Origin of the sequence: Streptomyces sp. CY-1 (assembly GCF_047218265.1) — a bacterium.
Lineage (GTDB): Bacteria > Actinomycetota > Actinomycetes > Streptomycetales > Streptomycetaceae > Streptomyces > Streptomyces niphimycinicus.
This window is the reverse complement of record NZ_CP178393.1, coordinates 6,621,406-6,736,748: the sequence shown is the minus strand read 5'-3', so window position 1 is coordinate 6,736,748 and position 115,343 is coordinate 6,621,406. Positions and strand designations below refer to the sequence as shown.

The 115,343-nt window shown below is 72.4% G+C and carries 93 protein-coding genes and 1 pseudogene (1 of these 94 running past the window's edge); 40 read left to right on the top strand and 54 right to left on the bottom strand.

The window, feature by feature from the left end; translation table 11 throughout:
• Window positions 1–117: 117 nt before the first annotated feature.
• Both ACK1X7_RS28980 and ACK1X7_RS28975 read left to right on the top strand, forming a co-directional pair.
• Window positions 118–1,146 carry a C40 family peptidase gene (locus ACK1X7_RS28980; protein ID WP_398159438.1) on the top strand — a complete coding sequence of 343 codons (1,029 nt, stop codon included), beginning with the start codon at window positions 118–120 and terminating at the stop codon, window positions 1,144–1,146.
• A 241-nt stretch (window positions 1,147–1,387) separates the two neighbouring features.
• Window positions 1,388–2,401 carry an SDR family NAD(P)-dependent oxidoreductase gene (locus ACK1X7_RS28975; RefSeq protein WP_413115824.1) on the top strand — a complete coding sequence of 338 codons (1,014 nt, stop codon included), beginning with the start codon at window positions 1,388–1,390 and terminating at the stop codon, window positions 2,399–2,401.
• A gap of 82 nt (window positions 2,402–2,483) precedes the next feature.
• Here the strand turns inward: ACK1X7_RS28975 and ACK1X7_RS28970 are convergent, their stop codons facing one another.
• From ACK1X7_RS28970 to ACK1X7_RS28945, 6 genes are all read right to left on the bottom strand, one after another.
• Window positions 2,484–3,062 (bottom strand): Uma2 family endonuclease, encoded by a 579-nt coding sequence (locus ACK1X7_RS28970; protein ID WP_413115823.1) that lies wholly within the window; start codon window positions 3,060–3,062, stop codon window positions 2,484–2,486.
• Window positions 3,063–3,126: 64 nt separating this feature from the next.
• On the bottom strand, window positions 3,127–4,008 hold the full coding sequence (locus ACK1X7_RS28965; protein WP_413115822.1) for a hypothetical protein: 882 nt from the start codon (window positions 4,006–4,008) through the stop codon (window positions 3,127–3,129).
• A gap of 353 nt (window positions 4,009–4,361) precedes the next feature.
• A complete protein-coding gene (locus ACK1X7_RS28960; RefSeq protein WP_398159531.1) occupies window positions 4,362–5,162 on the bottom strand; it encodes a LuxR C-terminal-related transcriptional regulator in 801 nt (266 codons plus the stop codon).
• A 311-nt stretch (window positions 5,163–5,473) separates the two neighbouring features.
• Entirely contained in the window at window positions 5,474–6,751 is a 1,278-nt protein-coding gene (locus ACK1X7_RS28955; protein WP_382955300.1) for a PspC domain-containing protein, read from the bottom strand.
• 305 nt (window positions 6,752–7,056) lie between these two features.
• Window positions 7,057–7,365, bottom strand: a complete 309-nt coding sequence (locus ACK1X7_RS28950) for a hypothetical protein (RefSeq protein WP_385146151.1) — start codon at window positions 7,363–7,365, stop codon at window positions 7,057–7,059.
• A complete protein-coding gene (locus ACK1X7_RS28945; RefSeq protein ID WP_390793085.1) occupies window positions 7,362–8,678 on the bottom strand; it encodes a PspC domain-containing protein in 1,317 nt (438 codons plus the stop codon). The genes ACK1X7_RS28950 and ACK1X7_RS28945 overlap by 4 nt, the downstream gene beginning before the upstream one ends.
• A gap of 124 nt (window positions 8,679–8,802) precedes the next feature.
• Between ACK1X7_RS28945 and ACK1X7_RS28940 the strand changes: the two genes are divergently transcribed.
• The gene (locus ACK1X7_RS28940) at window positions 8,803–10,731 is read left to right on the top strand and encodes a serine/threonine-protein kinase (protein ID WP_413115821.1); all 1,929 of its coding nucleotides are present in this window, start codon (window positions 8,803–8,805) and stop codon (window positions 10,729–10,731) included.
• A gap of 79 nt (window positions 10,732–10,810) precedes the next feature.
• On the opposite strand, the gene ACK1X7_RS28935 is transcribed toward ACK1X7_RS28940, so the two are convergent.
• The 5 genes from ACK1X7_RS28935 to guaA form a co-directional block, all read right to left on the bottom strand.
• Complete coding sequence (locus ACK1X7_RS28935) at window positions 10,811–11,392, bottom strand: DoxX family protein (RefSeq protein ID WP_413115820.1); 582 nt, start codon at window positions 11,390–11,392, stop codon at window positions 10,811–10,813.
• Window positions 11,393–11,470: 78 nt separating this feature from the next.
• The gene (locus tag ACK1X7_RS28930) at window positions 11,471–12,766 is read right to left on the bottom strand and encodes a hypothetical protein (RefSeq protein ID WP_413115819.1); all 1,296 of its coding nucleotides are present in this window, start codon (window positions 12,764–12,766) and stop codon (window positions 11,471–11,473) included.
• Between the two features lie 105 nt (window positions 12,767–12,871).
• Window positions 12,872–13,669 carry a class II aldolase/adducin family protein gene (locus tag ACK1X7_RS28925; RefSeq protein WP_398159442.1) on the bottom strand — a complete coding sequence of 266 codons (798 nt, stop codon included), beginning with the start codon at window positions 13,667–13,669 and terminating at the stop codon, window positions 12,872–12,874.
• Between the two features lie 74 nt (window positions 13,670–13,743).
• Window positions 13,744–14,334 carry a Uma2 family endonuclease gene (locus ACK1X7_RS28920; protein WP_385146163.1) on the bottom strand — a complete coding sequence of 197 codons (591 nt, stop codon included), beginning with the start codon at window positions 14,332–14,334 and terminating at the stop codon, window positions 13,744–13,746.
• Window positions 14,335–14,464: 130 nt separating this feature from the next.
• Window positions 14,465–16,051: a glutamine-hydrolyzing GMP synthase gene (guaA, locus tag ACK1X7_RS28915; protein ID WP_390793087.1), complete on the bottom strand. Its 1,587-nt coding sequence runs from the start codon at window positions 16,049–16,051 to the stop codon at window positions 14,465–14,467.
• A 285-nt stretch (window positions 16,052–16,336) separates the two neighbouring features.
• Between guaA and ACK1X7_RS28910 the strand changes: the two genes are divergently transcribed.
• Both ACK1X7_RS28910 and ACK1X7_RS28905 read left to right on the top strand, forming a co-directional pair.
• Entirely contained in the window at window positions 16,337–16,606 is a 270-nt protein-coding gene (locus ACK1X7_RS28910; RefSeq protein ID WP_385146167.1) for a chorismate mutase, read from the top strand.
• 765 nt (window positions 16,607–17,371) lie between these two features.
• Window positions 17,372–18,385 (top strand): LAETG motif-containing sortase-dependent surface protein, encoded by a 1,014-nt coding sequence (locus ACK1X7_RS28905; RefSeq protein ID WP_385146169.1) that lies wholly within the window; start codon window positions 17,372–17,374, stop codon window positions 18,383–18,385.
• Window positions 18,386–18,455: 70 nt separating this feature from the next.
• Here the strand turns inward: ACK1X7_RS28905 and ACK1X7_RS28900 are convergent, their stop codons facing one another.
• The 6 genes from ACK1X7_RS28900 to ACK1X7_RS28875 all read right to left on the bottom strand — a co-directional run bounded on the left by ACK1X7_RS28900 (window position 18,456) and on the right by ACK1X7_RS28875 (window position 29,014).
• Window positions 18,456–20,300, bottom strand: coding sequence for a GMC oxidoreductase (locus ACK1X7_RS28900; RefSeq protein WP_390793088.1), 1,845 nt, complete (start codon window positions 20,298–20,300; stop codon window positions 18,456–18,458).
• 25 nt (window positions 20,301–20,325) lie between these two features.
• Window positions 20,326–21,936, bottom strand: coding sequence for a succinic semialdehyde dehydrogenase (locus tag ACK1X7_RS28895; RefSeq protein ID WP_413115818.1), 1,611 nt, complete (start codon window positions 21,934–21,936; stop codon window positions 20,326–20,328).
• Between the two features lie 89 nt (window positions 21,937–22,025).
• Window positions 22,026–23,819, bottom strand: coding sequence for a serine/threonine-protein kinase (locus tag ACK1X7_RS28890; protein ID WP_385156676.1), 1,794 nt, complete (start codon window positions 23,817–23,819; stop codon window positions 22,026–22,028).
• A gap of 88 nt (window positions 23,820–23,907) precedes the next feature.
• Window positions 23,908–25,662, bottom strand: a complete 1,755-nt coding sequence (locus tag ACK1X7_RS28885; RefSeq protein ID WP_413115817.1) for a serine/threonine-protein kinase — start codon at window positions 25,660–25,662, stop codon at window positions 23,908–23,910.
• A gap of 465 nt (window positions 25,663–26,127) precedes the next feature.
• Entirely contained in the window at window positions 26,128–27,504 is a 1,377-nt protein-coding gene (locus tag ACK1X7_RS28880) for a M64 family metallopeptidase (protein ID WP_385148127.1), read from the bottom strand.
• A gap of 151 nt (window positions 27,505–27,655) precedes the next feature.
• Window positions 27,656–29,014: an alpha/beta fold hydrolase gene (locus ACK1X7_RS28875; RefSeq protein ID WP_390793092.1), complete on the bottom strand. Its 1,359-nt coding sequence runs from the start codon at window positions 29,012–29,014 to the stop codon at window positions 27,656–27,658.
• Between the two features lie 109 nt (window positions 29,015–29,123).
• Here ACK1X7_RS28875 and ACK1X7_RS28870 point away from each other — a divergent pair, with 109 nt between their 5' ends.
• Complete coding sequence (locus ACK1X7_RS28870) at window positions 29,124–30,542, top strand: helix-turn-helix domain-containing protein (protein WP_385148136.1); 1,419 nt, start codon at window positions 29,124–29,126, stop codon at window positions 30,540–30,542.
• A 487-nt stretch (window positions 30,543–31,029) separates the two neighbouring features.
• Window positions 31,030–31,698: a response regulator gene (locus tag ACK1X7_RS28865; RefSeq protein WP_216346752.1), complete on the top strand. Its 669-nt coding sequence runs from the start codon at window positions 31,030–31,032 to the stop codon at window positions 31,696–31,698.
• Here the strand turns inward: ACK1X7_RS28865 and ACK1X7_RS28860 are convergent.
• Window positions 31,664–31,891, bottom strand: a complete 228-nt coding sequence (locus ACK1X7_RS28860) for a hypothetical protein (protein ID WP_413115816.1) — start codon at window positions 31,889–31,891, stop codon at window positions 31,664–31,666. The two genes, ACK1X7_RS28865 and ACK1X7_RS28860, sit on opposite strands and share 35 nt — an antisense overlap.
• Here ACK1X7_RS28860 and ACK1X7_RS28855 point away from each other — a divergent pair.
• Window positions 31,869–33,086: a sensor histidine kinase gene (locus ACK1X7_RS28855; protein WP_385148118.1), complete on the top strand. Its 1,218-nt coding sequence runs from the start codon at window positions 31,869–31,871 to the stop codon at window positions 33,084–33,086. The two genes, ACK1X7_RS28860 and ACK1X7_RS28855, sit on opposite strands and share 23 nt — an antisense overlap.
• Before the next feature lie 86 nt (window positions 33,087–33,172).
• Here the strand turns inward: ACK1X7_RS28855 and ACK1X7_RS28850 are convergent, their stop codons facing one another.
• The gene (locus tag ACK1X7_RS28850; protein ID WP_385148133.1) at window positions 33,173–33,550 is read right to left on the bottom strand and encodes an STAS domain-containing protein; all 378 of its coding nucleotides are present in this window, start codon (window positions 33,548–33,550) and stop codon (window positions 33,173–33,175) included.
• Window positions 33,551–33,861: 311 nt separating this feature from the next.
• On the opposite strand from ACK1X7_RS28850, the gene ACK1X7_RS28845 reads away from it, so the two are divergent.
• Entirely contained in the window at window positions 33,862–34,446 is a 585-nt protein-coding gene (locus tag ACK1X7_RS28845; RefSeq protein ID WP_413115815.1) for a sigma-70 family RNA polymerase sigma factor, read from the top strand.
• The gene (locus ACK1X7_RS28840) at window positions 34,443–36,095 is read left to right on the top strand and encodes a zf-HC2 domain-containing protein (RefSeq protein ID WP_385148112.1); all 1,653 of its coding nucleotides are present in this window, start codon (window positions 34,443–34,445) and stop codon (window positions 36,093–36,095) included. The genes ACK1X7_RS28845 and ACK1X7_RS28840 overlap by 4 nt, the downstream gene beginning before the upstream one ends.
• Window positions 36,096–36,168: 73 nt before the next feature.
• Here ACK1X7_RS28840 and purU read toward each other — a convergent pair whose 3' ends face one another.
• The gene (gene purU / locus ACK1X7_RS28835; RefSeq protein WP_385148109.1) at window positions 36,169–37,038 is read right to left on the bottom strand and encodes a formyltetrahydrofolate deformylase; all 870 of its coding nucleotides are present in this window, start codon (window positions 37,036–37,038) and stop codon (window positions 36,169–36,171) included.
• Window positions 37,039–37,070: 32 nt separating this feature from the next.
• Window positions 37,071–37,517, bottom strand: coding sequence for an SCO4402 family protein (locus ACK1X7_RS28830; RefSeq protein ID WP_059143611.1), 447 nt, complete (start codon window positions 37,515–37,517; stop codon window positions 37,071–37,073).
• Between the two features lie 171 nt (window positions 37,518–37,688).
• Here ACK1X7_RS28830 and ACK1X7_RS28825 point away from each other — a divergent pair, with 171 nt between their 5' ends.
• Window positions 37,689–38,999, top strand: a complete 1,311-nt coding sequence (locus ACK1X7_RS28825) for an ABC transporter substrate-binding protein (RefSeq protein WP_385148106.1) — start codon at window positions 37,689–37,691, stop codon at window positions 38,997–38,999.
• A gap of 78 nt (window positions 39,000–39,077) precedes the next feature.
• Here ACK1X7_RS28825 and ACK1X7_RS28820 read toward each other — a convergent pair whose 3' ends face one another.
• Complete coding sequence (locus ACK1X7_RS28820; RefSeq protein ID WP_413115814.1) at window positions 39,078–40,190, bottom strand: hypothetical protein; 1,113 nt, start codon at window positions 40,188–40,190, stop codon at window positions 39,078–39,080.
• An 817-nt stretch (window positions 40,191–41,007) separates the two neighbouring features.
• The gene (locus tag ACK1X7_RS28815) at window positions 41,008–42,405 is read right to left on the bottom strand and encodes a transcriptional regulator (protein ID WP_385148100.1); all 1,398 of its coding nucleotides are present in this window, start codon (window positions 42,403–42,405) and stop codon (window positions 41,008–41,010) included.
• 374 nt (window positions 42,406–42,779) lie between these two features.
• On the opposite strand from ACK1X7_RS28815, the gene ACK1X7_RS28810 reads away from it, so the two are divergent.
• From ACK1X7_RS28810 to ACK1X7_RS28800, 3 genes are all read left to right on the top strand, one after another.
• Window positions 42,780–43,445: a bifunctional DNA primase/polymerase gene (locus tag ACK1X7_RS28810; protein ID WP_385148097.1), complete on the top strand. Its 666-nt coding sequence runs from the start codon at window positions 42,780–42,782 to the stop codon at window positions 43,443–43,445.
• A gap of 209 nt (window positions 43,446–43,654) precedes the next feature.
• On the top strand, window positions 43,655–44,464 hold the full coding sequence (locus tag ACK1X7_RS28805) for an ABC transporter ATP-binding protein (RefSeq protein ID WP_361499429.1): 810 nt from the start codon (window positions 43,655–43,657) through the stop codon (window positions 44,462–44,464).
• Window positions 44,461–46,146 carry a transporter gene (locus ACK1X7_RS28800; RefSeq protein ID WP_385148094.1) on the top strand — a complete coding sequence of 562 codons (1,686 nt, stop codon included), beginning with the start codon at window positions 44,461–44,463 and terminating at the stop codon, window positions 46,144–46,146. Before ACK1X7_RS28805 ends, ACK1X7_RS28800 begins: the two co-directional genes overlap by 4 nt.
• 109 nt (window positions 46,147–46,255) lie before the next feature.
• Here ACK1X7_RS28800 and ACK1X7_RS28795 read toward each other — a convergent pair whose 3' ends face one another.
• Entirely contained in the window at window positions 46,256–46,552 is a 297-nt protein-coding gene (locus ACK1X7_RS28795; protein ID WP_385148130.1) for an SH3 domain-containing protein, read from the bottom strand.
• A gap of 235 nt (window positions 46,553–46,787) precedes the next feature.
• Window positions 46,788–47,975: a lactate 2-monooxygenase gene (locus ACK1X7_RS28790; RefSeq protein ID WP_385148090.1), complete on the bottom strand. Its 1,188-nt coding sequence runs from the start codon at window positions 47,973–47,975 to the stop codon at window positions 46,788–46,790.
• A gap of 336 nt (window positions 47,976–48,311) precedes the next feature.
• Here ACK1X7_RS28790 and ACK1X7_RS28785 point away from each other — a divergent pair, with 336 nt between their 5' ends.
• Complete coding sequence (locus ACK1X7_RS28785) at window positions 48,312–48,749, top strand: hypothetical protein (protein ID WP_385148087.1); 438 nt, start codon at window positions 48,312–48,314, stop codon at window positions 48,747–48,749.
• 57 nt (window positions 48,750–48,806) lie between these two features.
• Here ACK1X7_RS28785 and ACK1X7_RS28780 read toward each other — a convergent pair whose 3' ends face one another.
• Together ACK1X7_RS28780 and ACK1X7_RS28775 are read right to left on the bottom strand one after the other, a co-directional pair.
• Window positions 48,807–49,676 (bottom strand): alpha/beta fold hydrolase, encoded by an 870-nt coding sequence (locus ACK1X7_RS28780; RefSeq protein ID WP_390793095.1) that lies wholly within the window; start codon window positions 49,674–49,676, stop codon window positions 48,807–48,809.
• 746 nt (window positions 49,677–50,422) lie between these two features.
• On the bottom strand, window positions 50,423–51,115 hold the full coding sequence (locus ACK1X7_RS28775; protein WP_020870546.1) for a metal-dependent transcriptional regulator: 693 nt from the start codon (window positions 51,113–51,115) through the stop codon (window positions 50,423–50,425).
• Window positions 51,116–51,267: 152 nt separating this feature from the next.
• On the opposite strand from ACK1X7_RS28775, the gene ACK1X7_RS28770 reads away from it, so the two are divergent.
• Window positions 51,268–52,023 carry an SIS domain-containing protein gene (locus ACK1X7_RS28770; protein WP_385148081.1) on the top strand — a complete coding sequence of 252 codons (756 nt, stop codon included), beginning with the start codon at window positions 51,268–51,270 and terminating at the stop codon, window positions 52,021–52,023.
• A gap of 659 nt (window positions 52,024–52,682) precedes the next feature.
• Here ACK1X7_RS28770 and ACK1X7_RS28765 read toward each other — a convergent pair.
• Together ACK1X7_RS28765 and pdxH are read right to left on the bottom strand one after the other, a co-directional pair.
• Complete coding sequence (locus ACK1X7_RS28765; protein WP_390793096.1) at window positions 52,683–54,230, bottom strand: PAS domain-containing protein; 1,548 nt, start codon at window positions 54,228–54,230, stop codon at window positions 52,683–52,685.
• Between the two features lie 446 nt (window positions 54,231–54,676).
• Entirely contained in the window at window positions 54,677–55,372 is a 696-nt protein-coding gene (gene pdxH, locus ACK1X7_RS28760; protein WP_385148432.1) for a pyridoxamine 5'-phosphate oxidase, read from the bottom strand.
• A gap of 340 nt (window positions 55,373–55,712) precedes the next feature.
• Between pdxH and ACK1X7_RS28755 the strand changes: the two genes are divergently transcribed.
• Window positions 55,713–56,813, top strand: a complete 1,101-nt coding sequence (locus ACK1X7_RS28755; RefSeq protein ID WP_361498613.1) for a citrate synthase 2 — start codon at window positions 55,713–55,715, stop codon at window positions 56,811–56,813.
• Window positions 56,814–56,834: 21 nt separating this feature from the next.
• Here the strand turns inward: ACK1X7_RS28755 and ACK1X7_RS28750 are convergent, their stop codons facing one another.
• The 8 genes and pseudogenes from ACK1X7_RS28750 to ACK1X7_RS28715 form a co-directional block, all read right to left on the bottom strand.
• Window positions 56,835–57,434 carry a TetR/AcrR family transcriptional regulator gene (locus tag ACK1X7_RS28750; RefSeq protein WP_385148435.1) on the bottom strand — a complete coding sequence of 200 codons (600 nt, stop codon included), beginning with the start codon at window positions 57,432–57,434 and terminating at the stop codon, window positions 56,835–56,837.
• 134 nt (window positions 57,435–57,568) lie between these two features.
• Window positions 57,569–58,315: pseudogene (locus ACK1X7_RS28745) on the bottom strand (enoyl-CoA hydratase family protein); the annotation flags it as partial.
• 53 nt (window positions 58,316–58,368) lie between these two features.
• Window positions 58,369–59,952 (bottom strand): 4-coumarate--CoA ligase family protein, encoded by a 1,584-nt coding sequence (locus tag ACK1X7_RS28740; RefSeq protein WP_385148438.1) that lies wholly within the window; start codon window positions 59,950–59,952, stop codon window positions 58,369–58,371.
• Between the two features lie 242 nt (window positions 59,953–60,194).
• A complete protein-coding gene (locus ACK1X7_RS28735; RefSeq protein WP_385148442.1) occupies window positions 60,195–61,355 on the bottom strand; it encodes an acyl-CoA dehydrogenase family protein in 1,161 nt (386 codons plus the stop codon).
• 106 nt (window positions 61,356–61,461) lie between these two features.
• Window positions 61,462–63,396, bottom strand: a complete 1,935-nt coding sequence (locus tag ACK1X7_RS28730) for an acetyl/propionyl/methylcrotonyl-CoA carboxylase subunit alpha (protein ID WP_413115813.1) — start codon at window positions 63,394–63,396, stop codon at window positions 61,462–61,464.
• A 105-nt stretch (window positions 63,397–63,501) separates the two neighbouring features.
• Window positions 63,502–65,100 carry an acyl-CoA carboxylase subunit beta gene (locus ACK1X7_RS28725; protein ID WP_398159454.1) on the bottom strand — a complete coding sequence of 533 codons (1,599 nt, stop codon included), beginning with the start codon at window positions 65,098–65,100 and terminating at the stop codon, window positions 63,502–63,504.
• Window positions 65,097–66,806 (bottom strand): acyclic terpene utilization AtuA family protein, encoded by a 1,710-nt coding sequence (locus tag ACK1X7_RS28720; RefSeq protein WP_385148450.1) that lies wholly within the window; start codon window positions 66,804–66,806, stop codon window positions 65,097–65,099. The genes ACK1X7_RS28725 and ACK1X7_RS28720 overlap by 4 nt, the downstream gene beginning before the upstream one ends.
• Window positions 66,803–67,648: a TIGR03084 family metal-binding protein gene (locus ACK1X7_RS28715; RefSeq protein ID WP_385148453.1), complete on the bottom strand. Its 846-nt coding sequence runs from the start codon at window positions 67,646–67,648 to the stop codon at window positions 66,803–66,805. Before ACK1X7_RS28715 ends, ACK1X7_RS28720 begins: the two co-directional genes overlap by 4 nt.
• A 239-nt stretch (window positions 67,649–67,887) precedes the next feature.
• On the opposite strand from ACK1X7_RS28715, the gene ACK1X7_RS28710 reads away from it, so the two are divergent.
• Together ACK1X7_RS28710 and ACK1X7_RS28705 are read left to right on the top strand one after the other, a co-directional pair.
• Window positions 67,888–69,078: a helix-turn-helix domain-containing protein gene (locus ACK1X7_RS28710; RefSeq protein WP_413115812.1), complete on the top strand. Its 1,191-nt coding sequence runs from the start codon at window positions 67,888–67,890 to the stop codon at window positions 69,076–69,078.
• Window positions 69,079–69,186: 108 nt separating this feature from the next.
• Complete coding sequence (locus ACK1X7_RS28705) at window positions 69,187–69,543, top strand: hypothetical protein (protein WP_385148458.1); 357 nt, start codon at window positions 69,187–69,189, stop codon at window positions 69,541–69,543.
• Between the two features lie 201 nt (window positions 69,544–69,744).
• Here ACK1X7_RS28705 and ACK1X7_RS28700 read toward each other — a convergent pair whose 3' ends face one another.
• Together ACK1X7_RS28700 and ACK1X7_RS28695 are read right to left on the bottom strand one after the other, a co-directional pair.
• The gene (locus tag ACK1X7_RS28700; protein ID WP_413115811.1) at window positions 69,745–70,401 is read right to left on the bottom strand and encodes a DUF433 domain-containing protein; all 657 of its coding nucleotides are present in this window, start codon (window positions 70,399–70,401) and stop codon (window positions 69,745–69,747) included.
• Between the two features lie 203 nt (window positions 70,402–70,604).
• A complete protein-coding gene (locus tag ACK1X7_RS28695; protein ID WP_385148461.1) occupies window positions 70,605–73,427 on the bottom strand; it encodes an FAD-binding and (Fe-S)-binding domain-containing protein in 2,823 nt (940 codons plus the stop codon).
• Window positions 73,428–73,605: 178 nt separating this feature from the next.
• On the opposite strand from ACK1X7_RS28695, the gene serC reads away from it, so the two are divergent.
• The gene (gene serC, locus ACK1X7_RS28690; protein WP_361513177.1) at window positions 73,606–74,724 is read left to right on the top strand and encodes a phosphoserine transaminase; all 1,119 of its coding nucleotides are present in this window, start codon (window positions 73,606–73,608) and stop codon (window positions 74,722–74,724) included.
• Between the two features lie 94 nt (window positions 74,725–74,818).
• On the opposite strand, the gene ACK1X7_RS28685 is transcribed toward serC, so the two are convergent.
• Window positions 74,819–75,829: a hypothetical protein gene (locus ACK1X7_RS28685; RefSeq protein ID WP_390793099.1), complete on the bottom strand. Its 1,011-nt coding sequence runs from the start codon at window positions 75,827–75,829 to the stop codon at window positions 74,819–74,821.
• Window positions 75,830–76,100: 271 nt separating this feature from the next.
• Between ACK1X7_RS28685 and ACK1X7_RS28680 the strand changes: the two genes are divergently transcribed.
• Together ACK1X7_RS28680 and ACK1X7_RS28675 are read left to right on the top strand one after the other, a co-directional pair.
• On the top strand, window positions 76,101–76,670 hold the full coding sequence (locus ACK1X7_RS28680) for a hypothetical protein (RefSeq protein WP_385148467.1): 570 nt from the start codon (window positions 76,101–76,103) through the stop codon (window positions 76,668–76,670).
• A gap of 177 nt (window positions 76,671–76,847) precedes the next feature.
• On the top strand, window positions 76,848–77,843 hold the full coding sequence (locus ACK1X7_RS28675; RefSeq protein WP_361512353.1) for an aldo/keto reductase: 996 nt from the start codon (window positions 76,848–76,850) through the stop codon (window positions 77,841–77,843).
• Window positions 77,844–78,247: 404 nt separating this feature from the next.
• Here ACK1X7_RS28675 and thpR read toward each other — a convergent pair whose 3' ends face one another.
• The 4 genes from thpR to ACK1X7_RS28655 form a co-directional block, all read right to left on the bottom strand.
• Window positions 78,248–78,826 carry an RNA 2',3'-cyclic phosphodiesterase gene (gene thpR, locus ACK1X7_RS28670; RefSeq protein WP_385155604.1) on the bottom strand — a complete coding sequence of 193 codons (579 nt, stop codon included), beginning with the start codon at window positions 78,824–78,826 and terminating at the stop codon, window positions 78,248–78,250.
• Between the two features lie 113 nt (window positions 78,827–78,939).
• Window positions 78,940–80,322, bottom strand: coding sequence for an MFS transporter (locus ACK1X7_RS28665; protein ID WP_390793100.1), 1,383 nt, complete (start codon window positions 80,320–80,322; stop codon window positions 78,940–78,942).
• Between the two features lie 32 nt (window positions 80,323–80,354).
• Window positions 80,355–80,816 (bottom strand): MarR family winged helix-turn-helix transcriptional regulator, encoded by a 462-nt coding sequence (locus ACK1X7_RS28660; RefSeq protein WP_078642072.1) that lies wholly within the window; start codon window positions 80,814–80,816, stop codon window positions 80,355–80,357.
• A 235-nt stretch (window positions 80,817–81,051) separates the two neighbouring features.
• The gene (locus ACK1X7_RS28655; protein WP_385155598.1) at window positions 81,052–82,518 is read right to left on the bottom strand and encodes an NCS2 family permease; all 1,467 of its coding nucleotides are present in this window, start codon (window positions 82,516–82,518) and stop codon (window positions 81,052–81,054) included.
• 170 nt (window positions 82,519–82,688) lie between these two features.
• Between ACK1X7_RS28655 and ACK1X7_RS28650 the strand changes: the two genes are divergently transcribed.
• Both ACK1X7_RS28650 and ACK1X7_RS28645 read left to right on the top strand, forming a co-directional pair.
• Entirely contained in the window at window positions 82,689–82,952 is a 264-nt protein-coding gene (locus ACK1X7_RS28650) for a DUF2530 domain-containing protein (RefSeq protein WP_385155595.1), read from the top strand.
• 348 nt (window positions 82,953–83,300) lie between these two features.
• Window positions 83,301–84,119, top strand: a complete 819-nt coding sequence (locus ACK1X7_RS28645) for an SAM-dependent methyltransferase (protein WP_385155592.1) — start codon at window positions 83,301–83,303, stop codon at window positions 84,117–84,119.
• Between the two features lie 218 nt (window positions 84,120–84,337).
• Here ACK1X7_RS28645 and ACK1X7_RS28640 read toward each other — a convergent pair whose 3' ends face one another.
• Window positions 84,338–87,913: a sacsin N-terminal ATP-binding-like domain-containing protein gene (locus ACK1X7_RS28640; RefSeq protein WP_413116915.1), complete on the bottom strand. Its 3,576-nt coding sequence runs from the start codon at window positions 87,911–87,913 to the stop codon at window positions 84,338–84,340.
• A 1,032-nt stretch (window positions 87,914–88,945) separates the two neighbouring features.
• Window positions 88,946–89,851, bottom strand: a complete 906-nt coding sequence (locus tag ACK1X7_RS28635) for a DUF3027 domain-containing protein (protein WP_216347895.1) — start codon at window positions 89,849–89,851, stop codon at window positions 88,946–88,948.
• Between the two features lie 167 nt (window positions 89,852–90,018).
• Here ACK1X7_RS28635 and ACK1X7_RS28630 point away from each other — a divergent pair, with 167 nt between their 5' ends.
• From ACK1X7_RS28630 to ACK1X7_RS28615, 4 genes are all read left to right on the top strand, one after another.
• A complete protein-coding gene (locus tag ACK1X7_RS28630) occupies window positions 90,019–91,740 on the top strand; it encodes an MFS transporter (protein WP_390793101.1) in 1,722 nt (573 codons plus the stop codon).
• Between the two features lie 55 nt (window positions 91,741–91,795).
• Window positions 91,796–92,302, top strand: a complete 507-nt coding sequence (locus ACK1X7_RS28625) for a hypothetical protein (protein ID WP_385148951.1) — start codon at window positions 91,796–91,798, stop codon at window positions 92,300–92,302.
• 133 nt (window positions 92,303–92,435) lie between these two features.
• Entirely contained in the window at window positions 92,436–93,239 is an 804-nt protein-coding gene (locus tag ACK1X7_RS28620) for a futalosine hydrolase (RefSeq protein ID WP_390793102.1), read from the top strand.
• Window positions 93,236–94,102 carry a 1,4-dihydroxy-6-naphthoate synthase gene (locus tag ACK1X7_RS28615; protein ID WP_385148956.1) on the top strand — a complete coding sequence of 289 codons (867 nt, stop codon included), beginning with the start codon at window positions 93,236–93,238 and terminating at the stop codon, window positions 94,100–94,102. The genes ACK1X7_RS28620 and ACK1X7_RS28615 overlap by 4 nt, the downstream gene beginning before the upstream one ends.
• Window positions 94,103–94,190: 88 nt before the next feature.
• Here the strand turns inward: ACK1X7_RS28615 and ACK1X7_RS28610 are convergent, their stop codons facing one another.
• The gene (locus ACK1X7_RS28610; RefSeq protein ID WP_014061494.1) at window positions 94,191–94,574 is read right to left on the bottom strand and encodes a cold-shock protein; all 384 of its coding nucleotides are present in this window, start codon (window positions 94,572–94,574) and stop codon (window positions 94,191–94,193) included.
• Window positions 94,575–94,742: 168 nt separating this feature from the next.
• On the opposite strand from ACK1X7_RS28610, the gene ACK1X7_RS28605 reads away from it, so the two are divergent.
• Window positions 94,743–95,048 (top strand): hypothetical protein, encoded by a 306-nt coding sequence (locus ACK1X7_RS28605; RefSeq protein WP_385148959.1) that lies wholly within the window; start codon window positions 94,743–94,745, stop codon window positions 95,046–95,048.
• A gap of 30 nt (window positions 95,049–95,078) precedes the next feature.
• On the opposite strand, the gene ACK1X7_RS28600 is transcribed toward ACK1X7_RS28605, so the two are convergent.
• Complete coding sequence (locus ACK1X7_RS28600) at window positions 95,079–95,777, bottom strand: HAD family hydrolase (protein ID WP_413115810.1); 699 nt, start codon at window positions 95,775–95,777, stop codon at window positions 95,079–95,081.
• A gap of 76 nt (window positions 95,778–95,853) precedes the next feature.
• Here ACK1X7_RS28600 and ACK1X7_RS28595 point away from each other — a divergent pair, with 76 nt between their 5' ends.
• From ACK1X7_RS28595 to ACK1X7_RS28585, 3 genes are all read left to right on the top strand, one after another.
• Entirely contained in the window at window positions 95,854–96,888 is a 1,035-nt protein-coding gene (locus tag ACK1X7_RS28595; protein ID WP_413116914.1) for a FecCD family ABC transporter permease, read from the top strand.
• A gap of 62 nt (window positions 96,889–96,950) precedes the next feature.
• Window positions 96,951–98,078, top strand: coding sequence for a FecCD family ABC transporter permease (locus ACK1X7_RS28590; protein ID WP_385148995.1), 1,128 nt, complete (start codon window positions 96,951–96,953; stop codon window positions 98,076–98,078).
• On the top strand, window positions 98,075–98,959 hold the full coding sequence (locus tag ACK1X7_RS28585; RefSeq protein ID WP_385148965.1) for an ABC transporter ATP-binding protein: 885 nt from the start codon (window positions 98,075–98,077) through the stop codon (window positions 98,957–98,959). Before ACK1X7_RS28590 ends, ACK1X7_RS28585 begins: the two co-directional genes overlap by 4 nt.
• 35 nt (window positions 98,960–98,994) lie before the next feature.
• On the opposite strand, the gene ACK1X7_RS28580 is transcribed toward ACK1X7_RS28585, so the two are convergent.
• Complete coding sequence (locus tag ACK1X7_RS28580; RefSeq protein WP_413115809.1) at window positions 98,995–100,299, bottom strand: hypothetical protein; 1,305 nt, start codon at window positions 100,297–100,299, stop codon at window positions 98,995–98,997.
• A gap of 285 nt (window positions 100,300–100,584) precedes the next feature.
• On the opposite strand from ACK1X7_RS28580, the gene ACK1X7_RS28575 reads away from it, so the two are divergent.
• Window positions 100,585–103,329, top strand: coding sequence for a helicase C-terminal domain-containing protein (locus ACK1X7_RS28575; RefSeq protein WP_390793165.1), 2,745 nt, complete (start codon window positions 100,585–100,587; stop codon window positions 103,327–103,329).
• Window positions 103,330–103,350: 21 nt separating this feature from the next.
• On the opposite strand, the gene ACK1X7_RS28570 is transcribed toward ACK1X7_RS28575, so the two are convergent.
• Complete coding sequence (locus tag ACK1X7_RS28570) at window positions 103,351–103,887, bottom strand: VanZ family protein (RefSeq protein ID WP_385148971.1); 537 nt, start codon at window positions 103,885–103,887, stop codon at window positions 103,351–103,353.
• Window positions 103,888–104,465: 578 nt separating this feature from the next.
• On the opposite strand from ACK1X7_RS28570, the gene ACK1X7_RS28565 reads away from it, so the two are divergent.
• The 3 genes from ACK1X7_RS28565 (at window position 104,466) to ACK1X7_RS28555 (ending at window position 109,124) form a co-directional block, all read left to right on the top strand.
• Window positions 104,466–106,115, top strand: coding sequence for a DNA repair helicase XPB (locus ACK1X7_RS28565; RefSeq protein ID WP_385148974.1), 1,650 nt, complete (start codon window positions 104,466–104,468; stop codon window positions 106,113–106,115).
• 167 nt (window positions 106,116–106,282) lie between these two features.
• Entirely contained in the window at window positions 106,283–106,711 is a 429-nt protein-coding gene (locus tag ACK1X7_RS28560) for a hypothetical protein (RefSeq protein ID WP_385148977.1), read from the top strand.
• 310 nt (window positions 106,712–107,021) lie between these two features.
• A complete protein-coding gene (locus tag ACK1X7_RS28555) occupies window positions 107,022–109,124 on the top strand; it encodes a HelD family protein (RefSeq protein ID WP_390793105.1) in 2,103 nt (700 codons plus the stop codon).
• An 8-nt stretch (window positions 109,125–109,132) separates the two neighbouring features.
• Here ACK1X7_RS28555 and ACK1X7_RS28550 read toward each other — a convergent pair whose 3' ends face one another.
• Together ACK1X7_RS28550 and ACK1X7_RS28545 are read right to left on the bottom strand one after the other, a co-directional pair.
• Window positions 109,133–109,552: a VOC family protein gene (locus ACK1X7_RS28550; protein ID WP_385148983.1), complete on the bottom strand. Its 420-nt coding sequence runs from the start codon at window positions 109,550–109,552 to the stop codon at window positions 109,133–109,135.
• A 189-nt stretch (window positions 109,553–109,741) separates the two neighbouring features.
• The gene (locus tag ACK1X7_RS28545) at window positions 109,742–110,470 is read right to left on the bottom strand and encodes a copper homeostasis protein CutC (RefSeq protein ID WP_390793106.1); all 729 of its coding nucleotides are present in this window, start codon (window positions 110,468–110,470) and stop codon (window positions 109,742–109,744) included.
• A gap of 56 nt (window positions 110,471–110,526) precedes the next feature.
• Here ACK1X7_RS28545 and ACK1X7_RS28540 point away from each other — a divergent pair, with 56 nt between their 5' ends.
• Window positions 110,527–111,198 (top strand): HD domain-containing protein, encoded by a 672-nt coding sequence (locus ACK1X7_RS28540; RefSeq protein ID WP_390793107.1) that lies wholly within the window; start codon window positions 110,527–110,529, stop codon window positions 111,196–111,198.
• An 89-nt stretch (window positions 111,199–111,287) separates the two neighbouring features.
• On the top strand, window positions 111,288–112,526 hold the full coding sequence (locus tag ACK1X7_RS28535; RefSeq protein ID WP_385148989.1) for a Cmx/CmrA family chloramphenicol efflux MFS transporter: 1,239 nt from the start codon (window positions 111,288–111,290) through the stop codon (window positions 112,524–112,526).
• A 429-nt stretch (window positions 112,527–112,955) separates the two neighbouring features.
• On the opposite strand, the gene ACK1X7_RS28530 is transcribed toward ACK1X7_RS28535, so the two are convergent.
• Complete coding sequence (locus ACK1X7_RS28530) at window positions 112,956–113,246, bottom strand: DUF4031 domain-containing protein (protein WP_413115808.1); 291 nt, start codon at window positions 113,244–113,246, stop codon at window positions 112,956–112,958.
• Complete coding sequence (locus ACK1X7_RS28525) at window positions 113,246–113,602, bottom strand: hypothetical protein (RefSeq protein WP_361497253.1); 357 nt, start codon at window positions 113,600–113,602, stop codon at window positions 113,246–113,248. Before ACK1X7_RS28525 ends, ACK1X7_RS28530 begins: the two co-directional genes overlap by 1 nt.
• Before the next feature lie 171 nt (window positions 113,603–113,773).
• Between ACK1X7_RS28525 and ACK1X7_RS28520 the strand changes: the two genes are divergently transcribed.
• Both ACK1X7_RS28520 and murQ read left to right on the top strand, forming a co-directional pair.
• Entirely contained in the window at window positions 113,774–114,712 is a 939-nt protein-coding gene (locus ACK1X7_RS28520; protein ID WP_385143378.1) for a MurR/RpiR family transcriptional regulator, read from the top strand.
• 111 nt (window positions 114,713–114,823) lie between these two features.
• Window positions 114,824–115,343: the 5' portion of an N-acetylmuramic acid 6-phosphate etherase gene (gene murQ, locus ACK1X7_RS28515; RefSeq protein ID WP_385143381.1), read on the top strand. 452 nt of this gene lie beyond the right edge of the window; 520 of the gene's 972 nt are visible here — the first part of the coding sequence; the start codon lies at window positions 114,824–114,826; its stop codon lies beyond the right edge, outside the window.

Genomic DNA, 115,343 nt, shown 5'->3' with positions numbered 1-115,343 from the left:
GTCAACTGAGGGTCCCCGCCTCACGGCGGACTGCCACCTGTCCGTCCGTTCCCCATGAGGGTCCAGGATCAGCGTAATGTCCTGGAATGCCCAAGAAAGACCAGGTGAACCGCCGCAGTGGCGTCGCACAGGAAGCCCAAGCAGCGCTCGCTCACCAGCAGCACCGCCCGCGCGGCCGCGCTCCTCGCCCTCACCGGCGCCGCGTCCGTCACCCTCCTCGACGGCACCGGGCACGCCGAGAACCGCCTCACCCCCGCGCAGGTGAAGGCGAGGGTCGATCAGTACCAGCGGCAGGCCGAGGAGGCCACCGAGAGGTACAACGGCGCGAAGGACAAGGCCGACAAGGCCCGTGCGGCGCTGGACGCGCTGCGCGACCAGGCCGCCCGCCGCACCACCCGGCTCAACGCCGCGCGCAACGCCCTCGGCGCCTTCGCCACCGCCCAGTACCGCTCGGGGACGATCGCCCCGGCCCTCCAGCTCGCCCTGTCCTCCTCCCCCGGCCAGTACCTTCAGCGCGCCTCGCTCGCCGAGCGCGCGGGAAACCGCCAGGCCGCCCTGATCGCCTCCGTCGGCCGTCAGGAGCGGAAATTACGCCAGGTCCGCGGCGAGGCGGCCGACCGCCTCGCCGCTCTGCGCGCCTCCCAGACGGCGGCCGCCCACCACAAGCGGACCGTGCAGGAGAGGCTCGCCGCCGCCGATCGCCTCCTCGACCGGCTGACCCTCGAACAGCGGCAGCGCCTGCTGGCGGCCCGCGGCACCGACAAGGCCGGTGCCGACGGCACCGCCTCCCCCACCGAGGGCCGCGCGGCCCGCGCCGTCTCCTACGCCTACGCGGCCCTCGGCAAGCCGTACGTCTGGGGCGCCACCGGCCCCCACGGCTACGACTGCTCGGGGCTCACACAGGCCGCCTGGCGCGCCGCCGGGGTCGCCCTGCCCCGCACCACCTACACCCAGATCAACGCCGGGCGGCGCGTCACGCGCGACCAACTGGCCCCCGGCGACCTGGTCTTCTTCTACTCCGGCGTCAGCCATGTGGGCCTCTACATCGGCGACGGCCGCATCATCCACGCCCCGCGCCCGGGCGCCCCGGTCCGGGTGGCCTCCGTCGCCGACATGCCCTTCGCGGGGGCGGCCCGCCCGGCGTAGGCGTGCCGGGCGGGCGTAGGCGTGCCGGGCCGGTGTAGCCGCTCCGGGCCGGTCCCGGGCGGTCCCGCGTGACCCGTGGGCGTGGGTTCCGGGTTCGGCTGAGCGGCGATCTGTCGGCGGGGGACGGTGGATGACGGCGCTCTGTCGGTGGGGCGTCGGTAGCGGCCGTAAGGCTGACATGTGGCCGCGTCAGCCATATTCGGTCACCGGCCCGCCGCCCTTACGAACGCCAGGAGCCCCCATGCCTTCCACCGACTCGTCCGAAGCCCCGAACGATGCCTCGACCGCTTCATGGGACGTCCATCGGCTGCCGCGTGCCGACGGTAAGACCTTTCTGGTGACCGGAGGCAATGCCGGGATCGGGTACTTCGTCGCCGAACAGCTCGCCGGGACGGGAGCCACCGTCGTCCTCGGCAGCCGGGACGCGGACAAGGCGGACGCCGCCGCGGCCTCGATCCGCTCCCAGGTCCCCGACGCCCGGGTGCGGCATATCCGGCTGGATCTCGCCGACCTCGGCTCACTCAAAGCCTCCGCGGAAGCGCTGCGATCGGACCGTCTGGACGCGGTCGTCCACAACGCCGGGGTCAAGTTCGACCAGCCGCCGCGCCGTGAGACCGCGGACGGCCATGAGGCGATGTTCGGGATCAACCACCTCGGGCACTTCGCGCTGACCCACTGGCTGGCGCCCCTGCTCACCGCCGCCCCCGAGGGCCGGGTCGTCACCACGGGCAGCTTCGCGGCCACGTCCGAGCGGCTGGACCTGGACGACCTCGAAAGCACCCGGGACTACCGGCCGGACCGCACCTATGGACGGTCGAAGCTGGCCCAGATGCTCTTCGGCTTCGAACTCGACCGCCGGCTGAGGACGGGCGGCAGCACGGTGCGGAGCGTGGTCACCCATCCCGGTGGCGCGCTCGACTCCCTCACCCCGCCCCGCCCGCCCCTTCACACCCCCACGACCGGCGAACGGCTGCGCGGGCTGCCCGCCGGAATCCTCGTCCAGGGCAAGGAGGCAGCCGCCTGGAGTGCCGTACGGGCGGTCCTCGACCCGTCCGTCAGCGGCGGCCAACTCTGGGCCCCGAAGATCTTCGGCCTCCGCGGCACCCCCCGGCTCCGGCCCGTCCGCGGTCATCTGGCGGACGCGGAGGTCGCGGCCCGCCTGTGGTCGGCGAGCCGCGATCTGACGGGGGTCGAGCCGGAGTTCGGCCCGGGACGGCCGGGTTCCTCAGGCGCGGCTGCCGCCGTCCACCCGTAGCACCGTGCCGGTCACATAGGAGGCGCGGTCGCTGAGGAGCCAGGCGGCGCGGCCGATTCGGTGAGGCCGTTGACCGCGCGCTTCATGACGCGTAGTCCTTGAGTTCCTCTGTATCCAAGGTGATCCCGACCGGGTCGGGGAGCTCGACCGCTTCGCCGTACGTCCATACCCTCCTCATGCGGTACCTCCCGCGCTGCGGCTCGCTGTGGACGACCAGCGTGCACTCGTCGCGGTCGACAAGGAGGTAGACGGGGATTCCCGCTGCCGCGTAGCCATCAGGCTCGTCCACGCGGTCGCGCTGGTCCGTGTCCGCGTCGTTCGAGGTGACCTCGACGGCCATCAGGACGCCCTCGGTGTCCGACCACTCGCCATGCCCCGCGAAGTGCTTGCGGGGTGCCAGGGCGCCGTCCGGACGGGCACGCCCCTTGCGGTAGCTCTCGGCCTTCAGCCCCCGCTCCCGGTACAGCCGCAAGTCCGGACGATGCTGCATGCACTGATCCTGGACCCACATGATGATCTCGTCGTGATCCCCGTCCGGCACGGGCTTGACCTCTAGCTTTCCGTTGATGAATTCGAGCGTCACGGTTTCCGGCGCCGTGCGGGCGAGCTGCTCGAACTCCTCGATACTCATCTGCGGCCGGTCGGTGGTGCCAGGGGTCATGGGTTCGCCTCCTCGCCCCCATGGTGCCCCGACATCGGATGGCGCGTCCTGCAAGGTCATTCGCTCATCCTTTCGAATTGCGGGCGGCTGCTCGCAGCCGCCCGGCCCAGGCGCTGACGTCGACGCCGTCGAGATCGCCGGGCGAGGCGAGAGTCGCCTCGCCCCGGCAGGGGCGGCAGAGGCCCCCGGGGAGGGCGGCCGGGGGACCTGGGCGGCCGCAGTCCGTGCACTCCACGAGGCGGCTGATGGTGATCTCCGATCGCGGCTCCGGTGACGGTTCCGGCGGCAGCTTGGTCTCCAGACGGGTACGGGCCAGCGCGGCCGGGCTGTGTACCCACTGCGGCAACCCGGCCGTCAGCGCCTGGACGAGGTACGCGGGGTCGGCGTCGCGGGCCAGCCAGCCGGCGGCGAGAGGTTCGAGGCGGGCGCAGTCGGCGGCCGAGAGGGTCATCCGGGGATCGGTACGGCCCAGGGACGCGAGGGCGTTGTACGCGGGGGTCCTGGCGGGCGCCGGGGCGGGGATGGCTGCCGGGGCGGCGGCCGACGGCTCCGGTTCGGCTTCACCGCGTACGAACGCCTCCCACCACGCGTCCTCCCGCGCCGTCCGCGAGAAGAACGTACGCGTCACCCACCGCGCCCCGTCCTCCGTGATGACGTGCTCCCGGACGCGCCGCAGGTGTCCGGCCTCGGACAGCTTCCGCAGAGCGGTGCCGCAGGCCATCTGGCCGTAGTCGGGGAGGCACTTGGCGAGCGTCTTGGCGTCAATCGCGGCACCGTCCGGTAACCGGTCGATGTACGCGGCGATCGCCGCCTCACGCTTGGGCAGGTGTGCGAAGTCGTCTGCGCGGCGCGGGGATTGGGCGGGTGCGCTGCGCTTGCCGTAGCCGGGGTTGGCCAGGGGGTGTGCGGAGGGGCGCGGGGCAGCGCTAGAGTCGGCTGAAGCCACGGATCGAGTCTCTTTCGATCTTGTAGGTCAGGCCCCGGATTGGTGTTGGCGCACCGGCCGGGGCCGATTTATTTGTTGCCGCGAACGCTAGACCGTGGCAACCGCGCGTGGTGAGTCGGTCACGAAATGTGCATAGGGAGGGTGGGTGGGTTGTCCCAACCCACCCGTTCCTTGGATAAATCGCTCGGCTCTTGGCGCCCGAAGCTCAAACGCGGCTGACGGCCACGAAAGCTATGAACTGCGATCGCCGCGCATCTGGTGGCCTGACGGCCTGCTGACCCGACGACATGAGCCGCCGCCAGGCCGTCAGACCACCGGTCGTCAGCCCCCATCGGCCGTCAGCGCCCAGGCCGTCAGACCAGGCGGCGGGCCGTCGCCCAGCGGGTCAGCTCATGGCGGTTGGAGAGCTGGAGCTTGCGGAGCACCGCCGAGACATGGCTCTCGACCGTCTTCACCGAGATGAAGAGCTGCTTGGCGATCTCCTTGTAGGCGTAGCCGCGCGCGATGAGGCGCAGCACCTCGCGCTCACGCTGGGTGAGCCGGTCCAGGTCCTCGTCCACGGGCGGGGCGTCGGTGGAGGCGAAGGCGTCGAGGACGAAACCGGCCAGGCGCGGCGAGAAGACCGCGTCGCCCTCGGAGACCCGGAAGATCGCGTCGACCAGGTCGGTGCCCGTGATGGTCTTCGTCACGTAGCCACGGGCGCCGCCGCGGATGACCCCGATGACGTCCTCGGCGGCGTCCGAGACGGAGAGCGCGAGGAAGCGCACCGGGCGCTCCTGGTCGGCCATCATCGAGGCGCTGCGGCGCAGCACCTCGACGCCGCCCCCGCCGGGGAGGTGGACGTCGAGCAGCACGACCTCGGGGCGGGTCGCGGTGATCACGGTGACGGCCTGGTCGACGTCGGCGGCCTCGCCGACCACCTCGACGCCGGTCCGGTCCGTGTCGCCGATCTCGGCCTGCACCCCGGTGCGGAACATGCGGTGATCGTCGACGAGCACGACGCGCACGCGGCGCGCCACGGCGGCATCGTCGGCCCCAGCACCTCCGGCCCCGGCCGGACCGGCCGCGGGAACGCCACCGGCCGGGCCCGGTCCCGCCGCGCCCGTGCCGCCGGAGGCAGGGGCCCCGCCGCTCGCAACCGCCCCGCCGGGCACGGAGGCGCGGCCGGAGCTGCCGGGCACCCGAGAGCCACCCGCCGCGAAGGCGCCGCCCGACACGCGAGAGCCAGCCGCAGACGCGCCACCCGTCGCGGAAGCGCCACCCCCCATGGGGACACCGGCCGCCACGGGGACGCCGCCCCGGGCCGCCGTCGCACGCGGTCCGCCGAAGGCCGGGGCACCGCCGCCGAAGGACGACGGGCCGCCCGAAGCAGGGGTGCTGCCCCCGAAGGCCGGGGTGCCACCTGGTGTGGCAGGGCGGCCGCGCCCGCCGCCTGGGTTACCGGCCGGCAGGCCATACGCGTCGGTCATGTCGTCGCCGCCCTCTCCATCTCCAGCTCCACTTCCGTGCCCCCGTCCGGCGCTGATCTCAGCCGCGCCGTGCCGCCGTTCCGCTGCATCCGGCCGATGATCGACTCGCGTACGCCCATCCGGTCCTCCGGCACCGCGTCCACGTCGAAGCCGGGGCCTCGGTCGCGCACGGAGATGAACACCGTGGCCCCCTCGACCTCGGCGAAGACCTGGACGGCCCCGCCGTCGCCACCGTACTTGGCCGCGTTGACCATCGCCTCGCGCGCTGCCTGCATCTGTGCGCTCAGTTTCTCGTCCAGCGGGCAGTCGCCGACCACCACCACCTCGATCGGGACGCCGTGGTGGTCCTCGACCTCCGCCGCCGTCTTCTTCACCGCCTCCGCGAGGGTGTCCGGCTCCTCGGCCTCGTCCTTGCCCGTGCCCTCCGGCCGGTAGAGCCAGGCGCGCAGTTCCCGCTCCTGGGCGCGGGCGAGCCGGGCCACCTCGCGGGGCTCCTCCGCGTTCCGCTGGATCAGGGTGAGGGTGTGCAGCACGGAGTCATGGACGTGGGCCGCCACCTCCGCCCGCTCCTGCGCGCGGATGCGCATCAGCCGTTCCTCCGAGAGATCCTGCGTCATCCGCACCACATACGGGCCCACCAGCAGCGCGATGCCGACGAGAACGGCCAGGGCCGCCTGAAGCACGGCCCCCAGGTGCTTGGCCGAACCCTGGAGGACGACGATCCCGGACACCCCGGCCGCCACCAGCACGACCCCCGTGGCGCCACGGGCCAGGGGCAGGACCCGCTTGCTGCGGCTGAGCTCGACCCACTGAGCGCGGCGCGCGTTGTCCGCCTGGCGCCAGAAGAGGGCGACGCCCGCGCCGATGAGGAGGAGCGGCCAGATGTAGGTGTTGGCGCGGCCGAGGTGGAAGCCCTGGATGAAGATGCCCATGCCGACGCAGAGCGCGACCAGGGCGATGATCTGGCCCCGCTCCGGCCTGCGGGCCAGGATCCGGCGGCGGCCGTCGGGGCCCACGGTGGTGAGCGGGCGGGTGGTCATCGTCTCCACGCCGCCGACGCCGAGCGGGACGATGAACCAGAAGAGCGCGTAGACGAGCGCGCCGAACCCCTCCGCCATGAACAACGCGACGAAGACGATCCGCACCCACAGGACCGGAAGCCCGAGATGCCCCGCGAGCCCTCGCGCCACACCGCCGAGGAGGCGGCCTTCGGCACTGCGGTAGAGCTTGCGCGGGGGTGGCTCGGGGGTCGTAGGGGGCACGGCGGCGGTCATGGCTCGATCGTCACACGTCCGGCCGACAGTGGGTATCAGGGTCGCCCCTGATCGTTCCCCGACCCGGCGCCCGGAGTCCCGACCCTGCGCCCGGAGTCCCGCCCCGGGGTCCAGACCCCGGCCCGCCCAGGGTCCCGATCCCGGCCCGCCCAGGGTCCCGATCCCGGCCCGCCCGGGGTCCCGCCCCGCAGCCCCCGCAAGACATCCACACCCACCCCATACATCCACACACATCCCCGCACACTCACACACGCACCCACACAAGCGCCCCGGCCACCGCCCGCAGGCGCCCTCAACCCTCCCTCTCAGCCCTCCCCCTCAGCCCCTCCCTCCTCAGGGGCCCCACGCCGCGACCGGCGGCGGACGGCATAAGTGAGGGCCGAGGTCAGGGCCGCCACGCACAGGCCGCCCAGGAGCGCCGGGAGGACGATCTCCGGGCGGACGTCCCACTCTCCGGCCGCGTCCATCCCGTACGCGGCGGCCACGCCCAGGATCACGAGACCGGCCACCAGCTTGCCCGGCTCGAACGCATGGCGGGTCCGGTCGGGGACCGGGTGACCGAGCGAGTGGTCGAACGAATGCCCGAATGACCGACCGAATGAATGACGCCTCATGATCGCTTCACCTCCACGGTGCCCAGCCCCAGCTCCAGCTTCAGCGAGACCGTCCCCTCGGCCTTACGGCCGCCCGCCGGGTCCAGGGTGAGCCTGCGCTCCCGGCCCGGCCCGATGTCGACGTTGTTCGTCTTCTCGCCCGGAAGCCAGATGTCGCCGATCCCGACCTCGATGTCCAGCTTCACCCGGGCGTCGCGCGGGACCGTCACGGCCAGCTTGCCCGCGCCCATCTCCACCCGGCTGGAGACGGTGCCGCCCGCCTTCAGGGGCAGCCGGTCCAGCTTCAACTCGGCGACGCCGCCGCCCAGCTCATAGCCGCCGCGCAGGGAGCTCACGGAGGTCGGGGCCCAAGTGCGGCGGGCCCAGTCGGGGGTGACGGAGTCGGGGAGGGCCGCCGCACCCGCCAGCAGCACGCTCGTAAGGAGCGCGAGGAACACCGTGCCGCCACCGGCGCGGCCCCAGCGGGAGCTGATCACCAGAGCCAGCCCGAAGACGCCCAGCGCGCAGGCGAACCCGATCTCGAGGCTGGTGCCCAGCGGCTGCGAGGACCAGCCCGCCCGCGCCCCCACCACGGCGGCGGCGACCGCCACCAGGAAGGCCCAGCCGCCGATCGACGCCCGGTCCCGCACCCGGCGGGCCCGCTCCGCCTTCGCCTCCGCCTTGTCGTACGGGCCGTCGTCCGGCCCCCACAGATAGCCGGTACGCGACCCGGCACCGGACCCCGAGGCGAAGCCCAGCGGCCCGGTCGTACCGTCCTTGACGATCGGGTCGCGCCACCAGGACGGGGCGGGGCCGCCGCGCGTGGGCGGGGCCTTGGTCTCGGGCGGCGCGTCGGCGACCGCCTGGGCCGTGGCCGGGTCCACCACGCCCACGCTCACCGCCTGGCGGCGGTGGTGCGACCAGTAGCCCGCACCGGCCGCCGCGAGGACGAGCATGAACGAGAAGTACATGACGCCGCCGTTGTTGAGCATCGACAGGAACAGCCCACAGCCCACCAGCGCCACCAGCACCGCCGTCAGCCCCGGGCCCTCGACCCGCCCCGAGAGCAGCCTGCGCCCCTCGTTCTCGTCCTCGCCGTGGAACGGGATCAGCAGCCAGCAGAAGCCGTAGACGATCAGGCCGAGACCGCCCGCGACGCCCAGCACCGACAGCACCACCCGGAAGATCACCGGGTCCAGATCGCAGTAGCGGCCGAGCCCTCCGCACACCCCCGAGATCACCTTATGGTCACGACTGCGCCGCAGTGGCGTCTGTGACAGGCGGGAACCGGACGCGGCCTCGGCCTCGTCCGCCACGGTGGGTGCTTCGGTCATGCCTCCATGGTGACAACAGGGCCGTACCCGCGACATCCGGCATGCCCCTAGGTCTTCCCTGAGATCTCCCCAAGGGTCGCGGCGGCTATCGTGTCGCATCGAACGTGTGCGGGAGGGGACAGCGGTGTCGGACGAAGGCCACCTGATAGCCGGACGTTACCGCCTGGTCGAGAAGATCGGCCGTGGCGGCATGGGCACGGTGTGGCGCGCGGAGGATGAACTGCTGGGCCGCCAGGTCGCGGTCAAGCAGCTCTACGTCTCTCCGCACCTCGCCGAGGACGAGCTGACGACGCTGCACGAACGCACCCGCCGCGAGGCGCGCAGCGCGGCCCGCATCACCCATCCCAATGTGGTCGTGGTCCATGACGTGGTGGACCACTACGGACTGCCGTGCATCGTCATGGAGTACGTGCCCTCCACGACCCTCGCCGACCTGCTGAAGAACGGCCAACGGGTCGCCCCCGACGAGGCCGCCCGCATCGGCCGCGGCATGATCGCCGCCCTGCGCGCCGCGCACGCGGCCGGGGTGCTGCACCGGGACGTCAAGCCCGGCAACGTACTGCTCGGCCCCGAAGGCCGGGTCGTGCTCACGGACTTCGGCATCGCGATGGCCACCGGCACCTCGACGCTGACCAAGACCGGCGAGGTCGTCGGCTCCATCGACTACATCGCGCCCGAGCGGGTCAGGGGCCGCAAGCCGGGCCCCGCGTCGGACCTCTGGGCACTGGGGGCGACGCTCTACCAGGCGGTCGAGGGGCGGCCGCCGTTCCGCAAGGCCACGGCGATCGAGACGGGTTACGCGATCGCCGTCGATCCGCTGGACCCGCCCAAACAGGCGGGGGCGCTCGGTCCGCTGATCGAGCGCCTGCTGGCGAAGGAGCCGGAACTGCGGCCCTCGGCGGAGGAGACCGAACGGTCGCTGCGGCTGCCCGCGGCGGAGGCCGAGACGACATCGCTGTCGACGCCGCCGCTCGACGCGACCATGAATCTGTCGACGCGGCGCGAGCCCGGCGCGGCCACGGGCGGGACCACGAGCACCACATCCAGCGCCTCGCCGAACCCGCCCACGACATCGACCCCGTATTCACACACGTCCCACACACCGAGCACGCCGCATACGCCGGGTGGGCCGAACGCCCCGCACACACCGAGCACTCCGCACCCCTCGGACCCGCGGCTTCCGCACCACCCCCCTGGCACGGGGAACACCCAGGGCACGGGGAACACCCAGGGCACGGGGAACACCCAGGGCACGGGGAACACCCCGGGTACGGGGAGCACCGCGGGCACCGCGAACATCCCCGGCCAGCAGCACACCCCGCCCACCTCCACGCCGTTCACCGCGTCGACGCCGTCCATGACGACACAGACGCCGGTGTCCCCGCCCACCCCCGCCCCCGCTCCGGCGCGTAAGAGCCGTAAGGCGGTGCGGACGGCCGTGGCGGCCTCCTTGGCGGTCGTGACCGTGGCGGGCGGCGTCTATCTGTTCGGCTTCGACCACGACAACGGCCAGAAGAACGGCGGCGGGCAGTCCGCCACGGACAAGCCGTCGGTCCCCGCGAACAAGCCGTACAAGCCGCCGTCCGGCTACCACATCGTCACCGAGAAGAAGTTCGGCTTCTCCCTGCCCATCCCCGACGGCTGGTCCCGCCAGGAACAGTCCGACCCCGACGGCAACACGGTCGACCGCACCCAGGAGGTCCGCTACCTCGCCCCCAACGGGCTGGTCGGTCTGCGGATCAACGTCCTGGACTTCGCCTCCGGTGACCAGGTCCAGCACTTCGAGGACCTCGAGGTCGGGTTCAAGGACAAGAAGGAATACCCGATCTACGAGCGGCTGCGGCTTCAGGAGACGAAGTACCAGGGCTTGCCCGCCGCCATCTGGGAGTTCAAGTTCCGCGGCGAGGTCCGGATGTATCGCGCGATCGACCTCGGCTTCGGCAAGGAGGGCGAGAAGGAGTACGCGATCTACCTGAGCGGCCCGGACGCGGACTGGGGCACCTACCGGCCGATCTTCGACGAGGTCCAGGACGGCTTCCGCATCCTGAGCTGACGGGCCGGGGCCCGGGGCCCCGGCCACGCCCTGCGCGAAGCGACACGCGCCCTACAGGTCCCGCGCAAAGCCTCACGCCCTACGTGAAGAGCTGCGAGCCCTGCCTGCGCCGGCGCTTGGAGATGGCGACGTCCAGGGAGAGATACGGCGCCCCCGCCAGCACCAGCGGCAGCCACGCCATCAGATAGGCCAGGTCGTTGCCGTAGTAGTAGGGGTCCGACTGCCAGCTCACCGTGAGCCACAGGCTCAGCGAGATCAGCGCGCCGCCGAAGGCGGCCAGACGGGAGAGAAGGCCCACCAGGATGCCGAGGCCGACGGCCAGTTCGCCGTAGGCCATGGCGTAGCCGAAGGCGGTGGGGTCCTTGAGGGCCTGGTCGACCATCCAGGGCAGGGCCGAGCTGTCCCGCACCTGACGCATCAGCTCGCCGATCGAGCCGGTGCCCGAGTCGGACAGGAAGGCCGCGTCGGTGAGTTTGTCGATCCCGGCGTAGACGAAGGTGACGCCGAGGAAGATCCGCAGTGGCAGCAGCGCGTAACGGGCGGCCGTGGCCCGGACTCCCACGGGCTGCTGCCCGCCTATGCCGTTCACGCCGCCCACCCCGTGCACGCTGCCGCCGCTGCCCGCCGCGCCCGAACCGGCCATACGATCCGCGTGTCTCATGCCGCCCGCCTCTCCCGTCGCGCCGCTAATTTCGTTGCGCGTTCGACAAAACCATACGGAGCGGCAGGCCGGAACGACTCAGTCCATAACATCGATGGGATAGGGGTTGGTCTCCGCGCCCGAGGCCGTCACGACCTGGACATCCACCCGGCCCGGCTCGACGTCCACCGGGACCGGCACCGTGAGCGCGGTGTCCGTCGGGCTGCTGAAGCCTCCGGCGACCGGGACCAGCGGCACATGGACATGCACCGTGCCGATGCGGACGACCAACTTGGCCAGCCGGTCCGGGTCCTGGGCGCCCGGCGGGACGAAGCCGCTGCCGCGGATCTCGATGTCGTCGCCGGTGCGGATCGGGGCGTCGCGGTCGATGGCGCCCTCCTCGGGGCGGACCCGTACGACGGACAGCACGGTCGGCCTGCCGCCCTCCGCGTACTTCCCGGTCAGGTACATCACCACCGATACGACCGCCAGCAGCGCCAGGCCCCACGGCAGATCGGGCAGCCGCCACGGCTCGCGGCCCAGGCGGACGGCGGTGAAGGCGAGGGCCGCGGTGTGGACGACGATGTACTGCACATCGGCGAAGCTGCCGCGGCCCCCGTCGTCGGTCAGCAGATCGGCGGCGCGCGGGCGCACGGCCCGCACCTTCTGAAGCCGCTGCGTCCGCACCCGGGCCGCCACCACGAGCCGTGCCAGCACCGCGGTCACACACGTCAACGCGGCGACCGTAAGGAGCCCGGCGGCATGGTCCAGGGCCAGTCCGTCGGTCAGCCGCAGCCGATCGCCGGGGGCCACGGCCAGCTCGACGCCGAGCACCAGCACCGCGAAGACCGCGATCAGCAGCCAGGCGGCGGCGACGGCCCGGGAGGTGGAGAGGCGGTTGTCCTCGCCGACGAGCGGAGCGAGCGGGCCGCCGTCCGCGCGGTGCAGCCGGGCGGTGAGGGTCAGCAGCGCGGCGGTGACCACGGCGGCGGTGAGCCCGGCCGTCCGGGCGACCGACCAGCCCGTGCCGATCGCCGTGGCCAACTGGCCGATCAGCAGCGCGCCGACCGCGCCCCACACCACGAACACGGTGCGCCGCCACACCCGGTGCCGCCAGGCCGAGGTCTCGGCGCGGCCGCTGTCGGCGACCGAGCGGGCCGCCTGGGACAGCTCGTCCGAGACCCACTGCCGGGACGCCCCCGCCGAGTGGACGAGAGCCGCTGGAAGGCCCTCTCCGGCCGCGAAACGCTCGCGCAGGGCCACGAACGCGGCCACCGCCCGCCGATGGCCGTCACGGGCCCCCTGAGGGCATTCACAGCCCGTGTGGCCGTGAGAATGCCCATGGGGGTGCTGTCCTTCTGCCGTCGTGGCGTTCTCCGCCGTTTCCACCGCCACGCGGGTCGCTCCGTCGTTCACTCGTTCCGTACGGGACCGCGAGTTCGCGCGGCACCGCCCAACTGACAGGTATTGAGAGGGGATTGTGCCGCACCGCGGAGGGGGTCAGCTCAGCAGGTCCGGCTCATCGCGGGTGATCTGTAGATACAGAGGTTGATAGTTGATCCACGCCACAAGATCGTTTCCCAGTTGCTCGCGCGTCCGCATCGCGTCGCCGTGGTCGATGGGCACCGGCCTGCCCGACGCCTTCGCGGTGAGCTGCACCTGGGCGGCCCGCTCCATCGTGATGAACCACCACGCGGCCGCGTCGACCGAGTCCCCGACCGTCAGCAGACCGCGATTGCGCAGGATGAGGGCCTTGTACCCGCCGAGCGCGGCGGCGATCGCGCGCCCCTCGTCCTCGTCCACGACGACGCCCGTGGTGCCCCCGTAGACCGCGTGGTCCTCGAAGAACGCGCAGACCTCCTGGGTGATCGGCTCCAGCGGCTCGCCGAGCGCGGCCAGCGCGCGGCCGTGCACCGAGCGGCTGTGCGCGACGGCCACGACGTCCGGCCGCGCCTGATGCACGGACGAGTGAACGACAAAGGCCGCCTGGTTGACGTGGGAGCGGCCCTCCACGACCTGGCCCGCCTGATTGACGAGGAGCAGATCGCTCACGGTGATATGACCGAAGGGCACGCCGAAAGGGTTCACCCAGTAGCAGTCGGTGAATTCCGGGTCCCGCACGGTGATATGCCCCGCGACCCCCTCCTCGTACCCGAACCGCCCGAACAGGCGCAGCGCCGCCGCCAGCCGCTCCTTGCGATAGCGGCGCTCGTCGTGGGGGGAGGCGTGCTGCGGGGGCATGGTGAACCGCAGCCGATCGGTCGGTATCGGGGTGGGCGTCTGCGGCTGGTCCGTCATCGGCGGCTCCGCTCCTCGGGGGTGCTGAAGCGGAAGCTACCTCTGGGTATCGCAGGAGGCCAGAGTCAGGGCCCTTACAGGTGGTCGATCTCGGTGAGGTCGATGTCGATGGTGAAGGGGACCGAGAGCTTGAGCTGGTTGTGGTGGAAGCCGGTGGGCCGGTAGGCGCGCTTCTCTTCGTCAAGCTCGAAGACATGGACCACGGGGCGTGCGTCCGTGTTGGTCATCTCGACGCGCCAGAAGTGCTGGATACCCGCGTTGGCGTACTTGTGCGGCTTGGTGTCGTGATCGCGGGCCTCGGACTCGGGAGAGACCACCTCGACGGCCAGGACCACATCGCCGACCTCGAAATAGGTCTGTTCACGGCTCCGCACAGCTTCGGCACGCACGACCGCGATGTCCGGTTCCGGGCCGTTACGCTTGTCGATCACAACAGTCATCTCGCGTGCGATCCGCAGGTCGGGTCGCACAGTCCGGCGCAGCCCGCTCACCAGCAGATCAATCACGACGCTGTGGAAGTAGCGCTGCGGACTCACGAAAACCAGACTCCCGTCGATCAACTCGGTATGCGGCGGGAGGTCGGGCAGCGTCAGCAGATCGTCCACGGTGTAGCCATCCAGCGGCGGCACCGGCCACGAGGTGGTGTGCAGCGGCTCAGCGGTCATGGTTCCTCCCATGGACGGGATTCTCGGCCGTAGAGCCAGCGTACCGAGCACGAACGCCGACGCCGCCGCCCAAACGAATGAGCGACGGCGTCGGCGTTTGACGATCAGATGATGATCAGAGGAAGGGCGGTCACTCCCACTCGATGGTGCCGGGCGGCTTGCTGGTGATGTCCAGCACCACCCGGTTGATCTGGTCGACCTCGTTCGTGATGCGGGTCGAGATCCGCGACAGCACGTCGTACGGCAGCCGCGACCAGTCCGCCGTCATCGCGTCCTCCGAGGAGACCGGGCGCAGCACGATCGGATGGCCGTAGGTGCGGCCGTCGCCCTGGACGCCGACCGAGCGGACGTCGGCGAGCAGGACCACCGGGCACTGCCAGATGTCGCGGTCCAGACCGGCGGCGGTCAGCTCCTCGCGGGCGATGGCGTCGGCCTCGCGCAGCAGGTCCAGGCGCTCCTTGTCGACCTCGCCGACGATGCGGATGCCCAGGCCCGGGCCCGGGAACGGCTGGCGGTGGACGATCTCGTCCGGGAGGCCGAGCTCCTGGCCGACCATCCGCACCTCGTCCTTGAACAGCCGGCGCAGCGGCTCGACGAGCTGGAACTCGATGTCGTCGGGCAGCCCGCCCACATTGTGGTGGGACTTGATGTTGGCGGTGCCGGTGCCGCCGCCGGACTCCACGACGTCGGGGTAGAGGGTGCCCTGGACCAGGAACTCCACGTCCTCCCCAGCCGCGCCCGCCTCGGCCACCAGCTCGGCCTGGGCCTGCTCGAAGACCCGGATGAACTCCCGGCCGATGATCTTCCGCTTCTCCTCGGGGTCGGACACCCCGGCGAGCGCGGACAGGAACCGCTCCTCGGCCTCGACGACCTTGAGCTGCACTCCGGTGGCCGCCACGAAGTCCTTCTCGACCTGCTCGGACTCGCCCTTGCGCATCAGGCCGTGGTCCACGTACACGCAGGTCAACTGCTCGCCGATGGCCTTCTGGACGAGGGCGGCGGCGACCGCCGAGTCCACGCCGCCGGACAGCCCGCAGATCGCGCGCTTGGTGCCGACCTGCTCGCGGATCGCGGCCACGGACTCCTCGACCACATTGCTGGTGGTCCAGGTGGGCTCCAGACCGGCGCCCCGGTAGAGGAAGTGCTCCAGCACCTGCTGGCCGTGGGTGGAGTGCATCACCTCGGGGTGGTGCTGTACGCCGTACAGCCTGCGCTCATCGCATTCGAAGGCCGCGACCGGGACCACATCGGTGGACGCGGTGACGGTGAAGCCCTCGGGGGCCTGGGAGCAGGCGTCGCCGTGCGACATCCACACCTGCTGCTCATCGGGGGTGCCCGCGAAGAGCGTCGAGCCCTGCTTGGTGACGGTGAGCGCCGTACGGCCGTACTCCCGCGCCCCGGTGTTGTCCACGGTGCCGCCGAGCGCCCTGGCCATGAGCTGGAAGCCGTAGCACATGCCGAAGACCGGGACGCCCGCTTCGAAGATCGCGGCATCGAGGGAGGGCGCGCCCTCGGCGTAGACCGACGAGGGACCGCCGGAGAGGATGATCGCCTTGGGGTTCTTGGCGAGCATCTCGGCCACCGGCATGGTGGACGGAACGATCTCGCTGTAGACCCGGGCCTCACGGACCCTGCGGGCGATGAGCTGGGCGTACTGCGCGCCGAAGTCGACGACCAGGACGGTGTCGGGGGCGGCAGCAGGGGACGCTGATGGCACTTCGGCGGCCTTCCGGCGGTGGTGGCGTGCGATGGAACCGTCTGCGGCGGGACCGCAGGTTTGGACTTTCGATTCTAACGGGCTCATAATCGACGCCATGTCCACGCACATGACCTTCGTCTTTACCTATGGCACCGGCCCGTCCGGCTGCCATGGTCGTGCTGCGTAAACACTGACAGCGACTTCCCAGGCGCCCCGGGCCGGCAAAGGCCCGGGGCGCTCTGTCTTTCCTCCGGGCCGTTGCCGGATTCCAGGGCTCCGCGACATGGACCAGGAGATACGGACATGAGTAGCAGCGCTTCGGCCACCGAGGCCGCCGAGGTGATCGGCACCGCGCGGGAGCGGATCGACGCCCTCGACGGGCGGATCCTCGATCTCGTCCGGGAGCGGATGGCCGTCTCGGCCGCCATCCAGGAGGCGCGGATCGCGTCGGGCGGGCGGCGGGTGCAGCTCTCCCGCGAGATGGAGATCCTCGACCGCTACCGGCAGCGGCTGGGCAAGCCCGGTACGACGCTCGCCATGACGCTGCTGGAGCTGTGCCGGGGCCGGATCTGACACCGCTGCGTTTCGGCCAGGCGACCGCCGAACGAAGGGGCCCCTCGAACAAGCGAAGGGCCCCGGGGGCGCCCGAACGGGGCGGGCGCCTCCGGGGCCCTAGGCGGTCAGCACCGGCGTCAGGGCAGCGCCGGTGCTGAGAGGCGGCGCCGGGGGGTTGCGCCGCTGGCTTCTGGGGCCCGTATGGGTCAGGGGGGGTGCCCGTATGTCAGGGGTGTCTGAACGGCGTACGCCCGCGTGGTCGGACCAATGTCGGGGTGTGACCGGGGGCGTTCTCCCTCTCAGCATCGTGGTGGATGCGGAGCGCCGGGCGCAACTGTTTCGACCGGATACGGTCGGCCCCAGGCGTCCCCGGGGCCGACCGTCCTTGAGGTGGTGACCGGGCTGCTGTCCCCTGCCGACCGGTCACCTCGCCGATGCGAGGTCCCACGACGCGCCGCCTGAATCACCACAGGGGCCGCGTCTCATCGCTTCGGCGGATCTGAGCCACGCGTGGATTTTCCGGGCCGCTCCTGGCTGGCGCGGCACCGGGCACAACGAGCCCCCGCGCGGGCCGGTCACCCGCCGTATGGGTGATGACGTGCGGGGGCCGAGCCCCCGTGGCGGATTCTGTGACCATTCTGTGAGCAACCGTGAAGGCAACCTTTCGGCCATTCGCCTGGTCATGTACGTGCAAACGCACGGCCACACCCGCGCCCCCACCGCGACGGCCTTCCACATGCGTATCGCCCCCCGGGTGATACGTACGGACCCAGAGAGGTCTTCATGAAGCTTCGCCGCGCCCTGGCGGCTGCCGCAGCTACGGCCGCCATAGCACCCGCCGCACTTCTCGCGGCCCCCGCCGCCTTCGCGGAGACGCCGAGCGAGAGCCCGTCGCCGTCCGCCTCCGAAACCGTGACGCAGTCCCCGGAGGACCCGTCCCCGTCGCCGACGGAGACCACTCCGACCGAGGAGCCGACGCCGACCACCCCGGCGCCGTCCACGAGCGCCACCGAGGCTCCGACTCCCGGCGGCACTCCCTCGTCCACCCCGACCGAGACCGCCACCCCGACCCCGACCCCGACGTCGACCGAGGGACCGGGCGACGGCGAGTGCGCGGACGACGGGGACTACAACGAGGACCCGGAGCTCAGCACGACCCTGGTCGGCCTGCCGTCGAAGGTCGTGGCGGGCAGCGGTTTCCACGGCTTCAAGTTCCAGGTGAAGAACGATTCGGACCGCGGCTACCAGCGGGTCGACTTCGGGCTCTTCGCGGGCACGGTGCACGAGTCCGCCCCCGACGGGACGGGCAAGTACCTGACCCTTCAGTACAAGGACCCCGAGACCGGCGCCTGGAAGGCGATCTCCACCGACGAGAACGACGCGGGCTCCGGCTACATCGGCTACACCGATGTGCGTCCGCACGAGACCCTTGAGGTCGACCTCCGGCTGAGCGTCGCCAAGAGCGCGCCCGAGGGCTTCGGCTACGCCCTCAGCGTCGGCGTGTACGCGGACGACGAGGGCAACTGCGTCTACTCGACCGGTGAGTACTACGAGTTCGACGTGCTGAAGGCGGGTTCGGAGCCGGGCAAGGTGCCGCCGGCCGACCCGAAGCCGCAGGGTGGCAAGAAGCCGCTGCCGCACAAGCCGGAAGGCAACACGGAGATCAGCCCGCAGGGCAGCCTGGCCGAAACGGGTTCCTCCTCGGCGCTGCCGATGATCGCCCTGATCGGTGGTGTGGCGATGGCCGCGGGCGGAGGCGCGGTCTTCGTGGTCCGCCGCCGTCGCGCCACCGTCTGACGGTTCTGAGCCCGGCGGTTTTCAGGGGGCGGGCGCGGGCCGGCCACCGGCCCGCGCCCGCCCCCGCCGCTCAGGCCGCCGGTCCCGGCGGGACCTTCGGCACCGGCAGCAGCGGAAGCCTCAGGGCGCCGAAGGCGTCCGCCGGTACGGCGGGGCCGGCCGGCGGGACGGGCTGGAGGCGTTCGTACGGCGCCTCCGGGGACGGACGGGGGTCGCGCTCGCCCTTGTTGGGCCACAGGGACATCGCCCGCTCGGCCTGGGCCGTGATGGTCAGGGACGGATTGACGCCCAGGTTGGCCGAGACGGCGGCGCCGTCGACCACATGGATGCCCGGATGGCCGTAGAGCCGGTGGTACGGGTCGATGACGCCCTCCTGCGGGGACGCCCCGATCGGGCAGCCGCCGAGGAAGTGGGCGGTCAGCGGAGTGCCCATGAGCTCGCCCACATTGCTGCCCGCGAAGCCGTTGATCGAGTCGGCGATATGGCGGGCGGCCTCGGCGCCTTCGGGGATGTGGTCGGGGTTGGGCTCGCCGTGGCCCTGGCGGGCGGTGAGCAGCCCCTTCCCCGGCCCCTTCGGTTTGCGGTAGGTGGTCAGCGAGTTGTCGTGCGTCTGCATGACCAGGCCGATGATGGTCCGCTCGGACCAGCGGCGGTTGGACAGCGAGCGCACGGCCAGGCCGGGATGCCGCAGGTTGGCGCCCAGGAAGCGCAGCCAGCGCGGAATCCGGCCGCCGTGCGGGATCTGGAGGATGGAGAGCATCCCCATCGCGTTGGAGCCCTTGCCGTAACGGACCGGCTCGATATGGGTGTTCTCGTCGGGGTGGATGGACGAGGTGATCGCGACACCCCGGGTGAAGTCCGCGCGCTCCTCCCCGCCCCGGGCCCGGCGGTAGCGGCGGTCGGTGGTCTGCGCGCCCACCAGGGCCTCGGAGTTGGTGCGGGTGAGGACGCCGAGCCGCTCCGAGAGGCGCGGCAGCAGCCCCTTGTCCCGCATCGTGTGCAGCAGCGTCTGGGTGCCGTAGGTACCGGCGGCGAGGACGACGTACCGGCAGCGCAGCGCCTTCGGCTTGCCCTTACGGCGGTTGTCGGTCGGGACGGTGGTGACCGTATAGCCGCCGTGCGGATCGTCGCAGAGGGCGACGACGGTCGTCATCGGGTGGACGGCGGCTCCGGCCCGTTCGGCGAGGTGCAGATAGTTCTCGTTGAGGGTGTTCTTGGCGCCGTGGCGGCAGCCGGTCATGCACTCACCGCACTCCGTGCACGCCTTACGGGCCGGTCCGGAGCCGCCGAAGTACGGGTCGGGCACGGCCTGGCCCGGCTCGGCCCTCGTGGCGCCGTCGGCGTCGTGGCCGTCCCCGAAGAAGACCCCCACGGGCGCCATATGGAAGGTGTCCCCCACGCCCATCTTCTCGGCGGCCGCCTTGAGGTGGACATCGGAGGGGGTGAGGGTGTGGTTGAGGCGCGCCCCGAGCATCCGCCGCGCCTGGTCGTAGTACGGGCGCAGTTCGTCCTGCCAGTCGGTGATGTGCCCCCACTGACGGTCCCGGAAGAACGGCTCGGGCGGTACGTAGAGCGTGTTGGCGTAGTTGAGCGAGCCGCCCCCGACCCCGGCGCCCGCCAGCACCATGACCTTGCCGAGGACATGGATGCGCTGGATGCCGAAGCAGCCGAGGGCCGGGGCCCAGAGGTAGTTGCGGAGGTCCCAGGAGCTTTTGGGCAGGGTTTCGGGGGTGAAGCGGCGGCCCGCCTCCAGCACGCCGACCCGATAGCCCTTCTCGGTCAGGCGCAGGGCTGATACCGACCCGCCGAATCCCGAGCCGATCACGATCACGTCGTAGTCGAACTCACCGTCGTCGCCGTCATCCTCGGGCCCGGTCGCTCGCTCCCGGCTTTGGGCAGACTTCTCCCCTGACACGGGTACCTCCCTTGAACTGTGCTGGTCAGCGCAGGCGCAGTGCCTTGAGCGCGCGCAGGCTGCGGGTCATGAAGTCCGCGTACTTCTCGTCCGTCATCCCGAAGGCCGGGCCGAGCGGCATCAGCCGCTGCTGGGCGACCGTCTGCGGTTCGGTGAACCGGAGGATGCCCTCGGAGCCGTGGCGGCGGCCGAGTCCGGAGTCGCCCATGCCGCCCATCGGGGAGGCGACGCTGCCGAAGGCGGCGGCATAGCTCTCGTTGAGGTTGACCGTGCCCGCGCGCAGCCGGGTGGCGATCGCGCGGCCGCGCCGGGCGTCCTTGGTCCAGACGCTGGCGTTCAGGCCGTAGGAGGTGGCGTTGGCGCGCTCGACCGCATCGTCCTCGTCGCGGAAGCGGTAGACGGAGACGACCGGCCCGAAGGTCTCCTCGGCACAGACGGCCATCGGGGACTCCACGCCGTCCAGGATCGTCGGCTCGTAGAAGTACGGGCCGATGTCGGGGCGGGCGCGGCCACCGGCGAGCACCGTGGCTCCCTTGGAGACGGCCTCGTCCACATGGCGGGTGACGGTCTCCAGTTGGCGCTCCGAGACGAGCGAGCCCATCTCCGCCCCGTACGCGAGGGCGGTGCCGAGCCGCATGGCCTTCGTACGGGCCACGAAGCGCTCCAGGAAGGCGTCCGCGATCGACTCGTGGACGTACAGCCGCTCCATGGAGATGCACAGTTGCCCGGCGGAGGCGAAGCTGCCGCGCACCGCGCCGTCGACCGCGCGGGCGAGGTCGGCGTCGCGCAGCACCAGCATGGCGTTCTTACCGCCGAGTTCGAGGGAGCAGCCCACCAGGCGGGCGGCGGCGGCCTGGGCCACCTCGCGGCCGGTGCGGGTGGAGCCGGTGAACGCGACATAGTCGGCGTGCTCGACCACGGCGGGGCCGACCACCGGGCCGTCCCCGATCACGATCTGCCACACCCCGGCGGGCAGTCCGGCCTCCACCATCAGCTCGCGCGCCCACAGGGCGGACAGCGCGGTCTCGGTGTCGGGCTTCATCACCACGGCGTTGCCCGCGACGAAGGCGGGGATCGCATCGCCCACGGAGAGCTGGAGGGGGTAGTTCCAGGGGGCTATGAGGCCGACGACACCGCGCGGGTGGCGCAGTTCGGTGACCTTGGTGAGGGTGGGCACCGCGCCCAGATGGCCCTTGGGGCGCAGATAGGCGGGCGCCTTACGGCCGTAATGGCGGGCCACGATGGTGACGCCCTGGACCTCCTCCTGGGCGTGCAGCCGGGTCTTGCCGGTCTCCAGTTGGATCAGGTCCAGGATCTCCGGCTGGCGGCGCAGCAGCAGATCGTGGAAGCGCAGGAGGACGGCGGCGCGCCGGCGGACCGGGGTGGCGGCCCAGGCCCGCTGGGCGGCACGGGCGTTCTCATACGCGGTGGCGACGTCCTCGGGGGTGGACTCGGGCAGGGCGGAGGCGAGGACGTCCCCCGTGAACGGGGTGTGGCTGACGGTGGTACCGCTGCCCCCGACGCCCCGGGTGAGCCGGGCGATCAGCTCGGGAGTGACGACGTCGGCGGCGGTGCGGGTGCCTTCGGGAGCCACCGGGTTTCCGGTGCCGCCCTGCGTTATGTGCGAGTCCGTCATGGGGGCGAGAGTAGGCCCGCCCGGCGGCTTTGGGTACCCGGCGGTAACAACTTTCGTCCGGCACCCACCGGCGGATCCGCCCAACTCCCTCAGAGCTTGTCGATCTTCAGATTCCGCACGATCCGCTCGTACAGCTTCTCGCCCTCCTCATGGGCGTCGCCGTCGGCGGGGATGGAGACCGTCAGATCCCAGGCGACCTTGGCCTTGTTTACGTAGAGGTGATCGCGCTTCTGGTAACGGATGGGGTTCTTGTTGCTGCTGGTGCCGTACGGCAGATACGAGGTGGTGACGTCCCGGGCCTCCTTCCCCTGCTGCTCGGTCTTGGCCGTCTCGCTCGTGGCGTCCTCGACCGTCGACCCGCCGCCGTCCTTGTAGAAGGCGACGATCTGGTCCGCCGCCGCGTCGAGGCTCGCGGGGTCGTTCTCGCCGTCGGGCGTGGACCGCCTCAGGGACACGGTGAAGACACCGCCGGGGTCGTAGTAGGTGACCACCGGATTGTCCGAGTCGCTGTCGTCCTGGACCCGCCGGTACTCGCCGGGCACGGCCAGGGACGCGCCCACGACATCGCGCTCCTCCCGGACCGTCCAGCCCGTGGGCAGCCCCTCACTGGAGAACGGCTTCATGACCACCAGCACCACGGCGGCCGCCACCACCAGCACCAGACCGCCCAATCCGAGCTGCGCCTTACGGTTCCCGTGCAGGATCGGCGGTACGAAGCGACTGCCGGCGGGCTGCCCGCCGCCCGGTGCGAATCCGGCCGACGCCAGCATGGTGGGCACCGACTGCGGCTCCCGCGCCGCCGCCTCCAGGGCCTGCCGCACCTCGGGCGCCGCCGGGCGCATCGCCGGGTCCTTGCGCAGCAGTTGCATGATCAGCGTGGCGAGCGGCCCGGTGGCACGCGCCGGGACCTGCGGTTCGGAGCCGAGCACGGCCTGGAGGGTCGCGGGGGCGTGGGATCGGCGGAACGGGGACATGCCCTCGACCGCCGCGTACAGCACGACGCCGAGCGACCACAGGTCGGACTCCGGCCCCGGCCGCCGGCCCAGCACCCGCTCGGGCGCGATGAACTCGGGCGAGCCGACGAAGCCCCCCGTCTCGGTGAGCCGCTGCTCGCCCTCGATCTGCGCGATGCCGAAGTCGGTGAGCACCACCCGCTCGCTCCGGCCGAGCAGCACATTGTCCGGCTTCACATCGCGGTGCAGCACACCCGCCTCATGGGCCGCCGCCAGCGCGCCGAGCACGGCGAGGCCGATCCGGGCCGCCTCGCGCGGATCCAGCGTGCCCTCCATCAGCCGGTCGCCCAGCGACTGGCCGCGCACCAGCTCCATCACGATCCAGGGGCGGCCGTCCTCGACCACCACGTCATGGACGGTGACGACGGAGGGGTGGTCGATCCGGGCCGCGGCGCGCGCCTCGCGCTCCATCCGCTGGTAGACGGTCTGCCGCTCGCGCTCGGGGAGATCGTCGGGGACCCGCGGCTCCTTGACCGCGACATCGCGGTCCACGATCTGGTCATGCGCCCGCCAGACGGTGCCCATACCGCCGTGGCCGAGACGGGAGACGAGCTGATAGCGGCCGCCGATGAGCCGCCCGCTGCTCGAGTCCTGGGCGCCGGGGGCGGGTTGCCGTCCGGCGGACGGCTCTCCGGCGGGTGGCTCTCCGGCGGGCGGGCGGGGACCGCTGCGCGGATCGGCGAACCGCGTCGGCTCGTACGCCCCGGCCCACTGCCCCGGCTGCTGGGCCCCCTCGGGCACTGCGGGCGTCTCGGGTGCCGCGGGCGTCTCGGGTGGCGGCTGGGGCGCCGGCACCGGCGCGGCCGGTGCGTGCGGCGGCCGCAGGCTGTAGCTGGTGGGCTCGTTCGCCCGTCCCCCGTCGTTCGTCATGCGCCCATCATTACCCAGGGTGCGGCACCGTCCGCCACCGCTGGGGAGCCGCCGTGGACGCTCGTGACAAAGCCGTTGCGACGTACGTTCAGTTCGCCGCGCCGGGACGCGAGAACGTGGCGGCGGCGGTGTCGAAATGCCGCTTGCCCACGGACTTCTCGCCAACCGGGGCGGACAGCCACAGGTCGTACATTTTCCCGTTTTCGTTCCAGCTCAAGTCGTACGTCTGCCGTGAGCCGCCGTCGTCGGCCGAACCGTTCCAGATGAACGCCCACAGGGCGGCGGGGCGGCCGTTGTGCTCGGTCTCGATGACCTGGCCGCTGCGGTAACCCGGATAGTCCTGCGGACCCTTGGCGTCCGCCTCACGGCTCAGCCCCAGCGGCCCCTCGGCACTCTGCTCCTGGACATGGATCCCGATCCGGAACTCCATACCGGGCGAGTTGTAGTAGACCCGGGGCGCCTTGTACTCGCGGGCGAACCCCTCGGGCACGGCGAGCGAGAAGCCGAGCGGGTCATTGACCAGCTCATACCCGTCGGGGATCCGGGCCTTGGGCCCCGCCGTGGAATCGGCGTCCTTCACGGGACGCTGCGGCGCCTTCTCAGGGACGCTCGGACTCCGCGAACCCCCCTTGTCGGCGCTCTGGCTCGTACCCCCGCCCTTCGCCGTGCCACCGTCACCGCCCCCGTCGTCCAACAGCGCCACGACGCCCGCGGCCACACCGGCGAGCGCGACCACCGCGGCAGCGGCCATAAGGACGGTGCGGCGACGCGCGCCACGACCCGAACGGGACCGGGTGGCCGGAGCGGACGCGGGCCCGGCCGCCGGGACGGAGGCGGACGCGGGCCCGGCCGCCGGGACGGAGGCGGAGGCGGGCCCGGCCGCCGGGGCGGGAGCAGGGGCGGGAACGGGCACCGGAACGGGCGCGGGTACGAACGCCGATGAGCCTCGCCCGTCGGGCCCGATCGGCACGCTGGGCTGGGTCGGGGTGTACTCCAGCGGAATCTCCGGGGTGTCGCCCACCTCCTGGGCCATCCGCAGCATCCGCTCGACCTCGTCGCCGCTCAGCCGCTCCCCGGGATCACGCCGCAACAGCCCCTCGATGACCGGCTTCAGCGGTCCGGCCGCCTCGGGCATGGGGATCTCGTCGAAGACGACCGCGTGCAGCACCGCGGCCAGGGACTCGCGATGGAACGGGGATTCACCGCCCACCAGCGTGCAGAGCAGCACCCCGAGCGACCACAGATCCGACTCCGGCCCGGTGCGACGCCCCGACATCCGCTCCGGCGCGGTGTATTCGGGGGACCCCACGAACGAGCCGGTCTCGGTGATCGTGGTGGACCCGGTGACCTGCGCGATCCCGAAGTCCGTCAGCACGACCCGCCCGGTGCCCGACTCCACCAGCACATTGGCGGGCTTGATGTCCCGGTGCAGCACCCCGCGGGCATGCGCGGCGCGCAAGGCGTCCAGCAGCGCGGCCGCGATCCGCCCCGCCTCACGCGCCCCGACGGGACCGTGCGCGCCCAGCCGGTCGGCGAGCGAGAGCCCGTCGACCAACTCCATGACGATCCAGGCGCATTCGTCCTCCTCGATCACATCGTGGAGCACGATCACGTTCGGATGCTTGATCTGTGCGACGGTCCGGGCCTCGCGCAGGGTGCGCTCGCCGCGCAACTGCGAGTCGAAGGCCGTGTGCCCCTCGTCCACATGGAGTTCCTTGACCGCGACATCACGGCCGAGAAGCTCGTCGACGGCCCGCCAGACCGTGCCCATACCGCCGCGCCCGAGCCGCGTGGCCAGCCGGTAGCGGTTGGCGATCAGACGGCCTTCTCCCCCGGTAACCATGGGCTCATCTTGCCTCAACCCGCCGAGGCCCTCGAACACCGGACCATGGAGCCGCCCTTACGGGCGATTGAGCATGGGCGCGGCATGCGGGAACGTAGATCACGCCGATGTTAAAGGGGGCGGACCGCGGCCGCCCCCCCATCGGGCAACTTCGCCCTTCCGGGCACTCGGGTATTCCGGCCGGGGCGCCTCCGAGCGGTGCTGGGGTAAGCCGATGGGCTCCGCAACGCATCCGGCCCCTTGGGTCTTCCGGCGAGTGAGCCGAAGGGGCGCGTCGCTGTCGAAAGGGAGAGCGCGCGCAGGGAGCGAGGGACGAGCGACCGAGCACGGTCGACCGTCGACGGGGGGCACCTCCCAGCGGTAGCTGGGGGAGACTGAGGCGCCCCGGAGGCGAACCGAGCCCTTAAAAAAGGGGCCGCCCCGCGGCGGGGGTCCACGGGGCGGCCAGTCAGGGGTGTGGAAGGGTCAGTTGGTGACCTTCCAGGTGCGGGAGTCGGTCAGCAGCTTGCGCAGTGCCGGGTCCTTCACCGCTTTCGTGCCGTCCGTCGCCTTCGCGGTGACGGTGTGGGTCGCTCCGTCGCTCGGGACGCCCAGCGTGGCCGGGGTGACGCTCGTCTTACCGTTCGCGGCGCCGACCTCGACCCCGTCCACGTACCACTTCAGGGACGCGCTCTTGGGGACGCTCACCTTGATGCCCGCCGACCGCTTGAGGGCCGTGGTGGTGGCCGTACGGCTGCTGAGCACGCTGGCGTGGCTGTTGAAGCCCGCGATCATCGCCTCGCGGCCGGGGGCGCTGAACTCCCGCCCCAGGGTGCGCATGATCGAGTTGTCGGTGGGCCGGTTGATGCCCTTGGGGTAGTAGCGGCCGCCCTCGTAGGCGCCGACCGTGCCGCCGTCGGGCGAGGTCTGGCCGATCCAGCGGTACCACTTCTTCTGCTGGGCGGTCATCTGGGCGGCGGTCAGCTTCGTGGCGTTGCCCTCGTCGGGCTCGGCGCCGGTGTAGGTGCCGTACTCCGGGTAGAAGTACTCGTCGGCCAGCTTGCCGAGCGAGTGGCCGGTCTCGTGGACCGCGATCTGGTCGGAGTCGGGGTGGTCGGAGGAGGCGGTGGCGATGCCGTCATAGCCGACCTGCGAGGTGAGGGTGTAGCCCGCGCCGCCGTACTTGGTGGAGTTGCCCAGGACGACCACGAGGTCGGCCTCGGGCGCCTTGGCCGCGTACGACTCGACCTTGGCGGTGTCGACGCACAGCAGCCGCTCGATGTCGTCGCACCAGAAGTACGAGCCGAGGGCGGTGTCCTTGACGACGTCCCTGGACGGGTCGCCGGAGACGCCGGACTGGTTGGAGACGGCGTCGACGGTCCAGACGTTGAAGAGGCCCTTGTACGAGGCGTACGGCTCGACGGCGGACATCTGGTCCCACTTGGAGCGCGCGTCGGCCTGGAAGTCGGCCTGCTGGCCCGAGGTGTAGCCGTCGCCGATGAAGACGACGTCCAGCTTGTCGGCCGTGGTGCCGTTGTCGACGAGCGAGGCGACCTTGCCGTCGGCGGCGGTCTCCTTGGCGGACAGCGAGCGGGCGGCGCGGTTCAGCCGCTCGGGGGTGGCCGCCGGGACCTCGGTGTGGCGGGGGTGGGCGCCCGGGCCGGTGAAGTACTCCACGTCCAGGTTGCGCTGCGACGAGGCGGCGCCGACCGGACCGGAGGAACGGGACGAGTCGGCCGCTCCCTGCGAGGCGGTGGCAGGCGCGGTCATGGCTGCGGCCGCCGCCAGGACGATGCCTCCGGCGGCGGCCGCGGTGCGCAGGGAGATGCGGCTGCGTATGCGGCTCCGTATGCGTCTGCGCACGGTGACTCCCGAAGTCTTCGCGATAAGCGCCCAGTTAAGCAGGATTAATTCGCCGCTCAACCTAAGGGGTCCGAGGGTCGTGGGCAATGGTAATTAGGGAAGTGGCTAGGAAACCGGGCACCGCACAACCAAGTGGGGCCGTCTCCCCTCGTCATCCCCTCTCGTCACGCGCCAGCCGCAGCAGCCGGTCCAGCACCCGGCGGCCTCCGGCCCGGATCCCGTCGTGCTCGAACTCGTCCGTCACCCAGGTGCGCACGCCCCGGATCGTCCGGGCGGTGGCCAGGGAGTGCGCCGTGTCCACGTACAGGTCGTCGTGGTAGATCACGGCGGCCACCGGCACGGTGTTACGGGCCAGCCGCTCGGTGTCGTACAGCGGGCCCCAGCCGGTGCGCTCGGCGAGCAGTTCGGCGGTGCGGCGCAGCGGGCGCAGCGCAGCGTGGGTGTCCAGCATCCAGGGGTGCACCGTCTCGCCCGTAAGGAGCACCGGACCGTCCTCGGTGACCGCCTTACCGGCGTCGAAGGCGGGGAATTCGGCGCGGATCCGCTCCGCGGACCAGTCCGTGGCCCGGCCGTCCTGGGCGTAGATGGACTCCAGCAGAAGGCTGAAGAGGGGGGTGGCGGCCCGGGAGAGCACCGCCGCCACCTGCTCGCGGAAGGCGTCGGCCAGTCGCGGCCCGTCGGCGGTGGGGACGAACGCGTCCTCCAGGAGGTAGTGCAGCCGGTGCGATCCGTCGCCGGTGCCGAGCAGGAAGCCGAGCTGCTGGAGGGCGGGGACGGTGAGCCGGGTCCCGTCCGTCAGGACCTCCTCGTGGTCGGTCAGATGCCGCACGAGGTCACGGACGATGGTGGCGTCGCGCGGATAGCGGGCGTAGTGGGCGAGGATCTTGCGTTCCATCCGCGGGTAGGCGGCCCGGTAGACGGCGTCCACGTCGGTGTCGGGGTCGATCGCGGGCAGTCCGCCGGCTATCAGGACCGCGTCGAGCCCCTCGGGCGCGTGGGACAGATAGCTCACGGCGCAGAAGCCGCCGAAGCTCTGGCCGAGGACGGTCCACGGGCGGTCCCCGATGAGCCGGCGCCGGATCAGCTCGCAGTCGCGGACGATCGCGTCGGCGCGGAAATGGGAGAGGTACTCGGCCTGTTCCGCGGGGCCGCCGCGCAGCGGCAGGGTCTGCCGGTTGGCCGGGGTGGAGCGGCCGGTTCCGCGCTGGTCGAGGAGGAGCACGCGGTATTCGTCGAGCGCGCGGTCCAGCCAGCCGTAACGGCCCACCGGACGGTCCGCGCCGCAGCCGGGGCCGCCCTGGAGGTAGACCAACCAGGGGAGCCGGTCGCGCTCGGCAGCAGTTTTCTCCGCGGCGACGACCTCTCGTGCGTAAAGCCGGATCAGCTCGCCCTCGGGAGCCTTATGGTCGAGCGGTACGTCGAAGTGATAGTCGGCGAGGAGCAGTTCCGGCTGACGGACGGTCGTCACGGCGCCCGGCCCGGCCGGTACCGCTGTGCTTGCCTGCTGCATCCTTCAATCCTCACGTTAAATGAACTTAGCCCGGCGCTTAAGCTACCGCCGGGGAGAAGAGGGCACGGTGGCCGACAGAAGCGCCGGTGACGGGCGGACGGCGGGAACGGTGACGGGGGCGGCCGCGGGGGCGGAGTCGACCACCGAGATAGGGCGCCGGGTGCTCAGACTCCGTACCGAACGCGGCTTCACCCAGCGGCAGCTCGCCGAACCCGCCTACACCGCCGCCTATGTCTCCACCCTCGAGGCCGGGAAGGTGCGCCCCTCCGAGGCCGCGCTGCGTCATCTCGCGGACCGCCTCGGCGTCAGCTACGAGGAGCTGACCACCGGCCGCTCACCCCGGGACGCCACCCGGCTGCGCGCCGCCGTCACCGACGCCCGGCGGGCCCTGGCCACCGGCGCCGCCGAGGACGCCGCCGAGCTCTTCGAGCAGGTGCGGGACGAGGCGGAGCGGCTCGGGTTCGCCGAGGAGCGGGGAGCGGCCCTGCTGGGGCTCGGCGACTGCGCGCTGGAGACCGGTGACCTCACCGTCGCCCGCGACCACTTCGAGGCCGTGGAGCGGCTGCTCGCCGGGGAACCGCTGCCCCGCCGGATCCCCGCGATCCGCGGCCGGGCCGTGGCCCATCTCCTCGCGGGCGAACTGCGCTACTCCTGCTATCTGCTGGAGAGCGCCATCGACGAGCTGAACGCCTCCGGGCTGCACGATCCGTACGCACTGCTGCTGCTCTATACGGCGGCCATCGCGCCCTATATGGACATGGGGGCGCACGCCCGTGCCGTACGCGCCGCCGAGTTGGCGCTCGCGCTGGCCCCCAGCGTGGACGACCCGGGGCTCATCGCCCGGATGCACCGCGGGGTGGCCCGCACCCTGATCGCCGAGGGGCGCACCGCCGAGGCCGACGCCTCCCTGGCCAAGGCGCAGGAGCTGTACGAGCAGCTCCGCATCCACACCGACCTGGCGCACTGCCACTGGATGCGCGGCTATGTGCACGCCCAGGACGGCAATCTGGAGCGCGCCGAGCGCGAACTGCGCACCGCCCGGGACATGCTGGCCTCCAAGCGGGCCGCGCTGTTCACCGTGCAGGTCGAGGTCGAGCTGGCGGACGTGCTGCGCCGACGCGGCCGTACGGCCGACGCGGAAGCCCTATTGCTGCCGCTGCTGGCCCGTACCCCCGCCGAGGGAGCCGCGGACGCCCCCGGAGAGCCGGAGGCCGCGGCGGACGAGGTCGGGCTGACCGCGGACCGCGGCGCGGTCCACGCGGGCGGCGCCCACCGGCTGCTGGGTCTGATCGCGGACGAACGGGGCGACGTCGAGGCCGCGGAGGAGCACTACTGCGCGGCGCTGTCCCTGCTCGAACGCACCGGCGCCGCCGGTGACCTGGCCGATCTGTGCCGGCTGCTGGGCGACCTGCTGCGCCGGGAGGGCCGCCTGGAGGCCGCGATGGACGCCTACCGCACCGGGCTCGGCCACCGCGCCGCGCCCGGCACCACCACCCTGGGCCCGGCCCCCGCCGAGCCCCCCATGTGAGGCGTCCATCGGCCCCTCCCCGCCCCCGCCGACCGCCCACCCGGCCCCTCCCCGTACCTTCTCGGGGGGCCGGGCGGCGCCTGGGCAACCGGTCGGACGACCGGCGCCCGGGTCACCGGTGAGGCGCCTGGTCGGGGCGCACCACACAGCGGGCGGTCGGAGAAACGAGTCAGGCCGCCGCGTGTGGGGGTCGCGGCGGCCTGACCGCGGCAACACTCCGCCTGCCGTTTCCGCCGACCGCGCATCGGGAGGCACTCCGGCGCGTCACGGGGCTGGGGTTTCGGGACGACCCCACGGGGTGATGCGGCTTGAGATCCACTCTGCCTGGTCGCGGCCGCCGGGGAAATCCACCATTGGGCGTCCGTCACCCCCGCCGATCGGCGGGGGTGTTCCCGCCCACTGACGGAGCCAACCACTCCATATTCGCTCGCCGATGAGGCAGGCTGTCCGGGCAATGGGCATGACAGACGAGGTGAGGGAGCGGCCGGTGATTCGTGTTGCTGTTGTGGACGACGAAGCGCTCGTACGATCCGGTCTGCGACTGATCCTGGGCACCGCCCCGGACATCGACGTGGTGGCCGAATGTTCCGGAGCCTCCGCGGTGGCCACGGTGCTGGGCAGCAAGGCCGATGTGGTCCTCCTCGACATCCGGATGCCGGATGCCGACGGGCTCACCGTGCTCAGACAGTTGCGGGCCGCGCCCCGCTCCCCCGCCGTCGCCATGCTGACGACCTTCGACGTCCAGGAGTACCTCGCGGCCGCGCTGCGCGCCGGAGCCGCGGGCTTCCTCCTCAAGGACACCGATCCGGAACAGCTCGTACGGGCCGTACGCACCCTTGCCGAGGGCGGCAGCGTCCTCGACCCGGCCGTCACCCGCGCCGTGATCGGCGGCTTCCTCGCCGCCGAGGCGGAGACGACGGCCGCCGAGGCCGTCGAGGCGCTCACCCCGCGCGAACGCGAGGTGCTGGCGCTGCTCGGCGAGGGGCTGGCCAACCCCCAGATCGCCGAGCGGATGGGGCTGGCGCCCAGCACCGTCAAGGACCATGTGCGGGCGGTGCTCGGCAAACTGGGCGGGCTCAACCGGGTCCAGGCCGCGATCGTCGCCGACCGCGCCGGGCTCGTCACGAGCCGGCCGCCGATAGGCGGCGCCCGATGACCGTCTCCCCGCTGCCGCCACGCAGTTCGTCCCCGGGCACACCGGGCGCCTCCCCGGCCTCGTCGGCCGCACCTGCCCCCGCCGCCCCTTCTGCCTCCCCGACCTCCTCCCTCTCGTCCGTCTCCTCGTCGCCGTCCGTCTCCGGCCGGTGGCGGCCGCCGCGCCGGGTCATGCGCTGGGGGTCGCTGATCATCCCCGTCCTCCTCGCGGTGGCCGACGCGCTGCTCGTCAACGGCGTCACCTTCGGGCTGGAGCTCAACGTCTCGCTGGCGGCGGCGGCCGCGCTGCTGGTGCGCCGGCGGCTGCCCGCGCTGGTCTTCCTGATCACGCTGCCGGGGATCCTCATCGGCTACGTCTGGTTCGCGCCGATGATCGCCCTCTACACGGTGGCCAGGCTCCGCCCCGACCGCCGGCTGCTGGGGATCTCCGCGCTGCTGCTGGCCGCCGCGCACTTCATCCCCTGGCCGGTCTCCGACTTCGAGCCGACCGCGTACCGCGAGAACACCCTCACGCTCATCGACGCGTGCGTGACCTCGGTGGGGCCCATCGCGCTGGGCCTCCTGGTGCGTACGCGCGGTGAACTCGCCGCCCGGATAGAGGATCTGACCCGCAGCCGCCGCCACGCGGACGAGCTGATCGCCGAGCAGGTGCTGTCCACCGAACGCGCCCGGCTCGCCCGCGAGATGCACGACGTGGTCGCCCATCAGGTCAGCCTCATCAGCCTCCAGGCCGGGGCGGTGCAGATCAGCGCGGAGGACGCGAAGGCGCGGGAGGGCGCGCGGACGATCCGCGAGCTGTCCGTACGGACCCTGGACGAACTCCGCCATATGGTCGGCATCCTGCGCGCGGCGGGCGGCGACCACGAGGAGCTGACCCCTCAGCCCCGGCTGGCGGATCTGCCCCGGCTGATCGAACTCAGCGCGCTGAACGTCAGCTTCGAGACGGACGGCGCGGCACGGCGCCCGGGCCATCCGGAGGCGGTGGAACGGGCCGCGTTCCGCATCGTCCAGGAGGCGCTGACCAACGTCCGCAAGCATGCGCCGGGGGCGCGGGTGACGGTACGGGTGAACGAAGCGGAGGCGGCGAGGCAGGAGGCGGCCAAAGGCCCGGCTCAAGAGGCTGAAGACGCGGCTCAAGAGGCCCAAGAGGCTCAAGAGGCGGCTGAGAAAGCCGAGGAGACAGGGGGCCTGCGGGTCGAGGTGCGCAACGGCCCGCCCGACGCCTCCGCCGTGGCCCCGGGGCTGCCGGGCGGCGGTCACGGCCTGGTCGGGCTGAGGGAGCGCGCACAACTACTGGGCGGCACGCTGGAGGCAGGGCCCACGGAGGAGGGCGGCTTCGTCGTACGGGCCGACTTCCCCAAGACCCCGCAGGTCACGGGAACGGCATGAGCGGGCCACGAACAGCCCTGGGACGGGGAGGCGGGAGAGCACCCCTGGGCGGACGAGCGCGCCTGGACGGACAGACGCGAACGCCCCTAGGCGGACAGCGGGTCGGCCGTCTCCTCGTCGTCCTCGTCCAGCTCCGTGGCCGCCCCCAGGTCGGGGTAGACGTCGAACAGCCGCCGCACCCCCAGGGCCGCCAGCACCCGATGCACATGCGAACCGTGCGCGGCGTCCTGCGGCGGCAGGATCAGCCGCAGCCGACCCGAGCACGACCGCATCAGCCGCCGCGCGGCGATCAGTACGCCGACCCCGCTGGAGTCGCAGAAGCGGACCTCCGAGAGGTCCAGAACCAGCCAGTGGCGGCCCTCGGCGACCGCGTCGTGGATGTGCTGCCGGACTGCGGGCGAGGTCACCAGGTCCATCTCTCCCGAGACCTGGAGAACGACCCACTCCCCCCGCCGGTCCTCCATCACCTTCAACGTCACGCGCCCGAAGCCCTTCGCTCGCCCCTAACCGGAATTTGCTGTTCACGGGCGGCTGCCCGCCCGTCGGCGCATGAAACTCCCCCAGGCATACGCCTTGAGGGACGACCCTATGCCGCGCCGAAGCGTTTCGTCTCCCCGATGCTGCGCAAAGCGACCGCGCCAATACCATGCGCGGCCCGTTTCTCGCGCACTTTGCCTGATGGACGCGTGTTGTGTGAGCAACCGGCATTACATTCGATATGAACGTGGGCATAGTGCCTGGAGGGCCGGCCGGACGACTCGGGAATGGGGGCCGCATGACGAATGACGCACCGCCCCGCTGGGACCGCAGGATGCAGCAGCGTCTGGCGCGCGGCGAAGCGGCCGCCCTCGCCGAGCTTTATGGCCGATTCGCGTCACTTGTCCATAATCTGGCGCATCGGGTCCTCGAGGACGAGACGGCCGCCGACCGCGTCACCCGGGAAGTCTTCGGCTACGTCTGGGAGAACCCCGACGCGTACGACCCCCAGCAGGGCTCGCTGCGCGCCTGGATCGCCATGCTCACCCAGCGCCAGGCGGTGCACCGGCTGCGCGAGTCGCAGACCACGCCGGCCGATGCCGACGGGGGCACGCTCACGGCCGAGGCCCTGGAGGAGCGGATCCGCGAGGTGTCCGTGGCCGCCCGTGCCGACTACATCGTCACCTCCATGCCCGCCCCACTGCGCGCCGCCCTGGAGCTGGCCTACTTCGACCGCCGCGACTACCGCGAGGCCGCGGCCGCCCTCGGGGTGACCGAGGACGAGGCCAGGCGCCGCCTCCGGCTCGGTCTCCAGTTGCTCTCCACGGCCCATGTCCAGCCGCCTCGCGCGGTCTCGCCTCCCGGCTACGGACGGGCGCTGTGACCGGGTGCGGCGGGCCGGACCCGTACGACGACGCCTACGGCGAGAGCTCCGGCCCCGGGGACGGGGACGGGAGAGACGGGCCCGGACGGGGCAGCGACCCGGGTCTGCCGTCCCACCCCGCCGGGCCACCCCGCATACCGCCACCGCGGTCGGCCGCCGAGGACAGCGGCCACTGGCCGGGCGCCCTGGACGGCGGAATCCCCGCCCCGCGCCCGCCCACCGCGGACGAGACACCGGCGGAACGGACACCGGGGCCCGCCCCGGAACCCGCCGCGAACCCCGAGCCGGAGCCCACGCCTGGCCGTGAACAGGAGCCCGTCCTGGGCAGTGAATCGGAGTCCGGCCTGGGCCCCGACCCGGAACCGACACCGGACCCAGACCCGGAGCCGGCCGTAAGTCGTGACCCGGAACCGGACCCAGACCCGGAGCCGCCCGCCTCCGCGCCCCTGCCCGCGCCCGCACCACCGGCACCGCGACCGCCCGCGCCCGCGCCACCGGCCACGCCACTTGCCGCGCCCACGCCCTCCGCGGCGCATCCGCTCTCGCACGATCTGCTGCGGTCACTGCTCGGCGCCTGGGCGCTGACCGCGTGCTCGCCGGAGGAGACCGCCGCCGTCGAGGCGCATCTCAACCACTGCCCCTCCTGCGCCGAGGAGGCGCTGCGGCTGCGCGATGCCGTCGAGCTGCTGCACACCGAGCACAGCCTGGACCTCGATCCGATGCTCCGCTCCCGCGTTCTCGCGGGCTGTCTGGGCCGCCGCCCGGCCCGGATACCCATGCCCGGCTGGGCCGGTGCGTACGACGCCGAGGCCGCCCGGCTGGACGCGCTGCTGCGCGACATGGGCGAGGCCGAGTGGCGTGCGCCGGTGCGGCTGAAGTGGTTCGACGGGCGGCGGCTCACCGGCCGGGACACCACCGTCGCCGGGGTGATCGGCCATCTGATGGTCGTGGACGGCATCATCGCCGCCTCCCTCGGCCTCCCCGACCCGCTCGGGGCCGACGCCCCCCGCTCGCCCCAGGCCCGTACGGAGGCGTACTGGCACCACGAGCCCGGCGCCTCGTACGGGGCCGGTCCGCCCGGGGCGGTACGGGAGTCGTGGCGCGAGCAGGGCCATGCCCTGGTCCGTACGGTGTCCTTCGCCGGGCGCGGGGTCGCCGAACTCGACGTGCCGTACGGGGACTTCGCGCTGCCGATCCGCGACGCGTTCCTCGACCGCGCCCTGGAGTGCTGGGTGCACGCCGGGGACATCGCCGAGGCCATCGACTACCCCTATGAGCCACCGGCCTCCGCCCACCTCAGAGCCATGATCGACCTGTGTGCCCGGCTGCTTCCGGGGACGCTGGCCGAGCGCCGCCGGGCCGGGCTCGCGGCCCCGCCCCGCCGGCTGGTCGAGGCGGGCACCCCGGGCCGTACGCTCCATCTCCAGGTCGAAGGCACGGGCGGCGGCGACTGGTACATCGCGCTGGACTCCCCGGCGGCGGTGGCCTCACCGGAGGAGGCGGTGGCGACGATCGCCCTGGACCAGGAGGCGTTCTACCTGCTGGCGTCGGGGCATGTGCCGCCGCAGGAGGCGGCCGCGGGGCTGTCCGGGGACACCGAGGCGATCCGGGACGTCCTCTTCGCCGCCGCGTCCCTCTCGCGCCTCTGAGCCGTACTGTCCCTGGCCTCGTACTGCTCTGAGTCGTACTGCCCTGAGTCGTACTGTCTCCGAGTCGGCCGAATCAGCCGAAGACGACCGTACGGCGGCCGTTGAGCAGCACCCGGCGCTCGCTGTGCCACTTCACGGCGCGGGCCAGCGCCTGGCACTCCACATCGCGGCCGACCGCCACCAGTTGGTCCGGGGTCAGCTCATGGCCGACGCGCTCGACCTCCTGCTCGATGATCGGCCCCTCGTCCAGATCGGCGGTCACATAGTGGGCCGTCGCCCCGATCAGCTTGACCCCGCGCGCATGCGCCTGGTGGTACGGCTTGGCGCCCTTGAAGCTCGGCAGGAAGCTGTGGTGGATGTTGATGATCCGGCCCGACAGCTCCTTGCACAGGTCGTCGGAGAGCACCTGCATATAGCGGGCCAGCACCACCAGCTCGACATGCTCCGTGCGCACCAGCTCCAGCAGCCGGGCCTCGGCCTCCTGCTTGGTGTCCTTCGTCACGGGCATGTGGTGGAACGGGATCCCGTAGGAGCCGACCAGCTCCTCGAAGTCCGTGTGGTTGGAGACCACGGCGGCGATCTCGACCGGCAGCGCGCCGATCCGGGACCGGAAGAGAAGATCGTTCAGGCAGTGCCCGAACTTGCTGACCATGAGCAGAATGCGCATCTTGCGATCGGCGGGATGGATCTCCCAGTCCATCTGGAAGGACTCGCCGACCGCCGCGAAGCTGGCCCGCAGATCCTCCACCTTCACCGGCGAGACGGCGCGGAAGGCCACCCGCATGAAGAAGAGCCCGGTGTCGCGGTCCCCGAACTGCTGGCTGTCCTCGATATTGCAGCCGGTCATGAACAGATAGCTCGACACGGCGTGCACAATGCCCTGCTTGTCAGGGCATGACAGCGTGAGGATGTACTGATCGGGGACGGAATGCGGCTCGCTCATGACTCCATAGCGTCCCACACCCACGACGTGGTTCAGACCGCTTGTGTCATGATCGCCAGCACTTCGAGGGTGCGCGGCGGCACATCCGGGTCCTCGCCGTCGTTGGTGGCCAGCCGCACATGGGCCTCGCGGGCCGCCCGCACGGCCTCCGGCCAGCCATGGTGCTCGAGGTAGGCCGAGACGAGGGCGTCCGCGCCCACCTGGTGCATGATCCTCAGCACCCGCAGCACGGCGACATCGACCAGCGCCGCCTCCTGCGAGTCACGGAAGATCGTGCCGACGTACTTCTCGGCCGACCAGTTGTCCAGCCAGGTGTCCTCGACGAGCCGGTAGACGGCGTCCGTCACATCCCCGTACCCGGCCTGGCCGGCCAGCCAGCACTCCTGCTGAAAGACGGGATCCGAGAGCATATGCAGCGCCGAGCGCACATTGGTGCGCCAGCGCCACCAGGGCATGTCGTTGACAGGCATGCCTCCCATGGTGGTCGAGCGACGGGCGCGACGGGAAGACTTCTCCGAACCTTGCACAATCACCGATCGTACGTTCTTCACACATAGCAACGGATCGGCCCCCGGAGTTCACCTCCATGACACCGTTCCTTGTCTTGTCATAGCTGCGCCGTTCCTCGCGACGGGACAGGCTCGCGTGTCATGACCGGTCGGCGACGCCCTTCCTCCCGCCTCTTCCGAGCCGCTGCCGCGGCACTGTGCACGGCGGTCGGCGCGTCGCTGCTGACCGGCTGCGGCGGGGTGCTGTCGAACAAGAACGACGGCGACCCCATCACCGTCATGACATGGGCTCCCGAGGGCACCAAAGCGACCAATATGCCGGGAATGCCCGCGATGGCGAAGGCATTTGCCCGCTGGGTCAACGACTCCGGCGGCATCCACGGCCGCAAGCTCAAGGTCGTCACCTGCAACGAGCGCAACGACGCCGTCCAGGCCGCCCGCTGCGCCCAGCAGGCCCAGGACGAGAAGGCCGTCGCCGTCGTCGGCTCGTACAGCCAGTACGGCCGGGCCTTCATCTCCCCGCTGGAGGTCGCCGGCATCCCCTACATAGGCGGCTACGGGGTGACGCAGGAGGAGTTCGACAGCCCGTACTCGTATCCGGTCAACGGCGGCCAGGCCGCCCTGCTGGTGGGCAACGGCCGCCAGTTGGCGTCCCGCTGCGAGCGCACCGCGCTCGTGCGCCCCGACACCATCGCGGGCGACGAGCTCCCCCAGCTTCTCAACACCGGCCTCCGGGCGGGCCGGCGCGACGCCGCCCATGACGTCCGTGCCTCCGAGGACGCGGGCGACTACAGCGACCAGGCCACCACCGCCCTGGAGAGCGTCGGCGCCGACACCTCGCTCGGCGGCGCCGCCCAGGGCGCGTCCCTGGACAGCTCCTGCGTCACCGCGGCGCTCGGCAACCGCACCGGCACCTTCTTCGACTCCTTCCGCCGGGTGCAGGAGAACCATCCGAAGGTGCGGATCGCCTCCATCCTCGGCGGTGTCCGGCAGTCCCTCATAGACTCCACCGGCGGCAGCTCCAGCCCCCTGGAGGGCACCTACGCCACCGGCTGGTACCCGACCGGGGACGACGCGCGCTGGAACCCCATGAAGAAGGTCATCAACAAGTACGCCTTCGACGACAACCGCATCGACCCCGACGACCCCGGTACGCAGACCACCTGGATCGGCTACACGGTGCTGCGCTCGGTCCTGATGTCCCTGCACTCCGACGACATCAGCGCCCGCACCGTGCGCAACGAGCTGGACAACGGCCACGCGGTCAACACCGGCGGGCTGACGCCGACGCTGCGCTGGGGCTACGACGACACGCTGCATGTGCCCAACTACTCGCGGATCGTCAACGCGGACGTCACCTACCAGGTGGTGCGCGACGGGCGGCTGGTGGCGGTGCGCAAGGGATTCGTCAACGTGTCCAAGATCCTGGAGCAGTACCACCCGGCCGACTGAGCCCCCGGCGCCCGCGGGCCGGGCCCTGACACTCTGCGGACCGGGCCGGGGACGGCGGCACCGGCCCCGGCCGTCCGGTCACAGTTCGGTGGCCTGATGCGAGGTGAGGCCGTACTTGGAGGCGATCGGGTTCCACAGCCCCGAGGCCGTCCTCTTGGCCTGCGTGGCCTCGCCGCTCGCCCGCTCGGCCGCCCCGACCCGGGGCGAACGGCGGGCCTTGCCCTTGGGGCAGCCCTTCTTGCCGCCGACCTGATCGGCCCAGGCCGCGTACTCGTTGTCGGCCCTGGCCGAGGACTTCCACGCCTTGGTGAGAGCCGCGGTCAGCCGCGCGTTGTCGGGCAGCTTGTCCACCGACAGCTTGCCCAGCCGGGTCACCAGACCATTGCGCTGGCCCGCGGCGGTCCGCAGATCCGATGCCGCCGTGGACAGGTCCTTGCAGGACTTGATGTTGTCCACGGCCTTGATCACCGACGCGCGGCTGTTGTTGCTGTCGGCGAGCAGCGCGTCCAGCGCCTTCGCCTGCGGCTCGGCGGGGTCGGCGGCTTTGGACGGCTCCCCTTCACCGGCGCTCGGCGAGGAGCTGCTCAGCGTCGAATTGTCCTTCTTGTCGTCGTCGCCGCCCATGCTGAGCGCGGCTCCGGCGGCGAGCCCGGCGATACCGCAGCCCGCCACCACGATGCCGATGAGCATGCCCCGTGACATCCGGCGCCGCCCACCACCGCCGGACGGTGACGGCTGCGGAACGTCCTGGGGGAACTGCGGCAACTGCTGGGTCTCATGGGCGCCCTCGTCACGGAACAGACCGTCGAACTCCGAGGGCGGCGGCCGGTCCCCGGGACGGCCGGGACGGATCGCGTACGGGGCGCTGCCGGGCCGCTCCGGGACGTTCGCCGCGGACGCGGGCACGGGCGCGTTCTGCACGGGCCCGGGCGGCGTGGGCGGGAGCACCGCGGTCTCTTCCGCGGCGGCCGGCTGGCGGTGGGCGCCCCCGCCCCGGCGGCCGGGGCGGACGGCGCGCAACTGGGTGGTGGACTCGGCGGGCGACTCGGGCCGGTTCTCGGGCGGCAGCGGCACGCTCTTGACCGTGGCGAGCGTGGTGGTGGGGGTGTCCAGAGGCGGCGGGGCCTCCCCCGGGACCGGGGGTATGAGCTGGGTCGCGTCGGCGTCCCCGGCGGGCTGCGGCGGCAGCACCTGGGTCTCGTCGGCGGCCTGGTACGGCGGCTGGGCCGGTCTCTGGGGGGCCGGCCAAGCCTGCTGCCGGCCGTAAGGCTGTCCCTCGGGCGCCCCGTAAGGCTGCCCTTCAGGCGCCCCGTAAGACCCCTCCGGCGCCCCGAAAGACCCGCCGGGGGCTCCGAAAGACCCCTCCGGTGCCCCGTAAGTCTGTCCTCCAGGCGGCCCGTAGGACTGCGCCCCGGGCGATCCCCCGTAGGTCTGGCCCTCGGGCGGCCCGTAAGGCTGCCCCTCGGGAGGCGGCGGCGCGCCGAACTCCCCCTGCGGCGGCGGTTCCGGAGCGCTCTGCGGGCCCCAAGGCTGCCCCCATGCCTGTCCCCCGGCCGGGGCCGCCTGGTGGCCGTCCGAGGGCTTGTAGTCCCCCTGGGCGGGCAGCACAACCCCCTCGCGCACAGGCTGCGCGGGCGGGACCGCGGGAAGCCGCGGCTCATTCCCCTGTCCGCTCTGTGTCACCGGGACTCCTTGGTTATACGGAACTACGGAATCGTCGGCTCACGCTACCGGTTCCCCAGAGGCCGCGATGCCCATGAGCCCAGGGGGACGGCGAGAGACTGGTCACCGCGGCAGGGGGCACACCGCCGCGATCAGGGGATATGTGAACCTCACCCGTACCCCCGGTAATCACAAGGCAACGCACATCCCAACACGCGCACCCAACGCACATGTCTCATCACACCCACCAACACCACACGCACCAGCAGCCACAACGCGACGCACGCCCCATAACTCCCACGCCCCACAACGCCCCCGCGCCCGGCGGAAATCTCAGCCGACAGCCTCAGGCGACCTGCATCTGAAGCCGCGCCCCGAACTCCCGCACCACCGGCTCGTCCCGATACGGCTCCAACCGCTGCTGGAAGTCGTCCAGATACTCCGCCCCCCGGTTGGACCGCAACGTGCCCAGCAGATCCACCGCCTGGGCGCCGATATGGCACGCCTGCTCCACATCGCGCTGCTGCACATGCGCGGTGGCCAGCAGCAGCAACCCGATCGCCCGCCGCCGCACCCGCCCCTCCGGAAGCCCCTCCAGGGCCTCCTCGGCCCGCCGCCGGGCCTGTTCGGCCTGGCCCAGGTCCCGGTGGCAGTGGGCCAGCTCATCGGCGAGATAGGCGTGGTCGAAGTGGCGGATCCAGGTGGGGTCGTCACCCGTGACAGAGCCCGAACCGCTCCCCACCGCCCGCTCCAACGCGTCCAGCGCGCGCCCGGCCGCGGCCTGGCAGGCCCGTGCGTCCCCCATCAGGGCGTGGCCGCGCGCCTCGGCCGCCAGGAACATCGATTCGGCGCGCGGCGGCACCTGGCCGCGCGCCCCCTCCTGGGCGGCCTTCGCCAACTGCGCGATCTCCCGGGGATTCCCGAGCTGGGCGGCGAGATGGCTCATGCTGGCGGCGAGCACATAGCCGCCGTAACCCCGGTCCCCGGCGGCCTGGGCGAGCCGCAGCGCCTGGATGTAATAGCGCTGGGCGAGACCGGACTGCCCGGTGTCGACCGCCATATAGCCCGCCAGCTCCGTCAACCGCGCGACGGCCGCGAAGAGTTCCCGGCCGACCGCCTCGGTGTACGAGCCGGCCAGCAGCCCGGAGACCACACTGTTCAGATAGTGGACGACGACGGGGCGCACATGGCCGCTGCCGTAGCGGTGGTCCAGATCGACGAGGGCGTCCGTCGTGGCCCGCACCGCCGCGACGTCCGAACGCCCCACCCGGGCGCCCGCGGTGCGCGCGACCTGGGCGTCCGCACCGGTGATCAGCCAGTCGCGGCTGGGCTCGACCAGCGCGGAGGCGGCGACCGTCGAACCGCTGAGGAAGTCGCGGCGCCCCACATCGCTCCGCCACAGCTCGCAGACCTGCTCTATCGCGCCGAGGACGGTGGGCGAGAACTGGAGACCGACCCCGGAGGCAAGGTTCTTGCCGTTGGCCATGCCGATCTCGTCGATCGTGACCGTACGGCCCAGCTTGCGGCCGAGCGCCTCGGCGATGATGCCCGGCGCCCGGCCCCGGGGCTGCTGGCCACGCAGCCAACGGGCCACCGACGTCTTGTCGTACCGAAGATCGAGACCGTGCTCGGCGCCGCACATATTGACCCTGCGCGCCAACCCGGCGTTGGAACAGCCGGCTTCCTGGATGAGCGCTTGCAGCCGTTCGTTCGGCTGCCGCGCCACAAGCGGCCTAGCGGCCATGGCGTTACCCCCTGTGACTGCTTGCGTTCTCGGCGTATCCGTCTCTGTTGCTGAGTGATGCCCCGCAGATATCGCAGGTATACGGCGAATGCGGAACTTGCCCGTATTGACCGCATCGTTCGCGCACGGCGCCGATACGAGTCCGGGCACGCCCTCCCCCTGGCGCCGCGGCATGGCCGCCGGACACTCGCACGCCTGTCACGCATGGTGGTTACCCGCTTACACAGCCGCAACCCCATACGCGCCCCCGACTGTGCACCCATGCGCCCCGCCATGCCGTCCTCGCGCACCCCGGGCCCCCGGCGGCCCGCCCGTGCGGGGGTCCGGCCGTAACCCCTGTTGACGGCGGAAGTTGTCCTTGCGTGGAAGAGACCATGGACGTGACAGGACCATCGCGGTTCCCCGCGGGAACCGCGCAGATTCCTCAGCAGCGCGGGGAGCGGCTGCGCGACGCGGCGGTGCGATATGCCGAGGAGCGGCATTGGGACGTGCTCTCCGGCGCCTGGCTGGAGACCGTGGACGGAGCGGAGCGCTGCTCCTGCAAAAGCGCCGACTGCCCGGCCCCCGGCGCCCATCCGACCGGCCGGGACTGGGTGAACCAGGCCACCGGCAGCGCGGTCGTGGTCCGCCGCATGTGGGCCAGGACGCCGCGCGCCTCCATCCTGCTGCCCACCGGCCGCACCTTCGACGCGCTCGACGTACCGGAGTCGGCGGGCTGTCTGGCGCTCGCGCGGATGGAGCGCCGCCAGGTCGAGCTGGGCCCGGTCACCTGCACCCCCGGGCGCAGGATGCTCTTCTTCGTCCTCCCGGGCGCCGCGGCCAAGGTCCCCGACCTGGTGCGGAATCTGGGCTGGCCGCCGAACGCGATCGACCTGACCGCGCGCGGCGAGGGCGACTATCTGGTCGCGCCGCCGACCCGGGTGGGCCTGCGCGGCCCGATCCAGTGGGCCCGGCGGCCCACCGCCGCCAACCGCTGGCTGCCCGACGCCCAGGAGCTGGTGAGCGCCCTCGCCTACGCCTGCGGCCGCGAGCGCCGCTGAACGCCCCCGGACCCCCGGCCACCCCCGGACCGCCGACACCCCCGGGCCCCTGACGCACCGCGCCCCTGGCACCCCGTACCGCTGCGACACACCGCACCGCTGACGCCCCCCGGAGTACTCCCCGGGTCGGCACCTATCGTGGAGCGACGGGCGGGGGCGCCACGACCAGCCCCCGCGTGAGTCGTCCCATAGGAAGACGGGGGAAGCCGGTGCCGCAGGAGCAAACAGCAGCCAGCACACAGTCGACCAGGGCCGCCGCCGTGCGGGTGAGCGGCCTGTGGAAGCGCTACGGAGAGCAGATCGCGGTCGCGGGGATCGATCTGGAGCTGCCCGCCGGGCAGTTCATCGGCCTCGTCGGGCCCAATGGAGCCGGTAAGACCACCACGCTTTCGATGATCACCGGCCTGCTGCGCCCCGACTCGGGGACCGTGGAGATCGGCGGGCACGACGTCTGGCGGGACCCGGTCGAGATCAAGGCGCGGATCGGGGTGCTGCCGGAGGGGCTGCGGATGTTCGAGCGGCTCTCCGGCCGGGAGCTGCTCACCTACACCGGGCGGCTGCGCGGGCTGCCCGGTGAAGAGGTCGACAAGCGCGCCACCCAGCTCCTGGACGTCCTGGATCTCGCGGGCTCCCAGAACAAGCTGGTCATCGACTACTCCACCGGTATGCGGAAGAAGATCGGGCTGGCCGCCGCGCTGCTCCACAACCCGGAAGTCCTCTTCCTCGACGAGCCCTTCGAGGGGGTCGACCCGGTCTCCGCCCAGACCATCCGCGGCGTCCTGGAGCGCTACACCAACTCCGGCGCCACCGTCGTCTTCTCCAGCCATGTCATGGAGCTGGTGGAGTCGCTGTGCGACTGGGTGGCGGTGATCGCGAAGGGGCGGATCCGGGCCCATGGCCCGCTGGCCGAGGTGCGGGGCGACGCACCCTCCCTTCAGAACGCCTTCCTGGAACTCGTCGGCGCGGGCGGGCGCGAGGCGGGCCAGAGCCTCGACTGGCTGGGCGGCGGCGCCCGATGACGCTCACCGACCCGCTCGACGCCAAGGGCCCGCTCGGCACCGCCGCGCCCGTGCCGCCCGCCGTCCCCACCGTCTCCCCCACCCGCGTCTTCATCTCCCTGAAGCTGGCGCTGCTGCGCAACGGGCTGCGCCAGTCCGGCGGCCGGCGGGCCGCGTACATCACCTCGCTGGTGCTGGCGATGCTGTTCGCCGTGTCGCAACTGCTCGGCCTGGTGCTGCTGCGCGACACGAACCACGTCGACGCGCTGGTCACACTGCTGACGGCGGTACTCGCCCTCGGCTGGGCGGTGATGCCGCTGTTCTTCCCGGGCGGCGACGAAACCCTCGACCCGACCCGGCTGGTGATGCTGCCGCTGCGGCCACGCTCGCTGATCACCGCACTGCTGGTGTCCTCACTGGTCGGCATCGGCCCGGTGTTCGCCCTGACCCTGGCGGCCGGTTCGGCCATCGCCGTCGCGCACGGGGCGGCGGCCGCGGTGGCGGCAGTGGTGGCCGTGGTGCTGACGGTGCTGGTGTGCGTGGCGCTGGCCCGCGCCGTCGCCACGGCCAACACCCGCCTTCTCACCAGCCGTAAGGGCCGCGACCTGGCGGTGCTCAGCGGCCTGTTCGTGGCGATCGGCGCGCAGTTCGTGAACATCGGGGCCCAGCAGCTCAGCGGTGAGAACGGCCTGGCCGTGCTGGAACCGGTCGCGCGGGTGCTGCGCTGGGTGCCGCCCGCGGCGGCGGTCGACGCCGTCCAGAGCGTCAGCGACGGCGCCTACGGGGTCGCGGCCGCCCAGTTCGCGCTGACCATGGCCGCGCTGGCGGGGCTGATGTGGTGGTGGCGGAGCACCCTCACCCACCTGATGACCACCCCGGACGCCTCGACGCTCGAGGCGGCGGCGCCGCGCGAGCGGCGCGGCCCCGGCGCGGCCGACACCCCGGACTCCTCGGGCCCGTTCGCCCGGCTGCTGCCCGCCGGCCGCAGCGGCACGGTGCTGCTGCGGACGCTGCGCTATGCCGTACGGGATCCGAAGACCAAGTCGGCCTGGGTCACCTCGCTGGGTGTCGGTCTGCTGCTGCCCTTTGTCACGGCCGTCCAGGACAATGGCTCGGTCTACTGGTCCTGCTGGGCGTCGGGCATGCTCGGCATGCTGATGTACAACCAGTTCGGCCAGGACTCCTCCGCCTTCTGGATGGTCGCGCAGACGATCTCCTCGCCCCGCGACGCCTATCTGGAGCTGCGCGGCCGCACGCTGGCGCTTCTCCTGGTGGCGGTGCCGTACATGGCGGTGGCGGTGCTCGGCTCCGCCGCCGTCCTGAAGAACTGGTCGGCCGCTCCCGAGGCGCTCGGGATCGCCCTGGCGCTGCTCGGCTCGATGCTGGCGACCGGCGCCCTGGCCTCCGTGCTGGCCCCGTACTCGATTCCGCAGGACAGCGGCCACAAGAACGTCGCCCCGGGGCAGGCGGGGATCGCCTGGATCAGCCTCCTGGTCGGGATGGTCGTGGGCTCCGTACTGTGCGCGCCGGTGCTGGGCCTGACGATCTGGCTGCATGTCTCCGGGGCGCACGGCTGGCTGTGGGTGGTGTTCCCGCTGGGCGCGGTGTACGGCGCGGCCATAGCGGAGACCGGCCTGCGCATGGCGGCACCGCGGGTCGCGGCGCGGCTGCCGGAGATCCTGGCGGCGGTCAGCAAGGGGTGAGCCCCGGGCACACATCGCGGTGCGGCGGGGCCGGGGACTCACCCCGGCCCCGCCGCCGCGTTCTGGTGTCGCACGAACCGCCCGCACCTCAACTGCCGTAACGTTCCGGCTAGTCGAGGTACTTGCTGTACACCCAGCCTCTGGTCCCGGGTCGGATTCCGGTCGTCGTCCGCTTGAGGATCTTTCCGTAGGACCAGCTCTTCTCGAAGCCCCGGGTGCGGCAGAAGTACCGGAAGGAATCCCCCCGGTAAAGCGTCCCTATAGCGCGGTACCGCTTTCCCGGTCCGGTACGGAATCGAGCCCCACTGGTGGAGACCTTGAAATTGACATCCGGGGAATTGAACTGACACGCCGATGACCCCACCGCCGACGCCGATGGCGCCAGGGCCACGGAACCGCCCAGCATCAGCGTCGCCGCAAGCACGACCATCGAGGCTTTACGTTGGATCTTCACGCAACCACCCCCCGTGATCGGTTAATTCACTGCATGATCGATTAATTCACTTCGCGCCGAAGAGCGTAGCACCCGGCAATCCGGAAGCTCATGACCCGGTAAAGCCTCCACGGCCCCACGGCGAGTCGCCGGTGTACCGGTGCATCTGACAACAAGTTGAAAGCCGAAGGGAATTGTCGACCGAGCGTCAGCCGAGCGCGTCCGGAGTGAGCCGCGCCGCATCCGGGTGGCCCGACAGCGCCATCGTCAGCTCGAACTCGGCCAGCAGGGAGCGGATCACATGCTCCACCCCCGGCTGCCCGTCCAGCCCCAGCCCATACGCGTACGGCCGCCCCAGCAGCACCGCGCGGGCGCCGAGGGCGAGCGCCTTGAACACATCGTCACCGGTGCGCACCCCGCTGTCGAAGAGCACCGCGAGCCGGTCGCCGACCGCCGCCACCACCCCCGGCAGCGCGTCGGCCGCCCCGATGGAGCCGCTCACCTGGCGGCCGCCGTGGTTGGACACCACCACGCCGTCCATCCCCGCCTCCTCCGCGCGCCGGGCGTCGTCGGGGTGCAACACCCCCTTCAGCACGATCGGTCCGTCCCACTGCTCACGCAGAAACGCCAGGTCCTCCCAGGTCTTCCCGGGGTCGCCGAACATCTGCACAAAGTGCAGCACCGCGGCGTCCCGGTCCTCGTGGACCGGCTTGGCGAGCCCGGCCCGGAACGCCGGATCGGTGAAGTAGTTGGCGGTTCCCACACCGCGCAGAAACGGCAGATACGCCTGGTCGAGATCGCGCGGCCGCCAGGCCAGCAGCGGGGTGTCGAGGGTCACCACAAGGGCCGTGAAACCACACGTCCTGGCCCGGTCCAGAAAGCTCCTGGTGACCTCGCGGTCCTTGCCCCAGTAGAGCTGGAACCACCGCTCACCGTCCCCCATCGCCTCCGCCACCCGCTCCATCGGCGTACTGGACGCCGAGGACAGGATGAACGGCACGCCCTGCGCCGCCGCGGCCCGCGCCGCCGCGCACTCGGCGTCCGGGTGCATGATCGACAGCACGCCGATCGGCGCGAGCGCGAGCGGCGCGGGCAGCCTGGTGCCCAGCAGCTCGACCGAGAGATTCCGCCGCCGTACGTCACGGAGCATCCGCGGCACGATCCGATGCCGTTCCAGCGCCGCCCGGTTGGCCCGCTCGGTGCTGCCGTTGCCCGCGCTGCCCGCGACATAGCCCACCGGCCCGGGCCCCAGCCGGGCCTCGGCCAGTTCCTCGAGCCGGGTCAGATCGGCGGGCAGCCGCGGAACGGCGCCGGTCATCCCGTTCAGATAGATCTCGTACTGAAATGCCGCCCAGTCCCTGCCCGGTTCCGGATCCGTGATGTCGCCGCCGATCATGTGCTTCCCTTCATCTGTCCATTACTGGTCAATTCCCCATTGCTACAAGGGAGTAGAGGACTCGTAGGATCAACGAACCGTCGGTCGCGTTCAAGGGATCACACCGGAACGCGACGGAGACAGTTCCCGCATTGGAGTTCCACCGTGCCGCTGACCAAGACAACATGGCTGCGGGTCGGCGCGCCCGTTGCCGTGCTGGCTCTCGCCCTGACCGCGTGCGGACCATTCGGGGAAAAGGGCGATACATCCGAGAACGCACGGCACACTTCCCGCTCGGAGGCCGCCGACGGAGATCGGGGTGGGGCGCGGACGGTGGGGATGCGGTCGGGGGGTGGCTTGTTCTGGCCGGGCCAGACCGGTACGCGGGCGTTCAAGGAGGACACCGGGGTCGAGCCCACCTACCGGATCGCGGCGCAGAAGGTCGACATCGGCACGGCGGACGAGGCGAGGGCGCTGGTGGCGGACCCGGCCGACGCCAAGGGCCTGGTGCCCGCGGTCGCCCAGGTGAAGTACACCCATCTGCGCGGGGCCACCGTGCGGCAGTATCCACGGGTCGGGGACTACGCGGAGGTGTACGCGGACGGCCGGCGGGGAGCGAAGGTCATGGGCGATACCGGGCGGCCCAAGGGCTGCGCGGACCCGGATGAGATCAAGGACTGGAGGAACGGGCAGAGCTATCTGCTCTGCACCACCTTCCTGATTCCCGCGCGGGCCAGGGAGGTCGAGGTCATGTGGACGGAGATCGGCGGCGAGCCGTTCACCTGGGCGTTCTGAACCGGGGGGCGCGCCGGAGTCAGACGGGGAGGGCCGAGGCCAGGAGTCGCGTCGGCATCAGACGGGGAGAGCCGAGGCCAGGAAGGGCTCCACGGCGCGGCGCCAGCCGTCCGGCTGGTCGTAGTGGACCAGATGGCCCGCGTCCACCACCTCCGCATACTGCCCGCGCGGCAGGACGCGGACCATCTCCTGCGCCTCCGCACGGCCCAGCTCGCCATCCAGCCCGCGGACGACCAGGGTGGGGCACTCGACCAGGGCCAGCTCTTCCCAATGGGCGTCCTGGACCCAGGTCTCACGGGCCTTCAGCATCTGGCGGCAGGAGAAGGCCGGGCGCCAGCCGTCCGAACGCTCGGCCATGACCTCGGCGAAGAAATCGCCCCGGGCCGGATTCGGCCGCTCCAGCGTCGGATCGTCCTCGCCGAACCACCTGCGCACATCGGCGAGGGTCGCGAACGGCACCGGCCAGGAGCGGAACCACTCGGCCCACTCGCGCTGCGAGGCGGCGCCGAGGGCCGAGGCACGCATATCGCAGATGACCAGCGCCCGGACCAGATCGGGGCGGCGGGCCGCGAGCTGCCAGGCGGTGAGGGCGCCCATGGCATGGCCGATCAGGGTCACGGGGCCGAGGCCGAGCTGCTCCACGGCCGCCTCGGCGTCGTCCACATAGGTGGAGCGGTCGAAGGGCCCCTCGGCCGGCTTGTCGCTGCGGCCATGGCCGCGCTGGTCGAGGGCGACCGCCCGATGGCGGGTGGAGAGCCAGCGGGCCGTCTCCGCCCAGTGGGCCGCACGGCCCAGCAGCCCATGGAGCAACAGCACTCCGGGGCCCCGCGCTCCCTCGCTGCCGGCACCTGCCTTGGGCGGATCGGTGAACTCCCAGGCGGCGAGCCGCACGCCGCCGGTCCCGCTCACCTCGATGCGTCGCACCATGTGGTCTGGCACCTCCAGCCCTCTCTCGAACACCCTCACAGTATCGAACTCATATTCGAACACGGTGCTGTTACGCCCAACACCCCTCGTTCGAGTGACCACCGTCAGGGATTGATCGTCTGTGCCATGGGGAGACAGCTAGCGGGAGGCGGACTGCTCGGGGAAGGGAGTCCGCGGGGGACGACCCTGAGAGCTCGGGGCTCCGGGTCACCAGGGCTCCGGGTCGCACCGGCCGCGTTCGCGCGGTCCGTGCGACCCGGGGTCCAGCGGGGGGACATGGGGAAGCGGGGCCCCGGCACCTGACGGCACCGGGGCCCTCGCTGAAGAACTCCCCCTCGGCGGCACAGCCTCTCGGGCCCACCGCGGCCCCCTCCCCTGACGGCCTGCGCGTCAGCGACAGCGTCGCACGCGTCGGCCCCGCCCGCTCGGTTTCTGTCGACTCCGGTTTCGGGAAAATCCGTCGTCGCAGGTCGTGACGGCCGAATCGACTGAACGGGGTGTATCGGTCAGCGTGTCGAAGCGCGTGAGGTTGTGCGGGGGTGTATACGGGCGGCGTTGGGCCGCCGGGCGCCCGGGGGCCAGGGCAGGAGTCGGGGATTCAGGGTCGGGAACAGCGCAGGGAGTCGGGAGCCGGGACGCGGGAAGCTCGCGCTAGCACCCGGCCGGGGTCAGCGCGTGGCTACGAACCGGGGCCGGCGCCTGGCCAGGAAGACCGCAGGCAACGCTTGGCCACGAGAAGGCCAGGGTCAGCGCTTGGCCACGAAGACATGCGAGGCGATCTCCGCCTCCAGCTCCGCCGCCTCACCGCTGCTGCCGACCAGCACCCCGCCCGGCGACTCCGTGACGCTCACCACGGAGCCCGGCTGCACCCCGGCCCGCCGCAGCGTGTACATCACCTGGGCGTCGGCCTGGATGGGCTCGCCGATGCGGCGCACCACCACCGTCTTGCCCTCCGAGCCGGGCTCCAGCTCACGCAGGCTCACCATGGACTCGTCCAGGAACGGATCGGCCTCGGCCTTCTCGCCCAGCTCCTCCAGGCCCGGAATCGGGTTGCCGTAAGGCGACTCTGTCGGATGGCGGAGCAGCTCCAGCACCCGCCGCTCCACCGCCTCGCTCATCACATGCTCCCAGCGGCACGCCTCGGCGTGGACCTGCTCCCACTCCAGCCCGATCACATCGACGAGCAGGCATTCGGCGAGGCGGTGCTTGCGCATCACCCGCGTGGCCAGCCGGCGGCCCTCCTCGGTCAGCTCCAGATGACGGTCGCCCGCGACCGTGACCAGCCCGTCACGCTCCATTCGCGCCACCGTCTGGCTGACCGTCGGGCCGCTCTGCTCGAGCCGCTCCGCGATCCGGGCGCGCATGGGGACCACGCCCTCCTCCTCGAGCTCGAGGATGGTGCGGAGATACATCTCCGTGGTGTCGATCAGTCCGGACATGCGTGCCCCTCGAAGTGTCGTGCGGTGGCCCTCAGCCAATTCTGACGCATCCCGCCGACAACGGGGCCGAGACGGCCTCTTCCGCCGCAAGGGACCGGGCTGCTATTGACAGCGTCATGATCGGAAACCCCCACAGGGAAGGCGACGCGTTGATGAACGAGTCCAAACCGGCCGGGCAATTCTTCGACGCGGCCATCGGCCTGCTGCGGCAGGTGCGGGACGAGGAGGGCGAGCATATCGCCGCGGCGGGCACGCTGATCGCCGATACCGTCGCCGCGGGCGGCCGCCTCTTCGCGTTCGGTGCCGGGCACTCCTCCCTGCCCGCGCAGGACGTCGTCTACCGCGCGGGCGGGCTCGCGCTGATGAATCTGCTGCCGGTGCCGGGGGTGGTGGGCGTGGACGTCATCCCCGCCACCCTCGGCAGCGCGCTGGAACGCGTGGACGGGCTCGCCACGACCGTCCTCGACAGCAGTCCGCTCCGGTCCGGGGACCTGCTGATCGTGATCTCGCTGTCCGGGCGCAACGCCCTGCCCGTGGAGATGGCGATGAGCGCCCGGGAGCGCGGTGTCAGGGTGATCGGGGTGACCTCGGTCGGCTACGCGACGGGCACGACCTCGCGCAACTCCTCCGGTGGCTTCCTCAAGGACCAGTGCGATCTGGTCATCGACAACAAGATCGCGATCGGGGACGCGGAACTCACGGTGGACGGCGTCGGCGCGCCCTTCGCCCCCGCGTCCACGGTCGTGACGAGCGCGATCATGCAATCCATGGTGGCCGCTGGGGTCGCGGAACTGGCCGAGCGGGGGGTCGAGCCGCCCATGCTGAGGTCGGGGAACGTGGATGGTGGGCATGAGTGGAACCGCAAGGTGATGACCGAGTACGGGGATCGGATCTTCTACCGGCGGTAAGACCCTCGCCGGGGGCCTTTGCGGGGTGGTCCCCGCCGGTGAGCGCGCAGCGGGGGTGGCTTCCCCCACCCCGCCCCTTCCCGAATCCCGGGGGCGGCCCCGGCCCCCGGCCGGGGCTCCGCCCCTGCACCCCGCTCCTCAAACGCCGGAGGGGCTGGAGCGAACCCTGGGGGCGGTGCCCCATACCCCAGCCGGGGCACCGCCCCGGACCCCGCACCTCAAACGCCGAAGGGGCTCGAGCCAACCCCGGGGGACAGCCCCGGACCCCAGCCGGGGCACCACCCCCGGCCCCCCACCTCAAACGCCGAAGGGGCTCGAGCCAACCCCGGGGGACAGCCCCGGACCCCAGCCAGGGCACCGCCCCCGGCCCCCCACCTCAAATACCGGAGAGGCTGAAGCGAACCCCTGGAGCGGCCCCGGGCCCCGGCTGGGGCTCCGCCCCTGGACCCCGCTCCTCAAACACCGGAGAGGCTGGATTGGCCGCAAGCGCCGGAGGGGCTGGATTGGGCGCGGGCGGCGGATGCGCGGCGCCCCTCGGCCCGAGACGTCACCGGCCCGCGGCGCCCCTCGGCCCGGGGCTTCACGGGTCGGGGCGTCACCGGCCTGGGGCGTCACCGGCCCAGGGCGTCAGCCGCCCGGAACGTCAGCCGCCCGGGACGTCAGCGGTGGCTCAGGGTCAGGTCTACCGAGGCCGCGACGCGGGCCGCGACGTCCTCCGCGTACGCCGCGTCCGTGCGGTCGAAGGCCCGGCGGCTGGACGTGCGCAGGAAGGTGACCACGCCTAGGGTGCGGCCGCGGCTGCGCAGCACCGCGCACAGGCCGTGCACCGTGCCCTCCGGCCATTTGCGGGCCACCGCCCACTGGGCCGCCGCGGGCTCGTCCGAGCGTCTCGTGCTCGCCCGTACCGAACCGCAGCGGTCCACCGCCTGGAGCGCCGGATGGCCCTCCGGGTAGCCCAGCGGGATGCCCCCGGGGACGACGGGCGGGCAGGGGCCGGGGGCGCCGACGGGGGTGGCCGCGGCCCGGACGAGGCGGACCCGGTCCGCCGAAGCGCCCGGCGGCGGGTCCAGGACCAGGTCGATCAGGGCGTGATCGGCGAAGCCCGCCAGCGCGAAGTCCAGATGGACCGAGGCCGCCTCCATCGGGTCCTCGCATTCGGCCGCCGCCCGCGCCGCCCGGTGCAGTTGGTTGCCCCGGAAGCGCATCCGGGCGCTCTCCTGCTCCTGCCCCTTCGCCTCCGTCACATCCTGGAAGATCCAGGCCACGCCGAGCGGCGTCGGCTCCTCGGTGAGCGGTGAGGCCAGCCGGAGGAAGCCGCTGCGCCAGCAGCGGCGCCGGGCCGCCGCACCGGCCTCGCCGCGGTCGACGCCCTCGCCGCGCACCGCCTCGTCGTCGAGCAGTTCGTAGCGCACACTGTCCGCGCCCTCGAAGCCGTCCGCGGCGTCGGCGTCCCGCAGCGTCACCCACAGCTCGGTGGGCGCCGGGGGCGCGCCCTCCGCCAGGACGTGCTGGAGCGCGGCCTCCGCCTCCTCGACGCCCTGGTCCAGGAAGTCGCCCAGCGGCCGGCCGGGCGCGGCCTTACGGGCCGTGCGCAGCGCGCCCGCCGCGCTGGCGTTGACGACGGCCACCCGCAGATCCGCGTCGACCAGGACCACGTTCCACGACGCGTCCTCCAGCAGCGCCTCGCTCAGCGCGATCGACCGCTCCAGGTCGACCTGCGCATGCACCTCGCTGAAGGCGCAGTACACCCCGGCCGGGCGGCCGTCCGCGCCCGCCACCGCAGAGGACTGCGTACGGACCAGGACCCGGCCGCCGTCCTTGGTCAGCAGCGCGAACTCGTGCACCCGGCGTCCCGCGGCGCCCATGGCCTCCGTAAGGCGCGCGTCGACGTCCCGCGCGTCCCCCGGGCGGGCGGCCCAGCCGCCCAGCCCCTTACGGCCGACCGCCTCCGCCGCCGTCCAGCCGAGGATGCGCTCGGCCTCGTGGTTCCAGTGGGTCACCGTGCCGTCGGCGTCGAACGCGCACAGGGCGGCGTCCATCCCGTCGAGCAGCGCGGCGAGCAGTTCGGAGTCGGGCCGCTCGGGCCCGTCCGGGCACTCGGGCCGGACGGACGCCGACGCGGCGGCGGCCGCCTGTCCGGGGACCCCCCGCGGAGATCGGGCGGAACGCGCCGGCCCTGCGGGTTCGGAACGTGGTGAAGCGCTCACCTGACACCCCTTGCTCGACGTGGCTGTCTGTTGTGGGGCACGTCGGACATTGAACTCGAACGTGACACGCGCCACACCGCATTCGTCGAAATCGTTGCCACACGGAAATTCGCTTGTGTGTGGCAGGAGGCGGTTCTTAGGCTTGCGGTACACGAGAAGGGAGGTGGTTCGGCAGATGTATGAAATCCGGACGCGTGAGGTGACTGCGGGCTAGCAGTCCGTCGTCGCGCTCTGCGCATCGCCGGACTGGCGCACGAAAGAGGTGCGCAGCCGGCCAATCCCATGCAGTCACCCGACCCGCGGGTCGCCGGTACGTCCGACCGGCCCCCTTCCGCCTCAGGGCGTCAGGGGTAAAGACCCGCGGGTTGTCCGCGTTTTCGGGGCCCCTCACAAGCGGCCCCTCACAGGCGGCCCTTCACGGGCCAGGGCTCACCCGGTCGCGTACCTCAGGGGTACAGCCGCTCCACCCGCCAGCCCTCCTCATCGGCCGGCCGCACATACCGCAGCCGGTCGTGCAGCCGGTTCTCCCGGCCCTGCCAGAACTCCACCGCCTCCGGCACCACCCGGAACCCGCCCCACTCCGGCGGCACCGGCACCTGCTCCCCCGGCGGATAGCGGTCCGCCAGCTCCTCGTACGAGCGGTCCAGCTCCTCCCGCGAGCCCACCACCGAGGACTGCGTGCTCGCCCACGCCCCGAGCTGCGAGCCGTGCGGCCGGGTCCGGAAGTACGCCGCCGTCTCGTCCCGCCCGGTGCGCCGCGCGGTGCCCGTGACGATCACCTGCCGGGCGATGGGGTGCCAGGGGAAGAGCAGTGCGATATGCGGGTTCTCGCCCAGCTCGCGGCCCTTGCGGGAGCCGTAGTTGGTGTAGAAGACGAAGCCGCGCTCGTCGAAGCTCTTCATCAGGACGGTGCGGGAGCTGGGGCGGCCCGCCGCGTCGGCCGTCGAGACGATCATGGCGTTCGGTTCGAAGAGCCCGCTGCCGACCGCGTCCTCGAACCACCGGGTGAACTGCCGGAACGGATCGCCCGCGAGCTCCGCCTCGTCGAAGCCGGCCGCGCGGTAGTGCTCGCGCATGGCGGCCGGGTCGTACGTACGCGCGGAGGAAGCCGAGGGCTCCGAGTCAACGTGAGGCACGGGCATATCTTGCAACATCATCGGTCCTTCGCACGGGCTGCCCCGGAAGAGCGATCTCCCTCCCCCGCCGTACCGCCCCGTAACCCTCCCGCGACGCGCACCGCGTGTGCGGCTTCTCACGCTTCCCCGTGGCGGGCGCACGCACCAGACTGAGGCTGACCATGCGCCTGTGGGCGCCTGGCAGGCACCACCCCCCGTGTTCCGGAGGTCACTCCCCGCCGCGGTTGGGTGACCACTACCCGCACGGGGCACATCACCGGAGTGACCGGTACGGACCGCGAGCCGTGTCAGGCGGCCGCGTAACCGTTCCGGCACCGCCGTCGTCCGCAGCATGAGGAGCCGCCTGATGTCCGACTTCGTACCCGGACTCGAAGGAGTCGTCGCGTTCGAGACGGAGATCGCCGAACCCGACAAGGAAGGCGGCGCGCTGCGCTACCGAGGCGTGGACATCGAGGACCTGGTGGGCCATGTCTCCTTCGGGAACGTGTGGGGTCTGCTGGTCGACGGTGCCTTCAACCCGGGGCTGCCGGCCGCCGAGCCGTTCCCCATCCCGGTCCACTCCGGGGACGTCCGGGTCGACGTCCAGTCCGCGCTGGCCATGCTCGCGCCCGTCTGGGGCCTCAAACCGCTGCTGGACATCGACGCGGAGCAGGCCCGTGAGGACCTGGCGCGCGCGGCCGTGATGGCGCTGTCCTACGTCGCCCAGTCGGCCCGCGGCCAGGGGAAGCCGATGGTGCCGCAGCGGGAGATCGACAAGGCCGGGACCATCGTGGAGCGCTTCATGCGGCGCTGGCGCGGTGAGCCGGACCCCAAGCATGTCGCCGCCGTGGACGCGTACTGGACCTCGGCCGCCGAGCACGGGATGAACGCCTCCACCTTCACCGCCCGCGTCATCGCCTCCACCGGCGCCGATGTCGCCGCCGCGCTCTCCGGCGCGGTGGGCGCCATGTCGGGGCCGCTGCACGGCGGCGCGCCCTCCCGGGTGCTCGGCATGATCGAGGAGATCGAGCGCACCGGGGACGCCACCGGCTATGTCCGGCAGGCCCTCGACCGGGGCGAGCGGCTGATGGGCTTCGGCCACCGCGTCTACCGCGCCGAGGACCCGCGGGCGCGGGTGCTGCGGCGCACCGCGAAGGAGCTGGGCGCACCGCGCTTCGAGGTCGCCGAGGCGCTGGAGCGGGCCGCCCTGGACGAGCTGCACAACCGGCGGCCGGACCGGGTGCTGGCCACGAACGTGGAGTTCTGGGCGGCCATCGTGCTGGACTTCGCCGAGGTGCCGGCGCCCATGTTCACCTCGATGTTCACCTGCGCCCGCACGGCGGGCTGGAGCGCGCACATCCTGGAGCAGAAGCGGACCGGCCGGCTGGTGCGGCCGTCGGCCCGGTACGTCGGCCCCGGCACCCGCGGCCCGCACGAGGTCGACGGGTACGGGGACACCAAGCGGTAGTCCGGTCCGGGCGGCCGACGGCTAGGTGAGGATCGCCTCCAGGATCCGCGACCACTGGGCCACCACCCGCTCCCGGCGGTGGCCGTCGTCCGTCAGGAGGTTGGCCAGGCCCAGGCCGCGTCCCATGTCGAGCAGGCCCTGGACGGCCTCCCGGACGCCCGGCACCGACTCGTCGGCGCCCAGCAGTTCCACCGCCATCCGATGGGTCTCACGGCCGATCTTCGCCTCCAGGGCGGTCACCCGGGCGCCGAGCTGCTCCTCGTACGAGGCCGCCACCCACAGTTGGAGGGCGGCCCGGAAGAGCGGGCCGGTGTAGAGGGCGACCAGCGCCTCGACCACCGTGTGGACGCGGCCCTCCCCATGCGGGGCGGGGAGGGCGCGCAGCTCGGCCGAGCGCTCCTCGGCCACATGCTCGACGGCGGCCGTGAAGAGGTCCTCCCGGGTCGGGAAGTGGTGCTGGGCCGCGCCCCGCGACACCCCGGCCCGCTCGGCCACCACCGCGACCGTGGACCCTGCCCAGCCGCGCTCGGCGAGGCAGGCCACGGCGGCCTCCAGCAGCCGTCTGCGGGTCGCGCGGCTGCGGTCCTGCTTGGGGTCGCGCAATGCCGTACGGGGGGTCATCGGGACGCTCCTGCGGCCCCGGCGTCCGGCGTGGCCTGAGCGTCCCCCGCGGCCCGATCGTCCGGCGCTACGTCGGCCGTGGCTCCCGCGTCCCCCGCGGCCTGAGCATCCGCCCCCGCGTCGGCCGCCGTCTCCCGCACCCACACCGGCTCACGCCGCTCCAGGAAGGCCGTCATGCCCTCCCGGGCCTCCTCCGAGGCGAAGAGCCGGGCCGACAGCGCGGCCAGCGGTTCGCCGTCCCGGTCGAAGGCGCGCAGCACATCGGCGGTCACCAGCCGCTTGGACTCGGCGAGGCCCTGCGGGGAGCCCCGGCGCAGCCCGTCGAGGACGGGCGCCAGCGCTTCTTCCGCGTCGCCCTCCGGGTCCGCCATCGTCACCAGCCCGATCCGGGCCGCCTCGGCGGCGTCGAACCGCTCGCCCGTGAGGTAGTAGCGGGCCGCCGCGCGGCGGTCCAGCCGGGGCAGCAGCGGCATCGAGATGACGGCCGGGGCGAGGCCGAGCCGCGCCTCGGTGAAGGCGAAGCTGGCACCGCGCCCGGCCGCCGAGATGTCGCAGGCTCCGAGCAGCCCGAGCCCACCGGCCCGCACATGTCCGGTGACGCGTGCGACGACCGGCTTGGGCAGCTCCACGATCGACCGCAACAGCGCCACCAGTGCGGCCGCACCGGACGCCGAGGGCGGTTCGCTCAGATCCGCGCCCGCGCAGAAGGTGGTGCCGGTGTGGGTGAGCAGCACCGCCCGGACGCGGTCGTCCCGCCCGGCCGCCGCCAGCGCCTCGCGCAACTCGGTGACCAGGCGCGTCGAGAGGGCGTTGCGGTTGTGCGGCGAGTCCAGGGTGAGGGTGGCGATACCGCGCGCGAAGGCGGACCGTATGAAAGGCATCGGCGCCGCGGTGGGGCCGTCGGTCAGCGGGCGATCGGTCGTGGGGCCGTCGGTCATGGGGTGGTCGAGCTCCTTTCCCTGGCGCGCAGTTCACGCCTCAGGATCTTGCCGGTGGCCGAGCGCGGCACGGTGTCCGTGAACTCCACGCGGCGCACCTTCTTGTACGGGGCCACCTGTCCGGCAACGTACGCCAGCAGGTCGTCCTCCGAGATCCGGGTCCCGGGCCGGCGCACCACATACGCCTTGGGGATCTCGTTGCCCGCCCCGTCCAGCACCCCGATCACGGCGGCGTCGGCGACGGCCTCATGGGCGAGCAGCACGGCCTCCAGGTCGGCCGGGGCGACCTGATAGCCCTTGTACTTGATCAACTCCTTCACCCGGTCCACCACATACAGCCAGCCGTCCGCGTCCACATGCCCGACGTCGCCGGTGTGCAGCCAGCCCTCGGCGTCGATCATCGCGTCGGTGTCCTCGGGGCGGCCCAGATAGCCCTTCATCACCTGCGGTCCGCGGATGACGATCTCGCCGTCCTCGCCCACGGCCAGGTCCTCGCCGGTGTCCGGGGCCACGACGCGCATCTCGGTGCTCGGGAGCAGCTTTCCGACGGTCCCCGGCGGTGCGTTCTTGGCGTCACGCGGCACCAGGTGGCAGCCCGGCGACAGCTCCGTCATCCCGAACGCCTGGAGCAGCGGCGGTACGCCGAGCCGCCGGGCGCACGCCTCCGCGAGCCGGGCGTCCAGCGGGGCCGCCGCGCTCAGCACGTACCGCACCGACGACAGGTCGTGGCCGTCCACCGCCGGATGCTTGGCGAGCGCGAGCACGATCGGCGGGGCCACATAGAGCGCCTGGGCCCGGTGCTTCTCGATGGCGGCGAGGAAGGTGTCGAGTTCGAAGCGGGGCAGCACGATCACCGTGCCGCCGTTGCGGAGCGGCGCGTTCATGAGCGCCGTAAGGCCGTAACTGTGGAAGAACGGCAGGACGGCCAGCACCCGCTCCCCCGGCTGGTTGGGGACCAGCGTCTCCACCTGCGCCAGGTTGGTGGAGACATTGCGGTGGGTGAGCATCACGCCCTTGGGGGTGCCGGTGGTGCCCGAGGAGTACGGCAGCACCGCGATGTCCTCGGCCGGGTCGATCTCCACCACCGGTTCGGGCGCGGTGCTCCTCATCATGGAGCGCAGCGAACGATGGCCGCTCGCCTCGTCGCAGACGAAGATCTCCCGCACCCCGCCCGCCCGTTCGGCGGCCTGCCGGGCCACACCGAGCAGCGCCGAGACGGTGATGACCCAGGACGCGGCCGCGTCCCGGAGCTGTTTGGCGAACTCCTCCGGCGTCGCCAGCGGATGCACCGTGGTGACCGCTGCCCCGGTGCGGGTCGCGCCGTAGAAGGCCGGTGGGTACATGATCGAGTTGGGGCTGTGCAGGGCCAGCACATCGCCCTTGCGCACCCCCGCCTCGGCCAGCGCGGCCCCGATCCGGCGGGAGGCGCGATCCAGGGCGGCATAGCTCAGGGCCGCCCCGGTCACGCCGTCCACCAGCGCGGTCAGGTCGCCGAACTCCTCGGCCGCGCGGGCCAGTACGGCGTCGTGGATGGGCAGATCGACGGGCGGGACATCGGGATACTCGCTGCGCAGCGCCATGGCCGTTCCCCTCAGCTCTGATCTCTGATGGACCTACCTGTCCGTTCTGCCCAACTCGTGAGACCGGTACGGCGCCGTCCGGTACGGCGCCCGTAAGGCCGGTACGGCACCCGTAAGGCCGGTACGGCGCCCGTAAGGCCGGTACGGCACCCGTAAGGCCGGTACGGCGCCCGTAAGGCCGGTACGGCACCCGTAAGGCCGGTACGGCGCCTCCGCCCGGCTCTGGCGGCGGAAGGAAACGGTCAGTACGACTTCGGCAGGCCCAGGGTCTGGTGGGAGACGTAGTTGAGGATCATCTCCCGGCTGACGGGGGCGATCCGGGCCACCCGTGCCGCCGTGATCAGCCGGGCCAGCCCGTACTCGACGGTCAGGCCGTTGCCGCCGAGGGTGTGCACGGCCTGGTCCACCGCCTTCACCGTGGCCTCCCCGGCCGCGTACTTGGCCATGTTGGCGGCCTCGCCCGCGCCCGCGTCATCGCCCGCGTCGTAGAGGTACGCGGCCTTCGCCATCATCAGCCGGGCCAGCTCCAGCTCGATATGGGCCTGGGCGAGGGGGTGGGCGATGGCCTGGTGGGCGCCGATGGGCTCCTTCCACACCTGGCGGGTGCGGGCGTAGTCGACGGCCCTGTCGAGCGCGTAGCGGCCCATCCCCAGCCCGAACGCGGCCGTCATGATGCGCTCCGGGTTGAGCCCGGCGAACAACTGGAGCAGCCCGGCGTCCTCGTCGCCCACCAGCGCGTCGGCGGGCAGCCGTACGTCGTCCAGCACCACCTCGAACTGCTTCTCCGCGGCGGCCAGTTCCATGGGGATGTGATGGTGGGTGAAGCCGTGCGCCTCACGCGGGACGATGAACAGACAGGGCTTGAGCTTCCCGGTCCTGGCGTCCTCGGTACGGCCGACGATCAGGGTCGCGTCGGCGATGTCCACGCCCGAGATGAAGACCTTACGGCCGTTGAGTATCCAGCCGCCGTCCTTCTCGCGGCGGGCGGTGGTGGTGATCCGGTGCGAGTTGGATCCGGCGTCGGGCTCGGTGATGCCGAAGGCCATGGTGAGGCTGCCGTCGGCCAGACCGGGCAGCCAGCGCTCCTTCTGCTCGGCGGTGCCGAACCGGGCGATGACGGTGCCGCAGATGGCGGGCGAGACGACCAGCATGAGCAGCGGGCAGCCCGCGGCGCCCAGCTCCTCCAGGACGATGGACAGCTCGGTGATGCCACCGCCCCCGCCGCCGTACTCCTCGGGGAGGTTGACACCGAGATAGCCGAGCTTGCCTGCCTCGGCCCACAGTTGGCGCACACTGTCGCTCTCCTGGGGGCCGCCCGGGGCGTGTCCCTTGGCGAACGACGACACCGCCGCGCGGAGCGCCACGCGCTCCGGGGTGTCCACGGGCGTATGCGGGCTGGTCATGGACGGCTCCTCCCACTTGCGATGCGTTGTGCGGGCCGTGTGCTGTCCCGCACGGCCCGGACGGGCTGTCCGGGCCCGGACGTACTGAGTGGTGCGCGGGGGTTCGTCACTCCCCCGCCGCCACGACGGCGAGCAGGGCTCCGACCTCGACCTGGCGGCCGGTGGTGACGTGCAGGGCGGTGAGCACCCCGGCGGCGGGCGCCGTGACGCGGTGCTCCATCTTCATGGCCTCCAGCCACAGCAGGGGCGCTCCGGCCTCGACCCGGTCCCCGACCGCCACCTCGGCGAGCCGGACCACCGTGCCCGGCATGGGCGCCAGCAGCGAGCCCGGTTCGGTACGGGCGGTGGGGTCGGGGAAGCGGGGCAGCGCGGTGAACACGAAGCCGCCCCGGGGAGTGTCGACGTAGCGGCGGTCCCCATGGGCCGTCACCTCGAACGTCCGCCGGACCCCGGCCACATCGAGAACGACCGACTCCACCCCCGCGCCCAGCACCCGGACGTCGGGGAAGTCCTCCGCGTGCAGCCCGTCGCGGGTGCGGCGGTAGCGCACCTCGTGCTCGGTGCCGCCCGGGTCGGCGCGGTAGCTCCGCGACTGCGGCTGGGAGGGGACGTTCCGCCAGCCGCCCAGCCGCCCGGCCACGGTCGCGTTGGCGGTCCCCGGCCGCCGCGCCGCGTCGGCCAGGGCCGCGGCGAGGGCGGCGAGCGAGGCCGCCGCGTCGTCATCGGGGGCGGCGCCGGTCAGCTCGGCCAGATGGCGTTCGAGGAAGCCGGTGTCCATCCGGGCCGCCGCGAACTCCGGATGCCGCAGCGCCCGTACGAGCAGCTCCCGGTTGGTCACCGGGCCGTGGATCCGGGCCCGCTCCAGCCCGTGGGCCAGCCGCCGCACGGCCTCCGCCCGGGTGGGGGCGACGGCGATGACCTTGGCCAGCATCGGGTCGTAGTGGACGCCGATCGCGTCCCCGTCGGCCGGTCCGGAGTCGACCCGCAGCCCCGGGATCTCCAGCCGGTGCAGGATCCCCGTCTGCGGCCGCCAGTCGCGCGCCGGGTCCTCGGCGTACAGCCGCGCCTCGACGGCGTGTCCCCGGGGCGCCGGCGGCTCGGCGTCGAGCGGCTCCCCCTCCGCGATCCGCAGTTGCAGCGCCACCAGGTCGAGGCCGTAGATCTCCTCGGTGACCGGGTGCTCGACCTGGAGCCGGGTGTTCATCTCCAGGAAGTACGCCCGCCCCGCGGGCGAGACCAGGAACTCCACCGTGCCCGCGCCCTCGTAGCCGATGGCGCGCGCCGCGTCCGCCGCCGACTCGGCCAGGGTGCGCCGCAGTTCCTCGTCCAGACCGGGGGCCGGGGCCTCCTCGATGACCTTCTGGTGACGGCGCTGGAGGGAGCAGTCGCGGGTGCCGAGGGTCCAGACGGTGCCGTGGGCATCGGCGAACACCTGGACCTCGACATGGCGGGCGCCCTCCATATAGGGCTCCACGAAGATCTCACCGTCGCCGAAGGCGGAGGCCGCCTCGGCGCGGGCGGAGTCGAGTTCGGCGGGGAGCGCGGCCAGCTCGCGGACCACCCGCATGCCACGGCCGCCGCCGCCCGCCGCCGCCTTGACCAGCAGGGGCAGATCGTCGGCGGTGGCCTCGGCCGGGTCGATCGCGTCGAGCAGCGGTACGCCCGCCTTGCGCATGATCTCCTTGGCGCGGGTCTTGGAGGCCATGGCCTCCATCGCCTCGGGCGGCGGCCCCACCCACACCAGCCCCGCGTCCCTTACGGCGCGCGCGAAGTCGGCGTGCTCGGAGAGGAAGCCGTAGCCGGGGTGGACGGCGTCGGCCCCGGCGGCCAGGGCCGCCCGCACGAGGAGATCGCCGCGCAGATACGTGTCGGCCGGGGCGTCGCCCGGCAGCCGTACGGCGGTGTCGGCCTCGTATGCGTGGGGCGCGCCGGCGTCCGCGTCGGAGTGGACCGCGACGGTGGCGATGCCGAGGTCACGGCAGGTGCGGAGAATACGCCGCGCTATCTCGGCGCGGTTGGCGACCAGGAGGGAACGAATCACGGGTTCCTCACTCACATCCGGAAGACGCCGAAGCGGAACCGCCGCGCACGGCGGACGAGGCGAGCGAACAGGCGGACAAACGGGCACGGATCACGGGTTCCCCACTCACATCCGGAAGACGCCGAAGCCACCGCGCGCGCCCTCGACCGGCGCGGTGTGCAGGGCGGACAGACACAGGCCGAGCACGGTGCGGGTGTCGCGCGGGTCGATGACGCCGTCGTCGTAGAGCCGCCCGGAGAGGAAGAGCGGCAGCGACTCGGACTCGATCTGCCGCTCCACCATGGCGCGCAGCGCGGCGTCGGCCTCCTCGTCGTACGGCTGCCCCTTGGCGGCGGCGGACTGCCGGGCGACGATCGACATCACCCCGGCGAGCTGCTGCGGGCCCATCACGGCGGACTTGGCGCTGGGCCAGGCGAAGAGGAAGCGGGGGTCGTACGCCCGGCCGCACATCCCGTAGTGACCGGCGCCGTACGAGGCGCCGATGAGCACCGACAGATGCGGGACCCGGGAGTTGGAGACGGCGTTGATCATCATGGCGCCGTGTTTGATGATCCCGCCCTGCTCGTAGTCGCGGCCGACCATATAGCCGGTGGTGTTGTGCAGGAAGAGCAGCGGGATGTCGCGCTGGTTGGCGAGCTGGATGAACTGCGCGGCCTTCTGCGACTCCTCACTGAACAGCACCCCCTGCGCGTTGGCCAGGATGCCGACCGGGTAGCCGTGCAGCGCGGCCCAGCCGGTGGCCAGGCTGCGCCCGTACAGCGGCTTGAACTCATCGAAGTCCGAGCCGTCCACGATCCGGGCGATCACCTCGCGCGGATCGAAGGGGATCTTGAGATCGCCGGGGACGATGCCGAGCAGCTCCTCGGCGTCGTACTTCGGCGGTTCGGCGGGCCCCGGATCGGCGTGTGCCTTGCGCCAGTTGAGGCGGGCGACGACCCGGCGGGCCTGGCGCAGCGCGTCCGGCTCGTCGGCGGCGAAGTAGTCGGCGAGGCCGGAGGTGCGGGCGTGCATCTCGGCGCCGCCCAGCGATTCGTCGTCGCTCTCCTCCCCGGTGGCCATCTTCACCAGCGGCGGACCGCCCAGGAAGACCTTGGAGCGCTCCTTGACCATGATCACGTGGTCGGACATCCCGGGGATGTACGCGCCTCCGGCGGTGGAGTTGCCGAAGACCACGGCGATCGTGGGGATTCCGGCGGCGGACAGCCGGGTGAGATCGCGGAACATCGCCCCGCCCGGGATGAAGATCTCCTTCTGGGACGGGAGATCGGCGCCGCCGGACTCGACGAGGCTGATGAGCGGGAGCCGGTTGGCGCGGGCGATCTCATGGGCGCGCAGCGACTTCTTGAGCGTCCAGGGGTTGCTGGCCCCGCCGCGTACGGTCGGGTCGTTGGCGCTGATCAGGCACTCCACACCGGAGATCACCCCGATGCCGGTGACGAGCGAGGCCCCCACCGGATACTCGCTGCCCCAGCCGGCCAGCGGCGACAGCTCCAGGAAGGGGGTGTCGGGGTCCAGCAGCAGCTCGATCCGCTCGCGGACCAGCAGCTTGCCGCGCTTGCGATGGCGCTGGAGGTATTTCTCACCGCCCCCGGCGAGCGCCTTGGCGTGCTCACCCTCCAACTCGGCGAGCTTGGCGAGCATCGCCTCCCGATGGGCCGTGTGATCGGCGCCTGCGGGGTCGAGCGCGGACGCGAGCGCGGTCAAAGCAGTACCTCCGGTATGTCCAGATGGCGTGAGCGCAGCCATTCGCCGACGGCCTTGGCCTGCGGGTCGAAGCGGGCCTGCGCGGCGACGCCCTCGCCGAGCAGCCCCTCCACGACGAAGTTCAGGGCCCGCAGCCGGGGCAGCGGATGGCGGGTGATCTTCAACGGGGCCGTCTCCGGGAGCAGTTCGCGCAGCCGGTCGACGGTGAGGGTGTGGGCCAGCCAGCGCCAGGCGTCCTCGCTTCGCGCCCAGACGCCGATGTTGGCGCTGCCGCCCTTGTCGCCGCTGCGGGCCCCGGCGACCGCGCCCAGCGGGGCGCGGCGGGTCGCCCCGGGCGGCAGCGGCGGCGGAAGGCACGGCGTCGGGGACGTCTCATCCGCCGGGGTTCCGGCGGCGGGCGTGGCGGGGGCCGGGGGGATGGTCAGCCGGGAACCGTCCGGCAGTACGGCGGTGTGCGGCACGGTGTCGGCCGGGGTGTCCGCGGCCTCGAAGACGCCGTAAGGGGAGCCCTTTCCGGGCGGGGCGGTCACATGGAAGCCGGGGAAGCTGGCGAGGGCCAGTTCGACGGCCGCGCCGCTGATCGCCCTGCCCACCGCTGCCGCGTCCCGGTCGCGGACCACCAGCCGCAGCAGCGCGCTCGCCTCCTCCTGCACGGCCGCGTCGGCGTGGTCGGTACGGGAGAGGGTCCAACGGACCTCGGCGGGGCGGTGCTTGCTCATCGCCCCCTCCATCTGGTCCCGTACGAGCGCCGCCTTGGCCTCGATGTCCAGGCCGGTGAGCACGAACACCACCTCGTTGCGGTGGCCGCCGAGCCGGGTCAGCCCCGTCTTGAGGGTGCGCGGCGGCGCCTCGCCCCGTACGCCGTGGACGCGCACCCGGTCCGGGCCGTCCGGGGCGAGCCGCACCGAGTCCAGCCGGGCGGTGACATCCGGGCCCGGGTAATGGGCGCCCGCCGTCTCGTAGAGAAGCTGGGCGGTGACGGTCCCGACCGTGACGGCGCCGCCGGTGTGCGGATGCTTGGTGATCACGCTGGAGCCGTCGGGGTGGATCTCGGCGAGGGGGAAACCGGGGCGGCGGAGGTCGTGCTCGGTGAAGAACGAGTAGTTGCCGCCGGTCGCCTGCGTACCGCACTCCAGGATGTGCCCGGCGACCACGGCTCCCGCGAGCGCGTCCCAGTCGTCGGCGGCCCATCCGAAGTGCGCCGCCGCCGGGCCCGTCACCAGCGCGGCGTCCGTCACCCGCCCGGTGACCACCACATCCGCGCCCCCGCGCAGACAGGCCGTGATACCGGCGCCACCGAGATAGGCGTTGGCGGTGACCACTCCCGGCCCCCAGTCGCGGGCGCCGAGGAGGTCGTCGCCCTCGACATGGGCGACCCGGCAGTCGATGCCGAGCCGCTCGGCGAGCGCGCGGATCGCGTCGGCCAGCCCGGCCGGGTTGAGCCCGCCCGCGTTGGTGACCAGCCGTACCCCGCGCTCCATGGCGAGCCCCAGGGTGTCCTCGAGCTGGCGCAGAAAGGTGGTGGCATAACCCCGCGCCGGATCCTTGGCGCGGTCCCGGCCCAGGATGAGCATGGTCAACTCGGCGAGATAGTCCCCGGTCAGCACGTCCAGGGGGCCACCGGTGAGCATCTCGCGCACCGCGTCGAAGCGGTCGCCGTAGAAGCCGGAGGCGTTGCCTATACGGAGGGGCGGGGGCGGCGTCATGGGGCGCCTCCGGCGGGGTCGCCGCTCGCGCCGCCGTCACCCGCCGGGTCACCCGGTCTCTGCCCCGGGGCGCGGCCCTTGCCGGGCGGGCCCGCGAACGCCTGCGCGATGTCCAGCCAGCGGTCCGCGTCCGCCCCTTCGGCCCGTACGGCCAGATCGTCGCGGTGCGCCCGCTGGGTCACCAGCAGACAGAAGTCCAGCGCGGGCCCGGTCACCCGCTGGGCCGCGTCCTGGGGCCCGTACGTCCACAACTCACCGTCCGGGCCGGCCAACTCGACCCGGAACTCCTCGGCCGGCGGCTCCAGCCCCCGCGCCGTGTACGCGTAACCCCGCGCCCGGACCCCGATCCGGGCCACATGGCGCAGCCGGGCGGTGGGGGCCCGGCGCACCCCCAGCGCGTCGGCGACGTCCTGGCCGTGCGCCCAGGTCTCCATCAGCCGGGCGGTCGCCATCGACATCACGCTCATCGGCGGCCCGTACCACGGCAGCCGGGCGCGCGGCGGCTGCGCGGCCAGCGTCCGGAGCAACCGCTCCCGCCCCGCGCGCCAGAGCCCCAGCAGCACCTCGGGCGGCTCCGCCGCCCCACGCTCCGCGCCCTCGTCCACGAACGCCTCCGGCACGGTCCACGCCCGGCGCACCTCGTCGGCGAACCCCTGCGGGTCCTCGACGGCTTGTACGGCCCGCTCGTCGGTCCACGCGAGATGGGCGATCTGGTGCGCGATGCTCCACCCGGCCGCGGGCGTCGCCGTACGCCACGCCCCGGCGGGCAGCCCGGCCACCAGACCGTCCAACTCCTCGCCCTCGGCGCGCAGATCGCCGAGCAGAGCTTCCGTATCGGACACGCGGGACTCCCGGTCATGGGGCGGCGGCGGTGCGGAGTGTCGGGAGTGAGCGTGGCAGCGCCGAAGAAAACAATCAAGCGCGCTTGCATGGTTTTTGACACCCCGGCCCCGTCCCGACGGTCGTAACGAGCCGCCCCGCCCCGGCGGCCCCTCTCCGGCAGCGATCGTGACCGGTCGATACTTCGCCGCGTTTGACCAGGGGTACGTGTCACCTTGCCGAGCTTTAAAGGGAGTTGAGCATGCCCGACGACGGTCAGGATCACATCGGCGCACGGTTGCGCGACATCCGGAAGCGTCGAGGGCTGACGCAGCGCGGCTTGTCGGACGCATCAGGCATCTCCATCTCCTGGATCAGGAAGCTGGAGCAGGGCGAGCAGCAGGACACGCGCCTGGAAACAGCCCGGAAGCTCGCCACAGCGCTGGGCGTGTCCACGACGCGGCTCATCGCCGGACACCGCGAGGACGACGCCGACGAAGCCACAAGGGAACGCTGGGAGCCGGTACGCCACGCCCTGACCTCTGCGGCATCCGATCGCCGTACCGACGAGGCGCCCACCGTGGACGGGGTCAGGGCGGCGCTCAGGGCCGCACTACCCCTCTTCTCCGGCGACCGGTTCGCCGAGCTGCTACCCGTCCTTCCCCCGCTCCTGCGGGACGCCCATGCGCTTGCTGGTCTCGACCCACGCGGTCGGCACCTACAGGGACGGTTATTGCAGCTCACCGGGTGGCTCATGGTGCAGACGCGTCAGTTCGATACCGCCGAAACAGCCCTGGCCCGAGCCATGGACGACGCCGCGGACCGGCTCGACGGCGCCGCCATCGCGAGCACACGCTGCTGGCTGCTGCTGCGACGGGGCCGACTCGCCGAGGCCCGCGCGCTGTCCGTGCGATGGTCGGACGACACGGAGCCCCGCCTGTCTCGTGCCACCCCCGCCGAACTGAGCGCATGGGGTTGGCTGCTCCTGCGCGCGTCGGCCGCCGCGGTGCGAGACAACGAATCCGACGTCGCCAGGGACACTCTGCGGCTCGCCCACGCGGCAGCCGTCGCCATGGGCCGCGAGTTCCCCCCCGACGGCGACTTCCTCCGCGCCTTCGGACCCACGACGGTCATCTTCAAGCGCGCGGAAAACGCGATGGTCGAAGAGGAACCGGACCGCGTCCTCAGCCTGTCGACGCACATCCCCACCAGCGGCCACCGGCCGACATCGAACAATCGAAACCGTCACCTTCTGGACGTGGCCAGAGCCCATCTGATGAAGCGTCGGCCCGCAGATGCTTTTGCAGTCCTGCGGGGCGTCTGGTCCGATGCTCCGGAGTGGCTGCCCAACCAGCGCTACGCGCGGGACATCCTGAGCGACATCATCGCCAGGCGGCGGACGATGACGCCGGAGATGCGGGCCATGGCCGACGTGCTCCGCGTGCCGATGTGACGCCGGATGGCAGTTCCATCCGTCGCCGGACGAAAGTGCCATTGATCAACTACCCAGCGCGACCCTAACGTCACCACACGGAAATATCGCCACCGAAGGAGCCGTACCGTGCCCGCCACACCACCAGGAAGCCCGAGCAGGGCTGCCTTACGCCTGCTGCCGTGGTCCAGCCCGGACGGCAAGCCCTGCTATCTGGCGCCGGGCGATGGTTACAGCCCTCTGAGCCGGCGAGCGGACGAGCTCGAGGCCCTACATCTGACCATGGGCGCACAACTCCTTGCACATGCCCATGCCTTCCTCGACGGCCGAAAGGTGAGTGCCGAGGAAATCCGCTACCTGGCCAACCGGCTCACCGAGGCGCTGCGCGATGCGCTGCGGGTAGCTGAGAGCCGGGGCGGGCGGCTACGCGTGTACGAGGAAGACGGTTGCGCTGAGCAAGACGACGGCTCGACGCACACGACGTGACATCGGCACCGGGTACGGCGCCTCCGCCGCCATCCGACAGGCCACGAAAGCAGATTCCAACATCGACTTCTACGGCCACTTCTTCTCGATACGGTCCTCGTAGACGGCGTAGATCGCGGACTCGCCAGGTGGCGGACCAGCCACCCCGCTTCCCGTAACAGAGCCACCGTGCGGCGCCCCAGGGAGCGGTCGGCGAGGAACTCAGGCGGCGCGTCGGCGGGCGATCCGGCAGATCGCTTCGACCTGGTCACGCGTCAGCCCGTACTCGTCCGCGACCGCTTCCAACGACTCTCCGGCCTCCCACAGGGAGACAATCGCGTCCACCTGGACCCTGTTCTCCGCGACGACCGGCGCGCCCCAGCCGAAGCGGGGATCGATGATCACAGGGGCGACGTCCGGGTACCGGCGCAGGCGGAGCTGGTAGGGATATTGATCGCCGCTCTCCCAGGCGATGTAGCGCAAGTAGCCGGTGATGACTTCCCTGATGGGGCGCTGACCGTCCCGGGCGCGCGCCAGGTCGCCGTCCGCGTACTCGACGAAGATGTCCACCCCGTCGGTGGCGATCCGCCGGGTGGCCAGCCCGTACTCGTCTCCGAACGCCAGGCGCACCGCTTCGGCCGCCTCCCGGATCTTGGGCATGCTGAGGTAACCGCGCAGCGACCGCAGCACATACGCCTCGACGATCGCTACGAACGGGATCGAAGGCCAGCCGCGCTTCACCGGCTGAACACCGTGCACGAGCGGGGATCCGGCGGCGCTCTCGTGATGCAGCCAGCGCTGAAGCGTACGGTCGGGAATGTCCAGGTGCCGGGCGGTTTCCTGGACGCTCAGAAGCGCGTCGCTGAAGCGATCCACCATCGCCGGTACCCTCCCGTTGCTGACCGAATCCGAACACAGCGGCTGTTCACCCCCACGGTAGGCCGAGCCTCGGACCCTAGCGAGGGCGAACTCCTGTGGTCCGTACAGTCAGCTCACGGTTCACTCGAACGAGCGTCGGACCTTCCGCGACGGCGCCCCGCCCGGATCGCAGCGGAGAGCCGTCGCGGCGCGCGGTTCACGGGTCAGGGCAGCCGGTCCGCCAGGACCTCCGCCAGGTGGCGGCTCTTGCGGCCCGCCAGTTGGGTCAGTTGGGTGCGGCAGGAGTAGCCGTCCGCCAGGATCTCCGTGCCGGGGTCCGCGGCGCGGACCGATGGCAGCAGTTGTTCCTCGGCGCAGGCCACCGAGACGTCGTAGTGGCCGTCCTCGAAGCCGAAGTTGCCCGCCAGACCGCAGCAGCCGCCGCTCAAGGCGCCCGTGAGGCCCGCGCGTTCACGTAGGCGGCGCTCGGCGGCGTCGCCGAGGACGGCGTGTTGGTGGCAGTGGGTCTGGCCGACGACGGGGCGGTCGACCTTGGGGGGCTGCCAGTCGGGGGCGTACTCCTCCAGGGCCTGGGCGAACGTCGAGACGGACTCGGCCAGGCGCGCGGCGCGGGGGTCGGCGCCGAGGAGTTCGGGGAGGTCGGTGCGGAGGGCGGCGGTGCAACTGGGTTCGAGGCCGACCACCGGGAGCCCGGCATCCAGGGCCGGGGCCATGACGTCCAGGGTGCGCCGCATGACCGCGCGGGCGCGGTCGAGCTGGCCGGTGGAGACCCAGGTCAGGCCGCAGCACACGGACCCCGGCGGGACGACCACCCGCAGCCCGGCCGCCTCCAGTACGGCGACCGCCGAGCGGCCGACGGACGGGGAGAGGTGGTTGGTGAAGGTGTCGGGCCACAGCACGACGGTGCGGGCGCCGTTCCCGGCGCGAGGCACCGTACGGGCATGCTCCCGCCACCACCGCGTGAACGGCTCCCGGGCCAGCTCCGGGATGTCGCGCTGGGGCGCGATCCCGCCCATGCGCTTGGCCAGGGCCGCCAGCGGGGGCAGGCCCGCCAGGGCGTTGGCGGCGGGCGCGGCCCTCAGGTGGGAGGCGGCCCGGAGCCATACGGGCAGCCAGCCCATCGAGTAGTGCGCGGCGGGCCGCACCCGTCCCTCGTAGTGGTGGTGCAGGAACTCCGCCTTGTACGTGGCCATGTCGACCTCGACCGGGCAGTCACTGCGGCAGCCCTTGCAGGACAGGCACAGGTCGAGCGCGTCCCGTACCTCCTCCGAGCGCCAGCCGTCCTGGACGACCTCGCCCGCGAGCATCTCGTGCAGCAGCCGGGCGCGGCCGCGGGTGGAGTGCTTCTCCTCGCCGGTCACGCGGTACGACGGGCACATCACCCCGGAGCCGGACACCGACTCGTTGCGGCACTTGGCGACGCCCACACAGCGCCGGACGGCCGCCGAGAAGTCCCCCTTGTCGTGCGGATAGCCGAACTCGACGTCCACCGGGCGCCTCGGCAGGGGGTCGAAGCGCAGGTTCTGGTCCAGGCGCTGCGGGCGGGCCAGGACGCCGGGGTTGAGGCCGCCTTCCGGGTCCCACAGGTCCTTGAAGCGGGAGAAGAGGCCGACCATCTCGTCCCCGTACACGCGCGGCAGCAGCTCGGCGCGGGCCAGCCCGTCGCCGTGCTCACCGGAGAGCGAGCCGCCGTGGGTGACGACGAGATCGGCGAGGTCGGAGGAGAAGGCGCGGAAGATCCGGATCCCGGGCTCGGTCAGCAGGTCGAAGTCGATGCGGACGTGGATGCAGCCGTCCCCGAAGTGCCCGTACGGCGTGCCGCGCAGCCCGTGCTGGGCCATCAGGGCGCGGAAGTCCCGCAGATAGGCGCCGAGCCGGGGCGGCGGCACCGCGCAGTCCTCCCAGCCGGGCCATGCCTCGCTGCCGTCCGGCATGCGGGTGGCGGTCCCGGAGGCGTCCTCGCGCACCCGCCACAGGGCGCGCTGCCCGGCCGGGTCGGCGACGACGGTGTGGCCGGTGGTGGCCTCGGCGGCGGCGCGGGCCACCTCCTGGGCTCGGGAGAGCGCCTCCTCGCGGGTGGCGCCGCCGACCTCCACGAACAGCCAGGCGCCGCCCTCGGGCAGCCCGGACGCCCCGGCGACCAGATCGGCGGCCATGCCCTCGACGGTCAGCGGACCGTACGGCAGCAGGGTGTGCGCGGCCTCGGCCGCCGCGCTCTCGTCGGGGTAGCCGAGCACGGCCAGGGCGCGGGCGGCGGGCGCCTCCACCAGCCTTACGGTCGCTTCGGTGACCACCCCGAGGGTGCCCTCGCTGCCGGTGAGGGCGCGGGCGAGGTCGGCGTTCTTCTCGGGCAGCAGCTCGTCCAGGGCGTAGCCGGAGATCCGGCGGGGCAGCTCGGGGAAGCCGGTGCGCAGCAGGGCCAGGTGGTGACCGGCCAGGGACCGTATGCCGTCGCGGAGCCGGGCGGGCAGGTCGTGGAGGCCCTGGGCGGCGCGCACCCGCTCCCCGCCGTAGGTGAGCACGTCCAGCCCGTGGACGTTGTCGGCGGTGGTGCCCCAGGCCACCGAGTGGGAGCCGCAGGAGTTGTTGCCGATCATGCCGCCGAGGGTGCAGCGGCTGTGGGTGGACGGGTCGGGGCCGAAGGTCAGCCCATGGGCGCCGGCCGCCGTACGGAGGTCGTCGAGGATCACGCCGGGCTGGACGACGGCGGTCCGCCGCTCGGGGTCGAGCGAGACGATGCCGCGCATATGGCGGGTGAAGTCGAGGACGACACCGAGCCCGGTGGCCTGTCCGGCGATCGAGGTCCCGGCGCCGCGGGCGACCACCGGCACCCCGCGCTCCCGGCAGACGGCCAGCGCCGCCGCCACATCGTCCGCGTCCCGGGGCGCGACCACACCGTCCGGCACCCGTCGGTAGTTCGACGCGTCCATGGTCATCAGGGCCCGGCTCGCCGTATCGAAGGAGACGTCCCCGCGGACGGCCCGTCGCAGCGCCTGCTCCAGCTCGTCTGCCTGGTGATCAGCCATGCCTCCATGGTCCACGCCGGGAGGGCCATTGAGAATGTCCAATTCCGATTCATGGCCGCCGCGTTCCCCGATCGGCCCTACACCGCCCTCACCTCCCGCGTCAACAGGATGTGGACGTACCGTCTCAGCGGCTGGACGCACAGTCGGACCGCGGGGGCCGACGGATTAGGCTTCGGTCGTGGCTGAGATCCGGATTCCCGATGACATCAAGCCCGCCGATGGACGTTTCGGCTCGGGCCCGTCCAAGGTGCGCACCGAGGCGCTGAGCGCCCTGGCCGCCACCGGAAGCTCCCTGCTCGGCACCTCCCACCGCCAGGCCCCGGTCAAGAACCTGGTCGGCGCGGTGCGCGAAGGGGTGCGTGAGCTCTTCCAACTCCCGGAGGGGTACGAGGTCATCCTGGGCAACGGCGGTTCCACCGCCTTCTGGGACATCGCGACCCACGGGCTGATCGACTCCAAGTCCCAGCATCTGTCGTTCGGCGAGTTCTCCTCGAAGTTCGCCAAGGCGGCGAAGCTGGCGCCGTGGCTTGCGGAGCCCACGGTGATCTCCTCCGACCCGGGCACCCACCCGGAGCCGCGCGCCGAGAGCGGCACGGACGTCTACGCCTTCACCCACAACGAGACCTCCACCGGTGTCGCCATGCCCATCCAGCGGGTGGCCGGTGCCGACGAGGGCGCGCTGGTGCTGGTGGACGCGACCTCCGGGGCGGGCGGTCTGCCGGTCGACATCGCCGAGACGGACGTCTACTACTTCGCACCGCAGAAGTCCTTCGCGGCCGACGGCGGTCTGTGGATCGGCGTGTTCTCGCCCGCCGCGCTGGAGCGCGCCGCCCGGATCCACGCCTCGGGCCGGCACGTCCCGGAGTTCTTCTCGCTGCCGACCGCGATCGACAACTCGCTGAAGAACCAGACGTACAACACCCCGGCGCTGGCGACGCTCTTCCTGCTCGACGACCAGCTCAAGTGGATCAACGGACAGGGCGGTCTGGACTGGGCGGTACGGCGCACCGCGACCTCGTCGCGCACGCTGTACGGCTGGGCCGAGGAGTCCAAGTTCGCCACCCCGTTCGTGGCCGACCCGGCCAAGCGGTCGCAGGTCGTCGGCACGATCGACTTCACCGAGGAGATCGACGCCGCCGCGGTCGCCAAGGCGCTGCGGGCCAACGGCGTCGTGGACACCGAGCCGTACCGCAAGCTGGGCCGCAACCAGCTTCGGGTGGCGATGTTCCCGGCCGTCGACCCGGCGGACGTCCAGGCGCTGACGGCGTGCGTGGACTACGTCATCGAGCACCTCTGACGAGCGCTCTCAACGCCCGTACGCAAGGGGCCCGCGGCCGAGCACCGGCCGCGGGCCCCTTCGTATGCGCTGACGGTCTCGCCTGCGCCGGCGATCAGGCTCGGTTCCGGCGGAAGAGCCTGCGCAGGCCGAGGAAGACGACCAGCGCACCGGCGAAGGTGACCCCGGCCTTGACCAGGTTGCCGTTCTTGTCGTCCTCGGTGAGCTTGCCGTCGACGCGGTCGGAGTACTCCCCGTTCTTCTTCTGCTCCTTCGCGGTGGCGTCCGGCAGCAGCTCCCCGCCGAGGTCCACCGGGGTCACCTTGGAGCCCGCGCCCTCGGTGCCGTACATGAGCGTGCCGCCGTCCGGGGTGAAGGTGACCGACTCGCCCTGCCGTTGCAGCGGCAGCCCCGGCTCCTCCTCGAGCCGCGTCGGCTTTCCGTCCCGCCAGCGGTATTCGGCGGCCGAGAAGTAGCCGCGGAGCACCAGCCGGGTGCCGTCCGGGGCGAACGCCCCGTCCGTGACCTCCATGTCGAGGTCGGAGACCCGCCGGAAGACATTCACCCCCGAGGGGCTCAGCGTGGCCGGTCCGGCGTACAGCCCGGCGTCCTCGTCGCTCTTGCTGGCGATATAGACGCGGCCCGTCTTGGGATGGACCATCAGCGCCTCGGCGTTGCGCGGCCCGCCCTGGTATTTGACGGTGAACTGGGTCGCGGTGACGGTGGTGTCCTTGAGCTGCTTGGGCTCGGGGAAGCGGTAGATCCACACATGGGACCACGTACCGCCCAGGTTGTCGCCGATGTCGCCGACGTAGAGATTGCCGTCCGGCCCTATCGAGATCGCTTCCACATCGCGGGGATCCCCTATGCCGCGGAGGGTGACCCGGGCGACCGTCTTGCCGGTCCTGCCGTCGACGGCGTAGACGTACGGCCCGTCCGAGCTGTCGTTGTGCGTCCAGTAGACGCCGGGGTGGAGGCGGCTCGCGGCCAGGCCGCTGGACTCGGTGATCCGTGGATCCTCGATCGTGAAGGGGGACGGCGACGACGAGTCGTCGGCGAAGGCCGGGGCGGCTGCGGACACGGTCAGCAGCGCGGCGGCACCGAGTACGAACGGAAGCGGACGCATGGGGCCAAGCCTGCCATCCCGCCGGGGGCGTCCGGCGCCGGAACCACGCCGAGGGACTCCGTCCGGTCACCGAGGACTCCCCCGTGCATGACTTCGGCGATCACGGGCAGATAACGTCTGTCAATTATTTGTGCGGGCGATCAGCCCGAAATAACCCGCAGATTATTTGACCTCATCCGGGGATTATTTCGGCGAGAAATTTATCGGTCATTGACGGCATAGCGGGCGGCGGCATTGCAATGCAGAAAGGCCCCGCTTACGGTCTGGGCTCATGAGCGAATACAGCCAGTCCTCCTATGCGCAAAGCGCGCCTCCCCTGCATTCCGCGGGGACTCCGGGCGGCGGTGCCGCACACGCGTCACCGGCCGCGCCGGCCGCGCCGCCCAAGAAGATCGCGATCTTCGCGATCGTCGGCTCGGTCATCGCGCTGGTCGGCTCCATGGTGAACTGGGTGGTCTCCGACGCCGAGGGCGCCACCGGGGGCATCAAGGGCATCGACGGCGACGGCATCATCACGCTGATCATCGCCCTGGTCGCGGGGGTCCTGTTCATCGCCGCCATGGCCACCAAGAAGGCGGCGCTCTACCTGGTCGGCGGGGTTCTGGGGCTGGCCATGGCGATCGTAGCGGCCATCAACATGGCGGACCCCGAGCGGCTGGTCACCCAGAAGCTGAAGGACGACGAGGGGGTGTCGCAGAAGGTCGCGGAAAAGGCGGCGGAGCAGGCCGCGAAGCTGTACGAAATGACCGCGGGACCGGGGCTCTACATGGTTCTGATCGGCGCACTGATGGCCCTGGCGCTCGGCGCTCTCGGCTTTATGAAAGCCCGCGCCGCCCGCTAATCGGGATAGGTCGGCCTCGAGAAATCCCAGGACGCCCGCTTTTTGACCGCACGGGGGGCCAAAAAGCGGGCCTTCGGGTTTTCCACGGGAATTCACGGCCGACGGAAGGCATCGGGACACCAATGCCCCGGCCTGCCCCCCTTGATTAGAGCGCACTCCAACGGCTTGGCTGATCCCATGGAGTACACGCAGCTCGGACGCACAGGTCTCAAGGTCAGCCGGATCGTTCTGGGCACCATGAACTTCGGTCCGCAGACCGAGGAGGCCGACAGCCACTCGATCATGGATGCCGCGCTCGACGCGGGCATCAACTTCTTCGACACCGCCAATGTCTACGGCTGGGGCGAGAACAAGGGCCGCACCGAGGAAATCATCGGGAGCTGGTTCGCCAAGGGCGGCGGGCGGCGCGAGAAGACCGTCCTCGCGACCAAGGTGTACGGAAACATGGCCGCCGAGGGTGAGCCCTGGCCCAATACCGACAAGCTCTCGGCCGTCAACATCCGCCGGGCCGTGGACGCCAGCCTCAAGCGGCTCGGCACGGACCACATCGACCTCTACCAGTTCCACCACGTGGACCGCTCCACCCCGTGGGACGAGATCTGGCAGGCGATCGACGTCCTCGTCCAGCAGGGCAAGATCATCTACGCGGGCTCCTCCAACCACGCGGGCTGGCATATCGCCCAGGCCAATGAGACCGCGGCCCGCCGTGGCTCGTACGGGCTGGTCAGCGAGCAGTGCCTGTACAACCTGGCCGAGCGCCGCGCCGAGATGGAGGTCATCCCGGCCGCGCAGGGCTACGGCGCGGGCATCATCCCCTGGTCGCCGCTGCACGGCGGACTGCTCGGCGGCGCGCTCCGCAAGGAACGCGAGGGCGGCGGTTCGCGCAGCACCTCCGGGCGCAGCGCCGACGCGCTGAAGAACCCGGCGGTGCGCGATCAGATCCAGCGGTACGAGGACCTGCTGGCCAAGCACGGCATCGAGCCCGGCGAGGCGGCCCTGGCGTGGCTGCTCACCCGGCCCGGGGTGACCGGCCCGATCGTGGGCCCGCGCACGGCCGAGCAGCTCGCGTCGGCGGTGCGCGCCGCGGAGCTGAAGCTGAGCGAGGAAGTGCTGACGGAGCTGGACGAGATCTTCCCGGGTCCTGGCCCGTCGCCGGAGGCGTTCGCCTGGTGACCGAGCCGCCTCCGGGGCGATAGGCGAAGCTGCCGAGGGGCGTGGGCCGCGCGCGGCCCACGCCCCCTGCCTTGTACTCGTCCTATGGCGGCGCTAAGCAGGTCAGAGGAAGTCCGCTACGGTTCGGGCGGCGCCCCGAAGGGGCGCGGGGCTGTGCCGATGCGCGGCTCCGCCGCGGCTGTGTCGATGTGCGGCTCCGCCGCGTGGGACCAGCCACGACGGCGCGCAGTCGGCCGACGACGCATCGCGACACTTCCAGCGGAGCGCTCAGCCGCCCAGGGCGGCCGCAGCGGCGACGACGACGAGAATCAGCACCAGCGCGCCGCTCATGATCATGTTTCTGGTCTTGGGGTCCACAGCCTTGAGACTAGCCGGACCGCTCGGTGGCCCAGCGGCCAGGCCGCTCAGTGCCCCAGCGGCCAGGCCGCCACCACCTCGTAGCGCGGCTGCCGCCCGGGGACACCCGGGGCCGGTGGATGGCTGCGCACCAGGCAGAGCCGGCCCACGGTCCACTCCCGGCCCGCGAAGTCGGTGAGCCCGTCCACGTACGGCACCAGGCTGGTGGCGGAGCGGTGGCGGGAGGAACGGGCGCGGGCGATGGTCAGATGCGGATGGTACGGACGGTGCCGGTCCATCGGGACCCCGACCCGTCGGCCCCCCGCCTCGGCGGAGTCGGCCAGCCGCCGCAGGGCCTCGCTGTCGCCGTCCACGCCCACCCACACCACCCGGTCGTCGAACCGGCCCCCGCCCGCCAGCCGCAGCTCATGGGCGCGGTGCCGATGGGCGGCCCGGGCCAGCCGGGTGTGCAGCTCGGGCAGCACCTCCTCGGCCACCTCACCGTAGAAGGCGAGTGTGAAGTGCCAGCCCTCCCGCTCGGTCCAGCGCAGCCCGTCCGCCCCCGGCAGCGTCTGGAGCGCCTCGACCCGCGCGGCCAGCTCGGCGACGGCCGCGTCCGGCGGCAGGACGGCGGCGAAGAGTCTCATCCGCCCAGTCTCCCGCACAACTGAGCCCCTCCAGGGGGCACCTCCCAGCGGTAGCTGGGGGAGTTTGACGAGCGGGGTCCGGGGCGGAGCCCCGGCGAGCCCAACGGCGTGGTTCAGGCCGTGGCCGCGAGTGGCTTCTCCTCCGGTGTCCGGGGGACGAAGACCACCCGCGGGTGACCGCGGCGGAGGTCCAGCTTCACCCGCAGACCGCCGGCCCGGACCAGGATCAGCCCCACCCCGGCCGCCGCGGCGGCCGAGATCAGACCGCCCGCGGCGAAGCCGATACGCGCGCCGCAGGTGTCGGTCAGCCAGCCCACCAGCGGGCCGCCGATCGGCGTACCGCCCACGAAGACCATCATGAACAGGCTCATCACCCGGCCCCGCATCGCGGGATCGGTCGCGAGCTGGACGCTGGAGTTCGCGGTCACGTTGAACGTCAGGCTGAAGATCCCGATCGGCACCATGAGCGCCGCGAAGAGCCAGAAGTACGGGGTCGCCGCCGCGACCACCTCCAGCACGCCGAACATCAGCGCGGCCCCGACCAGCAGCCGCCGCCGGGCCACCACGCGCCGGGCGGCGAGCAGCGCACCGGCCACCGAGCCGATCGCGATCAGCGTGTTGAGCAGGCCATATGTACCGGGTCCGGCGTGGAAGACATCGTCGGCGAAGGCGCTCAGCCAGATCGGGAAGTTGAAGCCGAAGGTGCCGATGAAGCCGACGAGCACGATCGGCCAGATCAGATCGGGGTTCCCGGCGACATAGCGCAGCCCCTCCCGCAACTGCCCCTTGCCGCGCGGCGCCCGCTCGACCTTGTGCAGCTCACTGGTGCGCATCAGCAGCAGCCCGATGATCGGGGCGGCGAAGGAGACTCCGTTGATCAGGAAGGCCCAGCCGCTGCCCACGGCGGTGATCAGCACACCGGCGACCGCCGGGCCGATCAGCCGGGCGGACTGGAAGTTCGCGGAGTTGAGGCTCACCGCGTTCCGCAGGTCCTTGGGGCCGACCATCTCGTTGACGAAGACCTGGCGGGTCGGGTTGTCGACGACGGTGACCATGCCGAGCAGGAACGCGATCAGATAGACATGCCAGACCTGCACATGGCCGCTGAGCGTGAGGGCGGCGAGGGCGAGCCCGCACAGCCCCAGCGCGGTCTGGGTGAACAGCAGCAGCCGCCGTCTGGGACATCGGTCCGCGAGGACCCCGCCGTACAGCCCGAAGAGCAGCATGGGCAGGAACTGGAGCGCGGTGGTGATGCCGACGGCGGTGGAGGAGCCGGTGATGCTGAGGACCAGCCAGTCCTGGGCGATCCGCGACATCCAGGTGCCGGTGTTGGAGATCATGGCACCGGTGGCGAACAGCCGGTAGTTACGGATCTTCAGCGAACGGAAGGTCCCGCCCCGGGTGCGTCCCGTGGTGACGGGGGACGCGGGGTCGGTCGCGGGGTTTGTGGGGTGCTTCGGTGCGGGTGCGGAGTCTGCTCCGGGTCCCGTACTCAAGTGTGTTCGCCTCCTGGCTGCCTTGGTTGTTCTTACAAATGCGCGAGCTTCTCCAGCACGGGCGCGGCGGCGCGCAGCACGTCCCACTCGTCCTCGGTCAGCTCCCCGACCAGCTCGGCCAGCCAGGCGTTGCGCTTGCGCCGGCTCTCCTCGAGCATGGCCTCGGCCCGCTCGGTCGGCGAGACGACCTTCTGCCGCCGGTCCTCCGGATGCGGCTCGAGCCTGACGAGTCCCTTGGCCTCCAGCAGGGCCACGATGCGGGTCATCGAGGGCGGCTGGACATGCTCCTTGCGGGCCAGCTCACCGGGGGTGGCGGAGCCGCACTGGGCCAGCGTGCCCAGGACCGCCATCTCGGTCGGGCTGAGCGACTCGTCCACCCGCTGGTGCTTGAGCCGCCGCGAGAGACGCATCACTGCCGACCGCAGGGCGCTCACGGCGGCCGCGTCGTCGGGGGGCGCCTCCGCGTTGTGCTGGGAGCGGGACAGATCCGGCATGGTCTTTAGCATAACTCATTACCTCGCCTAATAAAAACCCTGGTGACATCCCTATTTCTATTTCACCCGAACGAGTGAGTTGACTCCGGGTAGTGACGCTCGGTGAAACGCCTGAGCGCCCAGGACACCTCCGGTCCTGGGCGCTCAGGAAGGGACGACGTACAGCGACGTACAGCAGGGGGACGGCATACCGCTGGGCAGGACGGCGACTCGGCTCAGGAGACGCCGACTCGGCTCAGGAGACGCCGAGCGCCTGCTCGATCGGGTTGAGCAGGAAATACACCAGGAAGCACAGCCCCACCGCGCCCAGCAGCCACGGGATCTCCCGGGTCCGCCGGGTGGCGATGCGCAGCAGCAGGAACGAGAGCACGCCCAGCCCGATCCCGTTGGTGATGCTGTAGGTGAACGGCATCGAGATCATGGTCAGGAAGGCCGGGATCGCGATCGTGAAATCGCTCCAGTCGATCTCCTTGACGTTCGCCGCCATGATCAGGAAGCCGACCACCACCAGCGCGGGGGTCGCGGCCTGCGAGGGCACCACCTTGGCCAGCGGGGTGAAGACCAGTGCGAGCAGGAAGAGACCGCCGGTCACCACGTTCGCGAGTCCGGTGCGCGCCCCTTCCCCGACGCCCGCCGTGGACTCGACGAAGCAGGTGTTGGCCGAGGCCGAGCCGAAGCCGCCGCCCGCGACCGCGACGCCGTCCACCATCAGGATCCGGCCCATGCCCGGAAGCTGCCCGCGCTCATCGGTCAGCCCGGCCTCCTCGCCGACGCCGATGATCGTGCCCATCGCGTCGAAGAAGCCGGACAGCAGCACGGTGAAGACGAAGAGACAGCCGGTGAGCAGGCCGACCTCATGGAAGCCGCCGAACAGGCTGACATGGCCGACCAGGCCGAAGTCCGGGGTGTCGATCACCTTCTCCGGCACCTTGGGGATGGTCAGCCCCCACTTGGCGTCCGGGACCCGGGCCAGGGAGTTGATCACGATCGCGACCAGGGTCATGGTCACGATGCCGATCAGGATCGCGCCGCGCGTCTTGCGGACGATCAGGATGAACGTGAGCGCGAGACCGACCACGAACACCAGCACCGGCCAGCCGTCCAGCCGCCCGGCCACTCCAAGGCCCAGCGGGACGGTGGTGTGCGCGGAGTCGGGGTTACGGGTGACGAAGCCGGAGTCGACCAGGCCGATCAGGGCGATGAAGAGCCCGATGCCGATCGCGATCGCCCGTCGCAGCCCGGCCGGGATCGCGTCCATCACCCGCTGCCGCAGCCCCGAGGCGACCAGGATCATCAGCACCAGACCCGCGAGCACCACCATGCCCATCGCGTCCGGCCAGCTCATCTTGGGTGCGAGCTGGAGCGCGACCACGGCGTTGATACCAAGACCCGCGGCGAGCGCGATGGGGACGTTGCCGATGATCCCCATGAGCAGCGTGGTCAGACCCGCGATCAGGGCGGTGGCGGTGACGAGCTGGCCGTTGTTGAGCTGATGCCCGAACTTGTCCGTACCGGCCCCGAGGATGATCGGGTTCAGTACGACGATGTAGGCCATCGCAAAGAACGTGGCCAGGCCGCCACGGATCTCCCGGGAGACCGAGGAACCACGCTCACTGATCTTGAAGAACTTGTCGATGCCGTTCATAGGGGGAACCGGAGCCTGTTCGCTGGCGTCGACCGGCGCGGGGGCCGAGGGGGACATGGATGACCTCAGTCTTGCGTGAACATCAACAGTGGGTCTCTTGGACGATCGAACAAGACATTCCAGCCAGACCCGGAAGCATTGAGTATGAAACTATTAAGGCCCGATCGCCAAACCGGTCCCGGGACGGCCCCGACCAGGCCCATGACCGGCCCCCTTAAGCTGTGGCCATGACGAAGTGGACCCCCAAGCACGAGGCGCCGGAGCCGCTCGAGGGCAATGTCGTGGCCACGATCACCGGCGGCACGATCGTGTGGTTCGTCCTCTTCCTCGTCCAGTTGCCCTTCTACGGCTGGTTCGACGAGCACGGACATCTGTGGTGGCTGTGGACCTGCCTGGCCGGCGGCGCCCTCGGACTGCTCGGCGTCTGGTACGTACGGGCCCGGGACGCGGCGATCAACGGCTCGCGGAACGGCGACGCGCAGAGCGGCTGACGCGCCTGCCCCTGGCGCGACGCACACAGCGCTCCCGGGATGGCTGGCACCCGCGATAGCCCGGCGCACTCGCGATGGCGCGGCGCCGGACCGTCGCCGTTCCCGGCGGCGATCCGGCGCCCTGGCCTGGTGCTCGGGCGCGCTCCCCTCCTTGCGACGCACCCGCTCACCCGTCTGTGGTGCACACGGAAAGATGAGGGCCCCGCCGCGGAGACGCGCGGGCGGAGCCGGATGCGACAACTGTACGATCTTCACGGGCCGTTCACAATGTTGTGGAAGCCTCACGGTGCGCACTTTGTTCGGGAACTACCGTCTTGTGGCGGGCAACTCACCAGTAATGTGAGGGATATGACCGGTAACCGCTTTCGTGCCGATGAGATCGACACCAGCAAGCCGCACTCGGCCCGCATGTACGACTACTTCCTGGGCGGTAAGACCCACTACGCGGTCGACACCCTCGCCGCCGAACAGGTCGAGGCCGTCTGGCCCGACGTCAAGCCGTGGACCCGTGCCAACCGGTCATTCATGCACCGCGCGACCCGCTGGCTCGCGCGCGAGGCGGGCATACGGCAGTTCCTGGACATCGGCACCGGTATACCCACCGAGCCCAACCTCCACCAGGTCGCCCAGGAGGTCGCGCCGGACTCCCGGGTCGTCTACGCGGACAACGACCCCATCGTGCTGGCCTACGCCCAGGCCCTGTTGCTCTCCACGCCCGAGGGCCGCACCGCCTACATCCACGCGGACGTCACCGAACCGCAGGCCATCCTGGCCGCCGAGGATCTGGCCGACACCCTCGATCTGTCCCGGCCGATCGCCCTGTCGCTCAACGCGATCATGCACTTCATCGCGAACGAGCAGAAGCCGTACGAGATCGTGCGAGAGCTGGTCGAGCCCCTGGCCTCGGGCAGCTTCCTCGTGCTCTCGCACGGCGGGCTCGACCCCCGCGGCGGGGTCTCGGACGCGGTGACCAACCTCTACCGCAGCAGCGGCATCCATGTGCAGGGCCGCACCCAGGAGGAGGTCCTTCCGTTCTTCGACGGGCTGGAGCTGGTCGACCCGGGCGTGGTGATGCCCCACCGCTGGAAGCCCGAGGACGAACAGGCCAGGGCAGAGGCGGAGGCCAGGGACCTGTGGATCTACGCGGGCGTAGCACGTAAGCCCTGACCGGGCGGGCAGGACCTGGCCGGGGCGCAGAGCCACTGCCCCTGGGGCGCGGGCCCCGTGGCCCGGGGCGCAAGTCCGCCCCCGGACAAGACCTGCCTCGGGGCCGCGAGCCCTCACCGACGTAGGCCCCTCCCCGGGGCACAAGCCGCGCCCCAAGGCAGAAGTCCCGCCCCGGGCAGGCCCCGGGCGACCGTCGCCGAACAGCCCCCCGGCGGCCGTCAGTCGAACCAGCGGGCCCGGGCCAGTTCCTCCGTGCGGGTCAGGTCCTCCAGCAGGGCCGCCACCTCGAAGCGGCGGGACCAGTGGCCCGCGGCCCAGGCCAGACCGGCCGCGACGCCCTCGACCGTCGAGGCGTGCAGGGTGCCGTCCACGTACCGCCAGTCCAGCTCGTCCTCGCCCTCGATCAGCAGCTCTTCGTGCTCGATGTACGACAGCGGGGCGCCCGGGAGGAGTTCGCGGACCGCCTCGGGCACCTCGTGCGGATCGCCCTGTGAGGTCACCCGCGCCGGGTACGCCTCGCTCAGCCGCCGCACCTGGAACAGCTCGGCCAGCTCCGCAGCCCGGGTGGGCCGTACGGGCAGCAGCGCCCGGCCGTCCGCCTCGGCCAGCGGCATCAGGTCCGGGGCGTCGGCGACCAGTGCCTCGCCCGCCTCGACCACCGTCGGCTCGCCGTCCACGATGGCGCGTACGTCGTCCGGCAGGGTCACCTGCTCGGGTTCCAGGTCGGCCAACTGCCCGTAGATGGCGTGCAACTGGGCGGGAGTCACCTCGCGGTCCGGGTCGGCGAGGCGGGCCAGCAGCTCGGCGGCGCCTCCCGGTTCGTCCAGCAGCGCGGCGACGGAGGTCCGTACGCCCAGCGCCCGCAGCACCTGCTCGTCCTCGAACCCGGCCGCGTCCACCGCCTCGTACAGCCCCGCCAGCAGCGGATCGCCCCCGGCCGCGCGCAGCCCGGCGGGGCGGCGGCCGTCCAGCACCGGATGGCCGCGCAGCCACCACGCGGTGTACGAGCGCACGATCTCCGTCGTGCCGTCCGGCAGCAGCACCCGCACCGGCGCGGTCAGCGCGTCGCGCAGCGGCGGCTGGGCGAGCATGGCGAGCGCCCGCGGCCAGGCGTCGTCGTCGACCAGGTCCAGGTCCCGTACGGCGACGATCTCGGTGGCCACCGGCGGCACCGGCGTCTGCGGCAGCCGGTCCAGCACGTCCTCGCACCACACGTCGACGGCGTCCAGTACGCCGACGTCGTCCGGCTCGGTGAAGTCGCCCTCGCGCGGCTCCAGTTCATCCGGGTCCAGCACCACATCGGTGGCCCTGACCAGCGTGAAGCCCGCCAGCACACCGACCGCGGCCAGCGGCTGCTCGCCCCAGCGCTCGGCCAGCTCGGCGTCGCAGGCGGCCAGTTCGCCCTCCCGCATCACCTGCTCGAAGGCGCTGCCGGGAAGGACCAGTTCACCGGCCGGGGCCAGCTCCCCGTCCTCGTCCGGCAGCGCGAGCGCGGCCAGCCAGGGCTCGTCGCCGGGCGCCAGCCGGGCCTGCTGGACCAGGCCGAGGACGGTGTCGGCCAGCGTATCGGCGTCCAGCGCCGCGCCCAGGGCCTCGCCCTCCTCCGCGAACGGGTCGTACTCGTCCTCCGCCTCCAGCGAATGCGCGACGGCGGCCCGCACCTGGGGGGTCGTCAGCACGGCTCGGGGGGTGGCGGGGGTCGCGCCGAGCTTCTCCAGGAGTGGATGAGCGGCGTCCGGATGTGCAACTTTCAGGCCGAGGCGGGCGAGGGTGCGATGCGTGGCGCCGATCGCGCCGCCGCGCTCGGGGGTCTCCGTGATCCCGGCGAACCCCGCGGACTCGGCGGTTCCGGCCATCCCGGCGGACTCTGCGGCCCAGGCGGACTCAGCGGACTCGGCGGTCTCCGCGGCCCAGGCGGACTCGGCGCTCCCGGCGAACCCGGCGGTCTCCGCCGTCCCGGCCGTTCCGATGCCGTCCAGGTCGCCGTCGGCCTCGCCCGGCAGCGGCAGCAGCACCTGCCGGGGCCCGATCGTCGTCCGGCCGTCCGCCAGCGGCACCGGCAGCCCGCTGAGCCGGTCCGGGTCGATTCCGCCCAGCGAGTCGTACAGCCGCCGCCACCAGGCCGGGGCGCGCTCCACGCCCGCGAGCCGGTCGATGAGCTCGCCCAGCGGCACCCGGGCCACGCCCAGCACCCGCAGCTCCGAACGGCGCTCCAGCCCCGCGGGCAGCAGCGTCGGGAACAGCTCGGCCAGCACCTCCACCGTCTCCGCGCCCGCGCCCTCGACGACCTCGGCGTCCCGGGGCCGCAGCGCGTGCGGCTCGCCCTCGAAGCCGCCGCGCGCCAGCACGTCGTCGTCCCAGTCGGCCGGGGCGTCGGCCGCTGCCGTCGTCGGCGGGGCGGACACGGCCGGCTCGCCCGCACCGGGGCCGCCCTGGGCGGCGTCCGGGCCGAGCGCGTCCGGCGACCCGAGCCAGCCCTCCACGGCCTCGGTGCCCGCGCCCACCGCCGGTGCGGCGGCGCTGGGCAGGAACGGCACCCTCGGCAGCCGCTCCAGCACCCTCCGGCGCAGCTCCCCGTCCAGCTCGCCCCGGCCCAACTGGCCCGGGACCAGGTCGATCGTGCCGACCGAGACCGGATGCCAGTCGCGCAGCAGCGTCGCGTACGACTCGGCCGCGCGGTCCAGCAGGAAGTCCGTGAGCGGGCCGGGGGCGGTGTGGCGGCGGGTGGGCTCCAGCGGGAAGGACGCGATCAGCAGCGCCGGCATGCCCAGCGGCTCATCGGTCGGCGTGGGGGCGTGGACGACCGGGGCGGTCGCGGACCGCATCGGCGCGCCCTCCGCGTCCACCGGAACCGCCCAGGTCACCGACCACACCGGGCGCAGCCGCTCCTCCACCGGGCGGTCGGCGAGCAGCTCCGGCTCCAGCCGCCCACCGGCGCTCTCGGTGCGCCAGCGCGTCGTACCGCGGGCACGGCTGCCCTCGCCGCTACCCTCTCGACTGCCCGCGCCGGTGTCCTCGCCGGTGTCCTCGATGACGGTGTACGGGCCCTCCTGACGGCGGCGCAGCGTCCTGGTGCCCTCGACGGTCTCGACCACGACCTCGGCCAGGCCGGGGAGGGTGAGCAGCAGCGCGTCGTCGATCCCGGCCAGCAGCCGCTCGGCCACGTCCAGGGCGGCGCCGTCGCGCAGCGGCAGCACCACGACGGTGTCGTAGCCGTCCGGGGCGATCCCCTCGGCGGGCAGCGGCAGCCGCAGCAGCGGTACGTGGCCGTCGCGGCGGCGCAGCTCCTCGGCGAGGCCGGGGCTGGTGGCGGTGGCGTGCCGGGTCAGCTCCCGCGCCTCGGCCAGCGACCAGCGCACCCCGCCGGTGCGGCCCACGACCGCGGGTTCGTCACTCACCGCGAGCACCGCCGCGAAGCCGACGCCGAACCGCCCGACCGCGCTCTCCGGCTCGTCCCGCTTGGCCGACGCCCGCAGGGTGGACAGCGACTCGACCCCGACCGCGTCCAGCGGCGCCCCGGTGTTGGCGGCGGCCAGCACGGCGGGCTCGCCGTCGGTGGCCGGGCGCAGGGTCAGCCGGAGCCGTCCGGGCACCCCGGCGCGGGCGGCGGCGTCCGCCGCGTTCTGGGCCATCTCGACGACCAGCCGGTCGCGGTGGCCGCCCAGCGCCAGATCCTCCTCGGCGTTGGCGTCCTCCCGGAACCGGGCGGGCGACGCGGCCCAGGCGTCCAGCACGCCGCGCCGCAGCCGCGCGGTCCCGAACGGGTCCGCGTCCTCGGTCGCGCCTCGCACCATCGCCGTGCTGCTCACGTCTCGCCTCCGGAGTTCCTGGTCTGGGGTCCGTCCCGCGCCGCGGCTCCACACCGCCGAGTCCCCCACGGTGCGGCTCGCCCCACCGCGCTCGTCGTTCCCTCGCGTGTCGCCCTTGCTAGCCGCGAACGTACCGCTATCCGCGCCCAAACGACGCCTCGGGCTCCAGACAACCGGATTCCCCGCCTCAGCCCCAGGTCTGCCCCTGCCTCAGCCGCGGGCCTTCCCTGCCTCACCCCGAGCACCTCGGCCCCCGGGGCGCCCGGCCCCGCCGCCCAGCCCGCCGCTCGGCCCCTCCGTCCGGCCCTCCGCCCAATTCGGCCAAGCCTCCACCGGCAGGCCGCCCCGCAGGGGCGGAAACCGGGGCGGCCGGGCTCGCCGTTGGGACTGACGACGGGCGGTTGCGGGCAGATCGGACACGTGGACCGGCCCGGGCACGCCCGAGCCGCGTCGCACAGGCCCGCCCGCCGAGCGCACGCCGCACAGGCCCGCCCACCCAGCGCGCGCCGCACAAGCCCGCCCACCCAGCGCGCGCCGCACAGGCCCGCCTCGCACCGAGCCCCACCTCACAGACCGCCTCGTGCCGCGCCGCCCTGCACAGGCCCGCCCGCCCCAGGCGCGCGGGGCTCCCGCCGCATCTGCATCTGCATCTGCCCAGACGTCGCCGGACGAGTCCGGGGGGCGCGTAGCCGGGGCAGCGGCGAGGGCTCGGGGCCGCCATCGCGGCGACCAGCCGCGGCGCACGGTGCCCCGCCCGGGGCAGCGGCCGGACAGCGACCGGGCAGCGGCCGTCACGGGCACTCCACGGGGCGGCGGAGGGGCCGCAGCCGCCATCGCCCCCGACAGCGCGCCGCCGGGGCGGACCGCCCCGGTCGGGCCCGAGGCAGGTCTCAGGGATGGGCGGCGGCGCGGCTGCCGGAGCCGACCCGCCTGGCCGAGCCTGAGGCGAGGCTCGGGGATGGGCGACGGTGCGCCCGCCAGGGCGCCCCGCAGGCCGCCTCAGCCCCACAGACCGCCTCAGCTATGGCCCAGTTCCTCCGGCGGGGTGTCCGCCTCGACGGAGCCGCTCGCGCGGTCCGGGTGGAGGGGGAGCGGTTCGACGACGGTCTCGTCGACCACGGGTGCGGAGGGGCGCGGAGGCTTGGGCATCACGGCCGCCTCGGAGTGGGCGCCGCAGCCGTACGAGAGGGAGACGACGCGGCCGTCCGCCGGGCTGAACTCGTTCGCGCAGACCCCGAACGCCTGTCCCAGCGAGCCGCCGAGGGGCATCAGGAAGCCGCAGCTCGCGCACGTGCCGGGGGCCGCCTGGGCCATGGGGGTCTGGGCGCCGTACGCCTCGTCCCAGCGGTCGGCCGCGACGTGGAGGCCGTAGCGGGACAGCACCCGGGCGCGCCGCATGCCCAGTTCCTCGGCGATGGCCGCGATCGAGCCGGTCTTGGGCGCGGCGGTCTGGGTGACGGGGGCGCCGGCCGTGACATCGGCCTCCTCCACCGCCGCGAGCTGCTGCATCTCCTCGGAGACCACGGAGTTGGGCGGCGGGACGTCCTCGCCCGTGTAGCCCGGCTCCAGGCGCAGATCCTCGGCCTCGGTGGGGAGCAGATCGCCCGGCCCCATGTCGCCGGGGCGCAGCCGCTCGCTCCAGGGCACCCACTCGGGCGCGAGCAGCGCGTCGGGGCCGGGGAGCAGTACCGTCTCGTCCAGGGTGACGGCCTTCGCGCGGGAGGCGCGGGTCACGGTGACCGCCCAGCGCCAGCCGCGATAGCCGGGCTCGGGGCTCTCGAAGAGATGCGTGACCACGCGATCGCCCTCGGCGACAGCGCCCATGTACTCGCCGACCTTCCCCGGAAAGGCGGCTTCCATGGCCGCCTCGCGGGCGAGTTCGACCGCCTCGGCGCACAGGCGGTCGGGGGTACGGCTTCGCATCGCACTCACAGGATCGATTCTCTCTTCCACGCCGTCGCAGCCGTCTGACCTGGTGCGCCAGCCGTACGGCCGGAACGCGGGACCGCGGACGGAGCGGACCATGGGGCCGCGTCGACGTCCGCGCCCATCCGGCCTTCGGGCGCACCTTGTACGTCCCATTCTGCGGGATGGCTACTCGGCACACGGCCAGGAACGACCCTCGGTGGCGCGGTTACGCACGCTACCTTGTCCGGCCGCGCAGCCCCTACCCCCGTCCCATGCCCGTCCCCGGCCGCCATGCCGCCCACCCCCTGCCCAGCCGCCCCGGAGGAACCACATTTCCGCTGGACAGCGGGGTGTTGCGGGTCCCCGCCGACGGCGCCGCCAGCCGGAAAGCCGTCGAAGGTCTGACGCCCGGGCCGCGTTGGCTGCACCATGGTCAGGTGGCAGACAAGCGGTGGTACAGCGGCGGCCCGACCCAGCGGTCGGGCCGCTGGATCGTTCATGCGCTCCGTCTGCCCTTCGCGCTCCGTCTCCCCTTCACCGCGGCCGGGCGGGGCATCCGCCGGGCCACCCACGCCCATGGGGCCGGTGAGTCGGGGCTCGGCAAGTTGATCGAGCTGCACGCGGTGAACTCCGCGGGCGACATGCTGATCACCGTCGCCCTCGCCTCCACGATCTTCTTCTCGGTCCCGACCGACGAGGCCCGCGGCCGGGTCGCGCTCTACCTGGTCATCACCATGGCGCCATTCGCGCTCCTCGCCCCCGTCATCGGCCCGCTCCTGGACCGCCTTCCGCACGGCCGCCGCGCGGCCATGGCGGGCGCGATGCTGACCCGTACGGTGCTCGCGCTGACGATGGCGGGGGCCGTGGCGGGCGGCGGCCTGGAGCTGTATCCGGCGGCGCTGGGCGTGCTGGTGGCGTCCAAGGCGTACGGAGTCGTCCGTTCCGCCGTCGTGCCACGGCTGCTCCCACCCCACTTCTCCCTGGTCAAGGCCAACTCACGGGTCACGCTCGCCGGACTGCTCGCAACCGGCGTGGCGGCCCCGCTGGGGGCCGGGCTGCATCAGATCGGCCCGAGCTGGCCGCTGTACGGGGCGTCCGTGATCTTTCTGCTGGGCGGATTCCTGTCGTTCACCCTCCCGCCCAAGGTGGACTCCGCGAAGGGTGAGGCCAGGGCGCAGTTGACCTCGGGACAGCGCCATCTGCATCTGCCGGTGACGGTGCGTAAACCCAAGGCCAGGGTCGGCGGGTCCAGGACCGCCTTCTGGACCAACTTGTGGGGCACCCTTCGCAGCGGCCGTTCCGGGCGGCTCGGCCTCCGTACGGTCGGCCCCTCCGTACTGCACGCCCTCCAGGCGTGCGCCGCGCTGAAGACCCTGTCCGGATTTCTCACCCTCTTCCTCGCCTTCCTCCTCCGCGACCAGCCGGTGGGCGGACTCGGCCCCGAGGTCTCGCTCGGCCTGGCCGCCGTCTGCGCGGGCGGCGGCAACGCGCTGGGCACCGCGATCGGCGCCTGGCTGCGGGCGCGCGGCCCGGAGCGGATCATCGCGGTGGTGCTGAGCTCGGCCCTGGCCGTGGTCATCGTGTCGGCGGCCTTCTACGGCGCGGTGACGGTCGCCGCGGTGGCCGCCACGGCCGGAATCTCCCAGGCGCTGGGCAAGCTGTCGCTGGACGCGCTGATCCAGCGCGACGTCCCGGAGGAGGTCCGCACCTCCGCGTTCTCCCGCTCCGAGACGACGCTCCAGATGGCGTGGGTCCTCGGCGGCGCCATCGGCATCGTGCTGCCGCTCCACGGGGGGCTGGGCATGGCGGTCGCGGCGGCGGTGCTCGCGCTGGGCGTGGCACTGAGCGTCCGCGGGCTGCTGAGCGCCTCCCGGCAGGGGGCGCCGTATCCACGGGTGGCTTGATTCGCTCGCCCGACCCGCGCGCGAAGTGATCGGGGCGGCCCGATAGCCTGCCCGCATGACCGCTGCGCTGTTTTCCAGGGGCAAGGGCCGCCGCGCCGCCACCGCCGCCTGTGCCGTGTCCCTCGGGCTCGTCGCCCTCTCCGCATGCGACAAGCCGACCCCGCTGGCAACGGTGACGGTCGGTTCGGACACCGTGACGGCCGAGGCGAGCGACGGCTGCTACGGCGACGGCAAGGACCTGAGCTCGGAGAAGTTCAAGGCGTGCCTTGCCGCCAAGCCCGAAGAGACGATCAAGGTGACCCCCGGGGACAAGGTGCGGATCGGGGTGGACCCCGAGATCGCCAAGTCGAGCTGGGGCCTGATCGCCAACAACCCGGTCATGGCCGAGGCGAGCAAGGAGACGTACCGCAGCTTCGACAGCGACACGCTCTTCGCCCAGCAGAACCCGCAGACGGGCCAGACCACGCTCCAGAAGAAGGTCACGATCACGATCGCCGAGCTCGGCAAGAGCAGCCAGGGCGTCAAGGGCATCTGGCGCTTCACGCTGGAACGGGATTCCTGACAGGATTTCTGACAGGAATCCCGACGTACGGGACTCCGTAGGACGAAGCGCCGCCCTACGGGGCCCGGCCGCACTGGGCAGACTGGGGCCGGCCCAGGAGCACCAGCCACGCCGTGACAAGGGGGAGCCGTCGATGCGCGTACTGATCGTCACGGCCGTGCCCGTCGAACGGGACGCCGTGGTGCGGGGCATCGGCGCCACGGCCCCCGAGGTGGCCGAACTCCCCGTCCCCGGCGGGACGATCCACCGGCTGAGCCCGGTGCCGCCCACCGGGCCGCCGCTCACCGTGGACGTCCTGGCCGCCGGGGTCGGCCCGGCGGCAGCGGCGGCCGGAGCCGCCGCCGCGCTGACCGTGGCCGCGGTCGCCCGTACCCCCTACGACCTCGCCGTATCGGCCGGTATCGGCGGCGGCTTCACCACCGAGCGCCCCAACGCCACCGAGCGCCCCGCCACCGCGCGACCCGCGCCCGCGCGCCTCGGCTGCATCGTCGTCGCCGACGCGATCGTCGCCGCCGACCTGGGCGCCGAGACCCCCGACGGCTTCGCCGCCGTCACCGACCTGGGCTTCGGAACCGTCGAACACCTCCCGCCCGCCCCGCTCGTCGCCGCCGTCGCCGAGGCGACGGACGCCGTGCGCGGCACCGTGCTCACCGTGTCGACCGTGACCGGCAGCGCCGAACGGGCCGCCGAGCTGCTGCGCCGTCATCCGCTCGCCGCCGCCGAGGCCATGGAGGGCTTCGGCGTGGCGGAGGCCGCCGCGGCCCAGTCCGTGCCCGCTCTGGAGGTACGGGCGATCTCCAACGCGGTCGGGCCGCGCGACCGGGCGGCCTGGCGGATCGGGGAGGCGCTCGAGGCGCTCACCGGCGCCTTCGGAACCATCACCCCCCTCCTCGGCACCTGGACCTGGACCTTGGACCCGGAAGGAACCCGGCAGTGACTGAGCCCCTGAAGATCGCCTACTCCCCGTGCCCCAACGACACCTTCGTCTTCCACGCCTGGGCCCACGGCCGCGTCCCCGGCGCGCCCGCGCTCGATGTCACCTTCGCCGATATCGACGTCACCAACGGGATGGCGGAGCGCGGTGAGTTCGATGTGCTGAAGGTGTCCTACGCCGTACTGCCGTGGGTGCTGGACGACTACGCGCTGCTGCCCTGCGGCGGCGCGCTCGGGCGCGGCTGCGGTCCGCTGGTGCTCACGCGGCAGCCCGGCGAGGGGCAGCAGTTCACCGGCAAGGACCTGGCGGGGAAGACGGTCGCGGTGCCGAGTGAGCGTTCGACCGCGTATCTGCTCTTCCGGCTGTGGGCCGCCGCGGAGGTGCCGGGCGGGGTCGGCGAGATCAAGGTGCTGCCGTTCCACGCGATCATGCCCGCGGTACGGGACGGCGAGGTCGACGCCGGGCTCGTCATCCACGAAGCCCGGTTCACCTATCAGAATTACGGGCTGCACTGCCTGGCCGACATGGGCGAGCACTGGGAGCGGACCACCAGCCTGCCGATCCCGCTCGGCGCGATCATCGCCAAGCGCTCACTGGGCGACGAGCGGCTGCGGGAACTCGCCGACGCCGCCCGGACATCGGTACGGATGGCCTGGGACGACCCGGAGGCGTCGCGGACATATGTCCTGGAGCACGCCCAGGAGATGGACCCGGCCGTCGCCGATCAGCACATCGGGCTGTATGTGAACGAGTTCACCGCCGACCTGGGCGAGAACGGCTACGCCGCGGTGCGCGGGCTGCTGACCCGCGCGGCGGCCGAGGGGCTGGTGCCGCCCCTCGGCCCCGGTGCGCTGGACGCGGTCTGACGTTCCGGCGCATTCCGGTGCTCCGGCGGATTCCGGTGCTGCGATGGGTTCCGGCTGACGGGGTGTCGTACGTGCCGGGCCGATCAGGTCATACGTCGAGCTGGTCGGCCACCGCCCGCAGCATGCCCGCGATCTTGTGGCCGTGTGCCTTGTCCGGGTAGCGACCGCGCTCGAGCTGCTGCGTCACGTTTTCCAGCAGGGTGGTCAGATCCTGGACGATCGATGCCAGCTCATCCGGCTTGCGCCGCTGGGCGGCCGCCACGGAAGGGGTCGGGTCGAGAACGGTGACGGACAATGCCTGGTCTCCGCGGTTTCCGGCCACCACGCCGAATTCCACGCGCTGCCCCGGCTTCAGCGCGTCGACGCCTTCCGGAAGCACCGACGAGTGAACGAAGACGTCGCCACCGTCATCGCGGGAGAGAAAGCCAAAGCCCTTCTCACTGTTGAACCACTTGACCTTGCCGGTAGGCACGTCTGTCTCGTCCTCGTCGCTCGTCGGAAAACACGGAAAAACGGCTCTCGATAGCACTACAGCGGGTCGTAAGACCCGCCACCACCAAGGCTAATGGTCCCGAGCCTGGTGACAAGACGTACCCGGGTGGTTCCTATGCGCGCTCTGGCACGGATCTACCCTGGTGCGGTGAGTAATGAAACCCCGCACCGTGGCGGCTCCCCCGGCTCCCCCCGGGAGGCGCCCCTTCCCGGCGACCGGCTCATCCGGTCCGGCGTCATCGTCTTCGCCATCGGAGCGGTGGCCACGCTCATCACCGTCGCGCCGCTTTTCCTCGGCGCGGACCCGCTGCCGTCGGTGGCGTACTTCATGTGCATGCTGATGGGGGTCGGCTTCGCCCTCGCCGCCGCGGGGCTGTTGCGCTCCATCGCGGCGCAGCGGCGGCAGGCCGCGGCCGCCCAGGCGCCACGGACGGCCGTACCGCCGAACGGGTGAATCAGCCCGGGGTATGCGTCTGCGAGCCGATCAGCTTGCTGGGTGACCGCCTATGTGCCCCGCCAGCCAGGCCGGGAACGCCGTCAGATCGTCCAGGACGACATCGGCGCCGGCCGCCAGCAGCTCATCCGCCGGGCAGGGCCCGGTGGCGACCGCCACGGACAGCGCACCGGCCGTACGGGCGCCCCGTACGTCACCCGTGTGGTCCCCCACGTACACCGTCGCCCCGTACTCCCGCAGCGCCTCCGCCTTGGCCTCGGCCCACAGCCAGCCGATGACCGCGTCCGCCTCGATGCCCAGATGGCTCAGGTGCAGCTTGGCGTTGGGCTCGTGCTTGGCGGTGACGACGATGGCCCGGCCGCCGGCCCGCCGTACGGCCTCGATCGCCTCACGGGCCCCGGTCATGGCCGGAGTGGGCGCGATCGCGTACTCCGGGTAGAGCTCGCGGTAGAGCTCGCCCATCTCCTCGATCCGCTCGTCGGGGAACCAGTGCACCAGCTCCTGCTCCAGCGGCGGGCCGAGCCGGGTGATGGCGAGGTCGGAGTCGATGTAGGTGCCGGTCCGGGCCGAGAGCGCCTCGTACGCCGCCCTGATGCCCGGCCGGGAGTCGATGAGGGTCATGTCGAGGTCGAAGCCGACGGTCACCGTGTGCGACCCGGCGTCCGCGGCGAGACCCGGGGCTGTGGTGGGGGCGGGGGACGGAGCGGAGTACGAAGCCATGCCCGCCATTGTGCCCCGACCCCACCCCATACACTTAGCCTCGCCTAACTTCGTGGCCGACGAGCGAGACGAACGAACGGAAGCGATGACCGCCGACCGGACCAGCAGCCGCCCTCCCAGAGCCTCCCTGGTCCGCCGCCGCCTCGGCTGGACGGCCGCGGCCGTCGTCGCCCTGCTGCTCGCCGTCCTGCTGAGCCTCGCCGTGGGCAGCCGCCAGATCGCGCCGAGCGCGGTGCTGGACGCGCTGCTGCACGGCGGTTCGAGCGACGCGGCCGACATCGTGCGGTCCCTGCGGCTGCCGCGCACCGTCATCGGGCTGATGGTCGGCGCGGCGCTCGCCATGGCCGGCACCGTGATGCAGGGCGTCACCCGCAACCCGATCGCCGACCCGGGCATCCTCGGCGTCAGCCAGGGGGCCTCGGTGGGCGTCGTGCTCGCGATCGCCTTCGCCGGGGTGCACACGCTGAGCGGCTATGTCTGGTTCGCCTTCGCGGGCGCCGGGCTGGCGTCGGTCGCCGTCTACGCTATCGCCGGCAGCGGGCGGGGCGGCGCGACCCCGGTCAAACTCGCCCTCTCCGGCGCCGCGATCAACGCGCTGCTGGTGTCCGTGACGACGGGCGTACTGACGACGAAGGCGGCGGCCCTGGATGAGTTCCGCTTCTGGCAGATCGGCTCGCTCGCCGGGCGGGACACCGGGATCGTCGGCCAGATCTGGCCGTTCCTGCTGGTCGGCACGGTGCTGGTGATCGCGGTGGCACGCGGTCTGGACGCGCTGGCGCTCGGCGAGGACGTCGCGAAGGGGCTCGGCCAGAATGTGGCGGTGGTACGGGTCGTCGCCGCCCTCGGCGCCACGATCCTCACCGGGGTCGGGGTCGCCGCCGCCGGTCCGCTCGCTTTCGTCGGCCTCGCGGTCCCCCATATCGCCCGCGCGATCGTCGGCACCGACCACCGCTGGGTCCTTCCGATGGCCGCTCTGATCGGCCCGGTGATGCTGCTGGTGTCGGATGTGGTGGGCCGGATCCTCTTCCCGCCGAGCGAGGTCCCGGCGGGCGTGATGACCGCGCTGATCGGGGTGCCCTTCCTGGTCATGCTGGTCCGCCGGAAGACGGTGGCCGCGTGACCGCCACCGACAGCCGCGCTGACGGCGGCGCCGAAAGCCGCACCGACAGCCGCGCCGACCGCCTGGCCGCGCGGACGGGCATCCGCCCCGCCGGATATGGCCTGATCCGCGTCAAGGGCCGCGGACGAAGCGGCCATGACGGGCGTGACCTCCGTGGCGGATCGTTCCTGCTGCACCGCCGCTCGGCCCTCGTCGCGATCGGGCTGGCCCTGGCCACCGCCGCCGTCTGTGTGGCGTATCTATGCGTCGGCGAGAGCTTCATCGCCCCCGCCGACGCCGTGAAGGCCGTTCTGCACACCCAGTGGGGCCTCGGACAGGCCACCCCGAACGATCTCGTCGTCGGCACGCTGCGGCTCCCCCGGATGACGCTCGGGCTGATGGTCGGCGCCGCCTTCGGCATCGCGGGCGCGCTGATCCAGACGGTGGCCCGTAACCCCCTCGCGAGCCCGGACATCATCGGTGTCAGCCAGGGCGCGAGCGCGGTGACCGTGGGCGCGATGACCTACGGGGTGACCTCCTTCGCCGTCCTGCCCTATCTCTCCGTCGCGGGCGGTCTCGCCGCCGCCGCGCTGGTGTACGTCTTCGCCTGGCGCGGCGGGCTTCAGGCGGCCCGCTTCGTGCTCATCGGCATCGGTTTCGCCGTCGCGCTGCGCTCGATCACCCATCTCTTCCTGACCAAGGGCGACTATCTCGTGGCCCAGCAGGCGAAGGTGTGGATGACCGGTTCGCTCAACGGACGCGGCTGGGACGAGGCCGGTCCGCTCGGCTGGGCGCTGCTGGTGCTGCTGCCCGGGGTGCTGTGGGCGGCGCGGGCGCAGCGCACGGTGTCCCTGGACGACGACACCGCGACCGCGCTGGGCGTACGGCTCGGGCGGGTGCGGCTGGGCCTGGTCTCCCTCGGCGTCGTACTCGCGTCGATGGCGACGGGCGCGGCCGGCCCGGTGGACTTCGTGGCGCTGCTCGCCCCGCAGATCGCCCGCCGGATGACCCGCACCGCCCAGATCCCGCTGCTGTGCTCGGCCCTGGCCGGAGCGTTCATCGTCGTCACCGCCGATCTGCTGGCCCGCAAGCTGTTCGCGCCGACCGAACTGCCGGTGGGCGTGCTGACCGCCGCCGTCGGCGCCCCGTATCTGATCCACCTGCTGCTGTCTTCCGGAGGACGCGGCCGTAAGGGAGGCACCGCCGCATGACCGCTTCGGCGTCCACAACGGGTACGACGGGAACCACGGATACGACGGGAACGACGGGAACGGATCCGGTGGAACCCGCTGCCCCGAACCGGCTCACCGCGCGTGAGCTGACCCTCGCCTACGAGGACCGGACCGTCGTGGACGGGCTGGACCTGGCGATACCCGACGGCGAGGTCACGGTCATCGTCGGCCCCAACGCCTGCGGCAAGTCCACCCTGCTGCGCGCCCTCGGGCGGCTGCTGCGCCCGCGCGGCGGCGCCGTACTCCTCGACGGCACGGATCTCGCCCGGATCCCCACCAAGAAGATCGCCCGGGCCGTGGGGCTGCTCCCGCAGACCCCGGTCGCGCCCGAGGCGATCACCGTCGCGGATCTCGTCTCCCGTGGCCGCCAACCGCATCAGCACTGGTGGCAGCAGTGGTCGGAGGAGGACGAACGAGCCGTCACGGACGCCATGGAGCGTACGGACGTGACGGCGCTGGCCGACCGCCCGGTGGACGAGCTGTCCGGCGGACAGCGGCAGCGCGTATGGATCGCGATGGCGCTCGCGCAGGAGACCGATCTGCTGCTGCTGGACGAGCCGACGACGTATCTGGACATCTCCCATCAGGTGGAGGTGCTGGACCTGGTGCGCCAGCTCAACCATGAACGCGGCCGTACGGTCGTCGCCGTCCTGCACGACCTCAACCAGGCCGCCCGCTACGCCGATCATCTGATCGCGATGAAGGAGGGCCGGATCGTGGCACGCGGCGGCCCGGCGGAGATCGTCACGGCGGAGCTGGTGCACGAGGTGTTCGGCCTGGACTCGGTGGTGGTCCCCGACCCGGTCACCGGCAGCCCCCTCGTCGTCCCGGGCACGCCTTGGCAGGCCGAGCGGGACTGAGCGACGGCGGGCCGGGCGCCGAGCCCTTCCAGACCTCAGCCCTTGCGCCGCGCGCGCCACAGCAGGAAGAGCACCGAGGCGATGGCCGCGCCCCGGACGACGAACGGCCAGGTGTCGGTCAGCGCGTCCTTCCAGCCGTCCTCGGGGATCGGTTGGCCCCATTTGCGGGCGGCCCGGCCCCACAGCCAGACCCCGGCCCCGGCCCCGACCAGACCGGGTATCCCCATCGAGGCCCACTTCGCCCCGGCCGGGGAGTGGCGGTAGGTGCCGTAGTACGCGATCACCCAGCCGAAGGCGATCGGGATGATGTTGCCCATGACGGCGCCCGCCACGAGGAGTCCGACCGCCACCAGCAGTATCGGGCCGAGCCCGGCCAGCCATTTGGCGACGCCGACCCCGCCCCCGCCCGCGGGCTGATCGGCCGCCTTACCGGGCCCGAGCAGCACCCGGCGCAGCCCACCGCGCCGCTTGCCCCCGGCCGCGGCCTTGGCCTTCGCCTCCTCGGCTGCCTCGGCCTCGGCGGCGGCCGCCTCCTCCGCCGCCGCCTTCTCCTCGGCCTCGCGCCGCTCCTGGCGCTCCTGCTCCGCCGTCTTGCCCTTGCCGAGCAGTTCGGGGATCTCGATCCCGCCGGTGAACCCCTCGACCGAGCCGTACTGCCCGTCGCGCTGCTCGGGCTGGGCGAACGGGCCAGCCTCCACATGCCACCAGTCCATGTTGGACTCGCGCGCGCTCAGTTCGTCCTCCCCCGCGAGATGTGGCGGGGAGGCGGCGTTGGACGGGGGCGGGGCGGGGGTGGAGGGCCTCGGCTTGATCAGGGAGGGGGAGCCGTCGCCCGGGCCGCCGCCGGGGCCGTCGCCCGGGCCGCCGCCGGGGCCGCCGCCGTTCCGGCCCGTGCCGGGCACCCCCGGGGCGTCCTCCTCGCGCGGGGTGGGGACCTTACCGGTGAGACCGCTGCTCTTGGCGAGCCCGGCCAGTCTGTCGCGGGCCGCCCGCGCCGCTCCGGCGGCTCCCCGCTGCGCCCCACCGCCGCCCGAGCCGCCGACCGCTCCATTGCCCGTGCCGCCACCAGCCGGGCCCGGCTCGGCGCCCGTTCCCGAGCCCGGGTCGGGGGGCCGACCGCCCGCGGCGGCCACCACGTCGGCCGGTGAACCCAGCTTGGACAGGATCCGCTTCACCCCGGCCGGGCTGTCCGCCCCTCCGGTGGTCCGGCGATGGTCGATATCGGCCCGCAGCCCGGAGACCAGCCGCATGCGTTCACCGGACGACAGACCCTGCTGCTGAGCCAGGTCACCGACACGGCTCAGATAGTCGTAGACGAGCTTTTCGCTCTCGATCCCCACCAAGACCCCTGAGAATGCGCACGGTCGGCGTATCAGTCGGCTCCGACGGTACCGCGCGGAAGCGGAGTCCCGCCGCACCCCCTGCGTCCCGCACCCCGCGGGTACTGTGGATCGAATGAGCAGTTCATGGAATCGGGAAGGCTGAAATGCCCGAAGAGACCAGCTCGCGCAACCGGGAGGCATGAGTTGCCCGCAGACACCGGCCGTGGGGACACCGGCCACGGGGACGGCGGCCCACGGGACACCGGCCCATGGGACGGCGGCCACGGCAACCGTGGTCGCGGGATGCCGCGCACACTCGCCGAGGAGCTGCGGACCCGGCCCGACGACGCCCTCGCCGCCCTGCTGCGCGCCCGCCCCGATCTGCTCTCCCCGGTCCCGAACGACCTCACCCAGCTCGCCACCCGGGCCGGCACCCGCGCCTCGGTGGTACGGGCCGTCGAGCGGCTCGACCGGTTCGCGCTGCAAACCGCCGAGGCGCTGGCGGTCGCGCCCGACCCGTGCCCGTACGAAACCCTGCGGGATCTGCTGACGGGCGATGAGGGCACGGAGGAGGCCGAGGGTCAGGGGGACGCCCGGGGTGCGGGGGACGCATCGTCGTCCGTCGAACCCGTCATCGAGGCCGCCTCACCCCTCACCCCCGCCGGCCCCCCGCCCGGCACCGACGCCGCCCTGGGCGCCGAGGAACGTGCGGTGATCGCGGCCGAGCTGCCGCGTGCCGTGGCCACCCTGCGCGACCAGGCCCTGGTCTGGGGCGGTGACGACCGGCTCCGCCTCGTCCGCACCGCCCGCGAACTGCTCGCGCCCTCCCCCACCTCCCCCTCCCCGACCGGTCTCGGCCCGACCGTCCAGGAGGCCACGTCCGGGATGTCGCCGGGCCGACTACAGGAGTTGCTCGCGGGCGCCGGGCTGCCGCCCACCCACGACCCGGTCACGGCGGTGGCGGCCCTGGCCGAGCTGTTCCAGGACCGCGCCCGGATGGCGGCGCTGCTGGACGGGGCCCCGCCGGGCGCGGCGGGCGTGCTGGCCAAGCTGACCTGGGGACCGCCGTACGGGGAGGCGTCCGTCGCCTCACCCACCCCGCCCGTCGGCTGGCTGCTGGACCGCGGACTGCTGCTCCCGTCCGGGCCGCGCAACGTGGTGCTGCCCCGCGAGGTCGCCCTGCATCTGCGCCACGGCCGGGCGCACCGCGCCCCCGAGCCGCTGGCCCCACCGCTCTCGCCCACCGCCGAGCACGATCCACAGGCTGTGGATAACACTGCCGCGGGCCAGACCTTCACCGCCCTGGCCACCGTCGAGGAGCTGCTGGGGCAGTGGGAGAGCGCCGGACCTCCCGTATTGCGCGCGGGCGGGCTGAGCGTCCGCGACCTCAAGCGGGCCGCCGTGGCACTCGACGTGGCCGAACCGGTGGCCGCCTTCTGGATCGAGCTGGCCTACGCGGCCGGGCTGGTGGCCTCCGACGGTGAGACCGACGAGCGCTACGCCCCCACCCCCGCCTACGACGACTGGCTGCGGCTGCCCGCCGAGGAGCGCTGGGCGCGGCTCGCCGCCGCCTGGCTGCCCGCGACCCGTACGGCGGGCCTGGTCGGCGGCCGGGACAACCGGGGCCGCACCCTCGCCGCTCTCGGCCCGGAACTGGACCGCTCCCCGGCCCCCGAGGTCCGCCGCCGGGTCCTCGAACTCCTGGCCACCCTCCCGTCCGGTGCCGCGCCCGCCCCCGACGTCGTGCTGACCCGGCTGCGGTGGGAGCGGCCGACCAGCCACCGCGGGGCCCCCGCCGCGGCCGGTGCCGCCCCGGGTGCCTCCTCGCCCGGCGGGTCGGCCGCCGGCGCCACCGCACCCACCTGGACCGCCCCCACCAGGGAGGACCTGCGTTCGCGACTGGCCCGCTGGGCGGTGGCCGAGGCCGAAATGCTCGGGATCACCGGCCGCGGCGCGCTCTCCTCCCACGGCCGCGCCCTGCTGGAACGCCACCCGGACGAACCGCCTGCCGCCAGGAGCGACATCGCGTCCGCGCACGCCGCGCGGCTGCTCGCGCCGCTGCTCCCCGAGCCCCTCGACCACGTCCTGCTCCAGGCGGACCTGACCGCCGTCGCGCCCGGCCCCCTGGAACGGCCGCTCGCCGAGACGCTGGGCATCCTCGCCGACGTCGAGTCCAAGGGCGGGGCGACCGTGTACCGCTTCACGCCCGAGTCCGTACGCCGTGCGCTGGACGCCGGGCGGACCGCCGACGATGTGCACACCTTCCTCGCCGCGCACTCCCGCACCCCGGTGCCCCAGCCGCTCACCTATCTCGTCAACGATGTGGCCCGTAAGCACGGCCGACTGCGCATCGGCACCGCCTCCGCGTATCTGCGCTGCGACGACGACGCACTGCTCGCCGAGATCCTCGCCGACCGCCGCTCGGCGGGGCTGCGGCTGCGCCGCCTCGCCCCCACCGTGCTGGCCGCCCAGGCGCCGCCGGACACGCTGCTGGAGGGGCTGCGGGCGATGGGGTACGCCCCGGCCGCCGAGTCCGCCGAGGGCGATGTGCTGGTCAGCCGCCCCGAAGCCCAGCGCACCCCGCCCCGTACGCCGCCCGTGCCGGTCCCGGAGGGCCCGCCGGTGGCCGACGCCACCCTGCTGGGCGCGGCCGTACGCGCCATCCGCGCCGGGGACCTCGCCGCGACGGCGCCCCACAAACCGGCGGCCGCGTCAGAAGCCGGGGCGGGGCCGGATGCCGGGACCGGTGCCGGGGCTGGTTCCCGGTCCGGAGCCGGGGCTGGTTCCGGGGCCGCCACCACCGGCGATCGGCTGCCCCGCACCACCTCCGCCGACACCCTCGCCACCATGCAGGCCGCGGCCCTGACCGGCTCCAACGTCTGGATCGGCTATGTCAACGCGAACGGCGCGGCCACCCAGCGCGTGATCGCCCCGGTCCGGGTCGAGGGCGGCTTCGTCACGGCGTACGACCACACCGCGGACGAGGTCCGTACGTACCCCCTGCACCGCATCACGGGCGCCGCCGAACTGGCCGAGGACGCGACGTGACGCAGGCACCATGGCGTTAGCTCACGCGGCGGGCGGTCGCTGGGTCCAGCGGTGCCACCAGTGGCGGCGGCGGGGGTGCAGGGCGTGGCCGAGCCAGCGGCCGATCACGACGTAGCCGAGCAGCGCGCCCGTCGTGTTGAGGATGACGTCGTCGATGTCGAAGGCCCGGCCCTCGACGATGAGCCCCTGAACGGTCTCGACGGCCACCATCACCAGGGCCGTCACCACCACCACCCGCACCGCGCCCCGCGCCTTGGGCAGCAGCATCGGCAGCAGCACGCCGAAGGGGGCACCGAGCAGCACATTGCCGCCGATCTGCTTCACCGTGTCCTGGAAGGCGGGCTGGTCGACGTAGGCGCGCAGCGAGCGTCCCGGGTGCAGATTGGTGTGGACGAGGTCGACGGAGCCGGGCTGGGGCACGAGCGTGGCCTTGGCGAGCGCCGCCGCGAAGCCGACCATGCAGACGAACGCCGCGAGCATCACCAGCAACCGTGCGGCGCGTGCGCCGAACGACTTGCGCTGGAGCAGCGCCGTCTCCGAGGCGCCCCCGGGCTCCACGGGCTTGGCAGGCTCGGCAGGCCCCGCGATCCGGGCTGTCCCGGTCCGGGCTTTCGGCGACGGGCCCTTCGCGGACTCAGGCTTCGCAGCCCGGGCCTTGGCGGTCTGCGGTTTCGTGGACCCAGGCTTCGCGGTCTGCGACTTCGTGGACTGCGGCTTCGCGGTCTGCGGCTTCGCGGTCTGCGGCTTCGTCGTCCGGGCTCCCTTCGCCGGAGCCCCACCCGCCCGCGGCCCGCTCTTCTGGCCGCTCGCCTTCTTCTGGCCGACCGTGGTCCGGGAACCCTCCCTCGGCTTCTTCTCCCCCGACGCTGCCCGCTTCTCCGCCGTCCGCTTTACCGTCGTCCTCTTGTCCGCCGTCCGCCGGATCTCCCATCCAGCGATGCTGATCACAGGGACTCCCTCCCGCCCATGGCTCTGTCGTCGCGGCGCTGTCGTCGCGGTTCCGTCGGTCCGTGTTCGTCTTCGTTGGTCTTCGCCGCTTGCCCGGAGCCGCCCGTTGTATCCCTGCGGCTCTCCGCCACGCCTTCTCGATGGGGGACACTGGTTCTTTGGCCGGCAGCACGAAAGGACCCAGGCGCGTGAATGGACCCCTCATCGTCCAAAGCGACAAGACGCTCCTGCTCGAGGTGGACCACGAGCAGGCAGGCGCCTGCCGCCGCGCCATCGCGCCCTTCGCCGAGCTGGAGCGGGCGCCCGAGCACATCCACACCTACCGGGTGACCCCGCTGGGGCTGTGGAACGCCCGCGCCGCCGGGCACGACGCCGAGCAGGTGGTCGACGCCCTCGTCGCGTACTCCCGCTACCCCGTCCCGCACGCCCTGCTCGTCGACGTCGCGGAGACCATGGCCCGCTACGGGCGGCTGCGGCTGCTCAAGCACCCCACCCACGGTCTGGTCCTGGAGACCAGCGACCGCCCGATCCTCGAGGAGATCCTGCGGTCGAAGAAGATCCAGCCGCTGGTCGGCGCCCGGATCGACCCGGAGACCGTCGTCGTCCATCCCTCCGAGCGCGGGCAGATCAAGCAGACGCTGCTGAAGCTGGGCTGGCCCGCCGAGGACCTGGCCGGTTATGTGGACGGCGAGGCCCACCCCATCGAGCTGCGCGAGGACGGCTGGGCGCTGCGGCCGTATCAGACCCAGGCCGTGGAGGGCTTCTGGCACGGCGGCTCCGGTGTTGTCGTGCTGCCCTGCGGTGCCGGAAAGACGCTGGTGGGGGCGGGTGCGATGGCCACCGCCAAGTCGACCACGCTGATCCTGGTCACCAACACCGTCTCCGCCCGGCAGTGGAAGCACGAGCTGGTGCGCCGCACCTCGCTCACCGAGGAGGAGATCGGTGAGTACAGCGGCACGCGGAAGGAGATCCGCCCGATCACCATCGCCACGTACCAGGTGCTCACCACCAAGCGGAAGGGCATCTACCCGCATCTGGAGCTGTTCGACTCCCGCGACTGGGGCCTGATCGTCTACGACGAGGTGCATCTGCTGCCGGCGCCCGTCTTCAAGTTCACCGCCGATCTACAGGCCCGGCGGCGGCTCGGGCTCACGGCGACGCTCGTCCGGGAGGACGGCCGGGAGTCCGATGTCTTCTCGCTCATCGGGCCCAAGCGCTTCGACGCGCCCTGGAAGGAGATCGAGGCGCAGGGCTATATCGCGCCCGCCGACTGTGTCGAGGTCCGGGTCAATCTGACCGAGGCCGAGCGGCTGACGTACGCCACCGCCGAGACCGACGAGAAGTACCGCTACTGCGCCACCACCGACTCCAAGCGGCAGGTCACCGAGGCGCTGGTCGCCCGGCACAAGGGGCAGCAGACGCTGGTCATCGGCCAGTACATCGACCAGCTCGACGAGTTGGGCGAGCACCTGGACGCGCCCGTCATCAAGGGCGAGACCACCAACGCCCAGCGGGAGAAGCTCTTCGACGCCTTCCGGGAGGGCGAGCTGTCGGTGCTCGTCGTCTCGAAGGTCGCCAACTTCTCCATCGACCTCCCCGAGGCCACGGTCGCCATCCAGGTCTCCGGCACCTTCGGCTCCCGCCAGGAGGAGGCCCAGCGGCTCGGCCGGGTGCTGCGCCCGAAGGCCGACGGCCACCCGGCGGTCTTCTACTCGGTGGTCGCGCGCGACACGATCGACCAGGACTTCGCGGCGCACCGGCAGCGGTTCCTGGCCGAGCAGGGGTACGCGTACCGGATCGTGGACGCGAGCGAGCTGCTCGCGGACGAGGACGTCTGACCTTCGGCCCACCACGAGTCACCCACGGCCGTTGGGCACGCTCCCATGGCCATGACATGTGTCATGGGTGACCCGTGATCGCCGACTCTGCCCGGGAGATTCCCCGCCCGGAAGGATCGTGAGTGTCAGCAGGACATGGCACCACACGACGCCGAAGGGGCGGGGACATGGGCATCGGCATCCGCAAACGCAAAACCGCGACCACCGACATCGACCTGAGCGACATCAAGCCGCTGCCACTGTGGTTCTTCGGCTTCGAGGGCGTCATGGGTGCCGCGTACGACCTGACCAAGGCGTGGGACGACGCCTGGATGGCGCTCATCGCGATCGCCTTGGTGAACGTCGTCGTCGGGGCGACCGTGCTGCGCCGCCGGGTGAAGCTGATGCGCGCGATGCTCAAGAACGCCCACACCCGGAAGATCGCCATCGGGCTGCTCGCGCTCCGCGTCGGCCTCCATCTCGTCCTCGCCGCCGTCGGTGCCCCGGTCACCTCGGTCGCCGGGCATCTGACCGTCGCGGTCCTGATGGGCGCGACGACGGTGACGCTGCTGTGGTTCAACCAGCGCGTGACCTTCCGCGCCCTGCGGCTCGCCTGAGACAAGGACGGAGCCCACGCCGGGCCCACAGCCCAGCCGGAGGCCCACAAGCCGGGCACGAGGCCCGCCCGCGAGCCCGCCCGGCCCCCTCCCCCGGAGCCGTCATAATTCATTCGCCTCCCGGACATGCCCTGGCTACAATCGCCGGTCTTGCCGCCTCCCGCGTTCCGAACGGGAGAGCCGCCGCCCGGACGGAAACCGGTCGGCATCTCTGACCGCGCATCCATACCGCGCACCCGCTTTGTGTATTCGCTTTGTGTATTCGCTCTGTGCACTCGCTTGTGTGTACTCGCCCGCCGGAGGCTACGCCGTGCCCTCGCACGCCCCTGACCACGCAGATCCCCCCTCGGACCCAAACCCCCACGCAGCGGACCCCCTCGCGCGGGAGCGCGGCCATCTGACCGACTCCCGCGCCGCGCTGCGCGCCATGCGCGCCGACGTCGAGGCCCTCGACCTGAGGGACGTCGCCGCGAACTGGGTCAACGCCGCAGCCCTGCAACACCAGGTCAGCGAGCGGATCAAGGCTCTCGCCGACCTCGCCGACACCCCGCTTTTCTTCGGCCGGCTCGACTATCTGCACGCACCGGGCGCGGAGACGGCGGAGGGCGCGGACGGCGAGCGCTTCTACATCGGCCGCCGCCATGTGCACGACGCGGACGGCGACCCGATGGTCATCGACTGGCGCGCCCCCGTCTCCCAGCCCTTCTACCAGGCGTCCAAGACCGCGCCGATGGACATCGCGCTGCGCCGCCGCTTCGGCTACACGGGCGGCGAGTTGACGGCGTACGAGGACGAACGGCTCTCCGACCCCACCGAGGCCGAGCAGACCAGCAAGCTGCTCCAGTCCGAGATCGAGCGCCCGCGCGTCGGCCCGATGCGGGACATCGTCGCGACGATCCAGCCGGAGCAGGACGAGATCGTCCGCCAGGGGATCGGCGGCACCATCTGCGTCCAGGGAGCACCGGGCACCGGTAAGACGGCCGTGGGGCTGCACCGGGTGGCGTATCTGCTGTACGCGCACCGCGAGCGGCTGGCCCGCTCCGGCACCCTGGTCATCGGCCCGAACCGCTCCTTCCTCCACTACATCGAGCAGGTCCTGCCCGCCCTCGGCGAGTTGCAGGTGGCCCAGGCGACCGTCGAGGACCTGGTGACCCGCCCGGCCCTGGGCGCGGAGGCGCGGGGCACCGACTCCGCCGACGCGGCCCGGATCAAGGGCGACGCGCGGCTGGCCGAGGTGCTGCGCCGCGCCCTGCGCTCGTATGTCACCGCCCCCACCGAGCCCTGTGTGGTGGTGCGCGGTTCCCGCCGCTGGCGGGTGCCCGCGTATGAACTGGAGGAGATGGTCGAGGAGTTGCTCACCCGCGACATCCGCTACGGCGCGGCCCGCGAGGCGCTTCCGCAGCGCATCGCGCACGCCGTGCTCGTCCGGATGGAGCAGGCGGGCGAGGCGCCCGACGACCGGGTCCAGGACGCGGTCGCGCGCAACGCGGCCGTCAAGGCGGCGGTCAAGGCGGTCTGGCCGCCGGTCGACCCGGCCAAGCTGGTGCTGCGGCTGCTCTCCGACGCCGACTTCCTGGCCGAGCACGCGGCGGGCGTCCTCGACGCCGACGAGCAGAAGACCGTCCTGTGGACGAAGCCGGGGCGCGGTGTGAAGTCCGCGAAGTGGTCCCCGGCGGACCTGGTGCTGATCGACGAGGCCGCCGACCTCATCGAGCGCACCCCGTCCCTCGGGCATGTGGTCCTGGACGAGGCCCAGGACCTGTCGCCCATGCAGTACCGCGCCGTCGGCCGCCGGTGCAGCACCGGCTCCGCGACCGTGCTCGGCGACATCGCCCAGGGCACCACCCCATGGGCGACGGCCAGTTGGGAGGAGGCCCTGACCCATCTGGGCAAGGACGGGGCGGCGATCGAGGAGCTGACCCAGGGGTTCCGGGTGCCGCGCGAGGTCATCGCGTACGCCTCGCGGCTGCTGCCCGCCATCGCCCCCGGCCTGACGGAGGCCACCTCGATCCGCGAGGCGGCGGGCGACTTCTCCGTACGGGCCGTGGACCCGGCGGAGCTGGACGCGGCCGTGATCGCCGCGTGCCGCGACGCCCTGACCCACGAGGGCTCCGTCGGCCTCATCGCGGCCGACGCCCGCGTCCCGGCCCTGGCCGAGGCCCTCGACGCGGCGGGCCTGACCCATCTCTCCCCCGGCGAGGAGACCAGCGCCGAGGCCCGGCTCACCCTCGTCCCGGCGACCCTGGCCAAGGGTCTGGAGTACGACTACGTGGTGCTGGACGAACCGGCCGCGGTGGTCGACGGCGAACCGGACGAACGCACCGGGCTGCGCCGCCTGTATGTCTCCCTGACCCGTGCGGTCTCGGGGCTGACGGTCGTCCACGGGGCGGCGCTGCCGGAGCGGCTGAGCTGAGCCGACCGTTACGCCTTGGCCTCGGCGGCCTGCTGCTCGGCTCGCTTGAGGGCGTCCGGGGTGACGGGGGTGAAGAAGTTGACGAGATTGCCGTCGGGGTCCTTGAACAGCAGCGAACGGTTGCCCCAGGGCTGCGTGGTGGGCTCGTTCACGATCTCGACGTCGAACTCCTTGAGCCGCTCGTACTCGCCGTCGACATCGGCGACGCGGAACTCCACGATCACGCTCCGGTTCGCCGCGGGCCGGGGCGCCTGCTCACCGAGCCCCCGCACCGTGCGGGTGCTCGCGAGGGCGAGGGTTCCGCCGGACGTCATGAACTCGGCGAAGTCGTCCGTGTACCGCTTCGCAGTCAGGCCCGTGGCCCGCTCGTAGAAGTCGACGATCCGGGCGACGTCCTCGGTGATGATGCGGATCGAGGCGAAGTGCATGGCAAGCTCCCGTGAGGTGTTGTGTGCCGTGTGGATGACCGTACGGTCGATACCGGGCAGAACCCGCCCGGTATCGAACCCCGGTTTTCCGGGCCGGTATCCGGGCCCGGTGTGCGGGCCCAGCACTCAGCGGGAGCTTGTCGGCACAGCCGCCGCGCGGCCCCGACCCCGGCGCCGCACGGCCCGGCCTCAGGCGACCGGAACGGGCGCGTCCAGCGCCGTACGCCAACGGCCGACCGCGGCCGCGTCCACAGGCCCGGCCCATCCCGCCGGACGGGCCGCGCCACCGATGTGGAAGGCGTCGATCCCGGCGGCGCGCAGGGCGGACAGATGGTCGAGGCGCAGCCCGCCACCGGCCATGATGCGCGGCTCATAGCCCGGCGTACCGGTCCGCGCCGCCTCCTCGGCCAAGGTCGGCAGACCGTCGTCGACGCCGCGCGCGGACCCGGCGGTGAGATACGTGTCGAGGCCGGGGATGTCGGCGAGCCGCTTGCGCAGCCCGTCGCGATCCGCGGCGCGGTCGATGGCCCGGTGGAAGGTCCAGCGGCTCTCGTCCACCCCGCCGCCCGCCCGCACGACCTCGGCCAGCGCGATCACGGCGGCAAGGTCGACCCCGCCGTCGTCGGTCAGGAAGCCCAGGACGAACTCGTCCGCCCCCTCCGAGTGCAGCGCGGCCGCGGCCTGGCACAGCGCGTCGAACGCGGCGGGGTCCCCGGCCGCGAAGCCGTCGGCGGCGCGGAGCATCACCCGTACCGGCAGATCCACGGCCGAACGGACGGCGGCGAAGGTCTCACGGGAGGGGGTGAGCCCGTCGGCGGCCATGTCGGTGACCAGTTCGAGGCGGTCCGCCCCTCCGGCCTGTGCGGCGATCGCGTCCGCCGGGTTCAGGGCGATCACCTCGAGAATTGGTCTAGACATGCTCCACAGCTTGCCACACCGCGCAAGAGCGCAAACCGCTGCCCCACAATTGGCCCATGCCCGCACCCGCGCCCGCCCGCCATCCGGCCCATGACGCCCTGCTCGCGCGCTGGACGGACCTCCTCACCAGCGCCCGCGAAGCCACGGGTCCCTCTCCCCTCCCCTACGGCGAGGACCTGCTGACCCGCTGGGCCGAACCCCAGCGCCGCTACCACACCACCGATCACCTGCTCGCGGTCCTGGACCGGGTGGACGAGCTGCTCCCCCACGTCCAGGCCCCCGACCCCGCCGCCATCCGCCTCGCCGCCTGGTTCCACGACGCCGTCTACCTCCCCGACCGCTCCACCAACGAGGAACGCAGCGCCCGCCTGGCCGAACGCGCCCTCCCGGAAGCCGGCGTCCCGGAGCCCCGCGTGGCCGAAACCGTCCGCCTCGTCCTCGTCACCCGCGACCACGACCCCGCCGAAGGCGACACCAACGGCGAAGTCCTCTGCGACGCCGACCTCGCCGTACTGGCGGGCTCCCCCGCCGCCTACGGCGCCTACGCGGCGGCGGTCCGCGAGGAGTACGGCTTCGTCCCCGACGACGCCTTCCGCGAGGGCCGCGCCAATGTCCTCCGCCACCTGCTGGGCCTGTCCCGCCTCTTCCGCACCCCGCAGGCCCACGACCGCTGGGAGGCCGCCGCACGCCGCAACATGGCCACTGAGCTGGAACTGCTCGGTTCGTAACACCCGCCGTTGGCGGAATGCCGAGGTCATGCCATGGCGTTGAGCCTGGCATGCCCTCGTCTTCCCCAGCGGATTCCGCTCGCTCCCGCATGCCCTTGGCGGTCTACGTCCTCGGGCTGTCCGTCTTCGCCCTCGGCACCTCCGAGTTCATGCTGTCCGGGCTGCTGCAACCCGTCGCGCGGGACATGGGGGTGTCCATCCCCACGGCCGGGTTGCTGATATCGGCCTTCGCGATCGGGATGGTGGTCGGGGCGCCGGTGCTGGCGGCGGCCACGTTGCGGCTGCCGCGACGGACGACGCTGATGGCGCTGCTGGCGGCGTTCGGCCTCGGGCAGATCGCGGGGGCGCTGGCGCCGTCGTACGGAGTGCTGTTCGCCTCGCGGGTCGTCAGCGCGCTCGCGTGCGCCGGGTTCTGGGCGGTGGGCGCCGCGGTGGCCGTATCGCTGGTGCCGGTGAACGCGCGGGCGAAGGCGATGGCGGTGATGGTCGGCGGGCTGAGCATCGCGAACATCGCCGGGGTCCCCGCCGGGGCGCTGCTCGGGCAGCACGCGGGGTGGCGCGCCGCCTTCTGGGCGGTGGCCGGGCTGTCGGCGCTCGGGCTGGTCGGCGTCGTCGCGCTCGTACCGCGTACGGAGGTGCCGACCGGGGACGACCGGCCGCGGCTGCGGGCCGAGTTGCGCATCTACCGCGACCGGCAGGTGTGGCTGGCGCTGGCCGCCACCGCGCTGAGCGGTGGCGCGGTCTTCTGCCTGTTCTCCTACCTCGGGCCGCTGCTGACGGATGTGGCGGGGCTGGACGAGGGCTGGGTGCCGACCGTGCTCGCGCTGTTCGGGGTCGGCGCACTGCTGGGTACGGTGCTCGGCGGGCGGATCGCGGACGCGCATCTGTTCGGCACGATGCTCGGGGGCATCACCGCCTCGACGGTCGTGCTGAGCGCGCTGGCGCTGACCGCGCACAGCGCGGTCGCGGCCGTGACCTTGGCGCTGCTGCTCGGCTTCACCGCCTTCTTCACCGCGCCCGCGCTCAACGCCCGGATGTTCAACCTCGCGGGCGCCGCGCCCACGCTCGCGGGCGCGACGAACACCTCGGCCTTCAACATCGGCAACACGGTGGGCCCGTGGCTCGGCGGCCTCGTCATCGACCTGGGCTGGGGCTACCCGGCGGTCGCCTGGACGGGTGCGGCACTCGCCGGTACGGGCGTGCTGACGACGGTCGCCGCGATGCGGCTGCACCGGGCGGCCGGTGCCTCGCGCGTCATCGCCACATCGGCGACGCACTCCCCGGCGGACACGGAAGCGACCCCCGACCCGTCGCGCACAACGCACTGACCGAGCGCGACGACACCGCCCGCGCGGGGCACTCACCTTGACGCCGACGCTTTGGGCTTGAGACCCGCCATACCGCCGCGGCGCGGCCGCCCTCGGCCGCTCGGGGCACGAGCGGCAGCGCGGACGCGCCCAGACCTACGCGCGGCGAGGGCGTGGCGGCCGGTCGCACCGGGCGGCCGGTCGGCAGGGCGGGCCGCAGGCCCGCCCGCACCGGTCAGTCCGCGTCCGCGTTCGCGTTCGCGTCCGCGGCTCGCTTGGGGCGGCGGAGACCCGCGGCCTTCAGGCGGCGCACCGCCCCCAGCGCGACCGCCCTCGGCCGCTCGGGGGCACGAACGGCAGCGCGCGCAGACCTACGCGCAGCGCGGACGTGGCGGCCGGCCGCGCCGGGCGGCCGGTCGGCAGGGCGGGCCGCAGGCCCGCCCGCACCGGTCAGTCCGCGTCCGCGTTCGCGTTCGCGTTCGCGGCTCGCTTGGGGCGCCGGAGGCCCGCGGCCTTCAGGCGGCGGAGGAGTTCCTTGCTGCCGACCTCCTCCGCACCCGCCCCCACCGCCTTCGCGTACAGCTCGCTCGGCAGGTCGTAGTGGTCGCGGTCGAAGCCTCGGCGCGGGGCGCCGAGGCGGGCGGCGAAGGCGTGGAGTTCGGCGTAGGAGACATCGCTGACCAGGTGGGACCACAAGCGGCCGTGGCCCGGCCACGAGGGCGGGTCGATCAGTACGGCCATCAGAGGGTGGTGCCCAGCGATCCCACGGGCGCCACCGCGACCGCCGTCTTGCCGCAGACCCAGTGCGGGTTGGGGCCCAACTCGGGCTCCACATCGAGGGCGTGGAGGTCGCCGCCCTGGGTGCAGACGGGGCACAGCGGCCATCGGCCGTACCGTTCCAGCAGGGCGTCCTGGACGTCCTGGGCGACCAGCCCGGCCACGTATTCGACACCTTCCGGCCACTGCTCGACCCACCACCGACGGTGCGCGATCGCGTCTTCGACCAGCGAGACGATATCGGCCCGGGCGACCTCGCCCGCCGCGAGGTCGGCCAGGACCAGGGCGCGGGCCGCGTGCAGTGCGTGTTCGAGCTTCATGGGTCCCATTGTCACCTTTGCTTCCTCCTGCCGCCTGTTCGCTTCATCCTCGGTCTCGCTCCCTCTCGTCGCCGCGTCTCGCTCCCTCTCGTCGCCGCGTCTCGCTCCCTCTCGCCGCGACCCGGTGCCCGGAGGGTTGACGGGCCCTGTGGCCGGAAATAGCTTTCGCGGATGAACAGCGACCTGAAGGAAACTTTCATGCCACCACCGCAATCCGACCCCACCCCGCCCGCTCCGGCCGCCCTCGCCGCGAAGGTGCGCACGTTAGGCCCGTCCATGACCCGCTCCATGCAGCGCGTGGCCGAGGCCGTGGCGGGGGATCCGGCCGGTTGCGCGGCGCTCACCGTCACCGGGCTCGCCGAGCGGACCGGCACCAGCGAGGCCACCGTCGTCCGCACCTCCCGGCTGCTCGGCTACCCCGGATATCGCGATCTGCGCATCGCGCTCGCCGCGCTCGCCGCACACCAGGCCGCCGGGCGGGCCCCGGCCGTCACCGCGGACATCGCGGTCGACGATCCGATCGCCGACGTGGTCACCAAGCTGGCGCGGGAGGAGCAGCAGTGTCTGGCCGACACCGCCGCCGTCCTGGACACCAGCCAGGTCGAGGCCGCCGTCTCGGCGCTGGCCACGGCGCGCCGGATCGATGTGTACGGGGTGGGGGCGTCCAGCCTCGTCGGCCAGGACCTGGTCCAGAAGCTGCTGCGCATCGGGCTGATAGCCCACGCCCACGCCGATCCGCATCTCGCGGTCACCAACGCGGTCCAGTTGCACTCCGGCGACGTCGCCATCGCGATCACCCACTCCGGGCGTACGACGGACGTCATCGAGCCGCTGCGGGCGGCCTTCGAGCGCGGTGCGACCACCGTCGCGATCACCGGACGGCCGGACGGCGAGGTCGCGCAGTACGCGGACCTGGTGCTCACCACCTCCACCGCCCGGGAGAGCGAGCTGCGCCCGGCGGCCATGTCCAGCCGCACCAGCCAGCTCCTGGTGGTGGACTGCCTGTTCATAGGGGTCGCCCAGCGGACGTACGAATCGGCGGCGCCCGCCCTCTCCGCGTCGTACGAGGCCCTCGCGCACCGCCACGACCCGCGCCCCGGGCATCGCTGAGCCGGGCACCGATCATCGCTTCGCCCGGTGACCGCTCATCCAGTCACCGTCACCCCCATCCAGTGCCACCCCCACCCCCCGCCCTGACGTACCGGAAAGAGCCGCTTCGCCATGACTTCCGCCGACTTCGCAGCCGACCCCACCGACTCCGCGGCCGACCAGGACTCCACCCGGCTCCGCGCCCAGCTCGACACCCTGACCACCGAGGCGTTCCGCCCCGAACTCGCCGAGATCGACCGGCTGGAAACCCTCGAGATCGCCCGGATCATGAACGCGGAGGACGCCGGCGTCCCCACCGCCGTCGCCCGCCAGCTTCCCCGCATCGCCGCCGCCATCGACGCCATCGCCGCGCGGATGTCCCGTGGCGGCCGTCTCCTCTATACGGGCGCGGGCACCGCCGGACGGCTCGGGGTGCTGGACGCGAGCGAATGCCCGCCCACCTTCAACACCCGGCCCGAGCAGGTCGTCGGGGTGATCGCGGGCGGCCCGGACGCCGTGGTGACCTCGGTCGAGGGCGCGGAGGACAGCGCGGAGCTGGCCGCCCGGGACCTCGATCTGCTCGGGGTCGGCCCCGACGACACGGTGGTCGGCGTCTCGGCCTCCGGCCGCACCCCGTACGCCGTGGGCTCGG

Coding starts and splice junctions, on each gene's coding strand:
- ACK1X7_RS28975 (WP_413115824.1), top strand. CDS start 1,388: ATGCCTTCCACCGACTCGTCCGAAGCCCCGAACGATGCCTCGACCGCT.
- ACK1X7_RS28970 (WP_413115823.1), bottom strand. CDS start 3,062: ATGACCCCTGGCACCACCGACCGGCCGCAGATGAGTATCGAGGAGTTC.
- ACK1X7_RS28955 (WP_382955300.1), bottom strand. CDS start 6,751: ATGACCGCCGCCGTGCCCCCTACGACCCCCGAGCCACCCCCGCGCAAG.
- ACK1X7_RS28950 (WP_385146151.1), bottom strand. CDS start 7,365: ATGAGGCGTCATTCATTCGGTCGGTCATTCGGGCATTCGTTCGACCAC.
- ACK1X7_RS28945 (WP_390793085.1), bottom strand. CDS start 8,678: ATGACCGAAGCACCCACCGTGGCGGACGAGGCCGAGGCCGCGTCCGGT.
- ACK1X7_RS28935 (WP_413115820.1), bottom strand. CDS start 11,392: ATGAGACACGCGGATCGTATGGCCGGTTCGGGCGCGGCGGGCAGCGGC.
- ACK1X7_RS28925 (WP_398159442.1), bottom strand. CDS start 13,669: ATGACGGACCAGCCGCAGACGCCCACCCCGATACCGACCGATCGGCTG.
- ACK1X7_RS28920 (WP_385146163.1), bottom strand. CDS start 14,334: ATGACCGCTGAGCCGCTGCACACCACCTCGTGGCCGGTGCCGCCGCTG.
- ACK1X7_RS28910 (WP_385146167.1), top strand. CDS start 16,337: ATGAGTAGCAGCGCTTCGGCCACCGAGGCCGCCGAGGTGATCGGCACC.
- ACK1X7_RS28905 (WP_385146169.1), top strand. CDS start 17,372: ATGAAGCTTCGCCGCGCCCTGGCGGCTGCCGCAGCTACGGCCGCCATA.
- ACK1X7_RS28895 (WP_413115818.1), bottom strand. CDS start 21,936: ATGACGGACTCGCACATAACGCAGGGCGGCACCGGAAACCCGGTGGCT.
- ACK1X7_RS28890 (WP_385156676.1), bottom strand. CDS start 23,819: ATGACGAACGACGGGGGACGGGCGAACGAGCCCACCAGCTACAGCCTG.
- ACK1X7_RS28885 (WP_413115817.1), bottom strand. CDS start 25,662: ATGGTTACCGGGGGAGAAGGCCGTCTGATCGCCAACCGCTACCGGCTG.
- ACK1X7_RS28875 (WP_390793092.1), bottom strand. CDS start 29,014: ATGCAGCAGGCAAGCACAGCGGTACCGGCCGGGCCGGGCGCCGTGACG.
- ACK1X7_RS28855 (WP_385148118.1), top strand. CDS start 31,869: ATGCGCTGGGGGTCGCTGATCATCCCCGTCCTCCTCGCGGTGGCCGAC.
- ACK1X7_RS28860 (WP_413115816.1), bottom strand. CDS start 31,891: ATGATCAGCGACCCCCAGCGCATGACCCGGCGCGGCGGCCGCCACCGG.
- ACK1X7_RS28850 (WP_385148133.1), bottom strand. CDS start 33,550: ATGGAGGACCGGCGGGGGGAGTGGGTCGTTCTCCAGGTCTCGGGAGAG.
- ACK1X7_RS28845 (WP_413115815.1), top strand. CDS start 33,862: ATGACGAATGACGCACCGCCCCGCTGGGACCGCAGGATGCAGCAGCGT.
- purU (WP_385148109.1), bottom strand. CDS start 37,038: ATGAGCGAGCCGCATTCCGTCCCCGATCAGTACATCCTCACGCTGTCA.
- ACK1X7_RS28830 (WP_059143611.1), bottom strand. CDS start 37,517: ATGGGAGGCATGCCTGTCAACGACATGCCCTGGTGGCGCTGGCGCACC.
- ACK1X7_RS28825 (WP_385148106.1), top strand. CDS start 37,689: ATGACCGGTCGGCGACGCCCTTCCTCCCGCCTCTTCCGAGCCGCTGCC.
- ACK1X7_RS28815 (WP_385148100.1), bottom strand. CDS start 42,405: ATGGCCGCTAGGCCGCTTGTGGCGCGGCAGCCGAACGAACGGCTGCAA.
- ACK1X7_RS28810 (WP_385148097.1), top strand. CDS start 42,780: ATGGACGTGACAGGACCATCGCGGTTCCCCGCGGGAACCGCGCAGATT.
- ACK1X7_RS28800 (WP_385148094.1), top strand. CDS start 44,461: ATGACGCTCACCGACCCGCTCGACGCCAAGGGCCCGCTCGGCACCGCC.
- ACK1X7_RS28795 (WP_385148130.1), bottom strand. CDS start 46,552: ATGCTGGGCGGTTCCGTGGCCCTGGCGCCATCGGCGTCGGCGGTGGGG.
- ACK1X7_RS28790 (WP_385148090.1), bottom strand. CDS start 47,975: ATGATCGGCGGCGACATCACGGATCCGGAACCGGGCAGGGACTGGGCG.
- ACK1X7_RS28780 (WP_390793095.1), bottom strand. CDS start 49,676: ATGGTGCGACGCATCGAGGTGAGCGGGACCGGCGGCGTGCGGCTCGCC.
- ACK1X7_RS28775 (WP_020870546.1), bottom strand. CDS start 51,115: ATGTCCGGACTGATCGACACCACGGAGATGTATCTCCGCACCATCCTC.
- ACK1X7_RS28770 (WP_385148081.1), top strand. CDS start 51,268: ATGAACGAGTCCAAACCGGCCGGGCAATTCTTCGACGCGGCCATCGGC.
- pdxH (WP_385148432.1), bottom strand. CDS start 55,372: ATGCCCGTGCCTCACGTTGACTCGGAGCCCTCGGCTTCCTCCGCGCGT.
- ACK1X7_RS28755 (WP_361498613.1), top strand. CDS start 55,713: ATGTCCGACTTCGTACCCGGACTCGAAGGAGTCGTCGCGTTCGAGACG.
- ACK1X7_RS28750 (WP_385148435.1), bottom strand. CDS start 57,434: ATGACCCCCCGTACGGCATTGCGCGACCCCAAGCAGGACCGCAGCCGC.
- ACK1X7_RS28740 (WP_385148438.1), bottom strand. CDS start 59,952: ATGGCGCTGCGCAGCGAGTATCCCGATGTCCCGCCCGTCGATCTGCCC.
- ACK1X7_RS28735 (WP_385148442.1), bottom strand. CDS start 61,355: ATGACCAGCCCGCATACGCCCGTGGACACCCCGGAGCGCGTGGCGCTC.
- ACK1X7_RS28720 (WP_385148450.1), bottom strand. CDS start 66,806: ATGACGCCGCCCCCGCCCCTCCGTATAGGCAACGCCTCCGGCTTCTAC.
- ACK1X7_RS28710 (WP_413115812.1), top strand. CDS start 67,888: ATGCCCGACGACGGTCAGGATCACATCGGCGCACGGTTGCGCGACATC.
- ACK1X7_RS28700 (WP_413115811.1), bottom strand. CDS start 70,401: ATGGTGGATCGCTTCAGCGACGCGCTTCTGAGCGTCCAGGAAACCGCC.
- ACK1X7_RS28695 (WP_385148461.1), bottom strand. CDS start 73,427: ATGGCTGATCACCAGGCAGACGAGCTGGAGCAGGCGCTGCGACGGGCC.
- ACK1X7_RS28685 (WP_390793099.1), bottom strand. CDS start 75,829: ATGCGTCCGCTTCCGTTCGTACTCGGTGCCGCCGCGCTGCTGACCGTG.
- ACK1X7_RS28680 (WP_385148467.1), top strand. CDS start 76,101: ATGAGCGAATACAGCCAGTCCTCCTATGCGCAAAGCGCGCCTCCCCTG.
- ACK1X7_RS28675 (WP_361512353.1), top strand. CDS start 76,848: ATGGAGTACACGCAGCTCGGACGCACAGGTCTCAAGGTCAGCCGGATC.
- thpR (WP_385155604.1), bottom strand. CDS start 78,826: ATGAGACTCTTCGCCGCCGTCCTGCCGCCGGACGCGGCCGTCGCCGAG.
- ACK1X7_RS28660 (WP_078642072.1), bottom strand. CDS start 80,816: ATGCCGGATCTGTCCCGCTCCCAGCACAACGCGGAGGCGCCCCCCGAC.
- ACK1X7_RS28655 (WP_385155598.1), bottom strand. CDS start 82,518: ATGTCCCCCTCGGCCCCCGCGCCGGTCGACGCCAGCGAACAGGCTCCG.
- ACK1X7_RS28650 (WP_385155595.1), top strand. CDS start 82,689: ATGACGAAGTGGACCCCCAAGCACGAGGCGCCGGAGCCGCTCGAGGGC.
- ACK1X7_RS28645 (WP_385155592.1), top strand. CDS start 83,301: ATGACCGGTAACCGCTTTCGTGCCGATGAGATCGACACCAGCAAGCCG.
- ACK1X7_RS28640 (WP_413116915.1), bottom strand. CDS start 87,913: ATGGTGCGAGGCGCGACCGAGGACGCGGACCCGTTCGGGACCGCGCGG.
- ACK1X7_RS28635 (WP_216347895.1), bottom strand. CDS start 89,851: ATGCGAAGCCGTACCCCCGACCGCCTGTGCGCCGAGGCGGTCGAACTC.
- ACK1X7_RS28630 (WP_390793101.1), top strand. CDS start 90,019: ATGGCTACTCGGCACACGGCCAGGAACGACCCTCGGTGGCGCGGTTAC.
- ACK1X7_RS28625 (WP_385148951.1), top strand. CDS start 91,796: ATGACCGCTGCGCTGTTTTCCAGGGGCAAGGGCCGCCGCGCCGCCACC.
- ACK1X7_RS28620 (WP_390793102.1), top strand. CDS start 92,436: ATGCGCGTACTGATCGTCACGGCCGTGCCCGTCGAACGGGACGCCGTG.
- ACK1X7_RS28600 (WP_413115810.1), bottom strand. CDS start 95,777: ATGGCGGGCATGGCTTCGTACTCCGCTCCGTCCCCCGCCCCCACCACA.
- ACK1X7_RS28595 (WP_413116914.1), top strand. CDS start 95,854: ATGACCGCCGACCGGACCAGCAGCCGCCCTCCCAGAGCCTCCCTGGTC.
- ACK1X7_RS28585 (WP_385148965.1), top strand. CDS start 98,075: ATGACCGCTTCGGCGTCCACAACGGGTACGACGGGAACCACGGATACG.
- ACK1X7_RS28575 (WP_390793165.1), top strand. CDS start 100,585: ATGCCGCGCACACTCGCCGAGGAGCTGCGGACCCGGCCCGACGACGCC.
- ACK1X7_RS28560 (WP_385148977.1), top strand. CDS start 106,283: ATGGGCATCGGCATCCGCAAACGCAAAACCGCGACCACCGACATCGAC.
- ACK1X7_RS28550 (WP_385148983.1), bottom strand. CDS start 109,552: ATGCACTTCGCCTCGATCCGCATCATCACCGAGGACGTCGCCCGGATC.
- ACK1X7_RS28545 (WP_390793106.1), bottom strand. CDS start 110,470: ATGTCTAGACCAATTCTCGAGGTGATCGCCCTGAACCCGGCGGACGCG.
- ACK1X7_RS28540 (WP_390793107.1), top strand. CDS start 110,527: ATGCCCGCACCCGCGCCCGCCCGCCATCCGGCCCATGACGCCCTGCTC.
- ACK1X7_RS28535 (WP_385148989.1), top strand. CDS start 111,288: ATGCCCTTGGCGGTCTACGTCCTCGGGCTGTCCGTCTTCGCCCTCGGC.
- ACK1X7_RS28530 (WP_413115808.1), bottom strand. CDS start 113,246: ATGGCCGTACTGATCGACCCGCCCTCGTGGCCGGGCCACGGCCGCTTG.
- ACK1X7_RS28525 (WP_361497253.1), bottom strand. CDS start 113,602: ATGAAGCTCGAACACGCACTGCACGCGGCCCGCGCCCTGGTCCTGGCC.
- ACK1X7_RS28520 (WP_385143378.1), top strand. CDS start 113,774: ATGAACAGCGACCTGAAGGAAACTTTCATGCCACCACCGCAATCCGAC.